At 39.6% G+C, this 112173-nt stretch carries 137 protein-coding genes, 1 tRNA gene, 1 pseudogene and 3 other annotated features (2 of these 142 running past the window's edge); of the genes and pseudogenes, 24 read left to right on the forward strand and 115 right to left on the reverse strand.

Translation table 11 applies throughout. The annotated features are described in order from the left end of the window. The 16 genes and pseudogenes from N4627_RS05660 to N4627_RS05730 all read right to left on the reverse strand — a co-directional run. Positions 1 to 103, reverse strand: partial view of a minor capsid protein gene (locus N4627_RS05660; RefSeq protein ID WP_003717403.1) — the start only. The gene continues 842 nt to the left of window position 1, outside the view; the window shows 103 of its 945 coding nt (coding positions 1-103); the start codon lies at positions 101 to 103; the stop codon falls past the left edge of the window. Continuing rightward, positions 90 to 1838: a phage portal protein gene (locus N4627_RS05665; RefSeq protein WP_260964168.1), complete on the reverse strand. Its 1749-nt coding sequence runs from the start codon at positions 1836 to 1838 to the stop codon at positions 90 to 92. The genes N4627_RS05660 and N4627_RS05665 overlap by 14 nt, the downstream gene beginning before the upstream one ends. Positions 1839 to 1847: 9 nt before the next feature. Further along, a pseudogene (locus tag N4627_RS09205) lies at positions 1848 to 2624 on the reverse strand (PBSX family phage terminase large subunit); the annotation flags it as partial. 12 nt (positions 2625 to 2636) lie between these two features. Next, complete coding sequence (locus N4627_RS09210) at positions 2637 to 3122, reverse strand: hypothetical protein (protein ID WP_313957824.1); 486 nt, start codon at positions 3120 to 3122, stop codon at positions 2637 to 2639. A gap of 66 nt (positions 3123 to 3188) precedes the next feature. Further along, entirely contained in the window at positions 3189 to 3821 is a 633-nt protein-coding gene (locus N4627_RS05675) for an NUMOD4 domain-containing protein (protein ID WP_260964170.1), read from the reverse strand. A gap of 109 nt (positions 3822 to 3930) precedes the next feature. After that, positions 3931 to 4449 carry a terminase small subunit gene (locus tag N4627_RS05680; protein WP_313957825.1) on the reverse strand — a complete coding sequence of 173 codons (519 nt, stop codon included), beginning with the start codon at positions 4447 to 4449 and terminating at the stop codon, positions 3931 to 3933. Positions 4450 to 5122: 673 nt separating this feature from the next. Next, on the reverse strand, positions 5123 to 5320 hold the full coding sequence (locus tag N4627_RS05685) for a hypothetical protein (RefSeq protein WP_260964171.1): 198 nt from the start codon (positions 5318 to 5320) through the stop codon (positions 5123 to 5125). Positions 5321 to 5364: 44 nt separating this feature from the next. Then, the gene (locus N4627_RS05690) at positions 5365 to 6381 is read right to left on the reverse strand and encodes a hypothetical protein (protein WP_260964173.1); all 1017 of its coding nucleotides are present in this window, start codon (positions 6379 to 6381) and stop codon (positions 5365 to 5367) included. Between the two features lie 1727 nt (positions 6382 to 8108). Next, positions 8109 to 8555 carry a hypothetical protein gene (locus N4627_RS05695; RefSeq protein WP_260964175.1) on the reverse strand — a complete coding sequence of 149 codons (447 nt, stop codon included), beginning with the start codon at positions 8553 to 8555 and terminating at the stop codon, positions 8109 to 8111. A gap of 84 nt (positions 8556 to 8639) precedes the next feature. Then, the gene (locus N4627_RS05700; RefSeq protein ID WP_260964177.1) at positions 8640 to 9038 is read right to left on the reverse strand and encodes a hypothetical protein; all 399 of its coding nucleotides are present in this window, start codon (positions 9036 to 9038) and stop codon (positions 8640 to 8642) included. Then, a complete protein-coding gene (locus N4627_RS05705; protein ID WP_260964178.1) occupies positions 8992 to 9126 on the reverse strand; it encodes a hypothetical protein in 135 nt (44 codons plus the stop codon). Before N4627_RS05705 ends, N4627_RS05700 begins: the two co-directional genes overlap by 47 nt. 8 nt (positions 9127 to 9134) lie before the next feature. Further along, positions 9135 to 9647, reverse strand: a complete 513-nt coding sequence (locus N4627_RS05710) for a DUF1064 domain-containing protein (protein WP_260964180.1) — start codon at positions 9645 to 9647, stop codon at positions 9135 to 9137. Positions 9648 to 9743: 96 nt separating this feature from the next. Further along, positions 9744 to 10004, reverse strand: coding sequence for a hypothetical protein (locus tag N4627_RS05715; protein ID WP_260964182.1), 261 nt, complete (start codon positions 10002 to 10004; stop codon positions 9744 to 9746). A gap of 28 nt (positions 10005 to 10032) precedes the next feature. Beyond that, positions 10033 to 10521, reverse strand: coding sequence for a hypothetical protein (locus N4627_RS05720; protein WP_260964184.1), 489 nt, complete (start codon positions 10519 to 10521; stop codon positions 10033 to 10035). 2 nt (positions 10522 to 10523) lie between these two features. Then, positions 10524 to 10673, reverse strand: coding sequence for a hypothetical protein (locus N4627_RS05725; RefSeq protein WP_260964186.1), 150 nt, complete (start codon positions 10671 to 10673; stop codon positions 10524 to 10526). Then, complete coding sequence (locus N4627_RS05730) at positions 10666 to 10893, reverse strand: helix-turn-helix domain-containing protein (RefSeq protein WP_390893928.1); 228 nt, start codon at positions 10891 to 10893, stop codon at positions 10666 to 10668. The genes N4627_RS05725 and N4627_RS05730 overlap by 8 nt, the downstream gene beginning before the upstream one ends. A 93-nt stretch (positions 10894 to 10986) precedes the next feature. Between N4627_RS05730 and N4627_RS05735 the strand changes: the two genes are divergently transcribed. Then, positions 10987 to 11907: a hypothetical protein gene (locus N4627_RS05735; protein WP_260964188.1), complete on the forward strand. Its 921-nt coding sequence runs from the start codon at positions 10987 to 10989 to the stop codon at positions 11905 to 11907. A gap of 31 nt (positions 11908 to 11938) precedes the next feature. On the opposite strand, the gene N4627_RS05740 is transcribed toward N4627_RS05735, so the two are convergent. The 8 genes from N4627_RS05740 to N4627_RS05775 are packed head-to-tail and all read right to left on the reverse strand — an operon-like array spanning position 11939 to position 15310. Continuing rightward, complete coding sequence (locus N4627_RS05740) at positions 11939 to 12250, reverse strand: hypothetical protein (protein WP_260964190.1); 312 nt, start codon at positions 12248 to 12250, stop codon at positions 11939 to 11941. Between the two features lie 10 nt (positions 12251 to 12260). After that, positions 12261 to 13109, reverse strand: a complete 849-nt coding sequence (locus N4627_RS05745; protein ID WP_260964192.1) for a conserved phage C-terminal domain-containing protein — start codon at positions 13107 to 13109, stop codon at positions 12261 to 12263. Then, positions 13090 to 13764 (reverse strand): putative HNHc nuclease, encoded by a 675-nt coding sequence (locus N4627_RS05750; RefSeq protein WP_260964194.1) that lies wholly within the window; start codon positions 13762 to 13764, stop codon positions 13090 to 13092. Before N4627_RS05750 ends, N4627_RS05745 begins: the two co-directional genes overlap by 20 nt. Positions 13765 to 13769: 5 nt before the next feature. After that, positions 13770 to 14486: a DUF1071 domain-containing protein gene (locus tag N4627_RS05755; protein WP_260964196.1), complete on the reverse strand. Its 717-nt coding sequence runs from the start codon at positions 14484 to 14486 to the stop codon at positions 13770 to 13772. Then, entirely contained in the window at positions 14479 to 14751 is a 273-nt protein-coding gene (locus N4627_RS05760) for a 6-phospho-beta-glucosidase (RefSeq protein ID WP_260964198.1), read from the reverse strand. The genes N4627_RS05755 and N4627_RS05760 overlap by 8 nt, the downstream gene beginning before the upstream one ends. A gap of 2 nt (positions 14752 to 14753) precedes the next feature. Further along, positions 14754 to 14891, reverse strand: a complete 138-nt coding sequence (locus N4627_RS05765; protein WP_260964200.1) for a hypothetical protein — start codon at positions 14889 to 14891, stop codon at positions 14754 to 14756. After that, complete coding sequence (locus tag N4627_RS05770) at positions 14891 to 15076, reverse strand: hypothetical protein (protein WP_260964202.1); 186 nt, start codon at positions 15074 to 15076, stop codon at positions 14891 to 14893. The genes N4627_RS05765 and N4627_RS05770 overlap by 1 nt, the downstream gene beginning before the upstream one ends. A gap of 45 nt (positions 15077 to 15121) precedes the next feature. Further along, complete coding sequence (locus tag N4627_RS05775; RefSeq protein ID WP_191910763.1) at positions 15122 to 15310, reverse strand: hypothetical protein; 189 nt, start codon at positions 15308 to 15310, stop codon at positions 15122 to 15124. Positions 15311 to 15374: 64 nt separating this feature from the next. On the opposite strand from N4627_RS05775, the gene N4627_RS05780 reads away from it, so the two are divergent. Then, positions 15375 to 15830 (forward strand): hypothetical protein, encoded by a 456-nt coding sequence (locus N4627_RS05780; RefSeq protein WP_260964207.1) that lies wholly within the window; start codon positions 15375 to 15377, stop codon positions 15828 to 15830. Between the two features lie 326 nt (positions 15831 to 16156). Here the strand turns inward: N4627_RS05780 and N4627_RS05785 are convergent, their stop codons facing one another. Then, positions 16157 to 16414, reverse strand: coding sequence for a hypothetical protein (locus tag N4627_RS05785; RefSeq protein WP_178695699.1), 258 nt, complete (start codon positions 16412 to 16414; stop codon positions 16157 to 16159). A 61-nt stretch (positions 16415 to 16475) separates the two neighbouring features. Here N4627_RS05785 and N4627_RS05790 point away from each other — a divergent pair, with 61 nt between their 5' ends. Then, complete coding sequence (locus N4627_RS05790; RefSeq protein ID WP_260964212.1) at positions 16476 to 16703, forward strand: hypothetical protein; 228 nt, start codon at positions 16476 to 16478, stop codon at positions 16701 to 16703. Here N4627_RS05790 and N4627_RS05795 read toward each other — a convergent pair. Genes N4627_RS05795 through N4627_RS05805 form a run of 3 tightly spaced genes read right to left on the reverse strand, consistent with a single transcriptional unit; the run spans position 16684 to position 17381 of the window. Further along, positions 16684 to 16980 carry a hypothetical protein gene (locus N4627_RS05795; protein WP_260964213.1) on the reverse strand — a complete coding sequence of 99 codons (297 nt, stop codon included), beginning with the start codon at positions 16978 to 16980 and terminating at the stop codon, positions 16684 to 16686. The two genes, N4627_RS05790 and N4627_RS05795, sit on opposite strands and share 20 nt — an antisense overlap. Positions 16981 to 16991: 11 nt before the next feature. Then, complete coding sequence (locus N4627_RS05800) at positions 16992 to 17126, reverse strand: hypothetical protein (protein WP_260964216.1); 135 nt, start codon at positions 17124 to 17126, stop codon at positions 16992 to 16994. Between the two features lie 21 nt (positions 17127 to 17147). After that, complete coding sequence (locus N4627_RS05805) at positions 17148 to 17381, reverse strand: helix-turn-helix transcriptional regulator (RefSeq protein WP_260964217.1); 234 nt, start codon at positions 17379 to 17381, stop codon at positions 17148 to 17150. A gap of 145 nt (positions 17382 to 17526) precedes the next feature. Between N4627_RS05805 and N4627_RS05810 the strand changes: the two genes are divergently transcribed. The 3 genes from N4627_RS05810 to N4627_RS05820 all read left to right on the forward strand — a co-directional run bounded on the left by N4627_RS05810 (position 17527) and on the right by N4627_RS05820 (position 18540). Then, positions 17527 to 17853, forward strand: a complete 327-nt coding sequence (locus tag N4627_RS05810; protein WP_260964219.1) for a helix-turn-helix domain-containing protein — start codon at positions 17527 to 17529, stop codon at positions 17851 to 17853. Between the two features lie 14 nt (positions 17854 to 17867). Beyond that, entirely contained in the window at positions 17868 to 18269 is a 402-nt protein-coding gene (locus tag N4627_RS05815; protein ID WP_260964221.1) for an ImmA/IrrE family metallo-endopeptidase, read from the forward strand. Positions 18270 to 18330: 61 nt separating this feature from the next. Next, positions 18331 to 18540: a hypothetical protein gene (locus N4627_RS05820; protein WP_260964223.1), complete on the forward strand. Its 210-nt coding sequence runs from the start codon at positions 18331 to 18333 to the stop codon at positions 18538 to 18540. A 16-nt stretch (positions 18541 to 18556) separates the two neighbouring features. On the opposite strand, the gene N4627_RS05825 is transcribed toward N4627_RS05820, so the two are convergent. Continuing rightward, positions 18557 to 18733 carry a hypothetical protein gene (locus N4627_RS05825; protein WP_260964225.1) on the reverse strand — a complete coding sequence of 59 codons (177 nt, stop codon included), beginning with the start codon at positions 18731 to 18733 and terminating at the stop codon, positions 18557 to 18559. A 90-nt stretch (positions 18734 to 18823) separates the two neighbouring features. On the opposite strand from N4627_RS05825, the gene N4627_RS05830 reads away from it, so the two are divergent. The 7 genes from N4627_RS05830 to N4627_RS05860 all read left to right on the forward strand — a co-directional run bounded on the left by N4627_RS05830 (position 18824) and on the right by N4627_RS05860 (position 23751). Beyond that, positions 18824 to 19606 (forward strand): hypothetical protein, encoded by a 783-nt coding sequence (locus N4627_RS05830; protein ID WP_260964227.1) that lies wholly within the window; start codon positions 18824 to 18826, stop codon positions 19604 to 19606. A 23-nt stretch (positions 19607 to 19629) separates the two neighbouring features. Beyond that, entirely contained in the window at positions 19630 to 20082 is a 453-nt protein-coding gene (locus N4627_RS05835) for a hypothetical protein (protein WP_260964229.1), read from the forward strand. A gap of 35 nt (positions 20083 to 20117) precedes the next feature. Beyond that, positions 20118 to 20759: a hypothetical protein gene (locus tag N4627_RS05840; RefSeq protein ID WP_260964231.1), complete on the forward strand. Its 642-nt coding sequence runs from the start codon at positions 20118 to 20120 to the stop codon at positions 20757 to 20759. A 32-nt stretch (positions 20760 to 20791) separates the two neighbouring features. Continuing rightward, positions 20792 to 21607, forward strand: coding sequence for a DUF3800 domain-containing protein (locus tag N4627_RS05845; protein ID WP_260964232.1), 816 nt, complete (start codon positions 20792 to 20794; stop codon positions 21605 to 21607). A gap of 31 nt (positions 21608 to 21638) precedes the next feature. After that, a complete protein-coding gene (locus N4627_RS05850; protein ID WP_260964234.1) occupies positions 21639 to 22121 on the forward strand; it encodes a type II toxin-antitoxin system PemK/MazF family toxin in 483 nt (160 codons plus the stop codon). Positions 22122 to 22300: 179 nt separating this feature from the next. Beyond that, a complete protein-coding gene (locus N4627_RS05855; RefSeq protein ID WP_260964236.1) occupies positions 22301 to 22618 on the forward strand; it encodes a hypothetical protein in 318 nt (105 codons plus the stop codon). Between the two features lie 2 nt (positions 22619 to 22620). Then, positions 22621 to 23751, forward strand: a complete 1131-nt coding sequence (locus N4627_RS05860; protein WP_260964239.1) for a tyrosine-type recombinase/integrase — start codon at positions 22621 to 22623, stop codon at positions 23749 to 23751. Between the two features lie 117 nt (positions 23752 to 23868). Here the strand turns inward: N4627_RS05860 and rplS are convergent, their stop codons facing one another. The 31 genes from rplS to gmk all read right to left on the reverse strand — a co-directional run bounded on the left by rplS (position 23869) and on the right by gmk (position 56489). After that, positions 23869 to 24228, reverse strand: coding sequence for a 50S ribosomal protein L19 (gene rplS, locus N4627_RS05865; protein ID WP_056974551.1), 360 nt, complete (start codon positions 24226 to 24228; stop codon positions 23869 to 23871). 114 nt (positions 24229 to 24342) lie between these two features. Then, positions 24343 to 25779, reverse strand: coding sequence for an APC family permease (locus tag N4627_RS05870; protein WP_260964242.1), 1437 nt, complete (start codon positions 25777 to 25779; stop codon positions 24343 to 24345). A 12-nt stretch (positions 25780 to 25791) separates the two neighbouring features. Then, complete coding sequence (trmD, locus tag N4627_RS05875; protein ID WP_003717363.1) at positions 25792 to 26550, reverse strand: tRNA (guanosine(37)-N1)-methyltransferase TrmD; 759 nt, start codon at positions 26548 to 26550, stop codon at positions 25792 to 25794. After that, complete coding sequence (rimM, locus tag N4627_RS05880; RefSeq protein ID WP_003717362.1) at positions 26550 to 27059, reverse strand: ribosome maturation factor RimM; 510 nt, start codon at positions 27057 to 27059, stop codon at positions 26550 to 26552. Before rimM ends, trmD begins: the two co-directional genes overlap by 1 nt. Before the next feature lie 56 nt (positions 27060 to 27115). Then, positions 27116 to 27376 (reverse strand): KH domain-containing protein, encoded by a 261-nt coding sequence (locus N4627_RS05885; protein ID WP_003717361.1) that lies wholly within the window; start codon positions 27374 to 27376, stop codon positions 27116 to 27118. Positions 27377 to 27388: 12 nt separating this feature from the next. Then, a complete protein-coding gene (rpsP, locus tag N4627_RS05890; protein ID WP_003717360.1) occupies positions 27389 to 27664 on the reverse strand; it encodes a 30S ribosomal protein S16 in 276 nt (91 codons plus the stop codon). An 83-nt stretch (positions 27665 to 27747) separates the two neighbouring features. Next, complete coding sequence (locus tag N4627_RS05895) at positions 27748 to 29607, reverse strand: mucin-binding protein (RefSeq protein WP_260964247.1); 1860 nt, start codon at positions 29605 to 29607, stop codon at positions 27748 to 27750. Between the two features lie 85 nt (positions 29608 to 29692). Then, positions 29693 to 30046 carry a hypothetical protein gene (locus tag N4627_RS05900; protein ID WP_124031905.1) on the reverse strand — a complete coding sequence of 118 codons (354 nt, stop codon included), beginning with the start codon at positions 30044 to 30046 and terminating at the stop codon, positions 29693 to 29695. A gap of 33 nt (positions 30047 to 30079) precedes the next feature. After that, positions 30080 to 30517, reverse strand: coding sequence for an MSCRAMM family adhesin SdrC (locus tag N4627_RS05905; RefSeq protein ID WP_260964252.1), 438 nt, complete (start codon positions 30515 to 30517; stop codon positions 30080 to 30082). 322 nt (positions 30518 to 30839) lie between these two features. Further along, positions 30840 to 32294, reverse strand: coding sequence for a signal recognition particle protein (ffh, locus tag N4627_RS05910; protein ID WP_191336786.1), 1455 nt, complete (start codon positions 32292 to 32294; stop codon positions 30840 to 30842). A gap of 3 nt (positions 32295 to 32297) precedes the next feature. After that, positions 32298 to 32639 carry a putative DNA-binding protein gene (locus N4627_RS05915; protein WP_098045010.1) on the reverse strand — a complete coding sequence of 114 codons (342 nt, stop codon included), beginning with the start codon at positions 32637 to 32639 and terminating at the stop codon, positions 32298 to 32300. 14 nt (positions 32640 to 32653) lie between these two features. Then, a complete protein-coding gene (ftsY, locus tag N4627_RS05920) occupies positions 32654 to 34024 on the reverse strand; it encodes a signal recognition particle-docking protein FtsY (RefSeq protein ID WP_191336787.1) in 1371 nt (456 codons plus the stop codon). Between the two features lie 16 nt (positions 34025 to 34040). After that, the gene (gene smc / locus N4627_RS05925) at positions 34041 to 37604 is read right to left on the reverse strand and encodes a chromosome segregation protein SMC (protein ID WP_260964257.1); all 3564 of its coding nucleotides are present in this window, start codon (positions 37602 to 37604) and stop codon (positions 34041 to 34043) included. A 5-nt stretch (positions 37605 to 37609) separates the two neighbouring features. Beyond that, positions 37610 to 38308, reverse strand: coding sequence for a ribonuclease III (gene rnc, locus N4627_RS05930; protein ID WP_098045057.1), 699 nt, complete (start codon positions 38306 to 38308; stop codon positions 37610 to 37612). A gap of 84 nt (positions 38309 to 38392) precedes the next feature. Next, positions 38393 to 38647 carry an acyl carrier protein gene (gene acpP, locus N4627_RS05935; protein ID WP_003717350.1) on the reverse strand — a complete coding sequence of 85 codons (255 nt, stop codon included), beginning with the start codon at positions 38645 to 38647 and terminating at the stop codon, positions 38393 to 38395. A gap of 58 nt (positions 38648 to 38705) precedes the next feature. Next, positions 38706 to 39713: a phosphate acyltransferase PlsX gene (gene plsX, locus N4627_RS05940; protein ID WP_098045013.1), complete on the reverse strand. Its 1008-nt coding sequence runs from the start codon at positions 39711 to 39713 to the stop codon at positions 38706 to 38708. 13 nt (positions 39714 to 39726) lie between these two features. Then, complete coding sequence (gene recG / locus N4627_RS05945; RefSeq protein ID WP_260965083.1) at positions 39727 to 41763, reverse strand: ATP-dependent DNA helicase RecG; 2037 nt, start codon at positions 41761 to 41763, stop codon at positions 39727 to 39729. A 78-nt stretch (positions 41764 to 41841) separates the two neighbouring features. Then, positions 41842 to 43548 carry a DAK2 domain-containing protein gene (locus tag N4627_RS05950; protein ID WP_124031902.1) on the reverse strand — a complete coding sequence of 569 codons (1707 nt, stop codon included), beginning with the start codon at positions 43546 to 43548 and terminating at the stop codon, positions 41842 to 41844. 25 nt (positions 43549 to 43573) lie between these two features. Further along, positions 43574 to 43936, reverse strand: coding sequence for an Asp23/Gls24 family envelope stress response protein (locus tag N4627_RS05955; protein ID WP_040531417.1), 363 nt, complete (start codon positions 43934 to 43936; stop codon positions 43574 to 43576). A 207-nt stretch (positions 43937 to 44143) separates the two neighbouring features. Further along, entirely contained in the window at positions 44144 to 44329 is a 186-nt protein-coding gene (gene rpmB, locus N4627_RS05960; protein WP_003713527.1) for a 50S ribosomal protein L28, read from the reverse strand. A 131-nt stretch (positions 44330 to 44460) separates the two neighbouring features. Further along, positions 44461 to 45117, reverse strand: coding sequence for a thiamine diphosphokinase (locus N4627_RS05965; RefSeq protein ID WP_040531409.1), 657 nt, complete (start codon positions 45115 to 45117; stop codon positions 44461 to 44463). A gap of 185 nt (positions 45118 to 45302) precedes the next feature. Then, positions 45303 to 45956 (reverse strand): ribulose-phosphate 3-epimerase, encoded by a 654-nt coding sequence (gene rpe / locus N4627_RS05970; RefSeq protein WP_003717344.1) that lies wholly within the window; start codon positions 45954 to 45956, stop codon positions 45303 to 45305. Between the two features lie 12 nt (positions 45957 to 45968). Next, positions 45969 to 46853: a ribosome small subunit-dependent GTPase A gene (gene rsgA, locus N4627_RS05975; protein ID WP_098045016.1), complete on the reverse strand. Its 885-nt coding sequence runs from the start codon at positions 46851 to 46853 to the stop codon at positions 45969 to 45971. An 11-nt stretch (positions 46854 to 46864) separates the two neighbouring features. After that, on the reverse strand, positions 46865 to 48766 hold the full coding sequence (gene pknB, locus N4627_RS05980) for a Stk1 family PASTA domain-containing Ser/Thr kinase (protein WP_260964261.1): 1902 nt from the start codon (positions 48764 to 48766) through the stop codon (positions 46865 to 46867). A 3-nt stretch (positions 48767 to 48769) separates the two neighbouring features. Beyond that, on the reverse strand, positions 48770 to 49510 hold the full coding sequence (locus tag N4627_RS05985) for a Stp1/IreP family PP2C-type Ser/Thr phosphatase (RefSeq protein ID WP_260964264.1): 741 nt from the start codon (positions 49508 to 49510) through the stop codon (positions 48770 to 48772). 18 nt (positions 49511 to 49528) lie between these two features. Next, the gene (rsmB, locus tag N4627_RS05990; RefSeq protein ID WP_260964265.1) at positions 49529 to 50878 is read right to left on the reverse strand and encodes a 16S rRNA (cytosine(967)-C(5))-methyltransferase RsmB; all 1350 of its coding nucleotides are present in this window, start codon (positions 50876 to 50878) and stop codon (positions 49529 to 49531) included. After that, positions 50871 to 51824 carry a methionyl-tRNA formyltransferase gene (gene fmt / locus N4627_RS05995; RefSeq protein ID WP_040531406.1) on the reverse strand — a complete coding sequence of 318 codons (954 nt, stop codon included), beginning with the start codon at positions 51822 to 51824 and terminating at the stop codon, positions 50871 to 50873. Before fmt ends, rsmB begins: the two co-directional genes overlap by 8 nt. A gap of 18 nt (positions 51825 to 51842) precedes the next feature. Further along, positions 51843 to 54272, reverse strand: a complete 2430-nt coding sequence (priA, locus tag N4627_RS06000) for a primosomal protein N' (protein ID WP_260964270.1) — start codon at positions 54270 to 54272, stop codon at positions 51843 to 51845. A 13-nt stretch (positions 54273 to 54285) separates the two neighbouring features. Continuing rightward, positions 54286 to 55488 carry a bifunctional phosphopantothenoylcysteine decarboxylase/phosphopantothenate--cysteine ligase CoaBC gene (coaBC, locus tag N4627_RS06005; protein WP_124031899.1) on the reverse strand — a complete coding sequence of 401 codons (1203 nt, stop codon included), beginning with the start codon at positions 55486 to 55488 and terminating at the stop codon, positions 54286 to 54288. Positions 55489 to 55653: 165 nt separating this feature from the next. After that, the gene (gene rpoZ, locus N4627_RS06010; RefSeq protein WP_003717336.1) at positions 55654 to 55872 is read right to left on the reverse strand and encodes a DNA-directed RNA polymerase subunit omega; all 219 of its coding nucleotides are present in this window, start codon (positions 55870 to 55872) and stop codon (positions 55654 to 55656) included. Next, entirely contained in the window at positions 55869 to 56489 is a 621-nt protein-coding gene (gmk, locus tag N4627_RS06015; RefSeq protein WP_040531401.1) for a guanylate kinase, read from the reverse strand. The genes rpoZ and gmk overlap by 4 nt, the downstream gene beginning before the upstream one ends. A gap of 160 nt (positions 56490 to 56649) precedes the next feature. On the opposite strand from gmk, the gene N4627_RS06020 reads away from it, so the two are divergent. Beyond that, positions 56650 to 56979: a hypothetical protein gene (locus N4627_RS06020; protein ID WP_260964275.1), complete on the forward strand. Its 330-nt coding sequence runs from the start codon at positions 56650 to 56652 to the stop codon at positions 56977 to 56979. Between the two features lie 235 nt (positions 56980 to 57214). Here N4627_RS06020 and recN read toward each other — a convergent pair whose 3' ends face one another. The 15 genes from recN to N4627_RS06095 all read right to left on the reverse strand — a co-directional run bounded on the left by recN (position 57215) and on the right by N4627_RS06095 (position 68338). Continuing rightward, positions 57215 to 58897: a DNA repair protein RecN gene (recN, locus tag N4627_RS06025; protein ID WP_003717333.1), complete on the reverse strand. Its 1683-nt coding sequence runs from the start codon at positions 58895 to 58897 to the stop codon at positions 57215 to 57217. After that, positions 58898 to 59359, reverse strand: a complete 462-nt coding sequence (locus tag N4627_RS06030) for an arginine repressor (protein ID WP_040531398.1) — start codon at positions 59357 to 59359, stop codon at positions 58898 to 58900. 6 nt (positions 59360 to 59365) lie between these two features. Next, positions 59366 to 60187: a TlyA family RNA methyltransferase gene (locus N4627_RS06035; RefSeq protein WP_003717331.1), complete on the reverse strand. Its 822-nt coding sequence runs from the start codon at positions 60185 to 60187 to the stop codon at positions 59366 to 59368. Between the two features lie 8 nt (positions 60188 to 60195). Further along, positions 60196 to 61071: a polyprenyl synthetase family protein gene (locus N4627_RS06040; RefSeq protein ID WP_373369811.1), complete on the reverse strand. Its 876-nt coding sequence runs from the start codon at positions 61069 to 61071 to the stop codon at positions 60196 to 60198. Position 61072: 1 nt separating this feature from the next. Then, positions 61073 to 61363, reverse strand: coding sequence for an exodeoxyribonuclease VII small subunit (locus N4627_RS06045; RefSeq protein WP_003717329.1), 291 nt, complete (start codon positions 61361 to 61363; stop codon positions 61073 to 61075). Position 61364: 1 nt separating this feature from the next. Next, positions 61365 to 62702, reverse strand: a complete 1338-nt coding sequence (gene xseA, locus N4627_RS06050; protein WP_003717328.1) for an exodeoxyribonuclease VII large subunit — start codon at positions 62700 to 62702, stop codon at positions 61365 to 61367. Then, entirely contained in the window at positions 62695 to 63552 is an 858-nt protein-coding gene (gene folD, locus N4627_RS06055; RefSeq protein WP_003717327.1) for a bifunctional methylenetetrahydrofolate dehydrogenase/methenyltetrahydrofolate cyclohydrolase FolD, read from the reverse strand. Before folD ends, xseA begins: the two co-directional genes overlap by 8 nt. Positions 63553 to 63667: 115 nt before the next feature. Continuing rightward, positions 63668 to 64078: a transcription antitermination factor NusB gene (nusB, locus tag N4627_RS06060; RefSeq protein WP_003717326.1), complete on the reverse strand. Its 411-nt coding sequence runs from the start codon at positions 64076 to 64078 to the stop codon at positions 63668 to 63670. Beyond that, entirely contained in the window at positions 64078 to 64518 is a 441-nt protein-coding gene (locus N4627_RS06065; protein WP_003717325.1) for an Asp23/Gls24 family envelope stress response protein, read from the reverse strand. Before N4627_RS06065 ends, nusB begins: the two co-directional genes overlap by 1 nt. Positions 64519 to 64646: 128 nt before the next feature. Beyond that, entirely contained in the window at positions 64647 to 65327 is a 681-nt protein-coding gene (locus N4627_RS06070) for a 2'-5' RNA ligase family protein (protein WP_003717324.1), read from the reverse strand. Between the two features lie 2 nt (positions 65328 to 65329). Then, positions 65330 to 66406 (reverse strand): M24 family metallopeptidase, encoded by a 1077-nt coding sequence (locus N4627_RS06075; RefSeq protein ID WP_003717323.1) that lies wholly within the window; start codon positions 66404 to 66406, stop codon positions 65330 to 65332. 118 nt (positions 66407 to 66524) lie between these two features. Then, positions 66525 to 66806, reverse strand: a complete 282-nt coding sequence (rpmA, locus tag N4627_RS06080; protein WP_003717322.1) for a 50S ribosomal protein L27 — start codon at positions 66804 to 66806, stop codon at positions 66525 to 66527. A gap of 25 nt (positions 66807 to 66831) precedes the next feature. Continuing rightward, positions 66832 to 67158 carry a ribosomal-processing cysteine protease Prp gene (locus N4627_RS06085; RefSeq protein ID WP_260964282.1) on the reverse strand — a complete coding sequence of 109 codons (327 nt, stop codon included), beginning with the start codon at positions 67156 to 67158 and terminating at the stop codon, positions 66832 to 66834. Positions 67159 to 67172: 14 nt separating this feature from the next. Beyond that, positions 67173 to 67481 carry a 50S ribosomal protein L21 gene (gene rplU, locus N4627_RS06090; RefSeq protein ID WP_003717320.1) on the reverse strand — a complete coding sequence of 103 codons (309 nt, stop codon included), beginning with the start codon at positions 67479 to 67481 and terminating at the stop codon, positions 67173 to 67175. A 16-nt stretch (positions 67482 to 67497) separates the two neighbouring features. Continuing rightward, positions 67498 to 67567 (reverse strand) — a sequence feature (ribosomal protein L21 leader region). Between the two features lie 123 nt (positions 67568 to 67690). After that, on the reverse strand, positions 67691 to 68338 hold the full coding sequence (locus N4627_RS06095) for a TetR/AcrR family transcriptional regulator (RefSeq protein WP_098045026.1): 648 nt from the start codon (positions 68336 to 68338) through the stop codon (positions 67691 to 67693). A gap of 182 nt (positions 68339 to 68520) precedes the next feature. Here N4627_RS06095 and N4627_RS06100 point away from each other — a divergent pair. Then, positions 68521 to 68594, forward strand: a tRNA-Arg gene (locus N4627_RS06100). 368 nt (positions 68595 to 68962) lie between these two features. Then, positions 68963 to 69106, forward strand: coding sequence for a hypothetical protein (locus tag N4627_RS06105; RefSeq protein ID WP_003717317.1), 144 nt, complete (start codon positions 68963 to 68965; stop codon positions 69104 to 69106). A gap of 66 nt (positions 69107 to 69172) precedes the next feature. Here N4627_RS06105 and N4627_RS06110 read toward each other — a convergent pair whose 3' ends face one another. From N4627_RS06110 to N4627_RS06120, 3 genes are read right to left on the reverse strand one after another with little or no spacing between them, the layout of a single operon-like run. Further along, the gene (locus tag N4627_RS06110; protein ID WP_098045027.1) at positions 69173 to 69700 is read right to left on the reverse strand and encodes a hypothetical protein; all 528 of its coding nucleotides are present in this window, start codon (positions 69698 to 69700) and stop codon (positions 69173 to 69175) included. After that, positions 69693 to 70691: a hypothetical protein gene (locus tag N4627_RS06115; RefSeq protein WP_269291067.1), complete on the reverse strand. Its 999-nt coding sequence runs from the start codon at positions 70689 to 70691 to the stop codon at positions 69693 to 69695. Before N4627_RS06115 ends, N4627_RS06110 begins: the two co-directional genes overlap by 8 nt. Continuing rightward, positions 70681 to 71568, reverse strand: a complete 888-nt coding sequence (locus tag N4627_RS06120) for an exonuclease SbcC (RefSeq protein ID WP_098045028.1) — start codon at positions 71566 to 71568, stop codon at positions 70681 to 70683. Before N4627_RS06120 ends, N4627_RS06115 begins: the two co-directional genes overlap by 11 nt. A 209-nt stretch (positions 71569 to 71777) precedes the next feature. On the opposite strand from N4627_RS06120, the gene N4627_RS06125 reads away from it, so the two are divergent. After that, positions 71778 to 71903 (forward strand): hypothetical protein, encoded by a 126-nt coding sequence (locus tag N4627_RS06125; RefSeq protein WP_003717313.1) that lies wholly within the window; start codon positions 71778 to 71780, stop codon positions 71901 to 71903. 142 nt (positions 71904 to 72045) lie between these two features. On the opposite strand, the gene N4627_RS06130 is transcribed toward N4627_RS06125, so the two are convergent. The 4 genes from N4627_RS06130 to miaA form a co-directional block, all read right to left on the reverse strand. Continuing rightward, positions 72046 to 73221, reverse strand: a complete 1176-nt coding sequence (locus N4627_RS06130; RefSeq protein WP_260964288.1) for a pyridoxal phosphate-dependent aminotransferase — start codon at positions 73219 to 73221, stop codon at positions 72046 to 72048. 166 nt (positions 73222 to 73387) lie between these two features. Further along, entirely contained in the window at positions 73388 to 74890 is a 1503-nt protein-coding gene (gene gltX, locus N4627_RS06135) for a glutamate--tRNA ligase (protein WP_098045030.1), read from the reverse strand. Between the two features lie 171 nt (positions 74891 to 75061). Next, positions 75062 to 76405, reverse strand: coding sequence for a type I glutamate--ammonia ligase (gene glnA / locus N4627_RS06140; protein WP_003717310.1), 1344 nt, complete (start codon positions 76403 to 76405; stop codon positions 75062 to 75064). A gap of 238 nt (positions 76406 to 76643) precedes the next feature. Beyond that, a complete protein-coding gene (miaA, locus tag N4627_RS06145) occupies positions 76644 to 77567 on the reverse strand; it encodes a tRNA (adenosine(37)-N6)-dimethylallyltransferase MiaA (RefSeq protein WP_003717309.1) in 924 nt (307 codons plus the stop codon). 99 nt (positions 77568 to 77666) lie between these two features. Here miaA and N4627_RS06150 point away from each other — a divergent pair, with 99 nt between their 5' ends. Then, the gene (locus N4627_RS06150) at positions 77667 to 77843 is read left to right on the forward strand and encodes a DUF3042 family protein (RefSeq protein ID WP_003717308.1); all 177 of its coding nucleotides are present in this window, start codon (positions 77667 to 77669) and stop codon (positions 77841 to 77843) included. 121 nt (positions 77844 to 77964) lie between these two features. Here the strand turns inward: N4627_RS06150 and N4627_RS06155 are convergent, their stop codons facing one another. The 7 genes from N4627_RS06155 to N4627_RS06185 all read right to left on the reverse strand — a co-directional run bounded on the left by N4627_RS06155 (position 77965) and on the right by N4627_RS06185 (position 83334). Further along, positions 77965 to 78393 carry a rhodanese-like domain-containing protein gene (locus tag N4627_RS06155; protein ID WP_003717307.1) on the reverse strand — a complete coding sequence of 143 codons (429 nt, stop codon included), beginning with the start codon at positions 78391 to 78393 and terminating at the stop codon, positions 77965 to 77967. A gap of 3 nt (positions 78394 to 78396) precedes the next feature. Continuing rightward, positions 78397 to 79359 carry an ROK family glucokinase gene (locus N4627_RS06160; protein ID WP_003717306.1) on the reverse strand — a complete coding sequence of 321 codons (963 nt, stop codon included), beginning with the start codon at positions 79357 to 79359 and terminating at the stop codon, positions 78397 to 78399. 26 nt (positions 79360 to 79385) lie between these two features. Continuing rightward, a complete protein-coding gene (locus N4627_RS06165; protein ID WP_003717305.1) occupies positions 79386 to 79622 on the reverse strand; it encodes a YqgQ family protein in 237 nt (78 codons plus the stop codon). 6 nt (positions 79623 to 79628) lie between these two features. Then, on the reverse strand, positions 79629 to 80291 hold the full coding sequence (locus N4627_RS06170; RefSeq protein ID WP_003717304.1) for a rhomboid family intramembrane serine protease: 663 nt from the start codon (positions 80289 to 80291) through the stop codon (positions 79629 to 79631). After that, positions 80291 to 80848, reverse strand: a complete 558-nt coding sequence (locus N4627_RS06175; RefSeq protein WP_124031894.1) for a 5-formyltetrahydrofolate cyclo-ligase — start codon at positions 80846 to 80848, stop codon at positions 80291 to 80293. The genes N4627_RS06170 and N4627_RS06175 overlap by 1 nt, the downstream gene beginning before the upstream one ends. A gap of 119 nt (positions 80849 to 80967) precedes the next feature. Further along, on the reverse strand, positions 80968 to 81117 hold the full coding sequence (gene rpmG, locus N4627_RS06180) for a 50S ribosomal protein L33 (protein WP_003717302.1): 150 nt from the start codon (positions 81115 to 81117) through the stop codon (positions 80968 to 80970). Between the two features lie 135 nt (positions 81118 to 81252). Continuing rightward, the gene (locus N4627_RS06185; RefSeq protein ID WP_260964298.1) at positions 81253 to 83334 is read right to left on the reverse strand and encodes a peptidoglycan D,D-transpeptidase FtsI family protein; all 2082 of its coding nucleotides are present in this window, start codon (positions 83332 to 83334) and stop codon (positions 81253 to 81255) included. A gap of 186 nt (positions 83335 to 83520) precedes the next feature. Between N4627_RS06185 and N4627_RS06190 the strand changes: the two genes are divergently transcribed. Then, complete coding sequence (locus N4627_RS06190; protein ID WP_003717300.1) at positions 83521 to 86148, forward strand: YfhO family protein; 2628 nt, start codon at positions 83521 to 83523, stop codon at positions 86146 to 86148. 78 nt (positions 86149 to 86226) lie between these two features. Here the strand turns inward: N4627_RS06190 and N4627_RS06195 are convergent, their stop codons facing one another. Then, positions 86227 to 86625 carry a HesB/YadR/YfhF family protein gene (locus N4627_RS06195; protein ID WP_260964301.1) on the reverse strand — a complete coding sequence of 133 codons (399 nt, stop codon included), beginning with the start codon at positions 86623 to 86625 and terminating at the stop codon, positions 86227 to 86229. 170 nt (positions 86626 to 86795) lie between these two features. Then, the gene (gene greA, locus N4627_RS06200) at positions 86796 to 87272 is read right to left on the reverse strand and encodes a transcription elongation factor GreA (protein WP_003717298.1); all 477 of its coding nucleotides are present in this window, start codon (positions 87270 to 87272) and stop codon (positions 86796 to 86798) included. A gap of 201 nt (positions 87273 to 87473) precedes the next feature. Between greA and N4627_RS06205 the strand changes: the two genes are divergently transcribed. Further along, the gene (locus N4627_RS06205) at positions 87474 to 88604 is read left to right on the forward strand and encodes an IS30 family transposase (RefSeq protein WP_260964303.1); all 1131 of its coding nucleotides are present in this window, start codon (positions 87474 to 87476) and stop codon (positions 88602 to 88604) included. A gap of 42 nt (positions 88605 to 88646) precedes the next feature. Here N4627_RS06205 and N4627_RS06210 read toward each other — a convergent pair whose 3' ends face one another. From N4627_RS06210 to N4627_RS06235, 6 genes are all read right to left on the reverse strand, one after another. Beyond that, positions 88647 to 88991: an MltG/YceG/YrrL family protein gene (locus N4627_RS06210; protein ID WP_003717297.1), complete on the reverse strand. Its 345-nt coding sequence runs from the start codon at positions 88989 to 88991 to the stop codon at positions 88647 to 88649. A gap of 2 nt (positions 88992 to 88993) precedes the next feature. Then, complete coding sequence (pheT, locus tag N4627_RS06215) at positions 88994 to 91411, reverse strand: phenylalanine--tRNA ligase subunit beta (RefSeq protein WP_260964305.1); 2418 nt, start codon at positions 91409 to 91411, stop codon at positions 88994 to 88996. Between the two features lie 5 nt (positions 91412 to 91416). Further along, positions 91417 to 92463, reverse strand: coding sequence for a phenylalanine--tRNA ligase subunit alpha (gene pheS, locus N4627_RS06220; protein ID WP_003717295.1), 1047 nt, complete (start codon positions 92461 to 92463; stop codon positions 91417 to 91419). Between the two features lie 38 nt (positions 92464 to 92501). Beyond that, positions 92502 to 92700 (reverse strand) — a binding site (T-box leader). A 48-nt stretch (positions 92701 to 92748) separates the two neighbouring features. After that, entirely contained in the window at positions 92749 to 93087 is a 339-nt protein-coding gene (locus N4627_RS06225) for a winged helix-turn-helix transcriptional regulator (RefSeq protein WP_003717294.1), read from the reverse strand. 22 nt (positions 93088 to 93109) lie between these two features. Continuing rightward, positions 93110 to 93616 (reverse strand): HD domain-containing protein, encoded by a 507-nt coding sequence (locus tag N4627_RS06230; RefSeq protein ID WP_003717293.1) that lies wholly within the window; start codon positions 93614 to 93616, stop codon positions 93110 to 93112. Positions 93617 to 93683: 67 nt separating this feature from the next. After that, positions 93684 to 94460: a TrmH family RNA methyltransferase gene (locus N4627_RS06235; RefSeq protein WP_098044743.1), complete on the reverse strand. Its 777-nt coding sequence runs from the start codon at positions 94458 to 94460 to the stop codon at positions 93684 to 93686. Between the two features lie 98 nt (positions 94461 to 94558). Here N4627_RS06235 and N4627_RS06240 point away from each other — a divergent pair, with 98 nt between their 5' ends. From N4627_RS06240 to N4627_RS06255, 4 genes are all read left to right on the forward strand, one after another. Next, positions 94559 to 94834 carry an acylphosphatase gene (locus N4627_RS06240; RefSeq protein ID WP_098044744.1) on the forward strand — a complete coding sequence of 92 codons (276 nt, stop codon included), beginning with the start codon at positions 94559 to 94561 and terminating at the stop codon, positions 94832 to 94834. Between the two features lie 98 nt (positions 94835 to 94932). Next, a complete protein-coding gene (gene yidC / locus N4627_RS06245) occupies positions 94933 to 95901 on the forward strand; it encodes a membrane protein insertase YidC (RefSeq protein ID WP_003717290.1) in 969 nt (322 codons plus the stop codon). Positions 95902 to 95954: 53 nt separating this feature from the next. After that, positions 95955 to 96365, forward strand: coding sequence for a peptide deformylase (locus N4627_RS06250; RefSeq protein ID WP_240411309.1), 411 nt, complete (start codon positions 95955 to 95957; stop codon positions 96363 to 96365). Between the two features lie 205 nt (positions 96366 to 96570). Further along, positions 96571 to 97827, forward strand: a complete 1257-nt coding sequence (locus N4627_RS06255) for an MATE family efflux transporter (protein ID WP_224758343.1) — start codon at positions 96571 to 96573, stop codon at positions 97825 to 97827. A 55-nt stretch (positions 97828 to 97882) separates the two neighbouring features. Here the strand turns inward: N4627_RS06255 and yjeM are convergent, their stop codons facing one another. The 18 genes from yjeM to N4627_RS06345 form a co-directional block, all read right to left on the reverse strand. Beyond that, a complete protein-coding gene (gene yjeM / locus N4627_RS06260) occupies positions 97883 to 99373 on the reverse strand; it encodes a glutamate/gamma-aminobutyrate family transporter YjeM (RefSeq protein WP_098044747.1) in 1491 nt (496 codons plus the stop codon). Between the two features lie 225 nt (positions 99374 to 99598). After that, the gene (locus tag N4627_RS06265) at positions 99599 to 101107 is read right to left on the reverse strand and encodes a HAMP domain-containing sensor histidine kinase (RefSeq protein WP_124032025.1); all 1509 of its coding nucleotides are present in this window, start codon (positions 101105 to 101107) and stop codon (positions 99599 to 99601) included. Between the two features lie 9 nt (positions 101108 to 101116). Continuing rightward, positions 101117 to 101803, reverse strand: coding sequence for a response regulator transcription factor (locus tag N4627_RS06270; protein WP_003717285.1), 687 nt, complete (start codon positions 101801 to 101803; stop codon positions 101117 to 101119). A 194-nt stretch (positions 101804 to 101997) separates the two neighbouring features. Next, positions 101998 to 102177 (reverse strand): 50S ribosomal protein L32, encoded by a 180-nt coding sequence (gene rpmF / locus N4627_RS06275; protein ID WP_003717284.1) that lies wholly within the window; start codon positions 102175 to 102177, stop codon positions 101998 to 102000. 52 nt (positions 102178 to 102229) lie between these two features. Beyond that, positions 102230 to 102796, reverse strand: coding sequence for a YceD family protein (locus tag N4627_RS06280; RefSeq protein WP_098044749.1), 567 nt, complete (start codon positions 102794 to 102796; stop codon positions 102230 to 102232). A gap of 77 nt (positions 102797 to 102873) precedes the next feature. Then, complete coding sequence (locus tag N4627_RS06285) at positions 102874 to 104016, reverse strand: nucleotidyltransferase (RefSeq protein ID WP_040531490.1); 1143 nt, start codon at positions 104014 to 104016, stop codon at positions 102874 to 102876. 8 nt (positions 104017 to 104024) lie between these two features. Beyond that, entirely contained in the window at positions 104025 to 104768 is a 744-nt protein-coding gene (locus tag N4627_RS06290; RefSeq protein ID WP_003717281.1) for a class I SAM-dependent DNA methyltransferase, read from the reverse strand. Further along, the gene (rsfS, locus tag N4627_RS06295) at positions 104768 to 105124 is read right to left on the reverse strand and encodes a ribosome silencing factor (protein WP_003717280.1); all 357 of its coding nucleotides are present in this window, start codon (positions 105122 to 105124) and stop codon (positions 104768 to 104770) included. The genes N4627_RS06290 and rsfS overlap by 1 nt, the downstream gene beginning before the upstream one ends. Beyond that, positions 105125 to 105742, reverse strand: a complete 618-nt coding sequence (gene yqeK / locus N4627_RS06300; RefSeq protein WP_003717279.1) for a bis(5'-nucleosyl)-tetraphosphatase (symmetrical) YqeK — start codon at positions 105740 to 105742, stop codon at positions 105125 to 105127. After that, entirely contained in the window at positions 105735 to 106385 is a 651-nt protein-coding gene (locus N4627_RS06305) for a nicotinate-nucleotide adenylyltransferase (RefSeq protein WP_003717278.1), read from the reverse strand. Before N4627_RS06305 ends, yqeK begins: the two co-directional genes overlap by 8 nt. Before the next feature lie 15 nt (positions 106386 to 106400). After that, positions 106401 to 106712 carry a ribosome assembly RNA-binding protein YhbY gene (gene yhbY, locus N4627_RS06310; protein ID WP_003717277.1) on the reverse strand — a complete coding sequence of 104 codons (312 nt, stop codon included), beginning with the start codon at positions 106710 to 106712 and terminating at the stop codon, positions 106401 to 106403. 13 nt (positions 106713 to 106725) lie between these two features. Continuing rightward, positions 106726 to 107853, reverse strand: a complete 1128-nt coding sequence (yqeH, locus tag N4627_RS06315; protein ID WP_098044751.1) for a ribosome biogenesis GTPase YqeH — start codon at positions 107851 to 107853, stop codon at positions 106726 to 106728. Next, the gene (locus N4627_RS06320; protein ID WP_040531383.1) at positions 107846 to 108376 is read right to left on the reverse strand and encodes a YqeG family HAD IIIA-type phosphatase; all 531 of its coding nucleotides are present in this window, start codon (positions 108374 to 108376) and stop codon (positions 107846 to 107848) included. Before N4627_RS06320 ends, yqeH begins: the two co-directional genes overlap by 8 nt. A 149-nt stretch (positions 108377 to 108525) precedes the next feature. Further along, positions 108526 to 108879, reverse strand: coding sequence for a 50S ribosomal protein L20 (gene rplT, locus N4627_RS06325; RefSeq protein WP_003717274.1), 354 nt, complete (start codon positions 108877 to 108879; stop codon positions 108526 to 108528). A gap of 41 nt (positions 108880 to 108920) precedes the next feature. After that, on the reverse strand, positions 108921 to 109118 hold the full coding sequence (gene rpmI, locus N4627_RS06330) for a 50S ribosomal protein L35 (protein WP_003715352.1): 198 nt from the start codon (positions 109116 to 109118) through the stop codon (positions 108921 to 108923). A gap of 25 nt (positions 109119 to 109143) precedes the next feature. Then, the gene (gene infC / locus N4627_RS06335) at positions 109144 to 109656 is read right to left on the reverse strand and encodes a translation initiation factor IF-3 (protein WP_260964316.1); all 513 of its coding nucleotides are present in this window, start codon (positions 109654 to 109656) and stop codon (positions 109144 to 109146) included. Positions 109657 to 109697: 41 nt separating this feature from the next. Continuing rightward, positions 109698 to 109828, reverse strand: a sequence feature (ribosomal protein L20 leader region). 60 nt (positions 109829 to 109888) lie between these two features. After that, positions 109889 to 110827, reverse strand: coding sequence for a primosomal protein DnaI (dnaI, locus tag N4627_RS06340; RefSeq protein WP_098044752.1), 939 nt, complete (start codon positions 110825 to 110827; stop codon positions 109889 to 109891). Next, on the reverse strand, positions 110824 to 112173 hold the 3' portion of the coding sequence (locus N4627_RS06345) for a replication initiation and membrane attachment family protein (RefSeq protein ID WP_003717271.1). The gene runs 30 nt beyond the window's last position; only the last 1350 of its 1380 coding nucleotides appear in the window; its start codon lies beyond the right edge, outside the window; it ends in the stop codon at positions 110824 to 110826. Before N4627_RS06345 ends, dnaI begins: the two co-directional genes overlap by 4 nt.

Consider the following 112173-nt stretch of genomic DNA (forward strand, 5'->3'; position numbering starts at 1 on the left):
GACGATTAGCACGTTTATATAATCTTTCTAATTGTTGGCCGTATTTGTTATTGGCACCATAGACCGATTTAATCAGTCGGCGCATCTGCTTACGACTTAGCATTGTTATCACTCTTATCGTCTGATTGACCTTGTCTCATTGCACTGAATAAGTCATTCATAGTCTTTGGCTGTGCATCGGGCACTTGTTGCTTTGCCTTAGCCTGTGCTTCAGCTAAATCAACTGGATTGACGCCTTTAAGTGGAGCATCATCGAATTGGCTTGGGCCTTCATTCTCCTGTTTTTCATCATCAATCCGTTCTTTTTCAGCATCAGCACTTACGCCAGTGACTTGACTAATCATTTCACGTAACGTGTCTTCACTGACTAAGTTTGAGTTGGCAATTTGGACGACCATGTTTACCAAGTCAGCATTATTACGAGGCAAGTTAGGTGTGTAGTGTGGCGTGTAACTGTTCATTAAATCAGGACTATCGATTTCTAGGTTTTTCTTCCAGAAATTACCCAACAACCGTAACCGGCGCATAATGCCACGTGTATATAAGCTTTCTTGCATTGACCGCTCTTGGTCTTCACCAAAAAGTTTATACATCAAAGCCACACCTGACGATTGACCGCTAAACGCTTCGTCGGTCGTATTTGGTGTGTTGGTATCCTTATGAATATCAGTGCTCAACTGATTGATGAAGGTTTGCCACCCTGCTTCGTTAATCTGCTTAGTCAAATACTCAGCAGATGAAGGGATGATGGTATTTGAACCATTAGCAGATGGGACAACCGATGGTTTCAACCACAAGAACGGGTCTTTGGTGTCAATCTTTGGTACCTTGACTGGCTGACCGTCATCGTTAGTCATGGTTGAACCGTCAGCATTCTTTACTTCGACTTCATTGTCACTGAAATCAAGGTCACCATTCAGAACCAACTTAGCATTAGCAAAATCTTCTTCACTGTTAGCCATTTCAGACATCGCTAAATCGTAAGCATCGATTTCATCTAGTTTAGACTCCCAATCACCTGTTCGATTTTCATTGTTGATAAATTCAGTTAATGGAACAGTACCAAACGAGGTCTGCTCTTGATTAATCAACTCATAGTCATTACCGCTTTGGCTGGTTAGCCCTTCACTATTTTTAAAGTGGTATGTTGTATTGGCTGTATAAACATCGATATAGCTATACTGCTTGCTGTTGTACTCAACGGTGTAATAGCGAACACCAAACAAGCTGTGACGGTCAATAGACGTGTCATATACTACGAACGCTGTAGCAGGGTCAATAGCACGCATCTTTATTTCAGGTGTTTGTACGTTGCCGTTGTCGTCCTCCGTTACTTCACCGGCATAAAGTAATTCATAAGCACGACCAGTTACAGATAGATTGGTTTTCATAACCTTTTCGTGATATTTTTCATCGTTAGCTTGATTAAAGTCAGTTAATAGTTGGTCAACTTTATCATCATCGGCCATGTTATCATCTGGCTTAAATTGAATCGGTTTACCAAGCATATAACCAACACGCATGTTAGTAATGAACTTAGCGAATCCAGACGCAATCCTGTTATCAGCTCTGTTGCGTAGTTTTTTATCGTTAGCCCAATAATGAATATCGTTATCGCCTAAATAATATCGTTGAAGTTTAGTGATTCGTGGTGAATCAATCATGTAATGGCGAGAAACAAAATAAGCGACAACCTGCTCCATTTCTTGCAAGTTACCACTATCAAATGCTGTGTGGAATTCGTCTTTAGGCATTACATATGCTTTATTAGCTTCAGGTGACCACCGCTTACCTTTAAGCAATGAACGAGCGTAAAGTTCTTTTGTATCAAGTACCATTTAAACACCTCACAGTCCAAATCTTTTAATTCCTTTAGCAATGTTCTTCTTATCATTCGTTGGATAGTAACTCTTTTGCTCTTGTTCATGAATCGGAGTAGCTAGGCAATAGCGCATTGAATCCATGACGTGATCCATTTCCTTAACAGGCTTATCTTCAGACTTATCATCCCATTGATAGTTATAGATTTCTTCCATAAAACTCTGAGTGTGTCCTTTTTGGACAAAGAACCTGCCACTTTTCATTAATTCTGCAACTATTTCAATACCTGGCACTACTGACTTCCAACCATATTTACAGTTAATTTCAGCATGAACAAAGTGATCAATGTATTCTGGTCGAGCTGTATCGGCATAAAATGGTATCTTATAACCATATTTCTTTTGCAGCTGTTTCGCTACATTAGTCCAATAATCAATTTCTTTGAATCGTTCTGTTTTTTCATCAACTAAGTAGTAATTGTTTTGACTATCAACACCGAATACAGTAATTGAGCACGGGTGATTATAGCCCCAGTCGATACCGGCTATATAGCGAACCATTTTAGGCACATCATTAACAACCATCTTACGCTCGTCAAAGTCACGATAGATAGCACCTTCACCAGTGACCCATAAGCCATAAATAGCTCTGTCTGTAAACATCCCCGAAGGAGTTTGCGCTTTTAAGGCACTAACATACTCAGCAGGCAAAAATGTATTGTCGTCAATTGTGAAGTTGAAAGATCTAATCCGTGACTTGGGATTGTCTGCCTTGTCAATGTAATTAACCTTTAACCAGTGATTAGGGTTATCTGGTCAAGGGTTGGTATCACAGATAATTCTTGAACCTTTAAAACTACACCGCTGAAGTATTTCTTGGAACACACTTTCGGTGGCTAATGAGCATTCGTTAATATAAGCGCCCATTGCCGTCATACCACGAATGTTATTAACACCACGATCGGTGCCTGTATAACTTTGTACAATTTCTACATTCATAAAGTGAAAATGACCATGGCGATCTGGCTTCAGGTCAATACCAAACTGGTTATTAAGAGCAGCAATAACATTTGTAAAAATAGAATTGCTTGAGAACCCAGCAAGAATATACAGAGGCTTTCTCACTCCATCTTGCTTGGCAAGTTTCGATACCCGTCTAAGTTCCATCAGAAAAAGCCAATTATCAATATATGTCTTCCCACTACGAACGGCACCGCTTAAAATCATCAAACGCCAATCATCGTGTAAATAACTTTGTAATACGGATTGTTGCTTTGCTGTAAGAATATCTGATAACGCCAACCTTGACCACCTCCTTTCAAGCAATAATAAAAGGCCAGCAAAGCTGACCTCTTAATTACCAATTATCTATTTAAATTTCCAGATATAATGTCCTGCCGTTTTTTGTTTGCCTTTGCAACATCTAGCAATACTACAATTATCAATTGCAAGTTCGCGTTTTACTTCACGCATACTAGCCCATTCTTTAATGAATTTACCATCGAGGCTATATTGTAAAATGGGCTTAGAATTTTTTGATCCATTTATTCGACCATATTTTTTGCCAATTTTTCTAGTGTGTTTTTTTACCTTTTCATACCACTTAGGATTTTTATTTCTGGTTTGAATCGCTCTTCCCATACATGTACCATAATTAATATTATACTTGTATGAACACCATTCTAAATTTTGTGCTGCATTGTTTTGCTTATTTTCATCAATATGATTGATACATGGTAAATTTTTAGGATTGGGTAAGAACGCCTGCGCAACCAAGCGGTGAATATGAAACGGTTTACGTTCATCACCTCTAGATAAATTGACTTCCAAATATCCACCCGCAACAACCATTGGCGTTAGTACTTGACCATTATAAAAATGTTTTCTGCCAATACTATCAACAATTGTTCTATCACAACTTCTTACTTTTCCAGTATTGCTAACTTGATAAAAGCCTTCATAGTATTGAATATCTTTCCAAATTTCTTTAGAATTATTCATGTAATCATATCCTTTCTATGGTTACCATCCCTAGGGTGTCTCCAGCACCGCTAGGGTTTTATTTTACATTAATATTATACCATCAAGCAGTCTATAAATCATTGATATATCAACGTTTGTAGCCTTCTTTATCACTCTCAGTAATCAATTTATCCATAATAGAATCAAGCGCTGCAGCAACATCTTGACCGTTATCTTCAAGCGCCTTAGCACGAGCTTCAGCAACTCTAGCATCAGCGTTAGCCTTACGCAATTGAGCTTTTGTTAATTCATCGGCCAATGGATAACGCTTTAATACTTCACGCCATGCTGCAAGCCTTGTCTTTAAGTTAGCTGGCACTTCAGTTTTCTCCCATTGGCCAGACAAAGGATTAATTTGTGCTTGTGTTTCAGTCGTTTCGCCACGAGCAATAGAAGTGATGGCCTGCATAGCTTCTCTAGCGTCTGCGATTTTGTGTGATTCAATCTCGCCCATTTTGGCGTTAATATAGGCTTTTACCGTAGGTTTTTGTAGGTTTTCTCTACCTGATACTTCATTGGCATATCCAGCCTTTATCGCAGATTGTGTGGCGTTACCACTCTTAATATATTCATCTGCAAACAATCGTTGTTTTGCTGTCAATTTCATGGCATATCACCACACCACCTTTCATTCTTGATCTCTGTTGCAGTGGAGGCGCTTAGCTCGCAAGAGGCAAGCGCCTCCTTGGGGTCGGCTTACTTCTTGACCTCAATTAGAATCAGTAATAAAATTAGTAGTGTTAAGTTTAAGTTATTCATGGAATTCACCTCCTCACGATTTATTCGGGAGGTGAATTCCTTTTTTATTGCCTAGACGACCCCAAATAGTTTATGGGGATGCTTGTACTAAAAAAGCGCCAACCGAAGTCAGCGCTAGAATTCTTACTTGAAGAACTTCTTAATTAGGTTTTTAATGTGCTTACTAGGCACAACAAGAATTAATACACACCAATGCATCGGAGTCACCTCCAGACTGCACAAATTCGGAGAGAGTTCCCTCACGGCGTGCTTGTATATTGTATCATAGTTAAAGTATGTTATAATATCCTTACAAGAATTAATACGCCGGCGTGCAAATTGGTTCCAGCTCGTTACTTGAACCGTACCGGTAAACTGGGTGCCTTAATCGGCATCCTTTTTTTATTTATTTTTATGTACTTTAAAAGCTGACAAGCGTTGACCTGTCAGCTTTTCTTTTTGTTTACGGTGTCGTTCAGCTCTACATAACATCTGGTACTCTTGCTTACTTGCTACCAAGCCAAATCGTTTAGTCTGATACATTAAGCACAGTACCTCGCAAAATCAATCTGTTTTGTTTTCAAGGCTTCTCGTGCCATTGCTTGTGCTTCCGGATTGCCAGCAATCATTTCTTTGAGTACATCCTTGTAAAGGTCATCCTCCATCTCGTGAGCCATTTCAAAATCATCTTTGCATTCAGTGATAGTTCTTACTGTATCTTTCACTTCAGAAAGTGTCATATGTATACCTCCAAATAAAAAAGCCAGCGATAAGCTGACTATTATTAATCATTAGGATGCCTTCTAAAATAAGGTATTTCGATTTTATTATTTAAGAGTCTTTGGATTACTTTGTTATCTAATAAAGCGGCAAAAGTTGGAACTGAGTCCTCAGTTACTTCCAATTTTTCACCATGCAATTTGGGAATATTTTTTAAATTAAACCCTGCATCTGCATTATTCTTCACATGATTTTGTAAAGTACTTAAAACATCATTAAGCTTATCGATACTAATTTGTTTAATTATTCTTTTACTACTATCATGATATCCAGCAAAAGTTTTGGTTAAATGATCGTCAGAAAAAATAATATTTTTTAACTTTGATAAATTGGCCTTTTCAAAAGTAATAGAAACTTTATCATCTTTTGTAATTTTCGTCGTTGTTTTAAACTTATTAATAGTTCGATCGACATACTCATGTTGTGTTTCTGATGTTTGAAATACGTTATCAAAAATATATGCTTGATAAACTTTTACTTTATATTGTTTTCCCTCTTTACTATCTTTACGCTTATATATGCTTGATAAACAATCAGTGGTCGGTAAGTTAAAACCATTGTCAATTTGTTCTACTTTTACAGTATTAGCATGTAGGGATCCGCTTTTCTTTTTAAATACAAAGAATCCACCGTCTTTTACTAAATTTGATTTTCTCAATCTATACAAAAATAGCTCCTGATTACCGTTATCTTCTTCATACAAATAGCCGATTAATGTGTAGTCCAAATTACCATTCTTATTGAAAGCATTATTTATACTGGGTAGCATAGGTAATTTATCAATATTTAAAAGTAGATTCTTCAAAATATCTAACTGGTAGTTTTTTGTACTATCATCTCCACTAATACAATATTTAGTAGAGTTATTCAAAGATTCGACCGTTTTATTGTCAAGATAATTTACCATGCCATATTCAGACGGCTTCTTTATCATTTCAGACAAGCTATTAAGTTGATCATTGTCAAAATTTAATTGATACTTTTTTTGTTCATTAATAACTAGTACTCTAACAAGATTCACAATCTATATCCCCTTAATTTTATTAATAACTACTCATTAATAACACCTATATTGTTGCAATATTCCGGTTCACCTATTGCTATCACCTTGAATTGTTGATCCTTATTAATAATGCTATCTATATTACTCGTTTTTCCAAAAATATATTTTAATTTGCTGTCTGTTTTATCAGACTTCTTTACTATAAATACTGAATATCCAAATAAGAAAAGAGATAAATTTGGAAAGAAATCTGAGGAATTAAGGAAGAAAATATAAATAAATAACTGAAAAAACAATACCATCAATAAAGTCGATAACGGGTAGTCATCAATAGAAAAAGTAGACATCATAGGCAATATTACACTCAGTATAAATTCCCTAAATCCAGGATTATATTGGTCTTTTAAAAGAACGTTGGTTGTTCCCAGAGCTCGTGAATGTTTTTTTGTTTCTTCTATAATTCTTTTAGTCTTAAAAAGACTGTACACAGATATAAGAAGTAAAACTATAAATGCATAGAAGGTCAACTTATAATTAGAATTTATTTTAAAATTTGTTATTTGTTCTCTGATGTTCTTAAATTTTATACTAATCATAAATATTACTATGAACAAATAAATTGGAAGTAAAGATGAGATATAGTAATAAACTCGAAAAAATTTTCTAGACGATCTAAACATTTTGACTCATTTCCTTCCTTAAATGTTAATTATAACAAAAGCCTAGTCATAAAGGCTAGGCTGAGGTAAAAATAAAATGTGTACTCGGTTTTCCACGCCGAGTACGACTTCAACAAGCGGTGTTGCTATTAACTAATATATAGATGTAAATATATTTTTTGGGTGCTTGTTGAAGTTTGTAAGCAATCTAGGTGCTTAAAAATAAAGGACAAGTAAAGGGCCTTATCACATCCCTTTGTTGAGCTTTTGATGATTGCTCACAAAGCTAGAGAGCGGAGTCGAACCGCTGCTGTGCGTGAATAGTCTAGCTATGCAGGCCAGGGAAACGGCTGCCCTATTCATGCCCTACCGAGGACCATAGCTGAAGCATTGTTAATATCAAAAGAGGAGGCTTAACATCTCCTTTAATTGATTGTGCTTCAATATGGAAGGCATAAGACTAGTGAGGTGCTAGTTTCACCTCCAGATATATATTGCCTTCCAAAGTGAACACTGGGAACTGCCCCCACAAGCGTTGTCGCTTGGTGTCTACTTTCACGCATTCACATAATCAGAACTAATTAACTCCCGCACCCGGTCGTAGTTTTCCGCCTACTCCTGTAACGGACGTTAGTGTTCTGAATAATTGTAATCTTCTAGCCGTTGAGTAAGATTACCGCACTCTTCTGCTGATAACAGCACGGCTACCGTGAGACTAGCAGAGACGGTATAACACAGGGAGTATTTATGAAATCGTATCAGTACATTACATGTAAAAATTGGATTAATTGGAAGCTAGTCTCAATGTGGATGATGGAGCTTGCATCCATCACCGGCTTGGTTACCGTTCCACACACCTACGCTTCTTAACAGAGAGATCCTGAGGTAAGCATAAGTAACAGACGTCTATCTAAGCAGTTTAATGACATGAACGCTGAAGTCGTTCGTGCTCAGGTCAAAAAGTATTTGGTAATTGTGAGTTCAATTAATTTTTTGAACAATACCATAATACGGCTGTTTTCCATGTCAAAACGGCAACTTACCGGCAAACTTCCGGCAGAAAACCGGCAATAAACCGGCAACGTTTCAGCGTTTTATTCTCACTGAATCATCAGGACACATCAAAGCTCCTTCCCATAGTGCTTGTTCCTGTTTCATTCTGAACGTTCTCTCGCTCATATAAGCGTTATAATGCTCGTTAATGTAATTCATCGTTCTAATTGCTGACCAGTTCTTAATGAAGCGATGAAGTAGAATATCACCTAAGATTTCCTCATCTTCACCAACGCTCATCAGTACCTCGCAGCATTTAATTCTGGTCTTGTACTGATAAACGGCTTCAGCGTGGTTAACGAACTTTTGGTCCGGGTCATGTGGTGTCCCATCGTTCGGCTGTCCGTCCATGCTAGGCGACTTCAAACCTGGGAACCGTTGCATTGCCTTAAGCTTGTATTTCTTCCATTCCCTTAGATACTCCTTGAATGCTTCTTTTGTGGCTTCTTTATCCAAATTACCAAATACGCTGTCAACCACGCTCTACACCCCTCGTCCCTTGTGATATAATTGATTTGCTTTAATTTATATCTCAAGGGCGCTCTCACGGTAGAGCGTCTTTTTTTATTCAGCTCTCATTAGCGCTAAGGCATCAGTCATTTTTAATATCTTTCGATTTTCACCATAGTGGTTATTTCGATATTCAAGAATAATTTTATCGGCGGTGCTTCTAGCAATATCTATAATTGCCGTTATCTTTCCAGCAGACAAACCGTGTTGATATAAGAACTCTGTTTGATATTGCTTATCCGTAAGCTTGCGTTTAGCTAATTCCTGTCGAATAGCTGTTATATCATGCTGTTCTCTTGATTTCTCCGCTAGTACTATCCGCTTTCTAAATTTAAGAATCTCTTGTAACCGCCAATCGCCAGGTGGCAAGATGTTTTCTACTTTTTCACGTAAATCGCCCCAGTCATCAATACTGTTGAGGGCTTCGCTTAGCATTGGTGTGATGCAATCCATCTTGACGCTCCCTCTTCAATTCATTTTCTTTCCGCCGTTCCCGCTTCTTTCGGAGACGGCTTTTTTGCTTCTTTTTCTTCGATTTCATGTTTCCTCCTAAAATCCGATTAGGTCGTGTACATCATAATCAATGCTCTTGTATACGTTGTAGTAGTCGTAGTAAGGTTCTCCATTCTTTCTTCGTCGAACATTACCGTGAATATCGTGTCGAGCATGAGCCTCTTGAATCCTCGGATTAGTAAACCCAAATAATTTCATCTTGAAATCATGCTGACGAGGGACAACCACCTCGACTGGTAATCCAGTTCTTAGCGAGAACAGCTTAAAACGTAGCTTAGCGCTCGTATCAACTGCTCGTTGATTAATTCCCGTTTTCACATCGTAAACGTGCTCAACGGTTCCGTCAGTGCTAAATACAACAAAGTCCGGTGCGTACGTAATCCCACGCTGGTTATATCCACCAACCGGGAACTTATCAATTATCTTGTAACTTGGATGTACCTTGAACTTCTTTCCGCTATTCTCGATGAACTGAATGAAGAAGTCACGTTCCTTAATCGAATCGAAGTCCCAATCCTTGTAATGAACCTTCTTTCCAAAATGTCTCACTTGTGCTTAATCCTTTCGTGCGTATCGTCAACCTTAATTGTGGTTACCACTCCCAGCACAAAGCCAATTGCACCAGTTGCTGTAATTGCTGAAAAGTCATATATGCTCATTTGCATCCCTCCATATTTTGCAAGGCATTGTTGTTTCACCGCCAAATCGCATTAATTCCAGTTTTTCAAGCGGATAACGATATACATTCCACCAATCAGGGCTGTACACCTGTACATGAAAATTTAGAATGGCGTTGTTTTCGTTCAGAATTTGTCTAAACTTTTTGACAGCTTCTTTCTTCGTGTTAGCAGCTACCATGTACTCTTCTACGCAATCATCACGGACATAATCCTTTGATTGAAACATGTACAGGTACATCATTACCATCCCTCTCTCATTCGTCCTCCACTGGTTCCTTCATGGCATCAATTGCTGGAGCTAATGATGGCTCACGTTCCACAAGCACTTTTAAATCGCTATCGTTATACTGCATTGCTTCACTTTTTAGATTAGTGAAATCAATAATAAATTCATCAAATCCTGTAATTATTTTTTTAACGTATTTAGGCATTTGGTCAATTTTGCGCTTAGCCACTAGACGATACCTCTTTTCCGGATACAATGTACTTTTCGGAGTTTCCAGAATGGTTGTTATTGTACCGTCAATCATGTACTTGACCATATTGCTTAATCGCACACTCCAAATATTAATAGTGCAATCAACTAAACAATTTGAAGCCAAAGGAACTTCGACAACCTCACTAAATCCACTTACATCAGTCCGCTTAATTGAGAAAGAAGTTTCATCAAATTCTGCACGTAAACATATTCTTTCGTTGTCGAACACTGCATTACACTTCGACACAATTTCGCCAATCTTCATTTCTACCATCCTTCCCGCATGCGCCCTGCAATGAACGCTAAGATAATCACTAACACCACCGGCAACAGTACCCAGCCACCAGCAAAATTCATCGTCACTACTGCAATCAGCGCAATCGCAAACCACAGCACCGCATACAACACACTATCCATTTTTCTTATCACTCCTAAATTCATCTAAGCTAACGCCTAAGGCATCAGCAATCTTGACAACATTGCTAAAGCTCGGCTCATGACCATGCTTGTAATTCTGCAAGGTATTCTGACTAAGCCCTGTTATTTTTGATAATCGGTAAGCTGTCATACCTTGCTTTTTTAATTCTTTTTGTATTAATTTCCACAACATATTGTGTCCTCTCTGCTTGTTAATCATAAATGTAGTAGTATAATTAAGCTCGCAATTAAAAATTTTAGAATCGAGCTGATACATATTAAAGAAAATAACGTCTTCGGTATTCAAAGCAACTTGAATAATTTTGCTAAGGAATTCTATGGTGCTTCAAACGCTGCCAGATTATATATATCTGCTTTTAAAACTATTCCTAAAGATTACGGTTTGGGCATGTCTAAAGCATTAAAGGCTCAAATGGACGCTTATAAATCAATTACACCGGTAAGCAAATACTTTGAAGAAAACGCACGAGCGCTCAATGCAACAAAATCCTTTTCAAACACCGTTAATGTTGCTCAGTTTGCTGCTATAAAATCATTAACTATTCCCACTAAAGATGGAGCTATTAGTTCTGCTCTTGCAGTTGCTCACGATACTTTAGGAGAATTCAATTATGGCAGTCAACTTTATAAGGCATTAAATGCTTTTTATCCAGCAAAATCATTAATTGAGCAGCCAGGATTGTTAGCAGCAACTAACAATATAAAAATAAAGCAATTGGATTTTCAAAATGTTGGCATTGCTTCTCAGTTAAAAGTAAACATTAAGCCTTTTTTAAATAGTCAAAACATTAAGCTAGCATCTATTTCAAATTCATTATTAAATTCTCTTCAAGCAAATCCTGATAACTCATTCAAACGGATTTCTAAAATGCTTGGACATATCTCTGAAGTACCTCGTGAAGAATCTAGCTATAAAACGGGGGACCCGATCAGCAGTAACAAACAAAGTACAAATTCCAGCAACAATAGCTCCAATTTTGATGATGCAAAGGTCTTTGTGCGTACTTCCTACGAGCAATATAAGAATTCCATTGGTCAAAAGATCGAAGAAAACCCAAGTGTCGAAGTATGTGCGCAATATATTCTCTATATTTTTCAAGTTATGCAAGTCCTCTACGTTGTAACAAGTGATGAAAATGCTCAGCAAAAGTTAATTGAAATTGCCATTGATGTAATGGGATTACTCTTACAAACAATTCGTAAGGGCAAATAGTTTTCATCATTCTGTAGTCGCTTTCAGTCGTTCAAACTTCATACGCATTTCTCCTTGCCATCTCGGCGCACTCATGCTTAATCCTGATTGCTTCATCAAGCTTCTTTTTCCCAACAGGCTCACTCAACAAGCTTTCAAACTTCTTTCGGTCAAACGGCACTTGGTAATCTTCGCCTCGTTCGTCAAGGCACCCAAGATAATACACAGCTACACGCAGGTTAGACTTAACAGACCCACTGGCCTTGTAGTAGACAATACCGTCATCACCAATGAATTTATCCTGTGGTAAAACTTCTAGCCGCTTAATCGTTGATGCCCATTTGCTTTTAACTGCTGTTATCATGTATCACACCTCACTTTGGTATTGATTCCATGCTGTCATCTGGCATTACATAGCCATGCTGAATACGTGGATCAGGATTTTTAGTCGGCTTAGGTTCTTCTTGGTCAATCCAAGATGGTGTAGGTTCTTTAGACTTATGCTTCGGCATTTCTTCGTTCAGGTATCCCTCGATTTTAGATACTCTAAACAGCGTTTCCGGTCGCAAGTAGTTGTCCCCAAGTTGACCGTTACTAAAGGTCTTCCCATGCCATTGAGCATACTTAACGTCAATGATGTGTTTAAGGTCATCAACCGTGTAACCATCTTTTAGGCGAGGATCAATTACTCGCTTATTACCATCAGCGTTAGGCTTGAATCGTTTACCCGTTTTCTTGTTCAGATAATCAATAACTTCTTTCCGCTGTGCGGATAGGTGGGGTGGCTGTGCCGACCCTTTATTACTCTTATCTGTATTATTATCTTGTATTACTCTATATGTATTATTACCTTCACAATTTTCTAAATACCCCCCTTTAGTTTTCTTAATAGGTGATTTAGTTTTCTTAATACCCCCATTTAATTTATTAACTACCCTAATTAATCTGCTAACTACCTGCTTACCATTCTTTTCATAAGAAATTTGAAGGTATCCTCTATCACTTAATGAGTTAATTATTTGTGATACTCGACTAGCAGTCATTCCAAAGAATTCTGCAAAGTGATTATTGCTTGCATAACATCCGTTATCTCCGTCAAGACTTTCTATCTCTGCCATAAAAGTAACTTCGACTATTGATAGGTTTTCATCTAGCCAGTATTTTTTAGGAATCCAAACGCCATTAAATGTTCTATTAACGTTTTTAACTTTGCGCTTCGGCATAATCTATCCTCCCTAGATGAAGTTCTTTGGCTAACTCAGGTGTTACCTTAATTGGCTTCAAATGGTATCGCTGCATAAAGCTCTTGATTCCCATTGCGTGCCTAATTGTGTGGTGTACCCGACATAGCGGTTCAATATACATTCCAGTGTGATTGATTGTATTTCGATTACGTCCCATTCCAACAGTGGTTACATGGTCAATATCTGCATGTTCCTTTAAGCAGATAGCACAGCGCTTGTGCTTAATACACATGGCAACTCGTGGGAAGTCGCTTGGCAGTGAATCCCAGATTTTAGTTCTAAACGGAATATCTTCGTGGAACATGAAATCTAAGATAGTCGTAATCATGTAACTAGCAGTAGTAACAGAGCAATCCGACAAGCTAAACGGTTCAATATTGAAGATTCCTTCAACCATACTCTTGAAGTACGCCTTGGCTTCCTCCGGAACATATCCGGTATAAGTACAGAAGTCATTAATCAGAGCATATATTTTCTTACGCTGGTCTGGTGTAATGTGGCGCCCATCTTCGACTGATAGCTCGACTGTGGGCTGTTTGCCGTTGGCTAGGGTAGTTAAACGATTAATACTTAATTCATCATCTAGCGCAATCTGAACGGTATTACCGGACGTACTAATTAACTTGCCGTACAATCACATCACCCCGCTTGTTGCTGTTTCTTTTGGTTCTCCATTTGAAGTTGCTTATACATAGCGGTTGCTCCGGCTAACAAGGCACCATCTGGATTTTCTTTGTATGCAGGTTCATTCTTGTACTGTTCAATCAATGCTGACTTAACTTCAGTTGCGGTTGTACCTTGCTCTTCAGCTAAGATATTCAATGCTTTATCAAGCCGTTCTTTTACCTGTTGTTTTTCAGCTTGCTTCTTAGCTTCAGCCTGTTTCTTGTCATTTTCTGAAATATCACCCATCGGCAAATCTTCGCCAGCGTAGAGGTTTAATCCCAGCCCAGCCATTGCCAGTGCTTTTACTAAGCACCGTTGCTGAGTTTTGTTAATTTGAGAAATATTAGGCTGCATAACTGGCTGATTACGCATATCCATCACGTATAGACGCTCTGAATACTCCTCGCCTTGAATAGTGACTGTAACCTTAACTTCACACCCGGCTGGTGTAATTCGGTAATCTAGCATTTGTCCGGTGGCGTACCATTTCCCTTCTTTTTGGTCGTACTGGTATTCCGGGTATTCTTCAATTTTTCGAGTAGCATCTGGGTACTTACTCTTAACCATGTTCCAAGCCCAAGCCCATGAAACGTACTTCAAAGCTGGACCTTTTCGCATCTTGATAACTTGAATGTGATTTGAGACGTCAATCTTCGATAACGTTTCAAATACTGATTGCTTTTCAGTCATTACTTTCACCTCTGTTAATTGGTAAACTTCGTTCTTCGTCATGAATCATCCGGATAGCTAATCCACATACGGCATCATTGAGCTTCATTCCAGCATGATCCTCTGGATCGGTAATATCACCGTAGGCTTGTTGATTAAGACGCTTAATATATCTAGTTGCTTCGCCATAGGTCTTAGATTCTTGCTTGGCTTCAATCAGCAACTCGTTAGCTATCTTCTTAGTGGTTTCCTTGAAATATTCAGTCCATTCTCCAGTATCTTTCATTGCTAATCCTCTTCTTCGTCAGCCTTCCAGTCGGCTTTTTCTTGCTCGGTCATTTCATCGTCTTCATCGCAGTAATGAGGATCGTTGCTCGGATCTAACCAACGCTGTTCTGCTATACGTAATTGTTCTTCGTTATTCATTACAGCCACCCCATTTCAACGCTTAAATGGTCATTCAGAATTTCTTTCATCGCAAAATATGCCATTAAATCGTTAACTTCATTCACGTGTAAACAGTGAGCATTAGTGGTATCAAGCGCCATTAAATCCAATCCTTCAATGCAGCCTTTGTAGTATGCAGCCATTGCAGGTGTTTCTTTTTCCATAATTTTCATTTATAATTGACCTCGAATCTATATTTGATATGTGATTTACTTTTGAGCATTCGTTTTTGCGGAACGGGTGCTCTTTTTTTGATCCATGTGGTTGAGTAGCAATAGCAATCCATAGATGAACGGGATAAATAATGCCCCGTCATATGCACCGATTGAACCGCAGTAAACCATCCACGCTCCAAGTGCGAATGCTATCAACCGTGAGTGCAGAACTTCGTTAATCATGACTTACACCTCCTTTCGATGTGATATGCTTAATTCATCTCCTAGTGAAAGGAGGTGAAAATAAATGAACTTTGGATGGACAATCACTACAGTCATTGCGGTTGTTTCATTGTTATCTCCTACAATCAGTGCAATAGTAGATAACATTTACAATCGACGACTTGAAACGTTAAAACTACGAATAGCTAATTTGAACACTCGTATTAAACATGAGCGTCAATTAATTCATCGACTTAATATTGTCAGAGGAAAACTTGAGTTCCATGGTCCAGTAAAAGATGGTTCAATCCAAGAGGAAGTTATTAGCGTTGCAGCTGATGCATCTACACTTTTTCGTGACCAAGCAAAGAAAATGGACTTTGAAAAATTGCAGAATTTTGTACTACAAGGCGCTACAAATTATCGTGAATATATACGAACTTGCCTTGACCATTTATCAAACCTAGTTCTTCAGGACCAGCAAAAAATTGATACGCTTTTACGTTGCTTTAATAAAGATGATGTTCATACTAATGAATAAGCTTTAAGAAGTAATAAAATAGTTATTATGTAGTATGGAATTGAAAAATATACATAAACAATTGGTCGTTTATTAATTGCCCAACAAAACAAAGCTGTTTGAGCCAGTAAGTAGACCCATATGTATATAATCATTTAGTCACCTTCTTGGTGGCTTTTTTCTTTACCTCTTGAAACGAATTCCCCAGCACAATCAGCATTGCAATTGCCACTGCAGTGAAAAATACTATCTGTGCCATGATTACCTCCTATTTATTAGACTTATAAACAAATCTATTGATACAAAAACCAAAGTTAATACTTGAAAGAGTAAAGTTAACTTCTCCATTACATCTCCTCCATAATCTTCAAGTGTGGGTCTTGATGGGCTTCGTACTGCTTCTCAGAGTAGAAAGTTTCAAATTTCTGATACTCTTTTAAGTCAATCCGTCCACCGTAAAGGAACACTTTTCTCCATTGTGGGTAATGTTCTTGTGCCCAAGACTTGCGTCGCCAAAGTGTAGCTGTACTCATTGGCTCACCGTTTTTAACGCTCCATTCTTTTCTAAACTCTTCGCTTGTTAACTGGTATCTGAATGGACTCATCTGATCAACTCCTTTCTTTTGCTATACTTGAAGCATCTCCTTATGAAAGGAGGCGATATTTATGACTAAATATTCAAGAGACGATCTTAAAATGTTTGAAAAGCAAGACCATTTGTTACTTGATATGGAATTAAAAAGGGCTAAACAAAGTGGTAAAAGTCAATTCAAAGTAAATGTTCAAGCCTTTGATGAAGTTCCTGATTTCAAGCAGCATATTTGGTCTTGGGCTTCTAAGAACGGCATTAGTTATTCAGAAGAATATGATGAATTTATATTTCATATTTCTTAACTAATGCCAGAGAACGAACTGTTGAAACGTCAAAGTATTTACTGTTAACAATTAGTTCAACCTTTAATGAATTAGGGTTTCCAAAATCGGTTCTATCTTGAGTAATTCGCTGATACAAAATGCCATTGTAGCGATTGCTTTCGATAGTTGTTACTCCGATTGCTCTTCTAAATGTAAAAGCAAAATTCAAATCGCTATCTTTGATTACAAGTGCTCTCAGTTTTTCTTGGGGGTACTTTTTTTGTAGTTCTTGAAGCTTGTCTTTTAAGCTCGTCATCTCACCGCCTCCTATCGTGTGAAGCTACTGAAATCTTCATCACGTTCTTGTTGTGCAGGTACATAAATATCGTGTTCATATGAACCGTCTAGTGAAATGGTTGCTACGCTGTTTTCTTTACTTTGCAATTTGTAAGTAAACATCATTAACACCTCCACCTTTACTAACTATTGTGTAACTTTATCACTATTTTTATCAACTTTAGTTGTAACTAAATTAAAAAAAATATCTTTCCCTGCTACTCCAAACATTTCAGCCATTTTCTTAATGTATTTGGGACTTGGAATAGCTTTACCACTTTCCCAACGCGAAACAGAAATATTTGTAACACCCAACTTAGCGGCTAAGTCTTGCTGAGTCATTCCTGCTCCTGCTCGCAAAGCTCGAAGCTCTCTTCTCATTGTCAAACCTCCTTTGCTTAACTTTCAATTATTATTATACATTAAAGTTATTAAATGTAAACACCTTTTACCCTTATTTTTACTAAAATAGTTAAAATTATGTATAACGGGGCTATAATTTAACTATACAAATTGCTAAGGAGGCATGACAATCATGATTGGTGACAAGATTCGTGATTTGAGAAATCAAAAAAGAATGTCCCAAACTGAGTTAAGCAAAATACTTCACGTGTCACAGCAAACTATTACGAAATGGGAAACAGGTAAAGCTGAGCCCTCTAGTAGTGCCGTTACTAATATTGCAAATTATTTTAATGTTTCCGCTGATTACCTTTTAGGTCGTAAGGCGAAGAAACAGCAGAAACAGGTAGACATTAAAAACGATCCTATTGTTCTTTCATACGGTGGTAAACCCGTTTCCAAGGAAGACATGGAAGTGATTAAGGCAATATTAGCTAGACACCAGAACTGAAAAGAAGTGGCTCTATGAAAGATGATTTAATGCAATTTTTGATTGATTTTGCCTGGAACCACAACATCGGTGTTGAAATTGGTGAATTTGGTCCTAACTTTCGTGCTCGTACTCTTCCTGAATACAATCTCGTAATCGTAAATACAAACTGGCACAACCATAACGAAGTGCCCTTTTCATTTGCTCATGAGCTTGGTCACATCATGAATCGTGATACTGGGATTAGATATTATGAATCTGAAACAGTGAAAGATAAAAGTGAGTATCAAGCTAATCTTTTTGGAATTGGGTTGCTTCTTCAATTTTGCAAAAGAAACGGTTTTGCATTTGATAACTCTGTCAAATTCTGCGAAGTGTTTGGCATTCCAATTGAACTTGAATATATCGTTAACCTTAAACTAAAAGAAATAATGTAATGCCAGAATATATGAAGCTTAATAAAATTGAGAAATTGCTTAAAGAAAAGGAGTAATAAAAATGGGACTATTTAGCTCACGTGAAGATAAAATCAAAAAGCTTGATGAAAAGATTTCTAGTTTCGATGATGAGTTAATTTATAAAAGAGCACTATCTGCTCTCAAATTTAATGCAGAAGACGCAACTGATGTTCGTTCAGCGGAAGCTTATATTCTCCATCACGACTTGCAAGGAATCAAAGAGGAATTGAAAAAGCTGAATCAAAAATAGCCGCCTGTTATGACGACTACTTAGCTAATTTTAGGATTTCAATATATTCATCATTTACAACAAGCATTAAGGGCTTACCATTTTTCAAATGTTCAATATCTTGTTCTGTAATGTTGAGGGTATAACCACTCCAAGAAAGAGCGTAGCGTGTTTCATCGTGATTATATATCTCATCTTCATCAAGCACTTTCAATTTAATAAAATCGGAAGGAGTATTCAAATTATCACCTCTCACAGAATATCGCCAAAGCGACAAGAGCCTAGAGCTAAATTAAGAAAAGATTTGCATCGACAATTTCGAACTGCAGTATATGACCTTATTAGTGATGCAAAAAGGTATGATTCTGGGGAATTCGATGCTATCCGTAGATCAAGTGTTACTATAAGAACTTTATTATACGACCATAAAAATACACATGGCCATAATTCACTAAGTATATTAAGCCAGTTAGGATTAAAAGATTCAATGAAGTTTGCCACCTATTTTAAAAAATCATATAGTGATTCGCATGCTGACTATTCATATTTTAAAACAGCTAGATTTGATGTTCCAGACTTTGTTACCCCTTCAAAAAGATATTACGATACTTACTTGTTTGCTCCTAACTATATTTATGAACCTGACTACTGGCTCCCCTTTAAGAAATGGTGGACTAGTAGATTAATAACACTTGATTTTATAGAAGAACAATTCTCCCTTACACGTCAAAATATAATTATGACTGAAGCTAATCAAGATGGCGGTGCACATTTTGATAGCGAACTCCAGCCCTATTATAGGTGGCTTAGAGATGGTGCAACTGGCCCTACTATTCAAAATATATATGATGAAAAATTATATAAAGGACTATGTGGTGGAAATATAAAAGCGCTTAAAGATGAAGACTATATTTTTAAACCACGTGACATAAATCTCGCAATGACAAGACAAATAGTACATGAAACATTGTTGTCATTAATGCAACTGCATCATCTCACGTTCAAAATTAATTATAATCCCGATTTTTTACATAATATAAACAGTCGCTTAAACTATGCATTTATACAAATTGGATTAAGAAAATAGATATTTTGGGGAGGACAAATAACATGAAAAAGATAGGTTTAATTTGTGCAGCAGTACTAGTATGTGGAAGCCTAACCGCTTGCGGCAGTCAGTCCACAAAAGCAAAGAACTCAAGCAGTGAAATTAGTAGCTTGAAGAAAGAAAATTCTCAACTCAAACATAAGCATCACAAAAAGCAAAATAAGAAAAATCAGAACTCTACTAGCAGTTCAACTTCTTCAAGCTCAGCCAATCAACAAGTTAGTTCGACACAACAGTCAAATACCAACAAGCAAATTCAAAACAATAATACTCAATCACCTAATAACGATGCCCAAGATCAACGCCCTAGTGATGTTCCAGCTAACTTCAAGGAATATACCTCTTACACCACAGATGGACACAAGATGACACAATGGAACGATGCCGGTTCCTACTGTGGCGACCCAGATGTTCAGTATCAGACTATAAAAATGCAAACAGACGAAGGATTTTAAATAAAGACATTTTATCAAAAAGGATGTGAAAAGAATTGGCTTATCTTAGCACCTTCATTGCTTTAATTCCTGTCTTTTCTGCTCTCTTTTATCATATCTACTTGTTAGACCATTTAACATATGCAGAGCAAGTCCTTCTACCACTCAAAACTCGAATTTATGGTTATATTTCAGTAATGAGTTTATCAATTATTGCCCTTGCTTTTCTTATTGTGCTTTCTGCTTTTTCATATGCGATCAGCTTTAATCAATTTCTTATTTGTGTCCTAATGACTATTAACATAATTTTGCTATTTATATTAATGGGATTTATGTCATTTTACCATCCAATTGATACTTTTCTAATAATTGGTAAATCAAAATTTAAATTATTGAACAGAATAGATAGTAATCATATTAGTGTTCGACCACAATGGTGTAGTGATAAAGAAACCATACTCATTAACATTTCCAGTCTTGAAAACTACACATTAAGGGAAGAATATCGCAAAGCCAAACCAAAGAGCGAAAATTGGATTATTTCTATTCTTTTTGGAATTATAACTTCTATTTCAGGGTTAATAATAATTATGGCTTTTAACCTCCCTAAAAATTCTTGTGCTAAATTTTGGATATGTTTTGGTGTCGGTGCAATTGCTGCCGGAATTATGTATTCAAAGAAAATAAATCAAAAATAAAAGCCCTCTCCGGGAAAAGGACGTGATTAAGTATGGATGATGAAAAATGGAAACTAGCTCCTACCTCTCTTGATAATAAAGTAATAGATGGAGTAGACAATATTATTGCAATTGACGAAACCGGAACTCCGACACTTATAAATATAAGTGACGCCACACCAATTTCCAAAATATGGTTTGGTATAACCGGAATTATTATAGATAAGACAACTATTAATAGTATTGCGAAGGATATGCTTAACCTGAAGAAAAAGTATTGGCAAAATGGAAATTATAATGGGCAAAGGGTTGTATTTCACTCAAGAAATATTAGGAAAAAAGAAGGTGCTTTCAATCCTAAACTTATTGACTATAGTGAATTTAGAAGTGATTTAAACAAAGTGATCTCTTCCTTACCTATACAAGTAGTCGGCTCTCTAATTAATAAAAAAGACCACGTTAAAAAATACTTATATCCTTACCCAGTCTATTCTCTTTCTTTAGAATTTTTAATAGAACGTGCAAGCTATAGATTAAATTGGCTTGGAGAAAGTACCGTTTTATTGTTAGAATCACGTGGATGGCGTGAAGACTGCGCCTTATTAAAACAAATTATTTCTATTTTGGAAAACGGTAGTCGCTATGTTTCATCAAACAACTTCGAATGTATCAAAGGAATTTATTTTGCTAAAAAGAGAACTTCAAATCGTCTTAAATCTTATTGGCCTTTAGAACTCTCTGATATGATATCATATAGAATATATCGAACAAAAACAGAAGGCAAAGGAATAGAAAATTTTAATTCTATCGAAAAATACTTCATTAATTATCCATATTATAGAAATAAAGGTTTAAAATTTTTCCCATAATAAATTATAAAAAATCAAAGGAGAATTATTCATGAGTTTGAGTAGCAAAATTGATGATAAAAAGCAAGCTTTAGATCTTTGGAATAATCATAAAAAGGAACTTGCTGAAAACTGTTTAAAAAAGATAGAAGATCACACTTTATGTGGAAATGATGATAATGCTTATCCCACTCAAGGAAAAATATATTTTACTGAACTAGGAGAAAATATCGGGTATGAAATTAATAGACCACATCCAGCTTTAGTTATTTCAAAAAATCAATATAATAAAACAGGAACAGTAATTATAGCGCCTCTCAGTTCAGGCAAAATAAGAAATCATAAACATATATTAGGTTGTCAATATATTCTTCGTGCTAGGAATTATAATTACTTAGCGAAGGATAGTGTTGTTAAATTGGACCAAATGAGATGCATAAGCGTAAATAGACTTATAAACTATCGAGGAAAAATATCTGACGAAGATATGAAAGCTATAAAGCGAAGAATCAAAAAAACTTTTGATATTGATTGACATTAAATTAAAGATAGTGGATAATATAGGTATGGAGTTTGCCTAGTTGCAAACATTAGAGTGATAGGTTCGAGGATATCTCAAACGTTAAACATCACAGTTGGTAAGCCATACACTTTATTGTGTATGGCTTTTTCTATTGTTCAAAAAGAACATATGTACGAAAGGAACATCACATTATGAATAAAGAAGAACTACTAGAATATATCGACAACAATTCAACTGCTATCGCTAACTTCAAAGATAAAGTTAGAGCAGATCAACAAGCCAAAAATAAAAAGCGTCAGCCAGCTAAACGATGGAATGACGCACGAATTGAAAGACAAGTAGATAAATTTACTAATGAATTTATCGCTAATATTCATGATAAGCTCTCCAAGGCCCTCAAGGCTAATAACCATACTCCAAAAGAAAAATGGATTAAATTTATCGAAGAAAATGAACTATTAGATGATTTAGAAGAATCAGTTAGCATGATTGATTTTGAGGAGGAATAACTATGTGGAAGCAACAACGAGATAAAAAGTACCGCTTCTTTGAGCAATACAAAGACCCACTAACAAATAAACAGAAAACCGTAAGTGTAACCATGAATGACGATAAGAAGAAGACCGCTAAACAGGCTCAAATAATACTTAACAATAAAATCAACAAAATAATAAGCCGAGTTAAGCGAACTACTTTGATTCATAATGTTACCTTCGAATCTTTACTCACCGAATATCTTGATGATGAGAAGAAGCGAGTCCGTCGTTCAACTTACTATAACCATATGACTATGAAACGAACTCTTCTAAGCATGCTCCCTCCAGATTCGTTAGTTGAAAATATAACATCCCTAGTTATCTCACAGAAATTAGAAGAGCTTATGTATGGTGACAGAAAATTATCTAGTGGTTATGTATCAAAATTCAAGTATTTCTTACACTCTATATTTGATTATGCTGTCGAACACTCTTATATCAAATCTAATCCCGTAAACGATGTCAAAATAAATTACAAGTCGCCTATCAGCGGTCAGCAAATACAAAATAAATTTCTGGAAGAAAGTGAAATGAAGGCCCTGCTCGATTACACATATAAGCGTAACAAAAATTATGCTCAACTATTCGAATGGCTTTACCTAACAGGTTCAAGGATTGGCGAAGCAACTGCTCTTAATTTCGATGATGTCTATAAAAAAGATGAACGTTGGTTCGTAAATATTGACGGTACCCTCGAATATAACCATATTAAAATATCTCAACAAAAGAAAAGTGAACATACAAAAACAGCCTCATCTACAAGAACCGTTATTCTTCCAGAAAAGGCAGTTAAGATATACTTTGATCGTAAACATAATCATAATAGCAGAGATTTTATCTTTTGCACGCAAAATGGAACACCAATTCAAACCTCAGCTGTAAATTCCTTTTTACGTATAGCAAAAAATAATCTCAAAATCGACAAGCCACTAAGTAGTCATATTTTCCGTCACACTCATATTTCAAAATTAGCAGAACTCGGTGTTCCCCTATATGTAATTCAGAAAAGAGTTGGGCATAGTAACGGAAATATTACTCGACAGATTTATCTTCACGTAACGCAAAATGTTATTAATGAGGAGGCAGCTAAACTTGATAATTTGTAGAAAAACCTACCAAAAACCTACCATTGGCTATTTAACTATTATTTTTTTGCTCTATTTCTTACCGCAAATTAAATTTAAAAACAAAAAGAACCCTTGCTACACAAGGGTTCTCTCTTACTACTTGTCGCGACGCTTTTCAGCGATCCGAGTAGCCTTACCAGTACGTTCACGTAAGTAGTACAACTTAGCACGACGTACACGACCATGACGAAGAACGTCAATCTTAGCAACACGTGGTGAGTGAACTGGGAAAGTCCGTTCAACACCAACACCGTTACTGATCTTACGAACAGTGTAGGTAGCACTGATACCAGCACCGTGACGCTTGATAACGATACCTTCAAACATCTGAACACGTTCACGTGAACCTTCAACGATGAGGGCGTGAACCCGAACAGTATCACCGGCACGGAAATCTGGAATATCATCCCGTAATTGACTTGCAGTAATCTTTTCGATTAACTTGTTTTGACGCATAAAAAATTCTTTCCTTTCGCCGACATTCATGTCCGATGTGGGCAGCGGAATACCGTTTCTTATGGCTAAACAGCCATCTATTACTATACTAGCTTTTCATTTCCCTTTCAAGGGTTATTTTGATTGATGTTCCTGATTAATAATCGAATGACGAATACCATAGGCAAAGTAAATAATTAAGCCAATAAGGAACCAAAGAACCATCATAATCTTAGCATCGGCATTCAATCCCCAGAAAATCACTGCAGAAAATAAAGCCGAGATTGTTGGCAATACCGGATAACCGGGCATTTTAAACTGAGCTTCAGGAAGATCTTTCCCTTCTCGAGGACGAAGAGCATAGATTCCTAGTGAAACAAAGATAAATGCCACAAGGGTTCCCGCAGATACTAGTGTTGCCAAGAACGTGAACGGAAAAACGGAGCCCAGGATCATTGCCAAAAACGTAATCATCCATAATGCCCGATTAGGCACATGCTTACGATCGATATGACCCAAGCTTCGGGGAAGAAGACCATCTCTACCAAAAGCATAGATCAGCCGTGATGAGGCTAATAGAATCGCAATTAATGCCGAAAAGATTCCAACAATAGCAACAATTGATAACAAATTAGCAGTAAGGTAATGATCCGACTGGCGGAGTGCCCAAGCGGCTGGTTCTGCGTTATTTGCATAACGACTGTATTTAAACATCCCCACAAGGACGAGAGACACTGCAATGAAAAAGCCAGTTCCTAAAACCAGCGTCCCAATTAATCCTCGCGGCATTGTCTTTTGGGGATTAATTGTTTCAGCCGTATTAGCCGCAATTGCATCAAAGCCAACGTAAGCAATAAAAATTTGTGCTGTTCCGGCAAGGATCCCCTGCCAGCCACCAAATGTTGTTCCAGCGACATGAGGCGGAATAAATGGCGAATAGTTTTGCGGATGAATAGCCGTCATACCGACAACAATAAACATTAAAATGACCAGGAGCTTAACGCTGACAATAATATTCTCAATCCGACTCACCTGGTGAACTCCACGAGAAATTAAAATTCCCACGGCTAAAATAGCAATTGCAGCTAAAATATCAACATATGAACCCCGCTGCGGATTGAAGCCCCCCGTTAATGCTGTGGGCAATTTAATACCAAAGCTAGCGAGAAACCCCTGCATATAGGCTGACCAGCCTGACGCAACGAAAGCAACTGAAATAAAATACTCAGCCAAAAGTGCCCAGCCAGCAATCCAACCAAAAAACTCGCCAAAAAGAACATTAATCCATGAAAAGGCTGAACCAGCAAACGGCAGTACAGATGAAGTCTCTGCATACGCTAGCGCTGATAATCCGGCCCCAATCGCGGCAACGATAAATGCCAATGGCACTGCTGGCCCCGTATGTTCAGCAGCGACAATTCCTGGCAGGGTAAAGATTGCTGTCCCAACAACCATTCCGGTCCCCAGGCCAACTAAATCAATTGTCCGCAAACTGGGGGTTAGTTTGGCATCCTTACTGCGATAAAGGGCAGGATCCTGCTTCCATAGTAATCGTTGAATAAACTTTTTCATTTGAACCCCTTTCTAGTCTGGAACATCCGGATCTTGATCGAGTTTCAAATCTTCAAGCATCAACCGTTGCTCACGAGTCAGTTTGGCCGTCTTTAACAAATCGGGGCGACGTTCAAGTGTCCGTCGTAATGCCTCACGTTGACGCCATTCTTTAATTTTCTGATGATTACCACTGGTTAAAACCTCAGGAACCTTCATCCCCCGAAAGTCTGCAGGTCGAGTATATTGCGGATACTCTAGCAGGCCATTACTAAAGGAGTCGCCCATTGGTGAAGACATATTCCCTAAGACGCCAGGAACAAAGCGCACGGTAGCGTCGATCATCACCATTGCAGCTAGTTCACCACCAGTAAGGACATAATCACCTAATGATGCTTCATCTGTCACTAAGCTCCGGATTCGCTCATCATACCCCTCGTAGTGACCACAGATAAATGTAAGGTGTTCCTCTTGTGATAATTCTTGGGCATAGTCCTGATCAAACCTTCGCCCAGCGGGATCCATCAAAATTACCCTTCCTTTGGGATAACGATCTTTTGTTTCCTCATCAATTGCTGCCATGGCATCGAAAATTGGTTGCGCTTGGAGGAGCATTCCAGCACCACCGCCAAATGGGGTATCATCAACCCGGTTATGTTTATTATCAGTGTAATCACGAAAATCTGTTACTTTAATGTCGAGGAAGCCATTATCTTGAGCCTTCCCAACGATTGATTCACCGAGAGTTGCCTGAAACATATCAGGAAATAGGCTTAAAATATCAATTCGCATTATTCAAGTCCCTCCAATAGTTCCACCTCAACTACGCCATTATCCAGATCAACCTTCTTTACCACATCATCAATCTTGGGTAGCAATAAGTCGGCTTGATGCGGTCGTTGGACAACCCAAACATCATTGGCACCAGGGGAAAGGATCTCCTTAATTTTTCCTAATTCACGACCATCAATTGTCTTAACAGTCAAGCCAATAATTTGATGATAATAATAACTACCTTCTTCGAGTGGCTGTTGATCCTCTTCACTAACCCTCAATTCACGATTGCGAAAGTTCTCGACATCATTAATATTGTCATATCCAACAAACTTAACAAGAATTGAACCCTTGTGTGGGCGTGATGATTCAATTGTTAACTCCAGTGGTTCTCCCTGTTGATTAGCCAAATATAACTTAGCGTCCTTGGCAAACCGTTCATCAACAAAGTCGGTAGTGGGAATCACCCGAACTTCACCACGGATCCCGTGAGTATTTACTATTTTTCCAACATTATAAAATTTCATTCAAATTCTCCTAAAATTGACAAAAACTCCCACAGATTAGTGTGGGAGTTTTTATTTTAGTGACGGTGGTCATTTATTAGTAACCGGACCTTTTTTGAATTAGAGCGTCGTGGACGTGCTCCTTCAACGACCGTACGCAGTGCTGAAGCAATATGTCCCTGCCGCCCAATTAAGCGACCAACATCTTGGGGATGAACATCAACGACATAGCGTTGAAAGCGATCATCTTCAGACTTGGTAATTGTTAGAGCATCCGGATGTTCTAACAATGGAGTTACTAAACTACGAACCAGCCCTTCAATATTTGTCTCAGTCATGACTAAACATCACTACTTCTTAGCATACTTTGATTCGTGGAACTTCTTCATAACTCCAGCCTTTTGAAGCATGTTACGAACAGTGTCAGAAGGTTGAGCACCCTTTTGTAACCAATCCATAATGGCATCTTCGTCAAACTTGATTTCCTTAGGAGTGGTTAATGGGTTGTAAGTACCTAAAGAAGTAATGAAACGACCATCACGTGGTGCACGTGAGTCAGCTACAACAATACGGTAGAATGGACGCTTCTTTGAACCCATACGCTTTAAACGAATTTTAACGGACATTCTTTGCACCTCCCTATAAATTTCTTAACAGGTAATAATATACCAGTCTTCCAAAAGAATGTAAAGTATTTTTTCTTGACAGCTTAAATATTTTTCTTTTTCCTCATTCCAAGGCCGAAACTAGTCAATAAGCTAGCAATACCAAGAGCCATTAATCCCTTAGCTTGTTCTGATCCGGTTTGCGGTAGTTGCCGACTTTCATTTTGTACTAGCTGTGACTCGGCTTGAGGCTCAACTAACCCTTCAGACTTAGAAGAAGGATTACTTGTTCCTGGTTGTGGCGCTGACTTTGGTGTCAGTTGAGGCTGAAGTTCTGGTGCCGGTACTGGTTGTGGTGCCGGTGTTGGCGTAGACGTTGGTTGCGGCTCTGGAGTCGGCGTTGGCTTTGGTTCTGGCTGTGGAGTCGGTGTCGGTTTAGTTCCTGACGTTGGTGTTGAATTCTTAGTATAGATAACTGTTTTTTCAATATTGTTATCTTCTGGAGCTATCTTGATTTCATTAACTGTCTTTATATTGGGAGTATAGTCCTTAATTTCAGGTGATACTACTTCATTAAATGTTCCTTCTGCAGGTATCCAATCATTCCAAGTAGTACTATTGGATGTCTTAGAACCAGTTCGTGTAAAGGTGATTTGTTGTGTTTCATCATTTGCCGCTTTGATTCCATCTTGATAAACATAATGAATTGTTTCAGTAACAGTTCTACTATCTTTTACTGTTTCCGGCTGTGGAGTTGGTTTTGGATCACTATTCTTAACATACACAACATATTCAATAAAATCAGAATGAGGATACGTAAATTTACCTTCATCACCAATCTTAGTAATCTTTTCTCCGCTGTATGTTATCTTCTTACCATCAGTCGACTTTTGGCCCCGATAAGTTGAATAATCCTTTACCGGAGGAATGTTGGTATCGCTAAAGTAGCTATCTGTCTTAAAGGAACCCTCTTCCCCAGTATCACTAGTAAAGGTCACCAGACGAGGTGTATCAGGAATCGGTTTACCATCATTACCCAGCATCTGATTACCATTTACATCAACATAATGGATCGTTTGGTTAACAAAACCATAATATGTTAAGTCGACATATGCTTTATTGGTTGGCTTTGCATTTGTACTTGCGCCAATCCAATAGCCATAATCTGAATCGTATTCAGGCTTAGAATTACCTTGACTTCTTACAGTAACATGCCAAGGATGACTATTCATATAGTCGAATACTGCCTTACTCTGAATCTGATAGCCGTTAAGCCACTTATTGTTATGATAAGAAACTTTTTGATAATCTTCATTAAAATTATTAATTCCTTTACCTGGCATTAGTGCAACTTGGTCAGTGGGTTTCCATGTGATTAAGGTTATTGCTGAAGTTTCATCTTTTGAAGTTGCTCTAAATCCCTCATAATCTCCCTCAATTGTTACATGATAAGTTAATTGGTTATCACCAGTGTTTGAAACAACAACATTTATTTGGGGCATTGTGTAGGCAAATTGATCCGAGAGGTAAAAGTCCTCGTTAGCGATTTGATCACTAAGGTATGATGAGTCATTATTACCAACCGGAACAATGTTCTTTTGTAATTGCTTTTTCAGGTCTTTTGCACTTACAAAACTAGTTTTAACATTCTCGTTACTAGCTGGTTTCGTTACGGTTATTGTAAAGTCCCTTCCTAAATTTTTTAGTGAGATTCCCACGCTCTGAGTTGGGTCGACAATTTGAAGATACTCTCTATCCCCAATTTTCATCCATGTGTGAGCCTGAATACTACCAGTTTGCGAATTTTGAACGATCTTATCTGCAACCGGGATTTCACTAGTCCCCTGCTTTTTAGGGACAACACTTAAACTAATACCACTAGAAAATGTCTGATTACCAATCTTCAAGTCATCCCTTGGCGTATACTTCGAGGATGATTGATTATTACCATAAAGAGAAATCATCTCACTGGGTTTATAGACACTTCTTTCACCATTACCACTCGGATTGTACCAAGTTAGGTTCGCACTAATCGTTAACTTCTTATTCTTACCGGGATTCCCTTTTTACATATTCGCTTAGGGCATTATTAAAAACGATTTGGTAATAACCATTGCTTCCAAGATTTGCAAGTTCTTCACTACTGTCATTATCAATAACATTCCAATTAGGATTAGCCGACCCTGAATATTGAGGAACTGATTGCTTATAACTTTCTGTATTTCCTGCAGGAACTAGATATCCAACAATCATTCCTTGATAATAAATTGGCGTCTGATTATCTTTATTTACCGCACCATAGCTAAAAACATAAGTATGATTATCAACTGTGGTATAAGGAAGGCCTAAACTAATATCAAGATAATCACCATTCTTAATCTTACTAATCTCGTCAGCAGCCACGGACAATTCTAAATCAAGGTCAGTTGTCCCCCGTTATCCTGTTGCCTTATTTCCAGTAGTTTCAGTAACGTCATGAGTAACAACATTAATTGTTCTGCCAACCTGATCATTAATGGAAGTGGTTGGGGTAACGGTTGCTTGAACGGTCTGCTGAGAATCATTATCCAAAGTAGTCGATTTTGCTGGTGTCTGATCCTGTTTTTGTGTTGTCGAAGTTTCAGTCGGTGCTTGATTATCTTTCAGGGTAACTGAATTAGTCGAGCCTTTTACTGAAGATTTAGTAGTTTGACCAATCTCCTGATTAGCTTCTCCGTCAACAGTATCAGCCTGAGCTTTTGTGGCCATCCCCATTAAAATTGACGTTGATAACAAAACAGAAGCAACCCCTACACTTAACTTCCGCAATCCATAATGCGGAATTAACCGTTCCTGTTTTGTAATTAAGTACTTTTTATTTCTCTTTGAAACCATGTTAATCACTCCACCTATCGGCTAGTTTTCTCTATGTAGTTTTGTAAAAGGCTTATCATAGCTTTACCAAATCACCGTAATTTTAGCCCTTTAAGTTTTTGATAGCAAGATGTCTAATTTTAAATCAATCAAGTGATAATTGGATAAATTGAAAAATTACGATTAAAGGTCTTAATTAATTTTTCATAATTATAATTAATGTCTATTTAAGTGTGTTCTAACTTGCAGTTCAAACAAATTATTCTCTTTATAATAATTTTAAAAATAATAACCAGTTAGCTAATCACTTATCGCCCTTAACTAACCGGTTATTGTTTATTATTTAGTGTTTTTTCCGTAGTTTACGTAACTTCTTAATCCGCTTTTGCTTATCCTTTTTCATCTTCCGTGCCATGTGACTCATCGCCATTTGTCCCATTCGACCACCTGGCATTCCCGGCATTTGACCACCAAACATATTCTGCATTCCATTAAAATTACCATTAGTAACTTGTTTCATCATCTTCCGCATCTGATTAAATTGCTTAATCATTCGGTTAACTTCCACAATTGGCCGGCCAGCCCCAGCAGCTAACCGCCGACGCCGACTTGGGTTCATCAAGTCAGGATTTTCCCGTTCCTCTGGAGTCATGGAGTAAATAATGGCTCGAATGTGATCTAATTGCTTTGGATCAAGGTTCAAATTCTTTAATGCAGGGTTATTGGCCATCCCCGGCATCATTTTAATGATGTTTTCTAATGGACCCATCTTCGTTACTTGGTCCATCTGTGATAAGAAGTCGTTGAAATCAAAAGTATTTTCACGCATCTTATCCATTGTGGCCTGAGCTTGCTCTTCATCGAAATCTTTCTGGGCCTTTTCGATTAGGGTCATCATGTCCCCCATCCCCAGAATTCGTGAAGCCATCCGGTCTGGGTGGAAGACATCAAGATCTTCCATCTTTTCCCCTTCACCGACAAACTTAATTGGCTTTCCGGTAACAGCACGGATTGACATGGCAGCACCACCACGGGTATCACCATCTAGCTTGGTTAATACCACACCAGTAATATCAAGCTTATCATCAAATCCCTGAGCCGTATTGACGGCATTTTGCCCCGTCATGGAGTCAATTACCAGCAAAATTTCATCAGGGTTCACAAGTTGTTTAATGTTTGCCAACTCATCCATCAATTGTTCATCAATTTGCAGACGACCAGCAGTATCAATAATTACATAGTCATTATGATTTTGCTTGGCAACTTCCATCCCTTGGCGAACAATTTCAACCGGATCAACATCAGTTCCCTTTTCAAAAACCGGAACATCAATCTGGTCAGCAACCTGCTTTAACTGAGTAATTGCGGCTGGCCGGTAGACATCGGCAGCGATGAACAGTGGTCGTGCCTTGTCTTCATTCTTCAAACGTAAGGCTAATTTACCAGCAGTGGTCGTTTTACCGGCCCCTTGAAGACCAACCATCATGATAACAGTCGGAATATGGGAAGACTTATTAAGCGGAACTGCTTCTTCACCCATTAATTCAGTTAATTCATCGTTAACAATTTTAACAATTTGTTGGGCTGGATTTAATCCCTTAAGGACTTCCGCACCAGCAGCCTTTTCCCGAACTTTTTTAACGAAATTCTTTACAACGGCAAAGTTAACATCGGCTTCCAATAATGCTAGCCGAATTTCCCGCATTGTTTCACGAAGGTCGGCTTCGGTAACTTTGGGCTTCCGTCGTAGCTTTTCCATCGCCTTTTGAAGACGATCTGTTAATCCTTCAAATGCCATCTTTTATTCTTCCTCCAAATTTTCCAAACGTCCCACAAGGTTGTTTAACTGCCGATCGTTTGGATAATGTTGTTTAACATATTGCTGAATTTCATCAGCTTGCTTATTCCGTGCTTGAAACTCAGCATCTAAATGCAGCTTGGCTTCATATGCTTCTAAGATCTTTTCGGTCCGCTTAATATTATCATACACTGCTTGGCGACTTACGTTGAAATTTTCAGCAATCTCACCAAGTGAAAAATCATCAGCATAGTAAAGCTCAAGATACTGGTTTTGTTTCTCTGTTAAGAGCGGTTGATAAAACTCAAATAGCGAATTAATCCGCTCGTTTTTTTCAATTTCCATCAGCAACTCCTCAACTAATTAACTTCAACCAAATCCTTAAACAGGCCATAAACGAATTCACTAGCATCGAACTTCTGCAGGTCATTAACTTTTTCACCCAAACCTACATACTTCACTGGAAGGTGGAGTTCACTTCGGATGGCTAAGACAATTCCCCCGCGGGCAGTCCCATCAAGCTTAGTTAGGACAATCCCCGTCACATCCGTGCTTTCCTTAAATAATTTAGCCTGGTTCAAAGCATTCTGACCAGTTGTCGCATCCAATACAAGGAGAACTTCATGCGGGGCATCAGGAATTTCACGAGTTAGGATCCGCTTCATCTTGGCTAATTCTTTCATCAAATTAACCTTATTCTGTAACCGTCCCGCAGTATCAACGAATAAGATGTCATAATCCTCTTTTTTTGCCTTTTGGACAGCATCGAATACAACTGCAGCCGGATCACCGTTCTCCGGGCCAGTAACAATATCAACGCCATCACGTTTAGCCCAGACATCAAGTTGCTCGGTAGCCCCTGCACGGAAAGTATCAGCTGCCGCCAAAAGGACTTTCTTCCCCTGGCTCTTAAACAATGCAGCCATCTTCCCAATGGTAGTTGTCTTCCCAGCACCATTAACACCAACAAACATGATCACGGTTGGTCCTTCCTTAGCGAAGTTCAGGTCAGACTTTTCATCTTTTCCTGCCTCGTCATACAGCTCAACCATTTTTTCAATAATAACGTTAGAAACGTCCTGCTTGCTCTTAGCATTCTGGAGTTTGACTTCTTCACGAAGCTCATCGCTAAGTTTCATTGCCATATCGTAACCAACATCGGACTCAATCAGTAAATCTTCAAGATCATCAAAGAAGTCCTCATCAACATGACGGAAATTAGCTAAGAAGCGATTAAGCCGAGCACCAAATCCTGTCCGTGACTTTTCTAGTCCCTGGTCATACTTTGCTGCTGTGCTTTCCTCATCAACCGTTTCGTCAGTATTTACATCTGTTGATTCTTCTGTTTCTTCCTTAACTTCACTTTCCGGTGCAGGAGTTGGCTCTTCAGCTACTTGAGAATTGCTTTCTGCCGTTGAAGTTTCTTCTGGTTCATCATTTTGGCTTGTGACCATTTCCTCCTCAACAGAACTCTCTGCTTCAACATTTTGCTCAGCGGGAGCCGAAGATACTGGAGTTGAACTTTCGGGAACAGCTTCACTTTGAGGTTGCGATTCTACAGTGGCAGAGGAATCCTGCTCAGCATCAGTAGCTGCTTCCTGCACTGCAGATTCACTACTAGCACTTTCTGAAGCTGCTGGTACCTCACTACCGTTCTCTAGCTCCTTAGTTTGCTTTTCTTGACTATCCTCGTGCTTCTTATGCCGACGAAAAATATCAAATAATCCCATAAATTACGCCTTCTTCCTAGTCGTTTGAACTTTCTAAGGTATCAATAACATCAACGGAAACCATCCTGGATACTCCTGACTCCTGCATCGTTACCCCATAAAGGACATTAGCATTCATCATTGTTCCCTTACGGTGAGTAATCACAATGAATTGTGGACCGTCATTTCCAAAATGACTCAGGTAGTTAGCAAAGCGCTGCACATTAACTTCATCAAGTGCTGCCTCAGGTTCATCAAGAATTGCAAATGGTACCGGCCGGACTTTTAGGATTGCAAATAATAGAGTAATTGCGGTCAATGCCTTCTCCCCACCTGAAAGAAGACTCATTCGCTGATTTTTCTTCCCAGGTGGCTGGGCCATAATATCAATTCCCGTTGTTAAAATATCGTGGGGATCCGTTAAGACTAACCGGGCATGACCACCAGCAAATATCTGCTGGAACGTCTGGTCAAATGCAGTTGAAACCTTATTAAACGTTTCGCTAAATCTTGCTTTAACCTGCTCGTCCATTTCAGCCATTGTTTCATTTAATTGATCACGCGAAGCCAATAAATCTGCTTGTTGTGTTGATAAGAAATCGTACCGTTCCTTAACTCGCTTATATTCAGCAATCGCTCCAGTATTGACTTCACCAAGATCAGCTAATCCCCGTTTTAACAACTTCAATTTAATCTTCAGTTGATCATCCGGAAGGTCGCTAACTTTATCTTTTGCCTCACCAATAGTCATTGAATACTGCGAACTCAAATGATTCAGGTAACTATCCAACTGTGATTCATGGCGAATCCGTTGAGCATCAAGCTGGTTTCGTTCATTTGTTGCTGCTGCTAATAAATCACGTAATCGGTTATGACTGTCTTCAGCATTAGCAACCTGCTTACTAAGCGAGTTCAGTTTCTCTTTAGTAGTAACTAACTGTTGTTTAACAGTCGTTAACTGCTGAGTAGCATCCTGCAAAGCTGTTTCATTTGACTCATCGTCTGCATGATCACTATTAATTTGTGAATTAAGCCGATGAATTTGTTGTTCAAGGTGGTCAGCATTAATTTGAAGTGAATTTTTCTCCTGTTGCAGAGCATGCCGGCTACTCTTAAGCTGTTGCAACCGTTCCTGGGCAACTGCAATCCACTGCTCCATCTGATGAAGATGCTGGCTTTGTGCTGACTCGTCACTTTGCAACTGCTTAATTTGTTCCTGGAGTTCACCAGTTCGGTGCTTATTAGCGTCAAACTGCTGTTGAGCATCTTTCAGCTGTTGAGTATTTTGCTGTACTTTTTGCTCATAATCAGCGTGCTGATCATCCTGTTGACCAGATTGAAACTTAAGAGCAGATACCTGACGTTCAATTGTTTGGCGCTGACTTTGCAACACTTGCTGCTGCCCCGTAGCTGAATGAAGTTGTTCGCTTGCTTGGTGCAACTGAGTCTGGAGATCAGTTAACTGCTCATCAATTTTCTTTTGAGTTCCCTGCAATTGGGCAACCCGTTTTTCTAATCGCTTTGCAGTAACCTGCTCTTTATTAAGCGCATTTTGCAACTGATTAGCTAATTGTTTTTGACTAAGCAGACCAATTCGTTGGTGACGATTGGCACCCCCGGTCATTGATCCGCTTGCATTAATTAACTGGCCGTCGAGCGTTACAATCCTGACATAGTGATGACCATACCGAGAAATTTCTGTTGCATGATCAAGATTATCAGCGATAACCGTATTCCCTAGAAGATGTTGCGCAACCACATCGTACTTAGAATCATAATTGATTAATTCGGTTGCCCGACCAACATACCCAGGTAGCGACTGTAACTGGTTAAAAATCGGTGAAGTCTGATGATGCTTTAACGTATCAAGGGGCAAGATGGTTACGCGTCCCGCACGATGACGAACCAAATAATTAATGATCTGCTTAGCAGTTGACTGGTGATCAACTACTAGTTGTTGCAATTGGCTGCCAAGGACTGTCTCAATCGCCGTTGTATATTTTTCTGGAACATCTAACAACTCGTTCACGGCGCCGTCAAGACCCGAAAACTGTTGCCGTTGCTTCAAAACATTTTGAACTCCCTGATAGTATCCAGAGTATTCTTCCTGCATTGAATGATAATTTTTCAGACGTGATTGAAGCGAATGAACATCCCCAAGTGATTGGTACCAAGAACGCTGGGCTTCTTGATGCTGTCGCTGTATGCGTTCCTGCTTCTCCTGCTGGCCTTTTAACTGACCTTGGAGATCGGTAACGTGAACTTGCTGGGCTGTTGCTTCTTGTTTAGCCGTTGCTTCTTGAACTTTAATTTTAGCTAACCGCTCCCGAGCAGCCTGCAGTTCAGCATTGCTTTGCTGCTGCGCGTTGATGGTTTGCTCGTGATTACTCTTCAGAAAAGCTTGCTGGTTTTGCAGAGTTGTAATTTGCTGCATTAAATCAACTTGATTTCCCCGCAATTTTTCTAATTCTTCATTAACATGCTGAATCCGTTGACTACTAGTCATTTGCTTGGCAGCAGTTAATTCTTCCTGGTGGTTAGCAATTTCCTTTTTTTGTGACTGAACCTGCTCATTAGCCTGCGTTAATTTTTTGTCAATCTCTGTTTGCTGCTGTTTCAACTTCTGCAGTTGATCAGCTAATTGTTCCCGTTCCTGCAGCTGCTGCTCACGCTTAATTGAGGACACCGATTGCTGATTTTGCAATTTACCAATCATTTCGGTAGTCGTAAGAATTTTTGCCTGTAGTTGGTCTTTGTTCGTCTGTAGGTTACCTTGTTGTTGCTTTAACTGATTTAATTCTGTAGTTGATTTGGCAAGCTGAGCCGAATAATCACTGACCAGCTTTTGATCATTTGCTAGCTTAGTTTTCAGCTCCGTTAATTCCTTACTAGTTTGCTCATAAAGCCGTACTGTCTGGGTACGATCAAGAAGATCATATTGCCCCTTCTGCTCTAAATAGTCCTCAGCAAGGGCACTTTCGTCAGCCAAAGGTTCAAGCTGGCTCGTTAACTCAGCAATGATATCGTTAACCCGGTTAAGGTTGTCCATAGTTGAGCTGAGCCGTTTTTCGGCAGTATCCTTATTCTTCTTGTATTTTGCAACCCCAGTCACCGCCTCAATAATTGAACGCCGATCAGCTGGTTTACCGTTAAAGATTGCCTCAATTTGTCCCTGAGAAATAATGGAGAAGGATTCCCGACCTAACCCAGAATCAATGAAGAGGTCGGTAATATCTTTTAAGCGAACCTCTTGACCATTAACCAAATACTCACTATCACCATTTCGGTATAATTTCCGGGTAATTGTTAATTCAGTAAAGTCACTAGCAAGGTAATGATCACTATTATCAAAAGTAATTGATACAAGCGCCCGATTAAGCGGCTTCCGGTTACTAGAACCGTTAAAAATAACATCAGCCATTTTATCACCACGAAGCTGATGAGCAGATTGTTCACCCATTACCCAGCGAATTGCTTCGATAATATTACTCTTTCCGCTTCCGTTTGGCCCAACAATTCCTGTCATTCCTGGTTCAAACTTGATTGTTGTCTTCTGAGCAAAGGACTTAAAGCCATCCAATGTTAGAGATAATAACTGCATAGTGCCTACTTACCTTCTTGACGTAGCTTATTAAGTGCTTGACTTGCAGCCTGCATTTCAGCGTGTTTCTTGGAGGAACCAGTCCCCTCACCGATTACCTTTCCATCAGCTGAAACGTTCACTTTGAATTCTGGATCGTTCTCCGTTCCCGATTCCTGAAGAAGGTGATATTCAATATCAACATCACCATCACGCTGTAAGAACTCCTGAAGGCTTGTCTTTGCATCAACTGCATGGTCAAACCAGCCCAGATCAAGCTTAGGAAAGATTACTCGCCGAACAAACTTTTCAACGGCAGGGCGTCCCTGATCCAAGTAAAGAGCTCCAATAAATGATTCAAAAATATCACAAAGCAATCCTGGACGCTGACGAGCACCCGCCATTTCTTCGCCGTGACCCAAACGGATATATTGATCAAAATGACATTCCTTAGCAAATTTAGAGAAACTGTCTTCGCAAACCATCGCAGCCCGCAAACGGGTCAATTTCCCCTGCGGCAGCTCTGGAAAACGCTTATAGATGTATTCAGAAACAATCAATTCCAACACAGCATCGCCAAGAAATTCAATCCGCTCATAAAATTTAAGTCCTTGATGAGGGTGCTCGTTTACGTATGAAGCCTGAGTAAATGCTTCTGCAAGCAAATCGGGATTAGTAAAATGAATATCAAATTCCTTGGCCAGGTAGTCTTGTAAATCCTTAATAGTAAAAACTTCCTTTCTTTTCGTTAAAGATGTGAAAAAAGCCGCGATAAAGTACAAGCCTTCATCGCGGACCTCAAAGAATTATTAATCAGCGGTATGTTCGGCAATGTAGTCAACTACTTCACCAATCGTACTTAACTTTTCAGCATCTTCATCATCAATTTCTTCACCAAACGTATCCTCAAGTTCAAGGACAAATTCAACAAAGTCAATCGAATCAGCGTCTAAATCTGTTTTTAAATTTAATTCATCGGTAATTTTTGCCCGATCAACATCAAAGTGATCAGCCACGATTTCTGAAACCTTATTAAAGATTTCTTGCTTTTTATCTTCAGCCATTGACTGTTACCTCTCTTTATTAGTTCGCTACTATTTTAGGCGTTTTTTGTCTTCTTGTCTACTCATTGTTTTGGTTAAAAAATTTAACGGTTTCATTAATGACACCAGTTCTTAGCATTGTCCGAATCTGACTAATGGTATTTTTAACGGCTATCGCATCTGATGAACCATGCGTCTTAACTACAGGTGCTTTTAAGCCAAGAAGGACAGCACCCCCATAAGTTGAAGCACTCATTTTTTGACCAATCCGGTGAAAGACCGGCTTCAGCATTAGGTAGCCTAACTTAGCACGGATACCACCATTTAGGATACCATCCTTAATCAACGTTAGCATCATTTTAGCGGTTCCTTCAGTGGCCTTCAATGCGGCATTAGCTGTCCAGCCATCGCTGACGATAACATCAGCCTTACCGAATAAGAGGTCACCAGATTCAACATTGCCGATAAAGTTAAGTTCATCTTCTGCATTAAGCAACTGCCAAACATCTTTATGGAGCTTATCGCCCTTATCCTCTTCAGCACCATTATTAAGCAGTGCAATCCGTGGATTAGCAACCCCGAGAACTTTTTCTGCGTAAAATTTACCAAGGTAAGCAAACTGAACAAGATTTTTTTCTTTGCTTTCAGCGTTAGCACCAGTATCAAGGTAAACAAATTTTTGGCGTTTGGATCCCGGCTTAGCAATTGGGAGAATACTGGTTAATCCGGGACGATCGATTCCATGAATTCGTCCAACAATAAAGATTCCCGCAGCCAAAACTGCTCCTGTATTACCAGCAGAAAAGAATGCATCTGCATCCCCTTCTTTAACTGCTTTAGCCGCCCGAACAATTGATGAATCCTTCTTCTTGCGGATTGCCCGAACTGGCTCTTCACCCATCGAAATTTCTTCAGTAGTTTCAATGATATTCAAACGATCCTGGTTAGTAATCACCGCTTTAATTTTAGCTGGATCACCATAGAGATCAAAGGTCAAATCGGGATACAAGTCCCGAGCTTCTTCGACCCCTTCAATAATTGCTTTAGGGGCATTATCACCGCCCATTGCATCTACAGCAATTTTCATTATATAAACCCTCCTAGTCAAAGTGCGTTTCAAGTTGGTTTCGTTTTAAGTAAAGAACTAGTGGCTGATTATCATCCACCTGATCCCAATGGGGTGTTGCTAATAGGTTTGCTGCATCTTCCTTAGCAATTTGTAAAATTTTCAAATCGCCAATCGGGTCGCCAACCTTAAAGTCAGGAAGCCCTGATTGCTTTGCCCCAAGGACATCACCTGCTCCCCGAAGTTCAAGATCCCGTTGTGCAACCTTAAAACCATCAGTTGTGGCAACCATTGTTTTCATTCGTGCCGTCCCTTCATCTGTTTTGGGATCAGCAATTAGCAAACAATAACTTTGCCGTTCACCACGCCCTACTCTACCGCGCAGTTGGTGCAACTGAGCAAGGCCAAAGCGATCAGCGTTATAAATAATCATCACGGTCGCATTAGGATTATCAACACCGACCTCAACAACCGTCGTCGAAACAAGAACCTGGATTTTACCGTCTTGAAAATCTTTCATTACGGTATCTTTTTTTTCCCCATTTAGGCGGCCATGTAAAAGGCCAACCTGATAATCTGGTTGGAAGTAATTAGCTAATCGTTCATAAAGGTCAGTCGCATTTTGAACATCCAATGCTTCTGACTCTTCAATCAGCGGACTGACAACGTAAGCCTGTGCTCCACTAGCTAATTGCTGACGAAGAAACTTTAATGCGTCATTGCTTTGCTTATCTTTTAGCCAGCGTGTTTCAATCGGTTTTCTTCCCGCTGGTAATTTGTCAATTACTGACACATCCATTTCACCATATGAAGTAATCGCTAATGTCCGTGGAATTGGCGTTGCTGTCATGGCAAGGACATCCGGGTGTTCACCCTTTTCCCGTAATTGTTGACGTTGGTTAACACCAAACCGGTGCTGTTCATCCGTGATTACTAAGCCAAGATTAGCATACTCTACGTCCGATTGAATCAATGCATGCGTTCCAATTATTAAGTTGATGTCGCCCTTTTTTATCGCGCCAACTAATTCACGATGTTGTTTAGCGGTCAGTGAACCAGTAAGTAAGCCAACATGAACATGAGTCCCTGCAAAGACTTTGGCTAATTTTTCTGCATGCTGGGTTGCCAAAATTTCAGTTGGCGCCATTAGAGCTGCCTGATAGCCTGCACTGATTGTTGCATAAATGGCAATTGCAGCAACAATCGTCTTTCCAGAACCGACATCTCCCTGAAGAAGGCGATTCATCTGAATTGGTTGTCGTAAATCACGACAGATTTCATTGACGACCTTCTTTTGCGCATTTGTAAGTTCAAACGGGAGCTGAGAAATAAATTCTTTTAATTCGTCATTATGGTACAAGATTCGTGTACCATCTTCTTGACGGTGTGCTCGTCTGATCGCTTGCAGACGCAATTGAAATAAGAAGAACTCCTCATATGTCGCAGTTCGTCGTGCTGCTTTAGCAATCATTTGACTTCCTGGGAAGTGAAGATCCTTAATCATTTCACGGCGATCTAACAAACGATATTTTTGGCGAAGAAAGGTGGGGAGTAATGTTGGGATAACCCGCTGATAATCTTCATACGCTTGACGGATTAACGATCTCAAGGTACTTTGCCGAAGATGTTTATTTGTGGGATAGATGGCGCCAAATTCATTCTCTGGAGTCCCCGTTGCCGTTACTAATTTAGTCCCGGTTACCTGTTGACGACTAGCATCCCACTTTCCCATTACGGTTACCTGTCGATCTAACTCTACTTGCTTTTTCAGATATGGTTGGTTAAAAAACGTGGCCATGACAACTTGTTGACCCACTTGCAACCGAAAACTTAGCCGATTTCGACGGTAACCAAACCGGCTAAATAAGGGCTCAGAAACAATCTTTCCCTTAATAGTTACCCGTTGCTTGTCCTTAACCGTACTTAAATCGTTTGGTGTAAAGTCATCATACCTTGTCGGGTAGTATGTCAATAAATCTTCAATCGTATCGATATTTAAAGTTGCTAAATCAGCCACCCGTTTAGGGCCAACTCCTTTTAATACCGAAACTGGATCCTGAAGACTTTTCATCATCCTCCCTCCTCACTGTAAAAAGAGTTGGATGGACATCAGTTGACTGGTGTTCTGCATCCAACTCCTTAACTTATATTATTCAACGGAAATCAAATATGGATATACTGGTTGGCCACCTTCATAAATTTCGGTTTCCAACTCATCGTCCATTTCTTCAACAGCTGCCTTAATTTCTTCAGCCGTCTTTTTATCGCCGTCTTGACCATACAGAATTGTCACAATTTCACTGTCTTCATCAAGCATTTGTTTAACCATCTTGATAGCAGCTTTCTTAAGGTCTGGATCGGTATCAACAATCTTCCCATCAACAATTCCCATAAAGTCATCTTTTTTTATTGTTTGCCCATCAATTTCGGTATCCCGAATAGCATTAGTAACCTCACCACTCTTAACTGTGGAAAGGTTGGCTTCCATGTTTGATTGGTTATCTTCTAATGATGCTTCTGGATTATATTCAAGAAGTGCGGTCATTGCTTGTGGAATTGTCTTACTGTGAACCACAACAGTTGGAATATCTGCAATGTCAGCAGCCTGTTCTGCTGCCATAAAGATATTGCCGTTATTTGGCAAAACAATTGCTTGCTTAGCACCACTATTATTGATTGCATCCGCAATATCTTGAATGCTTGGATTCATTGTTTGACCGCCCTTAATAACGTGGGTTACTCCAAGGCTCTTTAACAATTTAGCAATTCCATCACCAGACGTAACCGCAATCACAGCAGTTTCTGGCTTAGGCTTAGATGCTTCACGAGCTTTGTCAATTGGTGTTTCTGAGCGTTCCGCTTCTTCTTCATCGTGTTCCATAATCTCTTCTTGTTGCCAAACCATGTTATGAATTTCGATGGTTTGAAGATCACCAAACTGTTGACCCCATGATAAAACTTCACCAGGGTGTTCAGTATGAACATGGACCCGAACAACAGAATCATCGTTTAAGACAAGGAGACTGTCACCTATTTTGGCAAGGTAATTATAAAAAGTATCATAATCGAACTTTTGCTTAACCTGTTTTCCTTTACCAATCCGCACAAGCATTTGCGTACAATAAGTGTATTGAATGTCTTCTGGATTCAGTTTCCCCTGGACGCTCTTGTGGTCCATTGCCTTAACCATTTCGTCAACTTCGGCGTTATCGGGCTTATAGCTGTCATCCTTATCAACCTTACCACTTAAGGCTTCATCAAAAGCCTGAAGGACAAATACAAGCCCCTGACCACCGGAATCAACAACCCCGACCTGCTTAAGAACGGGCAGTAATTCAGGGGTCTTCTTAAGAGCAACCGTTGATGCTTCATAAATTGCATGCATAACCTCAATAATATCGTCGGTTTGCTTAGCTTTCTCTAATCCAGCCTGTGCTGATTCACGGACAACGGTTAAAATTGTCCCTTCAGTTGGCTTCATGACAGCTTTATACGCAACCTTAGCACCATTGCCGTAAGCCTCAGCAAAATCATGAGCATCAAGAACTGTTTTTCCTTCTGCCCCTTTAGCAAAGCCACGGAAAATTTGTGAAAGGATCACTCCGGAATTCCCACGGGCACCCATTAACAATCCCTTAGCTAAGGCAGCAGCTAAATCGCCAACCTTCGTGCTGTTTGCGTTGCGCTCGTACTTAGCACCACTAGCCATTGAAGATGTCATGTTTGTCCCCGTATCACCGTCAGGAACAGGGAAAACATTCAGTGAATTGATAAATTCGGCATTCTTGCTCAGCTTACTAGCAGCAGCTTGAACCATTTTGCCAAATTCAAGATTCGTAATTTCAGTTACAGCCAATTATCTTTCCTCCTAGTAACGCAAATTAATCATCAAGTGAGCGAACACCTTGAACACAAACATTAACTGAGTTTGCTGTAATGCCAAGCATTGATTCAAGGTTGTACTTTACCTTTGATTGAACACTCTTTGATACTTCTGAGATCTTAGTACCATAACCGACGATGATATTCACATCAATGGCAACACCGTTATCTTGTTGACGAACAACAACCCCGCGACTAAAGTTTTCGCGACGCAGGATTTGGTTAACACCATCGCGAAGTGGATTGCGCGATGCCATTCCCACTACACCATAGTTATCAGTAGCAGCGCCACCAACAACTGCTGAAATTACGTCATTATCGATATCGATCATTCCAGATTGTGTTTTAATTTTAACCGCCATCATATGGCCTCCTTATATTGGTCAATCAATGCCCTATTATATAAGACAAGCATTGATTAGCAATCATACTGTGTAAAAACTCATACTAATAATACCATAGCAGACGAAATGAAAAAAGTCGTCTGCCAAAAATGATTAATGGCATATACTATTTTTAAAATAAAAAATAAGTCGCTCATCACTGAACGACCATATTTTCTGATTTAATTAAACCCGAGTCACTTTACCGGACTTCAGTGTACGTGCTGAAACGTAAACCTTCTTAGGCTTGCCGTTAACCAAAATGGTTACCTTTTGCAAGTTAGGCTTCCAGCTACGACGACTTGAGTTAAGGGCGTGAGAACGCTTGTTACCAAAGCGTGTCCGTTTACCGTTGATAAAATCTTTAGCCATTGGTGGTACCCTCCTCTTCTCATCTATGTTTTTTCGTTTTTACGCATCTGCGCTATAACTCACTTAAACAATTTACCATAGGCTGAGTAACAATGCAATAGTTTTCTTTCAAGTAATTTTCCTTGACAGGCTTACTTAATTATTAAATCACGGGACTTAATAACAGCAACAACCCCTGATTGAAAGCTGAAATGGTTTACTTCCCCATTGAATTCATTGCTTGACCAACAAAAGGGAGTAGACGAATTCCAGTTAGTTAACGGGTATTTTTCATCAACCAATGTTAATCCAGTTACTGGCGTTAAATTAACAAAAGCAAGGTACTTAAAGCCCGCCTCAGCCTTAATCTCATATTCTCCCGGCAAATAATAATCAACAATATTCTGCTTATCTATAAGTTGGATTTTTTCTAAGTAACCCTTGAATTCTTTTTCTAATGGCAAAAAGAGATTGCTCAAATATTGATCTAGCCGCCCGCCAGTTGCACCAAAAATCGTAATCTGATCCGGCTTGTAAAGTTCGATTGCATTTTTCACGCCAAGCTGCGTATCAGTATAATCCTTTACAGGAGGAAAAAGGTGAATATCATCAATCGCTCCTTTTACCCGGTTAAATTGTTGAGCATTTGTTGAATCAAAATCTCCAACTGCGACCGCTGGCGTTATCCCTTCATTGAGCAAGCGAGTTGCACCAATGTCAACTCCTACCCATTTTTCGTTTTGACGTGCGTGGACTACTGATAATGGAATTAATGAATCAGGTCCACCCACCATAATATTTACCCGCATTAACTTCTCCTTATAAAGAAAAGGGACTGTGACATAAGTACTTTTACCAAGTTCAAATACGAACAGCGCGGTACGCAAATGGGTTCCAGTGTCCAGTATAACCGAACTCTGAAACCCTATTTGCGCTCGCGGGGGCGTGAAAACGAAGTCATAAATGACTTCTGTCACGCTCCCTTTTCTACTAATTATTTAGTTGCATCCCTTAACGCTTGGATCCGCTTAGCAGGATCATCGACGTTGTATACATATGAGCCGGCAACAGCAACGGTTGCACCAGCTTTATAACAGTCCACAACGGTTTGATTGTTAACACCGCCATCAACTTCGATGTCAAAGTCATAGCCTTTATTCTTCTTAATTTGGTTAAGCTGAGCAATCTTTTCGACGGTTTCAGGAAGAAACTTTTGACCACCAAAGCCAGGATTAACGGTCATTACTAATACTTGATCAACCATGTGAAGAACTGGTTCAATCATGGCAACTGGTGTACCAGGATTAATAACTACTTCTGCCTTTACTCCGCCATTTTTTATAATTTGGAGTGCCCGGTGAATATGTTGAGTAGCCTCAACTTGAACACCAATGATATCAGCACCAGCATCAATAAATGCAGGTAAAATGTGTTCAGGATTTTGAACCATTAAGTGACAATCAAGAACCATCTTCGTAATTGGACGAATTGCCTTTACGAATCCTGGGCCATAAGAAATACTTGGTACGAATGAACCATCCATCACATCAATGTGAAGATATTCGGCACCCGCCTTATCTACTTTTTCAATGTCCCGTTGCAAGTTAACATAATCAGCACTGAGAATCGAAGGTGCTACTTTAATCATTTTATCAATCCCTCATTTCTTATTCTTACCATAGTCTGGTTTTTGGTTAGCAATTAGGTTATGAAATTGAACATAATCATCATACCGACTTTTCATGATTATACCATTTTTTACCGCATCTTTAACTGCACATTGGGGTTCTTTTAGGTGAAGACATCCCCGAAATTTACAATTAGGTGCTAACTCTTTCATTTCCGGAAAGAAATTTGGTAATTCTTCAACGGTCATGTCAAAAGTTTCATACGATGAAAAACCAGGGGTATCTGCAATCCAGGCACCTGCAACGTTTAACAAACTAACCTTGCGTGTTGTGTGCCGTCCCCGCTTTAATGCAGTTGAAATTTCACCAGTTGCTAAGTCTAATCCTGGCGCAAAGTGGTTTAAAAGCGTTGATTTCCCAGCACCCGTTTGTCCCATCATTGTAACAATTTGGTCCTTTAAAAGTTCTTTTAATTGATGCAGCTGATCTTCGGCGAATGCTTCCCGACTAAAGAAAATCTGATAGCCAATTTTACGGTAACCATCAACAATTTCCGCAAGTTTTGCATATTCGTCATCATCAAGGAGATCCGTTTTTGAAAAGTAAATCACCGGAATAATTTTTTGTGCTTCAAGGGCGATCAACTGGCGATCTAACAAATTTGTCGAGAATGTTGGCTTCTTAGCTGCCGTTACAACAACAGCAATATCAACATTAGCCACTGGCGGACGAACTAATTCGTTTTTTCGTGGCAAAACGTGAAGAAGGTAACCATTCTCAAATTCAACCCGATCACCGACAATTGGTTTAATTTTTCGAGCACGAAAATTACCCCGTGCCCTTGTCCGATAGATTTCACCATCAGCCAAAATATCATAAAAACCACTTAAAGATTGTTGTATTATTCCCTGTTTCACCTTTACCCTCCTTAAGCGGTAATGTTAGTCGCACTCATAATCGTTCGCCCATTCCGAACAACCCGGTAAGCACCCATCTCACCTTGTCGAAGGGTAAACGGAACGTTAATTGTTGTTTCCTGGTTAATCGTAATGTCTTGGTATTGCATTGTTAAATTATGCTGAGCATCTTTAATGTAAACCTGAACACGATTTTCACGTTGACCACCATTACCATCAAATGGAATATTAATCTGGATATTAGTAGTCTTGGTTTCATTCCCTGAGTTTGCAACGGTCACCGTTAACGTATCGTCACGACTCAAGGTCGAACCAGCCTTTGGCGTCTGTGCAATTACGTGGTTTGTTGCGACCGTCTTGGATGTTTTTTCTTGGGTTGTTAACTGCAAGTGGTGTTCATTAGCAAATTTCTGAACAACACTAACATCCTGGTTCTTAAAGTCAGGAATCTTAATCTGCGTCTTGCCTGCACTGACCTTAAAACGAATAGTGTGGGATGCTGTAGCAACGGTCTTCCCCTTTGCGTAATTTTGTTTCATGATTTGTCCAGGATCAACAGTCTCTGAATGGACCTTGACCTGTTCAACACGAAATCCCTTAGCACGCAGATTGCTTGCAACGTCACTATAATCAGAGCCAACATAATCAGCCATTGTAATTTGTTTAACACCCTGGCTAACCTTAAGATTAACGTAACTGTTAACCCGTGTCTTATCGCTTCCGTTTGGTGAGCTGCTGACTACATGATTCTTAGGGATGCTTGAATTATATACCCGTGTAATGTTGCCAACTCGCAGGTTATGCTTATGTAACGTTTGTTCCGCTTTTACCGCACTTTGTCCATCAACATCAGGTGTCACTACACTCCGACCGAAAAACCACCAACCGCCAGAGCCAGCCAAAATTAAAGCCACTATTGCAATTCCTGACCAAATATATTTTTTATAGCGGTGCCAAACAGTTTCTTGCTTTTTTTGCGGCTGCTTCTTCTCATCTTGTTGTGGCTGCTTTTCGTGGTGACTTGGTAATTCAATTACCTTAGTTTCACCGTCATCGTCATCATTAAATTCCAGTCGCGGTTCATTTTTTCTTGCCGGATCCAGAGACGTTCTCAAGTCTGCGGCCATCGCTGCTGCTGATTTGTAACGATCACTCGGATCCTTAGCAGTCGCTTTGATAACAACATTTTCTAGTGCTTGAGGAATATCCCTATTAAAATCACGAACTGACGGAATATTTTCCTTGAAATGCTTTAGGGCGATTGAGACAGCTGTTTCACCCTCAAACGGAACCTTTCCGGTTAATAATTCATAAAGAATAATCCCTAAAGAATAGATATCAGACTGCTTGGTTGCGATACTTCCTCGTGCTTGTTCAGGAGATAGATAATGAACAGAACCCATCAACGTATTTGTTTGGGTTAGTGAGTCCTGATACGCGGCAACTGCTATCCCGAAATCAGTGATCTTAATATTTTTATTTTCATCAATTAGAATATTTTGTGGTTTTAAATCACGGTGAATAATCCCGTGGTCATGAGCAGCTTGAACGGCAGACAAAACCTGCTCCATAATGTCTACCACTTGCGGCAATGGTATCGGGAAATTTTTCTTAATATAGGCCTTTAAGTCCGTCCCTTCCACATACTGCATTACCATAAACTGCATTCCGTGATCCTCACCAATATCATAAACACCAACAATGTGAGGATCATTTAATTGTGTTGCTGCCATCGCTTCACGTTCAAAGCGACGTTGAGTATTTGGGTCATCACGTAAATCTAAGCGAAGAAGCTTAACCGAAACTTTGCGGTCAAGCACTTCATCATATGCTAAATAAACATTCGCCATTCCGCCTTCACCAAGCGTGCGAATAATCCTGTATCGTTTACCGATTTTATATCCAGGATTCATTTACTATCCCTCCTGGTCTTCTGCTAACCCAATCAGGACAGTGATATTATCAGGTCCACCAGCCTCGTTTGCCATTTTTATTAATTGCGAGCACTTCTCTGTTAATGAGAGATCTGATTCGAGTACTCCCATCATCTGTTCTCGAGTAATCATTTTTGATAAACCGTCAGAACACAGTAAAATTTGGTCACCAGCACCCAGATCAAAGCGATTAACCTCAATTCTGGCATCAGATGATACACCAATAGCACGAGTAATAATATTATTTTGTGGATAATTACGAGCTTCTTCTTCTGTAATGTCACCATGTTTGACCAGCTCATTAACTAATGAATGGTCGATTGTTACCTGTGTTAACAGGTTATCATGGAGAACATATCCCCGACTATCACCGATATTAGCAACTACCATTGCCTGATCAAAAATAATTGCGGCAACTAAAGTAGTGCCCATCCCCTGATATTTTGGGTTTTCCGTTGATTTTTGTAAGATTTCGTCATTGATTAATTGGACCTCACGTGCGAACCACCGGATTGCTTCCAATGATGAGTTTGGTGAGGCCGCTTGGAATTGACGACCAAGATGATCAACAGTAATTTGGGCAGCAACATCGCCACTTCGACTACCGCCGATTCCATCGGCAACGACCACCAAAAGGGTTCCATCAGGGGCAGTAAACTTGGCTACCCGATCCTGATTTTCCTTTCTTTGATGACCAATATCTGTTTGATAAGCAACTTTCATAAATAATGCTTTTCCCTTCTACAGATTTCGCTTAAGGCAACTAATAAAGAAGCCATCGGAACCGTAATCACTCGGCAGAATTGTTAAAGTTGCCGAATCTCGATCGTCCTTAAGAGCACGTTTTGTAACTGTTCGCTCCAGCATAAAGTCTGGATGTGCCTGGAGGAATTCTTGAACGGTGTGTTCATTTTCTTCAGTTAAAATTGTGCACGTGCTAAAAATTATTATACCGCCTTTTTTCAGTTTTGGGGCAACCGCATTTAAAATTGCTAATTGAATTTGATGTAACTGCTGACTATCATGAGCAGTTTTCGTATAACGAATTTCCGGTTTGCGTCGTAATAATCCCATTCCGCTACATGGCGCATCAACTAAAATTCGATCGAATTCTTCATCAGCAAATTTGTCGTTAACCTTCCGGGCATCAAGCGCTATCGGTTTCACAACGCCTTCTACCCCCATTCGTTGAGCATTCTTCTCAATTAGGCGAACTTTGTGTTGGTGAATATCTAGAGCAACAACTTTACCACCCTGATCAGATGAAAGCTGCTCAGCTATTTGAACTGTTTTGCCGCCTGGCGCTGCACATGCATCAAGCACCTTAAATTGTGGATGAAGATCCATACTTTCAACTGCTAGCATGGCACTTTCATCCTGAATCGTAATAACTCCATCCTTCAACAATGGGGAATTAACGACATTGCCTGATGTCACGACCAAAGCATTGACCGCAACTTGGCTTTCAGCCGTTTCAATCCCTTCATCTAGTAACTGCTGCTTTACTGTTTCTAAACTACTCTTTTTAGTATTAACTCGAATGGAAACATGAGCAGGTTCATTAATCGCTTGTAGAATTTTCTTTGTCGTCTGCACGCCATTTTCTTCAATAAACTTTTCAACTAACCATTGAGGAACGCTCGCTTCAATTGATAATCGTTTTGCAATTGGCTTAATTGTCGAAAAATCAGGAACACCCTTTCGTAATGCAGAATGAAGGACTCCCGTAACAAACTTCCTAATTCCCGGATTCCCACGACGCTTAGCAATTTTAATTGTTTCATCGGTCACTGCCCAATTAGGAACTCGATCTAAATAGTTATATTGGTAAAACGCTGTTAGTAAGAGCGTTTCAACCCACGGATCCAGCTGTTTGCCTGGTGTCAACGATTTTAGCCAATATTCTAGGGTAAGCTGGTGTTGAAGCGTTCCGTAGACAATTGTCGTTACCAAACGTTGATCTGCGGGTTTTAGTTCATGCCGACGAAGCGTTTCGTCTACTTGAAGATTTGAATATGCCTTTGTTTTACGAACTCGCTCTAAAGAAGCAAAAGCTAATTCCCGCGCATTTTGTGGGGTGAATTTAGTCATCGGTTACCACTTGCATCCCTTCCTTAATGTTTTGGTGACCATTTAAGTAAGCCGTAATGTTCATTTTTTGCTTACCGGCAGGCTTTAACTCATTAATTTGATATGTAGTTCCCTTACCAGCAGCGATAACCAGGTGGTGTTTATCAATCCGAACGACTTTACCTGGTTCCAATTCAGTTTTTTCAGTCAATGGTGTCACATCATAAATCTTAGTTCGAAGCCCATCAATCTTCATGTTACCAATTGGGGCAGGACGCAACCCGCGAACCTTATCATCAATTTGCTGTGCTGACATTGTATAGTCAATTTTCTCTTGTTCACTTGAAATATTTGGTGAGAAAGTTACCTTTTCCGGATCTTGTTTTTGTGGTTTAACATTTCCACTAATCAAGTCAGGTAGCGTATCTAACAAGAGATCCCGACCAAGGATACTCAACTTCTTAAACATTGTACCGTTATCATCATCAGGTTCAATTGGAATGGCTCGCTGAGAAATCATATCACCAGCATCCATTTTCTTAACCATGTACATAATCGTAACCCCGGTTTCCCGATCACCATTGATAATGGAATATTGAACTGGTGCACCACCACGATACTTAGGCAATAGTGAACCATGGACATTAATTGCAGCGATCTGTGCAGCATCTAATAGCTTTGTTGGCAAGAACTGACCATAAGCAGCAGTAATCAGCAAATCAGGATGCAGTTCGATAATCTCTGTCATCTCTTGACTACCACTAAGCTTAGCTGGTTGTAAAACCTTAATTTGGTTTTCTACGGCAAGTTTTTTCACTGGGGATGGGGTTAAAACATGTTTACGGCCAACACGGTGGTCAGGCTGGGTTAAAACAGCTTTAACGTCATATTCAGGCGCGTCAATAAGACTTTGAAGAATTGGAACTGCAAATTCAGGAGTTCCCATAAATACGATTGATGTTGACATAAGTAAGTCATCCTTTCATTACATAAAATATTGCGGATCGGGATCAATTGAAATTTGAACATCATTTTTTCCCTTACTCTGCGTTTCTTGAAGAATCTTTTGTAAGATCGAATGCAAATGTTGATCCTGCTTGTATTTGATTACAATTTGGTAGTAATATCGTCGTTTCATTCGCGCAATTGCCCGTGGCGTCGGTCCAAGAATAATTGTTGAGGGCATCAGACTTTTAGTTAACTGTTCTTTAATTTGCGCCATTGCGCGTGCAGCGACTGCTTCATCTTCATGACTCGCCATTAATCGAACAGTAAAATAATATGGAGGATAGCTAGCTTGGTGGCGCAATACCATCTCCCGCTTAAAGAACCCTTCATAATCATTTCTTTGGGCAAATTGGATGGCATAGTGGTCGGGATTATAGGTTTGAATTATTACCTCACCTTTTTTATCAGCTCGCCCAGCACGTCCGCTAACCTGGCTCAGTAAGTCAAACGTTCGCTCGCTTGACCGAAAGTCAGGAAGCCCCAATCCGGTATCCGCGTTCAACACTCCCACTAGGGTAACATTAGGAAAATCGAGTCCCTTAGCAATCATTTGGGTTCCCAAGAGAATGTCAGCCTGATGGTGGCCAAATTGCCGTAAAAGTTTTTCGTGCATTCCTTTTCGTCTGGTGGTATCAACGTCCATCCGAATGATGCGCGCTTGGGGAATCAAACTGTTCAGTTCTCGCTCAACCTTTTCCGTTCCCGTCCCATAGTAGCGGATCTCGCGACTGCCACAATGAGGGCAAAAACGGGGAATCGGCTCCTCATGACCACAATAATGACATTTCATCGTGTGACTATCCATATGCAGTGTCAAAGAAATATCACAGTTGGGGCATTTAAGGACTTCACCACAATCACGACACATCATAAACGATGAAAAGCCCCTTCGATTAAGCATTAAAATACTCTGTTCATTTTTTGCCAAACGATCGGTTAGCTTAGTCAACAGCTCCCGAGAGAAGTTACTTTCTCCCCGTTCCTTAATCTCTGGACGCATATCCAACACTTTAATGGGTGGCAAGGGACGTTTATTTACCCGGTGCTTTAATTGAAGAAGTTGATAAACCCCTTTCATTGCTCGTGCCCGACTTTCTAAACTTGGAGTAGCAGAGCCAAGAACAACCGGGGCATCATTATACTCTCCTCGCCACTTTGCGACTTCGCGGGCATGATAGCGCGGAGCCTCATCTTGTTTATAGCTTGATTCATGTTCTTCATCTAAAATAATCACACCAATATTAGTTAGCGGAGCAAATATCGCAGATCGCGCACCAACAACAACCTGAGCTTCACCACGATTAATCCGCCGCCACTCATCAAAACGTTCCCCATCGGAAAGACCACTATGGAGGACCGCAACCTTTGAACCAAAGCGACGACGAACCCGGTTCACAATTTGCGGGGTTAAGGAGATTTCTGGAACAAGCATTAATGCTGTTTTATGATTTTGGAGTGCTTTAGCGATCGATTGGAGATAAACCTCGGTTTTCCCGCTACCCGTCACTCCTTCAAGAAGAAAAACGCGACTCTGAGAATCATCAATTGCCTGCTCGATCTTATCAGCAGCCGCTCGTTGTTCATCGTTCAAAGTTAACGGCTTGGCAAGGTGGTGATCATCCGGCAACGATTCTTGTCCAAGTGGTGTTCGATAAACTTCAATCGGTACCTTCGTTAACCAGCCCTTTTGAACACCAATATTAAAAGTTGCTGCTTTTATTCCGCTAACCTTTTCAGCATCCACCTGCTTGACCGTTTTACCAACAATACTTTGTAAATAAGAGAGAAGACGATTTTGTGCATGAGCATTAGCATGAAGGGAAGTTCGTGCTTCTTCAAGTTCTTCAAAATTTAACTGAGGACGGATTCCTACCGTTGTTTTGGTCTTTGCCTTATCTGCCACCACGTACTCAAAGCGAACCTTTCCCTGCCTTTGTAATTTGAGTAGCAAACTAACTATCTGAGGATTTGATTGGACTGTCGCAAAATCCAATTCATCTTTTCCGTGAAAAACATCGAAGGCAACCTGTTCATCAACCTCATCAATAATTTTAACGACTCGTGTTGACTTAGCTTTGAGCATATTAGGCAACATTGTATAAATACTGGAAATCCAAAAAGCGTATGTTTGATCCGCAAGCCATTTACTAAGACTTAATAATTCGTCCCCAATTACCGGTTGTAAATCCATTAAAGCGTCAATTGCTTTTAATTGACCGCTATACTTTGTTGGCTGATCAAGGCCAACAACAAATCCTTGTACCTGCCGCTTACCATTGCCAAACGGGACGACTACCCGCATTCCTAATTGAACCTGATTTTCGAGTCGAGTTGGCACTTGGTATGTATAGGGCCGATTTGTTTGCATTGTAGGAACATCAACAATTACCTGTGCTAACTGTGCCACGCTCTCACTCACCTTACTTTATCTTGGTAGCAAGTAACTGAATTAGTTTTATTGCCACTTCTGTCTTGGTCATTCTTGACCATTGAACCGGCTCAGTCCCTAATTGAAGAATTGTTACTTGGTTTAGGTCACTGCCAAATGCACCATTGTTGCCAGCAACACTGTTAGCAATGATCATATCAGCATTCTTACTTTTTAACTTCTTATTAGCATTTTGTACTAAATCAGCGGTTTCCGCAGCAAAACCAACTACGAACTGATCTGCACGTTTCTTTTCCGCAACCGTTTTTAAAATATCCGTTGTTTTCACTAATTGAAGTTCTAACTGTTCTTGATCATCCTGCTTCTTTATCTTTTGATTGGCAACCCGTGCAGGACGAAAATCAGCAACTGCAGCTGCCATGATTAAAATATCAGCTGCCGGAAAGAGTTCCGTGACTTTCTTCTGCATTTCCTCCGTACTTCCAACCTGGTAAATGCTAATTTGCGGGTTTACTGGCTGAGCAATCGAAATCTGACCAAGAACCAGTTCAACAGTAGCACCTGCATCTGCGGCCGCTTTTGCAATTGCAATCCCCATCTTGCCTGAAGAGCGATTACCAATAAAACGAACGGGGTCGATTGCCTCGCGGGTTCCACCAGCAGTAATTAATACTTTTTTCCCACGAAGAATTCCGGTAATTGAATCCTTAATTATCGACCGCAGCTGACTGATAATTTCAGCAGGTTCCGGTAAACGTCCTTTCCCCCGGTAACCTTCAGCAAGCATTCCAACTGCTGGTTCAATAATTGTTACTCCATCTTGCCTTAGTTGAGCCACGTTCCGTTGAACTGCTGGATTATTCCACATGTTGGTATTCATTGCTGGAACAACAATTTTAGGAGCTGCCGTGGCCAAAAGGGTTGTGGATACCGCATCGTCAGCAATTCCGTTCGCCATTTTACCGATAATATTAGCAGTTGCTGGTAACACGATTGCATAATCGGACCAATCTGCAAGTTCAATGTGAGGAACCGGGGAATTATTATAATTCCATAGGGTCGTCATTACAGGATGGTGCGTTAGTGCATGTAACGTTGAAGGGGTTACTAGTTTCGTTGCGGACTCAGTCATTGCCACGCGAACCTGGTGTCCATCCCTTTCTAAAGAACGAATTACCTCAATTCCCTTATAAAGAGCAATTCCTCCCGTCATATATATCGCTATTTTTGCCATCTAGCACCCTCCAATCGTTTAACTCCAAATTTGATTATATCATTCTCACTCGGTTTTTCCGTGACTTCCACAATAATTATTTAATAGAAAAAGGCATTCGCAACCCCGGTGAATTAATCATTCAGAAATTACGAATGCCTCAATATAATAATGCCCACTTAGAAGTTAGTCTTGTAAGTCTTCAAAGTGATCTGGATCAATTGTTACCTTGTCGGCTTCAATTTCTTCTAGAGCCTTTCCAACTGGCTTACTTGAGTAGTAGTGATCAAGAAGTGGTGCGGATCCACGTTCCAATTCATGTGCCCGCTTACTTGCAAGCATAACTAAAGAGTAACGCGAATCAATTCGTTTTAACAATTCATCAACTGATGGAAAAAGAATCATTGTGCTGAATCTCCTAACATTTCAAGATAGCGTGGCATTACCCGATTAACCCGGAGCCGTTCCGTACGAATAATGTCCTTAATTTTAGCAACAGCATTTGGTACCTTGTCATTAACAACCGCGTAATCATAATTTTGCATCATTCGAATCTCATCAAAAGCCTTTCGAATTCGCTTGTTAATAACATCCATACTATCAGTACCACGGTGAATTAATCGTTGCTTCAGTTCATCTAAATCGGGTGGCGTTAAGAAAATAAAAACACCATCTGGACACTTTGAACGAACTTGCATTGCACCGTTAACTTCGATCTCAAGAAAAACATCTTTCCCTGAATCTAAGGTCTCATTAACATATTTTAATGGGGTCCCATAATAATTGTCAACATACTTTGCATATTCAAGCATTCCACCCGTTTGAATTTCGTGTTCGAATTCTTCCTTTGAAACAAAGTAGTAGTCAACCCCGTTCTTTTCACCAGGACGTGGTTGCCGTGTTGTCATCGAGATAGAATATTGAAAGTCATTGTCATTGGAATCAAAAATTGCTTTACGTACAGTACCCTTACCTACACCAGAAGGGCCAGAAAGTACAATTAACATTCCCCTTTTTGCCATGCTAATTCTCCTATTCAAATATAACGTATTATTACTATAATGCACTAAATAAGCGATAAAATCAACTATTGGAATTGGTATTTTTTCTAAATTGGGGCTTGCATTTTTGAACGTCTGTTCGTATACTATAACTACAAACAAATGTTCGGAGATGTGTGAAATGCAAATGGAACAGTCTTTATTTAAATCAGCATCAACTATCATTAATGGCAAATTACAGCAGTTACTGAATAACGATTTTTCGTTTCACGAAGAGCCAATTCAATTATTAACTCCTCAACCAGCAAAGCAGCGACTTTCCTTCCTCAACAAAACTATCAACAACGGTTTGCGGGTGTTGATTCAACTAATGCCCATTAATAATGATGGTTACCCTGTTAATGTCCGTGGCACTGTTAAGAAATTAGATAACAAACGATACCTTATCCAAAATCAAAATGTTAGTTACGTAGTTAATTTTAACCAAATTCGCTATATCGCAAATTTTTGATTTCTGCTAAATTAATAGCAAGCAAAAGAACGAGCGGGGCTGTGACATAAGGTATATTACCTAGGAAAAATACAAACGACGCAGTACACAAATGGGTTTCAGTGCTCGGAAAATCCGAACGCTGAAACCCTATTTGTGCTTGCGGGGGTTCGAAAACGAACTAGCGAGCTAGTTCTGTCTCACTCCCTCGTTCTTTTTATTCTCAATTAAACTCATTCCATATTGTCTGTGTTGCTTACTCTTGTGCCATCTTTAATAATTCTTCCGCATGTTCTTTGGTTAATTTCGTTACCTTTTCACCCGACAACATTCGTGCCAATTCGTTAACCCGTTCTTTATCACTAAGGATTGTCACCATTGTGGTTGTCCGCTCGTCTTTAACATGTTTCTGAATTAAAAAGTGGTGTTGCGCTACAGCAGCAACTTGTGGCAAGTGAGTAATACAAAGGACCTGTGACTTATTTGCAATTACCTTAATTTTATCTGCAATTGCTTGAGCAACACGTCCACTAACCCCAGTATCTACCTCATCAAAGATAATACTCGTAACGCCTTCATTTTGCGCAAAGATTGTTTTAAGGGCAAGCATTACCCGTGAAAGTTCACCACCAGAAGCAATCCGTGCTAATGGTCCCATCGTTTCCCCGGGATTAGTCTGGATATAAAATTCAACATCGTCAATTCCATCAGGAGTAAAGTGAACTCGTGACTGCTTTGCAAAGTGAACTTCAAAAACTGCTTTATCCATATAAAGTTCTTTTAACTGCTGATGAACTAATTTGGTTAACCGGTGCGCTGCCTGTTGACGAATCTGACTTAACTGCTGTCCAGTCTTAACTAACTTTTCTTCAGCAGTTGACAGACGCTCTTCTAAATCACTGTTTGAATCTGCAGCTTCTTCCATCGAATCCAGTTCTTGCTTAATTTGATCATAGTATTTAAGAACATCCTTAACACTATCGCCATACTTATGCTCCAAGTCGCCAATCATAGTTAATCGTTGGTCAATCTCACTAAGCCGGTTATCATCAAACTCCAGCAGGTCTAGCTGCTGACTAGCTTCTGTGGCAACATCTTGAAGTGCGTAGTAGGCATCATTTAACGATTTACTTAGCGAATCATATGCGCCATCAAATTCTGCAATTTCATTAATTGAATTCATAACAGTCGCAATTTGGTCAAGAACCGCTCCCTGATCGCCACCGTTGAATACCGTCACTGCCTGTTGAAGCGCATTGTTAATCTGCTGAAAATGTTCTAAGCGGTCCCGCTCACTCGTTAACTGCTCTTCTTCATCAGCTTTTAAATTAGCCTCCGCAATCTCATTAACTTGGTAGCGAAGCATATCTAAGCGTTGGGCCCATTGTTGTTCATTATTTTGTTTTTTGCTAACCGCTGCCTTTAATTTTACATAATTCTGATATTCATCTTGGTAACGAGTCAATAATTTATGAACCTCGTTATGAGCAAATTGGTCCAACATTCCCAGATGCATCTCCGGTTGTAATAATAATTGGTGCTCATTTTGCCCCTGAATATCTACCAATCGCGAACCAATTTGACGTAATGTTGCAGTATTAATTAATTGACCATTAACCCGGATAACATTTCGACCACGACGATAAATTTCCCGTGAAATAATCAGGATCCCGTCTTCATGATCAATCCCTAATGAATCCAATAGATGATTAAATTCTGGGTCTTGCGGAAGAGCAAACTGTCCTTGAAGAGATAGCTTATCAGCGCCACGACGAATGTATTCTTGAGAGCCACGGCCACCCGCTAGCAATCCCACGGCATCAATAATGATGGACTTTCCGGCACCAGTTTCCCCCGTTAGAACTGTCATTTGATCAGAGAAATCTAACGAAAGATGCTTGATGATTGCCAGATTATCAATTGTTAATTCCTGTAACATTTAGTCACCCTGATTCATCAAATTTTGAAACATCTCTTCAACATTAACTGCCGCATCTGCTGATCGACAAACAACCAAGACTCCAGCATCATCACCAATTACTGAAAAGACGTCATCAATTTCTAATTGTCGGATTAAGCTTGCCATCACTGGCCCATTTCCCGGACGCATGACAATTGACAAGAATTCTGTTTGACGTTCTAAAGAAAGCATGTTGTTAGATAATTCGGTACTTAATCTGGTTTGGTTATCAATATTCCCTTGTGCAGGCAGGGCGTAGCGGTACCCACCATCATTAGAGGGAACCTTAACCAGTTGTAATTCTTTAATATCGCGTGAAATTGTCGCCTGAGTTGCGCGAACACCACGATCCTTCAATGCAGCAACTAAATCATCTTGCCGTTCAATTTGACTTTTAGTAATAATTTCCCGAATTAACTGTTGGCGCTCAACCTTCCTCATCATTTTTCACTCCTTATGGTTAAGTTCTTCATCAGCATGAGCCAATACTTGATCAATATTAACCTGTTCCGCAACTTTGCCAGGCTGTCCTGTTAATTTTAAATGAACAAGAAATTCAATATTTCCTTGGCCACCCTTAATTGGTGAAAAATCCAAATTAAGAATATCAAAGCCATCTTCCCGCGCAAAGGAAAGGACCTCTTCAAGGACCTCCCTATGAACAGCATGATCCTTAATAATTCCATGTTTGCCTACTTTTTCTTTTCCTGCCTCAAATTGTGGCTTAATTAATGCTACCACTTCACCACCAGGAATAAGGATTTTTGCTAATGGCGGTAGGATTAAGCGCAAAGAAATAAATGAGACATCAATCGAAGCAAACTCAGGCTGTCCATGGTCGAAATCGGCTAACTTGCTATAGCGAAAATTAGTTTGTTCCATAACAACCACTCGTGGATCCTCACGAAGCTGCCATACTAGTTGATTGGTTCCAACATCAAGCGCATAACTTAGCTTTGCCCCATTTTGCAACATTACATCGGTAAAACCACCCGTTGAAGAACCAATATCTAAAACCGTCTTATCCTTAACACTAATATCAAAGACCTTTAGTGCTTTGGCCAGTTTTAACCCGCCACGACTAACATATGGCATCTTATGGCCCTTCATATGCAGCGTTGTGGTTACCGGGATCTTTTCTCCTGGTTTATCTAAACGTTCATTATTCTTTCCTAGAATTTCACCAGCCATCACAGCTCGCTTTGCCTGTTCACGAGAGTCAAAAAGTCCCTGTTTTACAAGCAAAATATCAACACGTTGTTTTTCCATCGTTACCCTCACAATTTAAAATATGCTAAAAACTGATCATAAGCACTGAAATCATGACCGGTTTTATCAACCAGTTTTTTTTGAGTCTTCTTAGCCTGTTTCAATGCTAAATGGAGTTGTTCCTCTGCTCCTTGAATACCTAGCAGTCCCGGATAGGTATTCTTATGTTCGCTAGCATCCTTATGAACAGCTTTTCCCATCTGTTTTGCCGTACCAACAACGTCCATTAAGTCATCATAGATTTGGAAAGCGAGACCAAATTGAGCACCAAAATCAGCAAGAAGATTTTTGGTAGTCGAATCCTGTTTTGTAATGATTCCACCAGCCAAAACAGCATAACTTAAAAGGTCCCCTGTCTTTTGACGATGAAGGTAGCGCAATTGTTCAAGGGTTAAGTTTTGGTGTTCTCCCTCAATATCTCGAGCTTGGCCGGCAACCATTCCCGCAGGACCGGCTGCCTTAGCAAGTGCTAGCGTTAATTCTGCTTGTGTCTCCGTTGGCAATTGGTTATCTGTTAACCATTGAAATGCCATGGTCAGCAAGCCATCACCTGCGAGCGTTGCCATTCCTGCCCCAAACTTTTTATGGTTAGTCGGCTTACCGCGACGCAGGTCATCATTATCCATTGCCGGCAAATCGTCATGAATTAATGAATATGTATGAAGCAATTCAATAGCAGTTGATGCCTTCATTACATTCTGGTTAAGCTGCCCGCCAAATATCTGGACAGTCGTCAATGTTAATGCTGGACGCAATCTTTTTCCACCAGCATTAACAGAATATTCCATTGATGATGCCAAAGTTGGCTGATCAATATCAGACGGCATCTGCTGCTCCAAGAATTGATCAATTTGTTCTTTTAATTCTTTCAGTTCAAGCATCAGATTACTCCTCTAGCGGTTTCTCATCACTACCGTAGCCACGATTGCCACCGCCATTATTACTTGGATCATCTGTTGCTTTTTCGTACTGTTTCTCATTACCTTCGTCATCAATTAGACTACCTAATGTCTTTTCAGCACTGGTTAGCTTCTTTTGAAGTGCCCGCGCTAATTCAATCCCGTCTTTATACTGAGTAAGTGCCTCTTCCAACGGGACATTCCCCTGTTCCAAGTGACTAACAATTTGTTGAAGTTGGCTTAGCTGTTCTTCAAATGTTGCTTTTTTCTCTGCCATTTTAGTTCTCCTTTGTGCCAATAATCTTGGCAGTTGCTTTCCCATCATTAAAATGAAGGCTTACCTGCTGACCGCTTTTCAATTCTTTAACCGTATTAACAACTGAATTACGGTAAGTAACGTACGAATATCCACGTCCCATAATCTTCAATGGACTTAAAGAATCTAATTGCTGGATCAAGCTCGTTACTTGCTGATGACGTTGTTGTTGACTATTTTTAGCACTGCTTAGCAACCGGTTCTGAAGCTGAGTAACCGTTTCTTGTGCCCGTTCAATTGTATGTTGGGGAGAGTTAATTTGTAACCTTCCTTGCAGCTGCTGAACACGGTTTAAACGGTCTTTAACAAGATTACTAACGTTGTTTTCTAAAGTTTGAGTTAATTGATCGAGCTTCTGAGCATAATTTTCATATAGCCTGCTTGGCTGCTGAAAAATATAACTTTGCAATTGCTTTTGTAATTGTTTTCGGTCAAAATCAATCAACTTTTTCATCGTGTTATTTAAACGGACTTGATCATCCTGGATAGTCATTAAAACATCTGCAAGGCGGTTTGGTGTTGCCAATTCTGCCGCTGCAGTTGGCGTAGCTGCCCGTTGATCGGCCACCAAATCAGCAATAGTGGTATCAGTCTCATGACCAACTGACGAAATTACCGGAATATGGCTGTCAGCGATTGCCCGTGCAACGATTTCCTCATTAAAAGGCCATAAATCTTCCAACGATCCACCACCACGACCAATAATCATCGTGTCAAAATTTCCGATCTGGTTCGCCCGGTTAATTTGACGAGCAATATCAGTGGCAGCCTTGTCTCCCTGAACAACAGTCGGAAATAAAACGACCTGCGCAATTGGGTAGCGTCGACGAACCGTCGTGTTAATATCACGAATTACCGCACCATCTAAACTGGTTACAACAGCAATTCTTTTAGGAAATTGCGGAATTGGTCGTGGGATTTGATCAAAGAGTCCCTCAGCGCCTAACTTCTTTTTTAACTGTTCAAATTGGAGATAAAGGGCACCAAGTCCATCCGGCTCCATTCGGTCAACGTAAATCTGGTAGCGACCGCTTTTTTCATAGAGACCAATATGACCAACAACTAAAATCTTCATCCCAGTTTCAGGACGAAAATTCACCTGACGAAATTGGCGTTCAAACATTACAGCATCAATAACCGCATTTTCATCTTTAATACTAAAATATTGGTGACGTTGCCGAAGACGAAAATTTGAAAGCTCACCAGTTAAATAAACGGTTTTTAAATAAGGATCACGATCAAATTTTTGTTTTAAATAACTTGTTAATTCACTAACTGTTAAGTATTGACTTCTATCCATTATGACTCCACTCCGTAAGATCAACGGTTTGTTCCATTAGTGTTGCAATCGTCATTGGGCCAACACCGCCCGGAACAGGAGTAATCATTTTAGCAATAGGAGCAACACTTTCAAAATCGACATCCCCCGTTAGTGTTTTATCTTCCAAACGATGGATACCAACGTCAATTACAGTTGCACCCTTTTTAACCATTTCACCAGTAATCAGGTGCTTAACTCCTGCCGCAACAACAAGAACATCAGCTTGTCTAGTTATTTCACTAAGGTTTCTAGTATGACGATTAGCAATCGTAACTGTCGCATTAGCATTTTCAAGTAATGCTGCCATCGGTTTGCCAACAAGAATACTCCTCCCGACAACAACCGCACGCGCTCCCTCCAGCTTAACCTGATAATGCTTCAAGAGACTCATGATTCCTTTAGGCGTACAACTAACTGGATAGTTTTCATTAGCATTACTGTATAAAAGACCAACATTATACGGGTGGAAGCCATCAACGTCTTTATGCGGATCAATAGCATTGAGAAGCTCATTCCCATCTAAATGGTCAGGTAACGGCTCCTGAATAAGGATCCCATTAATCATCTTATCTTCATTAAATTGACGAATATCGTGCAAGAGTTCCTCCTGACGAACATCATCTGGATAAACCGAAAGGACAGAATGGATTCCTAATTTTTTGGCCTTCTTATCCTTCATTCGGGTATAAATTTTACTAGCCGGATCCTCACCAACTAATATTACTGCCAAGCCGGGAATAATCCCTTCATTGGCTAAGCGGGTTACTCGTTCTGCGGTATTTTCATTAATTTCTTTTGCCACTGCACGGCCGTCAATTAGTATCGCCATTCTGCCATTCCCCTTTTCCAGTTTAACTAAAAATATTTTACCATATCAATACCAAAAGAAGTTTAAAGCAAAAGAGAGTTTGCACTTTTACTGCATCCTCTCCTTAACCCAATATTTAGTTACTTTCTAATTGGCGTTCGAACTTGCCTAATGCACCATTGATAAACTTACGGGACTTATCGTTACTGTAGGTTTTAGCCAATTCCAGTGCCTCATTAATTGCAACAACAGTTGGTACTTCATCTACGAATTGGATTTCGTACAAAGCTAACCGCAAAATTACCAGATCCGTTTGGGCAAGACGATTAATTTCCCAACCACTAGCCAGTAATTGTGTAATTTGCTCATCAAGTTTTTCTTGATGTTCACTAACTCCCTCAACCAACGTTTGTAAGTATGCAGGAATCTTATCAGCATGACTTGGCAATGATTCATAAATATCAGTTAATGTTGCGTCTGGATTTGACTGCTTAGCAAATAAAATTTGAAAGGCTTCTTCACGAATTGCGTGTCGATTCGGCATCATTACTTTTCACCAGCCTTATCATCTTCGTGTTCTCCAAAAATATCATCTGGATCCACTGTTTGCTCTTCCTTCTTTTGAACAATTCCCTTAACGTGGATATTGACCTCACTGACATTCAGATCAGTCATCAAGGTTACTTGTTGTTTTACCCGATCTTGAATCTTTGCAGCAAGCTTAGGAACTGAAACACCATAATCAATATAAACATCAATATCGATAGTTAAATTCTCATTTTGGTTAGTTAGCTTAACCCCGCGACGCTGATCAGACCGTCCTAATAATTCGCCAAAACTATTGGCAAGTGAACCGTACATTTTTGAAACACCGTCAATTTCACTTGCAGCAACGCCAGCAATAATCTCAACAACACGAGGTGCTACTTCAATCGTGCCGAGGGACTGATCTTCACTGCTTAAGATGATCTTTGAATCTTCTGCCATTGTAAGTCCTCCATTTATAGTATTTCAGTATATTAACTACTAATTATTTTTAGTAGCTTTACAATAATCTTCATCGAAGTATCTCAGTATTATTTTGCACTATCTATTAGAAAAAAGCAACAATCCAATCAAGTGGTTTTGAGAGAGAATCGTTCTATCAGGTGTGGCTGACGATTGTACCAATCATGAATCACTAAATCAACCTCGCTAGCTTGAAAGTCACCGAGTTCAACATTATGAAAATTATTAATTTCATTTAAAAATTCTTGCGGGTGAATAAGCTTCTTTTTAAATCTCGCCACTGTTGCATGGCCAGAAAAGGTTGCGTAACGTTCATCCAATAACAATCCATTCTTAAGCAGGCTCGCCCTTAACCCATTACGAAGTTGTTGCAATTCTGAAGAATAAAAGCCCTTAACAAGAATTGCTCCCGGACTACAAATCAGCCCAGCCAAATGCCAATTAATTGCATTAACATTCTCAATCTTTTCCTGGATGACTTGCCGATAGTTAATTAATTTTTCTTTAGACATATGAAAGTCAGGAACAGCACGACGAATATCCATCACAGTAATATGGATGGTATTAGCTGTGTAATAATATTGAAACGGTTCTAGTTTTTTAAGGTCATTTAGTACAAAACTAATATTCCTGGTAACGTGAGCCGGTAGCTTAACCAGCAGTGTCAGTCCTTGGCGGGAATCAGCTTTTAAATTTTGTAAATTAGGATCAACCTGTTCTTGGTGATTACTAATTGCCTGGATCCCCTGTTGCGCAATCCGAGTATAAAGTTGCTTCAGTTTTTCCATTGCTAGTCCTCAACAACGATCAATTCTGTTGGTGCAGTTGTAATTACTTCTGCACCACCGTGAGTCACAATAATATCATCTTCAATTCGCACCCCACCAATTTCAGGAATGTAGATCCCTGGTTCAACCGTAATCACTTCATTATTTTTCAGTTTGACCCTTTTTGTTCCTGGCGCATACGTTGCAGGCAGCTCATGAACCGCTAAACCAATACCATGCCCCATTCCGTGATTAAATTCATCACCGTAGCCAGCTTCTTCGATTAATGCCCGGCCATATGCATCCAGTTCATTGCCACGAATACCAACCTTAGCATGATCGATCACCAACTGACGAGCTTCATTCACAATTTTATAAATATCACGGAGTTCAGGATCAATTGAGCCGACCGCAAATGTTCTAGTCATATCTGCAGTGTAGCCATCAAGATAGTAGCCAAAATCTAATGTCACAACATCCCCATCAGCAATCGGCTTACTTGAAGCGGTTGCGTGCGGCTTTGCAGAATTAGCTCCACTAGCAACAATTGTTGGGAAAGATGGTCCTGAAGCGCCCTGCATCTTCATCCAATAATCAAGTTTTATTGCTAATTCACGTTCTGTTATCCCGGGATGAACAATCGAAAGGAAATAATCGTACCCTGCTGATTGTAATTCAGCTGCAGCACGAAGCTTGTTGATCTCAGTGCTATCCTTAACTAACCGCATCTTTTCAATCAAATGGTGGAACGGGACAATATCAGACGTCATTAGTTCATCAAAAGCATCAAAAAGATGATATGAAATAGTGTCTTCATAGCCAAGAACCGTTAAGTTGAGTCCTTCACAAATCTTATTAACAGAACCATAATAGTCTCGACTAATTGTTGCAACAACCTCATCAGATTCAAATTCTTCTAAGGCTAACTGATAGCGCTCATCAGTAATAATAATTGCGTTCTGCGGCGTTACTAATAAGCATCCATCTCCCTGAAGGAGGTTAAATCCTGTTAAATAATAAATATTTTTTTGATCAGTCACCAAAAAAGCATCAATGTATAATTGTTCAAACTTCTGTTGTAACCTACTGATTCTTGACATTAGCTAATCCCCCATTTTTGGTTTAATTCTATTATAGGTAATTTTTACAATTAATGCTGAGGGGTAATATTTAAAAATAAAAAGGACCGAACCATTAAAGGTGCAGTCCATTATATTATTATTCGGCAACTGGGTAAACAGAAACCTTCCGCTTGTCACGGCCAAGACGTTCAAACTTAACCCGACCAGCAACCTTAGCGTAAAGGGTATCGTCACCACCACGGCCAACGTTTTCACCAGGGTTAATGTGAGTACCACGTTGACGGTAAATAATTGAACCAGCTGTAACGATAGAACCATCAGCAGCCTTGGTACCAAGACGACGACCAGCTGAGTTCCGACCGTTGGCAGTGGAACCGCCCCCTTTGTGGTGAGAGAAGAATTGCAAATTCATAATCATAATTGTTCACCTCCAGCAAATATTTTTAATTTTCAAACATTTTGATTTCAATGTTTTGAGGATAGCTTTCCGCAATATCATTCATTCCATTGAAGAATGTCTGTATAATAACTTGCGCATCATGAGCTAAGCTAATATCAGTAACATTGAGAAAGCCACCATTATCATCGTCACTATCAACATTGGGCTTGGTCTTAGCGACCTGTGTCAAACCATTAATAGTTGAGATTGATAAAGCAGATGCAGCAGCACAAACAATATCCTGACCATAAGGACCAGCATCGGCATGCCCTGCCATCTGAAAAGCGGTAATTAGGTAATCCGAATTTAATTTAAAAGTTACCCGAATCATTATTTACCTCCGCATTAAGCATTGATCTTGTTAACAGTAACCTTAGTGTATGGTTGACGGTGACCTTGCTTAGTGTGGGTGTGCTTCTTAGGCTTGTACTTGAAGGTAACAACCTTCTTTTCCTTACCTTGCTTGTCAACAGTAGCTTCAACTGATGCACCATCAACTAATGGAGTACCAATCTTAGTGCTGTCGCCACCAACAAAGACTACTTGATCAAAAGTAACCTTGTCGCCTTCCTTAGCATCAAGCTTTTCAACGTAGATGGATGAACCTTCTTCTACCTTGTATTGCTTACCGCCAGTTACGATAATTGCGTACATAAATTTGTGCACCTCCTTAATTTCTAAGACTCGCCGAACCAAGCAGCAAATGCTTTAAACTTGGCAGCGTGCGGTTGTAGTTGTTGGGTCACAAATACAACAGTTGCATAATATCAAAAATCAACTAATTAGTCAACCATAACTTTTATAGAGTTCAAAAAAGAGTGTCAGCTGACTACTTGTCAATCTGACGCTCCCTAAATTGGGATTCATTGAATATCCTGTAATGCCGGCTCAGTTTCGTGACTAAAGAAGTCAAGCAAGAGGATATTGTTAGAATCCAACTGATCAAGCATCTTCCCCACGCTTTGGGTCATGTACCGTGATGTATAAATCATACCATCTTTTAGCCAATGACTTATTAAGCCAAGAAGTGCTGAATCAATGAAGGAAATCTGCAAATTCAAGGGAACTTTTGGTTGCTCATCTGATTCAGCCATTACAGTGTAGAACCTTGATAGCTGTTCAGATAACCGATCATAAAGTTGTTCATAAAAGAAGTCATTTCGTTCGTTGTTCAGTAATACATCAAAAATATCAGCTTCACTTTCAATGTACTGAAACGCCTTCTGGAGTGAGAACACCTGCACCGTTTGCCCTTTAGAAAAACTAAGGTCCTCACTCTCTACCATCACTTGATCAAAGAATTCATCAAGGATCTCATTAATTGCGGATCTGATGAAGTCCTTTTTATCTTTATAGTGAAGATAGAAAGTTCCCCGGGTGATGTTGGCGGTTTCAGTAATTTTTTGAACACTGATGTCTTCTAATTTTTCTCTTCGCATCAGATAGACTAATGCTTTACGAAGACTATTACGTGTCTTCACTACACGTGGATCCGTCTTATTACCTGCCATAAATCATCATCCCTTCGATTTCAGCTTAAGTTCCCCTCGCTTTCGTACTTCTACTAATTTAAAGTATAGGCTTTGAAAGCGTTTCAGTCAAACGATCAAAGTAATCATTATATAAAAAATGCAATATATAATCAAACTACATTGACAATTATAGATGTAAAATTATATACTATAATCTGTCTGAAACGGTAGCTCAACTGGATAGAGCATCGGTCTTCTAAACCGAGGGTTGAGGGTTCAAGTCCCTCTCGTTTCATTAAATAGTACGTTAGAAGTCTGTTATATCAGGCTTCTTTTTTATTCTGTGTGCAGGTAGTGTGCAGAGTAAAAAATATTTTCAATATATGATTAATTTATCAATCTATTAGCTATCATTTCAATTAATTAAGCGTTAAATAAATAATCTTCTCACAAATATGCATCTTTCAATAATTTAATAATAATCTCTCGATAACCCAAAAAATACAAAATCAGTCATAATTAGACCTTTTATATTAAATCTTTTAAAATTGATAATATTTTAAACATTTAATAAAGATTAGGTCAGTTTATTAATTATTAATTGCAAAATAATGAAAAAGTCTAATAATAAAAAACAGAGAATGCTTTTTGAGGTGATTTATCATGTTACCATTCTTTGTTATTATAATAATTTTAATTGGTTCAGTTGTTGGTCAAATTATGTTTGGTAACAAAGCCGATAATGATGATCAAGCAGCTGGCAAACATGTTGCTTCTCGTAACAGTTATAATAGTCGAAAAGCATGATCGTTTTCGATTCAACAAATAAGGGACTGGCGTTTTGGCCAGTCCCTTTTTTTGCTATTAACGGGTTTAATCTTTTACCCAATGAGCTCGTTGTTGCTCAATTAATTCTTTATACTTAGTAGTAATTTCTTCGCTACTAAATCCTAAATCAACCATTCCCCATTTTATTAGGAGATGCCAAGCATGTCGAAAACTTTCTTGACGATGATTGTAGTAAGCATCATTAAGGAAGTGTTTAATTGCTAAGTACTGCTTATTAAGATCGGCAAGTTTTGTTGTTGGTTTAGTTCGTTTAATTAAATCCCATTGTTTTTGGTCCATAACAATCAAATGTGTCCACTGCTGCTTAGCACTGAATAGCAACAATAATTCAAGTGATTTCAAGTAGTGCTCAAAGGCTTTTGGGGCATCTTCCGTCGGCTGGTCAAGAACATTAAACCAACCATTGCTATTGGCAAGCTTTGCTAATTCTACATCCAACGCAACAAAGATCGTTTGCTTCCGTGCTTCTGGACCGATCGTCAGCTCCTTTGCCTCGTCCACATCGAGTTCCAAATCGATTACTTGATGAAGTAATGTTGTCCAATTAATCATTTTGCTCATCATCCTCAAGAACTGGCTCATCAGTTATTGTCTCACCCTGTTCAACTTGCTCATCATCGGCAAACATTAACGGATCCGACTTAACTGCTAATTCATCACGATTACTTAAGTACCAATCACGAATCAACTGGTAATGAAGCAATAAATCGAAAAACGAAACCTGGGCGTCAGGATCTTGAACAGAGAAGAACCATTGTTGACTATAGTCATCAGGATCAAACGAAAGATCAAGGTTAACCTGACGTTCAAGCCGCAATTCAGCACCATTATTCTTTGGCAAATTAAATAGCATGTAATCAGTTTCAGCCGTAGCAACAAACAACCGATCGATTACAGTTAATGATAGTTCAGGCTGCGCTAAATCATAGTGCTGTTGGTTACTTGTACCGAGGATCCCCCGATCAATTACAAAGTTCAAATCGTCGTGAAGTGCCTGAGCGAAAAGTAACAACGGTTTAATTGCCGAACGCAAGTCAAGATCAGAATACTTTTTCAACCCATTAATAATAAAGTAGTTTACAAGTGCCTTATTATTAAACCGCAGCATTTGATGCTTGAGGTTTAAAGAAAAAATTGGTTCATTATCATTGACATCCGTAAAAGCAGCATTTCCTTCCGCATCCTTAATAAAATGAAAGAGAACCTTTTCACCTAATGCAGAAATTGTTGCGTAAAAACGGTGACTCGTTGGATCTTCAGTAATTTTGAATTCCGCATTAGAGTGCATTTCTAGCAATCGTCCCATTAACAGCAAATAATAATCAGCAACCTGATAGTGCTGAGGAAACTTAACAAACGCATCCTCTAAATCTAGATTTACTAAATCATTTGTTGCGGTGAGGAGATCATGAGCGTCATCTGTTTGAGCTAGTTTAGTTAAAAGTTTAACGTAATGTTGACCAATTTCTAGACCGTGATCAAAAGAATGGGCCAAGGCATTTAACTGTTCAGATGGTTGATTCAACATTTGTTTATTGTTCATCATCTGTCACCTGCTTTTCTTGGTCATCAGATAAGCTCTTAATGTAGTTAGCATATAAATTGCGATTGGCTAACTCAAAGTCTTCAAAGGAACCAAACGTGTCTAAAATACTCTTTTGCTCATAGCTCAAAATCGTATTTTCTTTTGAAAGCGACAAAACTACCTGCTCATTATCCTTGATTGTTTGAGCAGCTGTTCGTGATTCTTCCTCTTCATCTTCTAATTTTTGAAGAGCATCAATCAGACTTTGTCGACTTTCCTTATTCTTAGTACTTTCCCAAATTCCTGAACGTGAGCTAACATCCTTTAGTTGTTCTTGTAACTCTGTCCGCTGCTCTTCACGTTCACGCTGATGATCGATTAAGTCTTGTAGCCGATCGTTCTCAGCAGAAATCTTATCAATTTTATCACTATTGTACCGCTTATTATCACGGGACAATTCAAATGTCTTCTTCAACTTATCATATTCATCATCATTAAATAGGAAGCGAACATTGAGAACGTCCAATTCACCAAATTCACGGCGATCCCACCAATTACCAAAATAGATCCGGTAATGGCCAGTCTCGTATTCCTCATAATAAAAGAATGGGTATTTCTTTCCTAAATAATCAATTAATTTAATGCTTAAGAAGTTGCTTAAGTAATTAGTAATATCATCAACTAAGCTCATTACGCTTTGGTTATTGGGTTGTTGTTCCCGATGTTCAATCTCCTTAGCATAACGTTGATTATCCAATAACTGATAAATTTTTTTATCATGGTGATCTTTTACTGCTTCATCAACCTGGCGTAGGAAGGAAACCTTTTCAGCGATTCGCTGATTAATAATTCCGCTTACGTCATGAGCAGCCTGTTCGTGTCCTGAAATTGCCATTATGCACCGCTCCTCACTTTAATAACTAGTTTTTATCTTAATCGACTTGCTGTAAGATTTAAAGAACTTCATAAATTATTGAAGAGTTTCTTTACATTTACCCACCGATCGTTGAATTTAAAATAAAATAGGTTATAATTATTGTATAGATATAACACATTTGTGTACTATCTATGTTGTTGAAGCGTTTCGGAAAGAGGCGAAGTTAGATGGCACTTAGTAAGCAAGAACGTAAGGAAATGGCACGTAAAGCCATGGAAAAGCGTAGCAACAAGAAGCCAGATGGTTCTGGTTTTGCAAAGATTGATGCTGACGCCAAGAAGCTGAGCGATTAACTTTTTTTGAAGCAATTCACTCTTTATTCAAGAGGCTTACTCCAGAGCCTCTTGAATTCTTTTAAACTATAGAAAAGATCCTAAAACGGCCCATGGTACTTGAGTAACATCAAATACTATGAGTCGTTTTTTGAATTAAATATTACTGACGTGCCTGATTAACGTATTGCTCTAAGCGATCCATTCCCTCTTTAATTTGGTCCATACTAGTTGCATAGCTAAACCGTAAGTAGCCATTGCCACCCTTGCCAAAGTAAGAACCTGCTGTAACCGCAACCCGCGCATTCTTAACAAGATCATAAACAAGCTTAGTATCATCTTGCTCTAAGAAGTCAGGAATTTTAGCAAAAATATAGAATGCTCCCATCGGTCGGCTGCAATCAAACCCCATTGCTGCCAACCGTTTCTTCATATAATCACGCCGTTGAATATATTTTTCGTCCATTTTCTTAGTTGCCGCCGTACCACCCTTTAAGGCCGCTTCAGCAGCATCCTGAGTAAAGGTTGCAACGTCCGTCATTACAAACGAGTGAACCTTAAAAATTTCATTAGTAATTGCTTCTGGTGCACAAAGGTAACCAATCCGCCAACCAGTCATTGCGTATGATTTGGAAAGACCATTTGTTAAAATTGTCTGCTCAGGTAACGCCCGCGCCATCGAAGCATACCCGCCATCATAAATTAGTTCACTATAAATCTCATCACTAATTGCAAAAATTGGTTTACCCTTAATTAATTTAGCAAGAGCATCCATTTCTTCTTGAGTATAAGCTATTCCGGTTGGGTTTGATGGATTAACGAAAACAACCCCTTTAACTCGGTCACCATACTTATCCAAATAGGACTTCAATAATTCGGGAGTTAATTTAAAATCCGTCTTTGAGGTATCAACCTCAACAGCGGTCCCGCCAGCAATCACCGCATCAGGACTATAGATCGAAAAAGTTGGTGTTGGAACTAAAATTACATCACCGGGATTAGTGATTGCAGTAATTGCTGAATAGACTCCCTCAGTTACCCCGTTAGTAATTAAAATCTCGGTTTGGGGATTATAATGCAAATCATAGTTTTGAGCTAAGAAATTTGCAACCGCTTTTAGAAGGCCTGCAGTCCCTCGTTGCGGTGCATAGTGAGTTCGATTATTCTTAATGCTCTTAATTGCTGCATCTTTAATATATTCTGGCGTTTTAAAATCTGGTTCGCCAATTGTAAATTTAATCACATTGTCAAATTGTGAGGCATAATTACTAAATTCAAAAATTTTTAGCTTAGGAACATCATTTAATGATTTCCGCATGTATTGCTTCATCTCAACCATCTTTAACAACCTCGTTTTTAAATTTTATCGTCATTTACTAGGTTACGTCTTTTGTTCAGTAATGGTCAAGTTTCTTAGTTAAGTTTTAAAAATAAAATAGAAGAAGCTATAGTATAGTCTCTCTTAGACCCTACTCATAGTTTCTTCTATCATTTATATTTTAAGATTAAGCTTGAAGTGCCTTGATCATCCGGTCAAGCAATTCAATATCTGTATCACGAGAATAGATATCCATAATCTCATAAATTTGTGGAGCAGAAGTTGAACCAGTAAATGCTAAATTAAGTGGGAAGTACAAACCACGTCCCTTAACACCAGTAGCTTTACCGACTTCCTTAATTGCTTGACTGTAGTCATCCGCACCGTTTTCAAGTTTTTCTTTCAATCCAGTTAAGACAGCTAAAACATCATCATTATTGAAGTCTTCATTGTCCTTAATTAGATCGTAATTGAAATTTTCATCAAGAACGTTGTAGTAGGACCAAACATATTCAATCACTTCGAGCAACTTATTAACATCACGTTGATGAACATGGATTGTCTTCATAATCAAGTTCTTTAACTGTTCTTCTGGGATTGATTGAAGGCGCTTAGCTTCTTCAGTCTCGCCTTCCTTAACCAATTCCATAGTCCGGTCAGTCAATTCCTCAACAGACATACTCTTAATGTATTGGGCATTCATCCAATCAAGTTTCTTTTGGTCAAAGTAAGCTGGTGCCTTAGACATCCGCTTAGGATCATAAACCTTGATCAATTCGTCCTTGGAGTAGATTTCGCGTTCGCCAACTGGTGACCAACCCAAGAATGCAATGAAGTTAAAGATTGCTTCATGAAGGTAACCGTGCTTCTTGTATTCGCTAATGAATTGCAAAGTATCCTTGTCACGCTTACTCAACTTCTTCCGTGTCTTTGGGTTAAAGATCAATGGAATATGGCAGAAAGTTGGGTGTTCCCAGCCTAATGCTTCATAAATTGCAATTTGCTTTGGTGTGTTTGAAATATGATCAGCACCACGTAATACGTGAGTAATGTCCATCGTGTGATCATCAACAACAACCGCGAAATTGTAAGTAGGCATTCCGTCACTCTTTTCAATGATGAAATCTCCACCAAGATTATCAGAATTGAATGAAACGTGTCCCCGAGCAATATCATTCCATTCGTATTCGTGGTCCTTAGGTAAGTGGAAACGAATAGTTGGCTTTAAGCCCTTTGCTTCGGCAGCCTTTTGTTCTTCTTTACTCTTGCCATACCAACGGCCATCATAATGAGGTGCTTCATTGTTAGCGCGTTGCCGTTCACGCATTTCAGCAAGCTCTTCTTCAGTTGAGTAGTCTTTGTAGGCTAAACCCTTATCAAGAAGTTCTTGAATGTATTTATGGTAAATTCCCTTCTTGTTCCGTTCACTTTGACGGTATGGGGCATACTTTGGATTAGGCTTGTTAGGACCTTCATCCCAATCAATTCCTAACCAATGCAAGTTTTCCCGTTGACTTTCTTCTCCGTCTTTAACGTTTCGCTTGGTATCAGTATCTTCAATCCGTAATACCATTGTGCCGTTAAAGTGACGAGCAAATAAATAATTAAAAAGGGCTGACTGCGCATTACCAATGTGTAAGAAACCTGTTGGACTAGGTGCGTAGCGAACTCTGACCTTCTTGTCATCCATGTTTGCGATTCTCCTTTATATCTGTTTCACGAACGAATTCGTGACTGCAACATGTTTAATTGTATCGGAATGTTGCCATTTGTCAATTTCATTCAAGCACAGATAATGAGGGACCGCAAGCACTATCACTCAGTCCCTCATTATTTGCTATTTTATTATGGCGCGAAACTATTAATACTGTTCCATGTAGCGTTGCCGTTCCCAATCAGAAACATGAGCACGGTAAGCGTCATATTCACGGGTCTTAGCCTCTTCAAAGCTTTGGTATAGGTGTTCACCCATTGAGCCCTTAATCACTTCATCATCAGCTAAGTCCTTTAATGCACTGTGTAAGGTATCAGGTAAGTTAACAATTCCCTTGCTCTTCCGTTCCTTAACAGTCATGTCATAGATATTTTCATCAACATTGTGAACCGGTGGCAAGTTGTTCCGCAGGCCATCAAGTCCCGCTTCAAGAACTGCAGCAATTGCTAAGTATGGGTTAGCTGCAGGATCAGCTGACCGCAATTCAAGCCGTGTTCCCATTCCCCGGTCATTTGGAATCCGGACTAATGGTGAACGATTAGAGGTTGACCAAGCAACATAAACCGGTGCTTCATAACCTGGAACTAACCGCTTATAAGAGTTAACAATTGGGTTGACAATTGCGGTATAACTCCGTGCGTGCTTCATCAAGCCGCCTAAGAAATGGTAAGCAGTTTCTGATAATTGGTCCTTATCGTTTTCGTCATAGAATGCATTCTTGCCATCTTGAGTAAAGAGTGACATGTTAAGGTGCATTCCTGAGCCATTAATTCCAGACAATGGTTTTGGCATAAACGTTGCGTGTAAGCCGTACTTCTTGGCAATTGTCTTAACAACCAGCTTGAATGTTTGAATATTATCAGCCGCTTCAAGTGCATTAGAGTACTTGAAATCAACTTCATGCTGACCAGGAGCAACTTCATGGTGCGCTGCTTCAACATCAAAGCCCATCTTTTCTAATGCCAGGACAATATCACGCCGGCAATCTTCACCAATATCTGCTGGTTCCATATCAAAGTAATTTTCAGAATCGTTAACCTTAGTAGTTGGGTTACCGTTATCATCCGTCTTAAAAAGGAAGAATTCTGGTTCAGGGCCAATATTGAATGACTTGAAGCCCATCTTTTGCATTTCTTTTACAACTCGTTTGAGGTTGTTCCGTGGATCACCTGAGAATGGCGTACCATCTGTCATGTGAACACTGCAAATCACCCGAGCAACCTTTCCGTGATCAGCTCCCCAAGGGAAGACTAACCAAGTTGACATATCAGGGTAAAGGTACATGTCACTTTCCTCAATCCGCACAAAACCATCGATTGAAGAACCATCAAACATGATTTTATTATCCATTAACTTATCAAGTTGGCTAACCGGTAAGTCAACACTCTTAATTGTTCCTAACAAATCAGTGAACATCACCCGTAAGAAGCGAATATCCTCATCTTTAACCATTTGACGTATTTCATCTTTGGTATATAAATGTCTAGCCATAAATTCATTCCCTTTCTTGAAGACACCTTGACCAAGTCACTTAATAAAAGAAAGTAAATAATAATTTTGCTGGCCAGTTTCAATTTAAAATTTAGACTAGACCAATCTAAATTAAATAACTTGTTTTCATTAAGCAACCCTGTTTCCTTAGTACTGCTTAAGGATACCAATTGAAAATCATTAAGTCAATTTACTGAAAACGTTTTAACCTGATTATAACCAAATCAGCACAAAAACTTTAATTTTTTAACCATGAAGAAATAAATTGTTTAATTTCGTTAGTATTATTTTGACCGCTTACCAGATCAAACCAGTGAACATCCATCTTATTTCTAAACCAAGTCAGTTGCCGTTTAGCATAATGACGTGAATCTTGTTTAATTTTATTAACAGCATCATCAAGAGAACACTTACCAGCAAAGTAAGGAAATAACTCATGATAGCCAATTCCCTTCCCAGCTGGTAATTCAATTCCGCCCTTATCATATAACCATTTAGCTTCATCAATTAATCCAGATTTCATCATCAGGTCAACCCGGTGATTAATACGGTCATACAATACTGGCCGAGCTGTGGTAAGACCAATCAGTAGGAAATCATCCATTGATTGTGCCTGATGCTGTTGAGAGAATAGCCGACCACTGGTTTCGATTACTTCCAGTGCGCGAATCACCCTCCGTGAATTATTTTCAGGGATTGCCATTGCTGCCTGGCGGTCCTTCTTTTCCAGTTGTTGCCAGAGGTAATGAGCACCATTTGCTTCTAAAATTTTTTGCCAATGTTGGCGGATTATTGCCGAACGATCATTATCCTGGTGACCACCTAATGAAAGGTTATTCGTTAATGACTGCAAATAAAATCCGGTTCCGCCAACGATTAGTGGTAACCGTTTAGCGTTACTGATCTTTTCAATCCAGGAATTGGCTTCCTGTTTAAACTTAGCAACTGAATATTGCTGTTCAACATCACAAATATCAATCAGGTGATGAGGAATTCCTGCCATTTCTTCAGTCGTTACCTTAGCTGTACCAATATCCAAGTGCTTATACACTTGCATTGAATCACCTGATATTACTTCACCATTAAGGGCGGTTGCTATTTCGATTGATAGGGCAGTTTTACCTACCGCTGTAGGGCCAACAATTGCCACAACTTTAGACATTTTTTATCTCCTTAATATAAATTTTGATCCTTCTGACTGGTAAAAAGGCGCTAAGTCTTGCATAATAGAGGTAACATAGTAACAAGAGGAGGCTATATTATGAAAAACTTTGCTAAGGGTGTCTTAATTGGAACTTTCGGTACTCTCGCCGCAATTGCTAGCGGAGTATTCACCTTCCACAAGACCGTTGTTAAACCAATTGAAGATCAAGAAGAAAAATTTGATGAAAACCGGAAAGCTGCCACTCGAAAAAGTCGTTCAGCTCACCAAGCTTAATCAATTCTATTATAAAAAAGAGGCCGGAAAAAACGAAACGTTTTTTCCGGCCTTTCTCTGTAACTAATAGTTTCCGAACTTAGCGAGCCTAACTCCGAAAACATTAATCTTGAGTTTCTTCTTAGTACTTAGACTTCTTGGTCTTCCCTTTCCAACCATTATAGCCACCCTTAAGGATGTATAGTTGGTGGTAACCATGTTTAGCAAGAAATGCAGCAGCTTGGGTGCTAATTGCAATTCCTTGATCATACATATATACAGGAAGATCAGGACGCAATTCACCATATTGTTGTTTCAGGTAAATATATGGCAAATTCCGTGCCCCTAAGATATGGCCCTTTTTAAAGTCATTGGGCTGCCGAAGGTCGATTACTTGCGCTTTACGCATCCCCTCATGAAAGGCATCTTGATCCAAGACCGTTGCATACTTCTTTCGACGGTAGTATTGGAAAAGCCAAGTAAGACCCCAAGCAATCAAAAGGACAATAATAACAATATTAAAGGTTAACAAACCATTACTAACTCCAAGAATCACGTTAACGCTCCTCATCTTTTACATGAATTGCCGAGCCAAAGAAGCAGCACCGATAACCCCGGCATCATTACCAAGTTCAGCCAACTTTAATTGAGTTGATGTCCGAACAGTTGGGAAAGCAAACTTCTTGAAGTTCTCATTAACCCGCTTCAAAAGGAAGTCACCAGCAGCTGAAACCCCACCACCAATAACAAGGTATTCAGGGTTAAGTGCATTACTTAAGTTAGCAGCAGCTAATCCCAAGTAAAATGCAACTTCATCAACAACTGTGTTTGCTAAATAATCGTTTTGCTTAGCTAAATCAAAGACAATCTTAGCAGTAATTTCGTCACCATTATCAATCATTGCCTTCAGACGACTGTCACCTTCGTATTCTTCAGCCTTATCTTGAGCAATGTGAACAATCCCCGTAGCGGAAGCGTATTGTTCAAGGCAACCACGATTACCACAAGTACAAAGGTAACCATTAGGCTTTACGATCATATGACCAACTTCACCACCGGCACCAACCATACCATGAACTAACTTACCGTTGGAGATTAATCCACCACCAACACCAGTACCAAGAGTAATAAAGGCAACATCATCACCTTCATTACCAGCACCCTTCCAGCGTTCACCAAGGGCAGCAACGTTGGCGTCGTTATCAAGGGAGAACTTCATGCCGGTTCCCTCTTCAATTTGTTCCTTAACCTTTTGAGTAGTCTTCCAGTTAAGGTTATAGGCACCGACAACAGTTCCCTTATCACGGTCAATTGTCCCTGGGGTTCCCATTCCGATACCAACAAATTGATCACGATCCATCTTGTACAAGTCAAGGTGGTGGTTGATTGAATCAATAATATCAGGAACAATATGCGAACCTTCATCTAAAATATTAGTCCGCAAAGACCACTTTTGTTGAATTTCACCATTTTCAGTTAAGATCGCAAACTTAATAGTAGTTCCACCAAGATCAACACCAATTAATTTTTTAGCCATTTTTTCATTTCCTTTCTTATAACAGCTTAAATAGCTGTTCCATTTTTTTCACGTAGTTCTTCTTCACGATGTTCTTTCCGAAGAACGATTTTTGCCTTCATGTAGGTCGCGTTATCAACAACCCCAGCTTGATATAAGTGATCTAGCTCGATCGCAATTAACTCAATATCATATAACCGTTTACCAACATAAACATAAACATTAAATTCTTTTAGTAACTGTTGAACATCATATAGGGTTCGATATTCTCGCGGTCGTGTCACCTTAAATCACCTGCCAATTGCAATTATCATAGCAATAATACCAAAGAACAATACGAGACTGCCAATCATCCGTTTATAAAGACGAACATGCCCAACAAACGGTGCACCAACAACATACGATATTAGGAATCCACCGAGAAGACCACCAATATGGCCAGCAAGATCCACTCCAGGAAGGAAGAAATCCATCACGATATTAATTCCTACTAAAATCAAAAATTGTCGGCTTAAATCCTGAATCAATTCGTTATCGTGAAATGATTCCCCCAACATTAAGAATGCACCAAACAAGCCGAAAAGTGCCGTACTCGCACCAGCTGAAATTGTGTTAGGCAAGAAATAGGCACTTGCCAGGTTACCGGTAAAGGCACTCACTAAATAAATCACTAGCATTCGCCAATGACTAAATAATTCTTCGATATACATTCCCAAGAAATAAAGGGTAATACTATTAATAATTAGGTGGGCAATTCCGATATGGAGAAATACCGGTGTTATCAACCGCCACCACTGACCTTCATGGATCAATGACGTAACCCGTGCACCACACTCTATTAGAACACTAAAATTCGTTGAACCACCTAATAGTGTCATTATGATAAACGCAACTATTTGAATAATCAAGAGGACAACGGTTACTGGTGCTCTTCGCCAAATTTGATCCCTCATTAATCAGTCTCCGGTAAAGAAAGCACTTTATTAACGTGTCTATCGTATTGGTCGCTTTGCCACTCATTTTCATTTGCCAGCTGGGTAGTAAAGGATAGTGAGACCGTATCACCATTATATTTGTCTAAGTAACGATCATAGTAACCCCCGCCAAAACCAATCCGACGACCAGATAGAGTAAATACAACCCCAGGGACAATCATCAGATCAATCTCATCGGGTTGGTACACTCGACCATCTTTCGGCTCTAAGATACCAAAAGTTGTTTCCACAAATTCGGTATCTTCATTTAACGCCACAAACTCCATTTGACGATCTGGCAAGGTTCGCGGGACAACAATTTGACGGTTTTCATGACGAGCATGAAGTATGATTGGAGAAGTATCCAATTCTAAGGACTGACTTAATGTTGTTGCGATAACCTTAGCATTCATCCACTCAGGTTGGTCAAATAGCAATGAAGTTAATCTTTTTTCTTCATGTAAACGCGTATTAAGATCAAGTTGTTGCAGTCGTGCGATATATGCTTGACGCAACTCCTTCTTTGAATACGTCATTATCCTACAATCTCTCCTTTTAAACGTTTTCAATCTATAATTATCACAGCTCATGACTATTTATGCAAGCGTTTTTTCACTAAGTAATAAAAAAGGCACCTAAAAAGGTGCTTTTTTTATTACTTAGTTTCACGGTGTAAAGTAACCTTACGTTCCCGAGGGCAGTACTTGTTTAATTCAAGACGGTCGGGATTGTGACGACGGTTCTTACTAGTTAAGTAAGTCCGTTCGTGGCATGATGTGCATTCAAGGATAATGTTGACACGCATTGTCATGACCTCCTATTTTTTATTATTTAACGTGGTTATTAACCCTAACTCGTACAACTATATCATTAATTAACTAGTTTGACCAGTCTTTTGTGATAATTGTTAAGGAAAAATACTTGACAGATAATCTAGTAGCTAGTCATTGCTGGTACTCTTAGAATCCTGAACCATCTTCCAGTAAGCACTGAATATTTGCTTAGCCATGTTCAAGTTAGCACCACCATTTTCATTAGTTACCCCTGGAATTGCAAGAGCAACAACAACTTGCGGGTTCTTTGATGGCGAGTAACCAGCAAAACTAATTGTTGAAGTCTGATGACCATTAGTAACAGTTTCAGCAGTCCCCGTTTTCCCTGAGATTGATGGTTTAGCAGTTCCCAAGGACTTGGCAGTTACATAAGAACTTGTTCCGTGAGTAACCAGATATAGCCCCTGACGTACTAGATCAAAGTCTTCCTTTGAAGCAGGAATTGTAAACTGAACTTGTGGTTGGGTTGTGTATTCAACTCTTCCCAACTTACCATTAGACTTACTGCCACGGATCTCTTTAACTACATACGGCCGCATCCGGTTTCCACCGTTAGCAATCGTTGACATATATTGAGCCAACTGAATAACAGTATAACCATCATAGTTACCATAAGATAAGTCAAGTGCTGATCCAATATGCATCTGAGTAGATGGCCCATTATAACCAGCCGTTTCTCCGGGAAGATCAATCCCAGTCTTTTGCCCCAAACCAAACATGTTAAAGTACTGACGTTCCTTAGCAAAGATGCTTGGCTTCAATGTTAACTGAGCACCTGATTTATAATTCATTCCACCCTCCTTCATGATTAACTGCATCATGTAAGAGTTTGATGAAACTTCCAGTGCCATTGGAGCACTTAAAGCCATGTTGGCAGAACCGGTTTTGTTAAACCATGAACTCTTCGATGAAGTTCCTGCAACCTTAATCGGCTGATCGGTTAAGGTATTATTGGTTGGTGTAATAACACCACTCATTAAACCACCCATGATAGTGGCACCCTTAACAACGGACCCCATTGTAATTGGGTGGTTAATCGCACCAATTTCATCGACAGTTTGCTTACCGGTCTTAATATTCCGGTCGATTCCAGCCATAGCATAAATTGCCCCGGTATGTGGATTCATAACTACCGCATAAACACCCGATGAATATGAGATTCCTGCAGAAGAATAATTCTGTTTCAAAATTTCCTGAACACGCTTTTGGAACTTAGAATTAATCGTTAAGACAAGGTTATCCCCCTTCTTACCAGGATACTTAACTACCTCATCAGTTACCTTATTTCCACTAGTAGTTACCTGTGTTTGTGACTTAGAACCAGCTAAAGTTCCCTGGAACATCTTTTCCAAGTAACTTTGACCAACACTATCACTTCTGGAATAACCCTGAGAAAGCAAACTATTAATCTGGTCACTCGGCAACCCAGTTGTTGAAACAGTCCCAGTTAGTGATTGAAAATCCTTCCCTTGTGGATAGTTTCTTGTCCAAGCCGTTCCAATTTTGACACCAGGCATTTGGTTTAGGTGCTCACCAACTTCGGCAAGCTCTTTACTAGTAACTCCGGATTTTTTGATGTAAGTTGTTGATAGTGAATATGCCCCGGTCATCGCAGCATATATCCGGGCATTGCTCTTTTCGTGATCTGACAACCGCAATTCATTCGGATAACTCTTTAAATACTTTAGTGCAGCATTATATTGGTCGTCATCACTAGCATCTTTAGAGAGGTTTAGCTTTTTAGTAATCCGCTTAAGATTATCCTTATTTGCTAAGTAGTAATCTTCTTCATTCCGGACTGTTAACCGCGTATCACTGTTACTTACGGTAATGTATTTTCCTAAGCGATTGGCAATCTGATAAAGCTGAGCCGTCGTTACGTCAGAACTCTTAGTATAGGTAATTGCTTGGTGAGTCTGGTTACCAACTATTACCTTACCGCGACTATCGTAAATCATTCCCCGTTGAACATTATTTGTTTGAATCGTAGTATCCGATCGTTTAACCTCTGCCTTATAGGATGACCCGTTAAGGACTTGCAAGTAAAACAAACGACCAGCAAGCATTAATAGCAAAATTCCGACAATCCAAAGCAACAAGTTCAACCGTGAGGGGATTATAGATTGAGCATTCTTATGTTTTCCTTTGTTTGAACTAAAATAGTTCGTAATTCGATCAAAAAACTTCACAGTATTAAACTTCTCCTTTTACCGTGATGAATTCTATTGTAGCAAATTTTACTTCATTTGACAGTTAAAGCTGACTTACCAAAATGAAATCATACACTTTATTGATACAAAAATGAATACGTAAATCGGCAAATCACGGAAACTTAACAGAACCTTCATATTCATTGGGGATTAATTCGGTATATAATGACAAGGATATTTTATTTAGGAGGACATTTTGTGCAATTTCGTTCTCAATTTAAAAAACAGCATATTTTATTAATCAGTTTTCTCCTTCCCGTAATTATAATGGGGAGCTATTTTGCCTATCGCTCAATGGCGCCTTTTGGGCAAAACAGTTTGCTAACCGTCGACCTTGGGCAGCAATATATTGATTTTTTCTCGTACTTTCGACGAACCTTGCTGCATCACCCAAGTGAGTTTATCTATTCATTTAGCAAGGGGCTCGGTGGAGAGATGTGGGGGACAAACGCTTACTATCTTTGGAGCCCTTTAAACCTAATTCTCATTTTCTTCCCGGCCGCCCATCTTTCTAGTGGCGTCTTGGTGTTAACCCTATTAAAGTATGGTCTCTCCGGTCTTGCATTTGCTTGGCTGCTAACAAAGACTAAACTGCAAACCGGAATTCGTATTCTTGCATTTAGTACCGCCTATGCTCTCAATGGTTGGATCGTTGCTAATCAGCTAAACTTACTCTGGCTTGATGCAATGATCATTTTACCGCTAGTTGTCTGGGGACTTCACCAGGTTATTTTTGCCCGTAAATTTGCTTGTTATATTTGCTGGCTTACCGTGATGATGCTCGATAACTACTATATGGCTTGGATGATCTGCATCTTTACAATTCTTCTTTTTATCTGGCAGCTTCCATTAATTAATAATTGGCGGGAGCGGTTGTGGGCTTTTAGTCGTTACATAATTGCTTCATTAATCGCTACAGGCATCAGTTGCATTGTCTTATTGCCAACCATCTATACCCTCCTTCAAAGCAAGGGAACTTATACTAACAACCATATTCGAAACCGCTTCGAATATAATCCGCTAAAACTGCTTGCTAAGCTTGTTCCCGGATCATTTAATTTCAATCAAATGCCTAGTGGTCAAGCAAATATTTATGTGGGAATGCTAATGATGTTTGGCTTGGGATTATACGTTTTAAACCACCATATCAACTTGCGTCAGCGAATTCTCGCTCTGCTCATTACGATCTTTTTCATTCTTTCATTCTGTTATGAACCGCTTGATCTTCTTTGGCATATCGGCCAATTTCCTGTATGGTACCCTTCACGATTTTCATTTATCTTTTGTTTTTGGACGATTCTTCTTGCTGCTACTTGTCTGCAAAAAGATTTTCAACCAGAAAAATGGCAACTTGCAACCTTACTGATAATCACGTTAGCAATTTTTGCATATGTTGAAACCCTAACTGTTTCTTATATTAATAACAGTCAGAAATTGATCGGACTGGGTATCGCGATTATCAGTATTATCTTTTTGGCGATCCCTCACGCGGCTTCCCCCAACCTAAACAACCTTTTACTAGTGCTGATCACGGTTTGTGATGTTTCAACCAGCACCTATACTGCCCTCAACCAAATATCATACGTTAGTCAAACCGAATTTGGGCAATATACCACGGCACTTAATAACGCTACTACAAAAATCAAAAATAGTGATCATGGCTTTTATCGGATTGCTAAAACCTTCATGCGAACTAAAGATGACCCAATGCAAAGCGGCTTTAACGGTGGTGACCACTTCGGCTCAACGATTGTTCCTAGTCTTCCAACGTTTATGGGAGCAATTGGACAACCGGCCGGCGATGGTTTCGTATCATACGATAATGGCACTCAAGTAACGGATTCGTTATTAGGTTTCCGCTATACAATGGCGGTTATTGATCCAAATCGTTCAACGCCATTTCTCCCCTTATCAGGGTATCGTCCTGATTGGAATACTCAGGTTCCTGTAGCGGTAACTAATAATATTGGAATACGAAAGAACAAGGATACCTTACCAATTGCGTTTGGTGCTAATTCACGAATTCTCAGCTTAAGTCATGATACTTATGACCCTGTGGCTTATCAGTCTGAAATTTTCCAAGACTTAGCTAACTCTCCACAACCACTATTTGAAATTCAGAACTTTAACCAAGTCGATTTTCAAAACGTTCAAAGCGCAAAACAAATTACCGGAACCGTTTTTCAAAAAGAGCAAAAATCTGCCGGAGCGACCGTCAAATTAGAATTCACCCCTAACAGTAATGATTCATACTATTTAACCGTTGGGCCGAATGTTAAGGATGATGCGTCAATCACGGTAAATAACCGGCACTTTAGCCAATATCAAACTTATCGGGATACAATCGTTATGAACGTTGCCCATCACCAAAAAGGGCAAAAAGTTGTAATTACCTTCCATTTGAAACACGCGGAATTATGGATGCAAAATGTGAGTCTATATCGCCTTAACCAGCAAGCATTTAATCACGATCTCAAAACGTTGCAACGATCGCCATTAAAGCTCAGTCATGCTAGTGCAACAACCCTTAAAGGAAAAGTTAATATTAAAAAGGATCAAGGAGTACTGATGACAACGATTCCTTATGATCGCGGCTGGCATGCTAAAATTGATGGTCATCCGGTAAAATGTCAAAAAGCTATTAGTACATTCCTAGCACTGAAGATTAAACCAGGAACCCATCAGGTAACCCTTCATTACCGACCACCATACTTAATTACCGGAATGATTATTAGTGCGCTAAGCTTATTAGCAGCATTTTTCTTGATTAAATTTAACGTTCGCCATCAATAAAAGAAAAAAGCAGAGACGTAAATCAGAGGCTAAATTAACCTCTGTAATCGTTTCTGCTTTTTCTTCACCTTAAATTATTTATTTCCATTGTGCAGAAGCACCAGTCGAAGCATCAGCCTTACTATCCGCATGATCATCAGAATCTTTATCTAACCCAGCAACATCAGGCGTTGAGTCACCGTCTTCATGCTTGAAATGAAAAACTGGGCCATCAGACTTTTTATCATAATCAACAGTCATTATTAATCCCTTGAAAAACCATTCATCAAGGTTATCAATATGATAATTAACGTTTCCCTTTTTTACTTCCAGGATTGGTGAAACCGGAACATCCTCACGCGTAAAACCCTGTGAAAATCCGTGGTGAACTTCTGTTGAGCCATAAATCTTTCCGTAGAATTTTACTCCACCACCATTTTCCAAGCCTAGGTTAGTTCTAAACCAATTATCTGCAGCATCGGTTATAATCATCTTCATTAACTTCACATCCCTTCGATTACTATACTTTATGATAGCACTTTCATTAGGGAGAAAGATATGATTTTCGGTTAATAAAGCTAAAACTTAATAGATTAGACAATTGATCATAAAAGGTCCAAACTCCACTTGCGGAATTTGGACCTTTAATCATACTGAGATTAGTTTGATTATTCTACACTCAAAATTTTAACCTTCATCGTACCATTAGGGATTTCAATCTCGACTTCTTCGCCGACCTTGTGTCCAAGGAGACCCTTTGCCATTGGTGACTCATTAGAAATCTTACCGTTAAATGGATCAGATTCTGATTCCCCAACGATTTGGTAACTTTCAGGTTCTTCATCGGGAAGTTCCTTGATCGTTACTTTTCGTCCCATTGATACTTCATCTTTGTCAACATCATCATTATCAATGATTTCAGCATATTGAAGCATATTTTCAATTTGTGAAATTCGTCCTTCAACAAAGGCTTGTTCATCCTTTGCTGACTCATATTCAGAGTTTTCAGAAAGGTCACCATAGCTTCGCGCAATTTTAATTCGCTTGATAACTTCTGGACGACGCTTCATTTTAAGGTCTTCAAGTTCTTGTTCAAGTTTTTGTTTTCCTTCCAGCGTCATTGGAAAAGTTTTTTCTTCAGCCATTTAATTACACACTCCTATCTTATATCCATTGGTAAATTACCATTTGTTTAGATAAATGTAAATAATTATTCTAAAAATATTTTTAGGTGGATTATAAAATGAAGTTAGCCACCCAGTTGGTGGTAAATAAAAAACGCCATTCGGCGTGACATCAGGTATCATATTAAGTGAACCAAACCTATATGAAAGGATGTCCGTCAAATGACGCACTTAAATGATACCATGTCTACTAGTTTATTGACTACTCATAAAAAGAATGCTCATCTTACTAAAGAAGAACGTGTGATGATTGCGACTTTAAAGTCGCAAGGACTTTCCAATCGCGCAATTGGTCGCCAATTAGGAGTTAATCATCAAACAATTAATAACGAGCTCAACCGTGGTACGGTCCGCCAACTTCGTCGTCAAAAATCTAATGGTAAGATTTACGAATATTCTTACTACATCTATAGTTATGAAGCTGGTCAGGACACATATCTTGAACATCACCGCCATTCTGGTCGTCGTCGCTTATATTATTCTTCAAAGCAATTTTTACGATTAGCTGATCAGCTAATGCTTGGTGAGTTTGACGACCACCATTACTCCCCACAAGCGGTTATTTATAAGGCTCGAGATTTAATGAATGATGGCACCCTGATCCCAAAGTCGGTTGTAACTTTATATCAATGGATTAATGAGGGTGTGCTTCGTACGTCCAATTTAGACCTCTTTGAAAAACCTAAACGTAAGCATCATCGAACTCATCCGCGAGTTAAAAGGTGCTTAGGGCCTAATATTGCTCAACGACCTCAAACTGCGGACCAACGGTCCGAAATTGGCCATTGGGAACTGGATACAGTTCAGGGACAGAAAAACGGTAATGACAGTGTTGTACTAGTAATGACTGATCGCCTTTCACGAGTTAATATCACGAGTAAAATTGCTGGTAAAACTGCGCATGCAGTAAATCAGTTCTTTATAAATTTGCGCCAGAAAATGGGCACAGATGCTTACTATCGCATCTTTAAGACAATCACCTCTGACAACGGTTCAGAATTTAGTGAGTTAACACAAGTTCACGATCATGTTTTCTATGCTGATCCGTATTCCCCTTGGGAACGTGGATCCAATGAGATCAATAACCTGTTTCTCCGCAAGGAGATTACCAAAGGTGAAGCTATAAATAACTATAGTAGTGCTCAGATCATAGCGACTAATGATTGGATGAATCACTATCCACGAGCTATGTTTAATGGACATTCGTCAATGGATATCTATCGTAAGGCCTTCTACCAAGAGATATCACAGCTCCATCAACCAATAATCAATTGGTCAGTATTATTTATTTGAGTCCAGTGGCTAACTTATTCTTGAAATTTAGGAAAAATATTTTTAATGACTTTCACGGGATTCTTGCAAAAGACTAACAATCTGCGGTGTCGAGTACGAAGCTTTTAGTTTAAATGTTCCGGCCTTTACTCCCGATTCCTTATGAGTTTGCAAATAGTAATCACAGACGAAACTACTCCGCACTAATCGTTTTCTTTTTAAAATCACACCCACTTGATGATCAGTCGCACTCTGCGGTATTTTAACGCTTATTACTTGATTTGCTGAAGAATCAACTGGTCTTAAAGCATAGTTAAAATATTGGTGAATCCCTAAGCCACAACAAATTAAAAGAATTAGGATAATCAGAACAACCCGATTTTGCCGACGTAATTTTTCGTTAGTCATTATTAACGAATCTCAGCATTTAATTGTTCTTGAAGGTGTTTTGTTACCTTATCAAATGCCTGGTTAACCTGATCCTCAGTCAAGGTTGCATTGGTATCCTGGTAAGTTAATGTGTATGCCAATGACTTCTTTCCAGAAGAAAGGTGGGCACCGCTATAAACATCAAACAAGTGGACATCTTTCAAGAAGGCACCCCCGCGCTTCTTAATTAAATCAACAATCTCTTCATTTGTAACGTTGGTATCAACTAATAGAGCAATATCACGCGTGATTGTTGGGAACTTGCTAATTGGCGTGTATTCATTTTCGATCTTCTTAGCCTTCATTAGCTGTTCAAGGTTTAATTCAAAGACGTAGGTTTCGGGAACCTTATATTCTTTTGCTGTTTGTGGATGAACCTGACCAACAAAACCGACTAACTCGCCATCAATTAGGATATTAGCTGTCCGTCCAGGATGCATCTCTTCTCGAGAATGATCAGCAACGTATTCAATCTTCCCTGCAATTCCCATGTTGTGAAGATAGCGTTCCACCATTCCTTTTACTTGGAAGAAATCAACAGGCTGATCAGTAATGTGCCAGCTATTATTCAATAATTGACCAGTGATTGATCCTGCGACGTGTTCCTGCTCTTCTGGCCGTTCTCCACCACGCGGAATAAATACTCGGCCCTCTTCATAAAGGGCAACATTATTAACGTTACGAGCAACATTATAAGCAATATCAATCAATAAGCCACTAATAATGCTCATCCGCGTTGCTACATGATCAGAACTCATTGGGAAGTCTAGTTTCATTGGTTCAGCTACTGGATCAATTTGGAATTGCTTAGCCTTGTCAACAGTGGTCAATGAATAACTGATGGCTTGGTTCAACCCCATCCCCTCAAAATCATGTCGAGTGGCCCGAATAAATCGTTGCCGAGGAGATAAACCACCATGATTACGAGTCATTACCGGTAAACTTTCGGGTAAATTGTCATAGCCATAGATCCGGGCAACTTCTTCATAAAGGTCGGCTGGTAAGCTGATGTCCCAACGCCGAGCAGGAACCGTAACTAGAACCGTATCATTGCTAGTTAACTTGTTAGGAAAGGCTAACTGATCAAAAACACTAGTAACATCTTCCATCTTCAGATTAGTTCCTAAAACGTGGTTGATCTTCGTTAATGAGAGCTCGATATCCTTAGATTCTGCTGGTTTTTCACTGCCAGTAACGATTCCCTTGGTAACTGTTCCACCTGCTAATTGAGAAATTAATTGGGCAGCTTCATTAAGAGCAGTTTCAACAGTTGCCGGATTAATTCCCCGTTCAAAGCGCATTGAGGATTCGCTATGAAGATCGAGGCGACGAGCTTGTTTCCGTACCATTACCGAATCAAAAATTGCTGCTTCAAGTGCCACGGTAGTAGTATTCTCTGATACAGCAGTAGCTTGACCACCCATTGTTCCGGCAAGGGCAACTGGTTGATCACCACTTACAACGACAATATCATTTGCGTTTAGTGTTTGTTCTTCATCATCAAGAGTAACGAATTTTTCGTCTGCTTGAGCGTGGCGGACGCTAATATCATGACTTGGCAGCTTATCGTAGTCATAGCTGTGTAGTGGTTGACCATACTTGAGCAGAACATAGTTAGTAACATCCACAACATTATTAATTGGACGAATACCAGAATTCCATAGGCGGATTTGGAGCCACAATGGACTATCTTCAATCTTAACGCCCTTAATTACCCGCAACTTATATGTTGGTGCAATCTTTTTATCACTAATTTCAGCGTTAATGAGATCAGCAGTTGCCTGATCATCATTTTCTTCTACTGCAACTTCTTTAAAGTGCGGCTTCAGGTTATAGAATGCGGCAATGTCATTAACATTGCCATAGATACTCAACATATCACCACGGTTAGGAGTAACATCGGTATCAATAATCGTGTCATCCATTCCCAGGTAGCTGAATACTGATTCACCCGGTTTAGCATCATCAGGCAGAATGTAAATGCCGTCTTCATAAGCCTTTGGAGCAATGCGGTCACTGAAACCAATCTCCTGTAAGGCACAAAGCATCCCGTTGGATTCAACTCCGCGAATCTTGCCACGCTTGATTTTTTGATTATTTGCAATCCGGGCGCCATTTAAAGCAACGATTACTTTTTGCCCGGCCGCAACATTGGGTGCTCCACAAACAATTTGAAGTGGTTCTTCTTCGCCAACATTTACGGAACATACATGCAAATGATCCGAATCAGGATGTGGTTCACAAGTTTCTACTTCCCCCACCACTAACTTTTTCAAGCCATCACTTAATGAATAAACATCATTAATATCAACAGACGTCCGCGCAATCTTTTCGGCAAGATCGCGTGGTTCAACGTCAAGGTCTAAATATTCATTTAACCAATCGTATGAAACTTTCATTGCCGTTATCCTTTCCGATCAAATTGAGTTAAGAAACGAACATCATTTTGGTAGAAGTTCCGAATATCGGTAACCCCGTACTTCAACATTGCAAATCGGTCGGGTCCTAATCCAAAGGCAAAGCCACCAAACTTCTCTGGATCAACACCAGACATCCGCAAGACGTTTGGATGAACCATTCCGGCACCAAGGACTTCAATCCAGCCGGTATGCTTACAGATGGAACAGCCCTTTCCCATACAATTAAAACATGTAATATCAGCTTCTACTGATGGTTCAGTAAATGGGAAGTAACTTGGCCGTAAACGAACATCTAACTTATCACCAAAAAGTGATTGAGCAACGACCTTCAATGTTCCCTTTAGATCAGCCATTGTGATGTGTTTACCGACAACCATTCCTTCAATTTGATTAAATTGATGACTATGGGTAGCATCATCCGTATCACGCCGATAAACTTTCCCTGGCGAAATCATCTTCAATGGTCCCTGGCTAAAGTCATGCTTCTCCAACATCCGTGCCTGCATTGGGGAAGTTTGGGTCCGCATTAGGACAGACGGCGTAACGTAGAAAGTATCCTGCATATCCCGTGCTGGGTGATCCTTTGGCAGGTTTAATTTTTCAAAGTTATAAACTTCTTGTTCTACTTCGTCACCAACAGCAACCTCGTACCCCATTGAAACAAATAGGTCAACCACTTGGTCAATAATTTGTTGGATAACGTGTGGTTCACCCTGAGCCACTGGTGTTCCGGGTAAAGTAACATCAACTGTTTCTGCCTCTAGTTCTGCATTCATTGCAGCTTGTTCTAGTTCTGCTCGCTTGCTTTCAATTGCAGCAGTAAGTTCATCACGAACCTTGTTTGCAAATTGACCAACTTTTGGCCGTTCTTCAGCGCTTAAGTCACGCATCCCACGAAGGACATTGGTAATTGGGCCCTTCTTTCCGAGCATTTTTACCCGAACTTGATTAATCTTTTTCAGGTCTTCAGACTCCCTGATTTCTTGCAATCCTTCTTCACGAAGTTCAGCAAGTCGTTCTTTTAATCCCATAATTTCACTCCTTTTAGTAAACAAAAAAGCCCCGTCCGATTAGGGACGAGGCTTCGCGGTACCACCCTAGTTTGCAAAAAATGCACACTCAAAATCAATAACGGCGATCAACCGGAATATCATTACATATCGGCTCCGGAAATGAAATTCCCCGAATATTACTGACCGTTAATTACAGAATTATAACAGCTCTCTGACAATAAGAATCCAGGTACTAGTTTCCATCAACACTTTTAATATCACAGACTATTGTAGCTAAGCACCGTTAGCAGGTCAAGGAAAAAATTAATTCCACTTGTCACTCCACCGGTGAACGGTACTCATAACTTCCCGAAGTTCTTGTCCTCGTTCCGTTAATGAGTAATCAATCCGATTCTCACCTTCGTAGGTATTCCGGACAACAATGTGCTCGTCTTCCAGTTCCTTAAGACGTTCACATAAAACCCGATCACTACATCCATTAATACTTGCTGAAAGATCCTTAAAACGCATCGTATCCTTAACTAAAAGGGCTTCGATGATTAAGCCATTCCATTTTTTGCCAAGGATCGAAAAGGTATGAGTGAATTTCGGACAAAGTTTACAGCCACCAGCATTAGCCGACTTCTCAGCTAATTGTTGCATAGTAACAACTCCCTTCCACAAACTACCATACAGACTTCATACGACGCTTACGGATCTTCCGTGCCAACTTAGCCCGAAGCGGGGTAAAGAATTCATGTTCAGCTTCAAAGTCATCCACAAGGGAAACAATCCAGCTCTCACGATACTTCGGCAACGCTAATGTTGCACCAAACATATGCTTAAGGATAATATCTTTTTCCTTTGCATTCAATTTTGTTAATTTTTCAGCATTACGCAAAGCTACCCGTGGATGAATAAACGCATGTGTCCCCAAGTCAAATTTGGTAGTTCGCCAATCATAATAAAAGAGATCATGTAATAAGCCAGCGCGGGCAACACTCCGATAATCAAGATGCATCCGTTTGGCAATCCTGTAACTATCGAATGAAACCGCAATCGAATGTTGGAGACGGTTCGAGTGATGGTGTTGTGTATACTGAGCTAACTTCTGAACAGCTGGCTGAGCTAATAAATCACTAACAATAGAAACATACTCCGAATCGGTTCGCCATTCATTAATTGACTTCATATAATCCCCCTTTTCAATTCTTAAGGATATTTTACAAGATCTATCCCAACAAATAAATCATTAAGCATTATAAATTTTTATTTAACTGAAACATAAGAATTCCCGCAGAAACAGCAACGTTCAGTGACTCTGCCTGCCCCCGCATTGGAATGTAAAGGTTGGCTGTTGTTTGACTGAGAAGCTGGTCGCTCATCCCTTGGCCTTCATTCCCCATAATTAAAGCAAAGGTTTTTCCTGGTTCAGCATCACGAAAACTTTTTGCCTGCGGATTAAGCTGAGTCCCGTAAATCGGTGCATTAACCGTCTTAAAATCTTCAATCCACTTTGCTAGATCGCCTTCGTACAGCTTCAAATGAAATTGAGACCCTTGCATTGACCGAATCACTTTCGGGCTGAAAATATCTGCTGAGCGGTGACTAACCACTACACCAGCAAATCCAGCAGCATCAGCAGTTCGTACCATTGTACCAACATTGCCTGGATCCTGAACACGATCAAGAAATAACCAGCCACCATGAAGGCTTTCCATATCTGGAACCTTGTGTGCATCTGGCAACGGAACCACCGCTGCAATTCCCTGTGGAGTAACCGTATCAGTAATATGCTGCATTACCTCTTCAGTAACTTCATATACCTCATCAGTAAGCGAATTTAAATCTGAGTGAGCAGCAAGCTGTTCACTTGTTCCAATTAATTGCAAAATTTGAACACCTGATTGAACCGCTTCATTCACCAAGTGCCAGCCGTCAAGTAAGTACGTCCCCGTTTGTCGACGGTATTTCTTTGTTTGAAGTTTTTTCCAATTTTTTACGTGTTGATTATGAATCGACGTAAGTTTTTCCATTTAATTATCGACTCCTCTTTTGATTAATTATACCATGGTTATAGCGTACAATGATGTTAATAATTTCTATGATTTTATTAAGAGAAGGAGTGACCTAAATGGGACTTCAATGTTTAAAGATAATTGTCCATGGTCAGGTTCAAGGGGTCGGCTTTCGTTACGGGACACTGCAAATTGCTAATCGTCTCACCATTACGGGAACTGTCCAGAATTTATCAGACGGAACAGTCAAAATCATCGCTGAAGGTAACCACTCAAGTTTGGAAAAATTTATTCACCTAATTAAAACTGGGCCAACCCCATTTGCCCGGGTTGCCGACCTGCAAATTGAGGAGCTACCACCCTATCATTATCAGCTTTTTATGATTAAATAGCGTTAAATCGGTAGAATTGCTAATGGATTTAATGTTAATATATGTACTGTTTTATACTATTTAACAACTATACTTAACTACACTAAGGGAGAATATTGATGAAACGAAAACGACTTTCGGTTGCGGGACTATTAACCGTTGCCCTACTACTCCTGACTGGTTGTGTACGAACGACAAAGTCAGGAAAGCCATACGGACTAACATATACGTACCTTGCAAAACCAATGCAGCATTTAATGGAATGGCTTGCTAGTCATTTAGGCAATAATTACGGTTGGGCAATTATCGTAATTGTTGTTGTTGTCCGGACAATCTTGCTACCAGTGATGTTTTCACAAATGAAGAAATCGACCATCATGCAAGAAAAAATGGCTAAAATCCAGCCATTGCTTAAAGACCTCCAAAAAAAGCAACGAGAAGCGAAAACTCCAGAAGAGCAAGCTGCCGTTGGTGCACAAATGATGGCTGTTTACCGGGAAAATAATGTTAGCCTGACTGGGGGAATCGGCTGTTTACCACTACTAATTCAGTTCCCAGTTTTTGCTGCCCTCTATGCAGCAATCCGTTATTCCCCAGACCTTTATCATGCAACTTTCATGGGAATTGCACTAGGAAAGCCAAGCATTCTTTTCGCAATTCTTTCCTTCGTTGCATATGCTGTACAAAGCTATCTTGGATTAGTGGGAGTGCCGGAAGAACAAAAGAAGCAAATGAAAATGGCAATTTGGATGAGTCCATTTATGACCTTCTTTATCTCATTAACCTCATCAGCCGGACTAGGACTTTACTTCTTTATTGGTGGGCTATTCGCCATTCTTCAAACCTTAATGATTAATGCATATCGGCCACGGATTCGCCGACAAATTGCAGAAGAAAACAAGAAAAATCCAGTTAAGGTTCCTGATGCTTTGACAACAAATAATTCAGCATCTAAAGCAACCGATAATGTTTCTGCAACGATTGATCAATTAAAGGAATCTGCTGCACCGGTTTCTTCAGCTACACCAAAGCCAAGTAATCGTCAGCGAAATGCTGGTAAGCAGCACCATCATAAAAACAATAATTAAAAAACTAGGACTATGGGAATCACTATAGCCCTTTTATTTTAGGAGACAGGATAATGATTAAACCAATTAACCACGATCAAATACTTTTACAACAACGTGCCATCCCCGCAACAAGACAAGATCTTAATGTTGGTATTGATCTCAAAGACACCTTAAATGCACACCATGCAGAATGCATTGGGATGGCAGCAAATATGATTGGCATCAACAAGGCAATTATTATTGCAAGTCTTGGACCAATTAACATGGTAATGTACAATCCCCAAATAACCCAAAAGCAAGAGCCATATCAAACCGCTGAAGGCTGTCTTTCACTTCCCGGAAAAAGAACGGTTACGCGTTATCGTCAAATTAAGGTTACCTTCCGTGACCAAAATTGGCATTTACAAACCTTACAACTTTCGGATATAGCTGCAGAGATCGTCCAACACGAGATCGACCACCTTAATGGAATTCTGATTTAAGGTTCGCCTCTTTTACCGCTGCATTTGATTTGCTAAGATAAGGTTAATGAAATAAGAGCCACAAAATCGCCGGGTTTTGTTTATAAATTATCTTTACTTTCCAAACAGGCGTCCAAATTTCTGGAGGATGGGAAGCTAATCTGGAGGTTTTATCTTGCCAATCACTAAAGAAGTTTTTCATTATGTTAGTCGAAACATTGTTGCCATGCTTGGAACATCAATTTATGTTTTGATTGATACCCTCTTCATTTCGATTGCCGCTGGCGCATTAGGGCTAACTGCCCTCAACCTTGCTCTTCCCATCTTTAATCTCTTTAACGCCCTTGGGTTATTACTCGGTGTTGGTGGGGCAACAATCTTTTCACTAAATAAAATTCTCCACCCTGAGCGAATTGAATCCCTGTATAGCTCGTTAATGATCTCCGCAGCAATTTTGGGAATCACACTTGCGATTCTGATTGATATTTTTTCAGTCGGAATTGTGGACTTTCTTGGCGGCAATAATGCTACGCGGGCTCTCGCAATTACCTATGTACGAATAGTGGCATGGTGCGGTCCATTTGTAATGTGTAATTATGTCAGCATCAACTTTATTCGTAATGATGGCAACCCAACCCTAACCATGTTGGCAACCGTTATCGAAACATCATCAGTAATTATCATTGACTGGTTCTTCATTTTTGGTCTCGGTTTAAAAATGGAAGGAGCAGCGTTGGCAGTAATCTTTTCACCAGCAATCAGTCTGGTAATTTTATCATTTCACCGTCAGTTTAAGAATCGGCGGCTTCATTTTCACCTTGTCCGTCCCTCCTTTAAGCCGCTTATTGAGTCAGCACGATTAGGCTCTGCGGCAGCACTAAATGAACTAAGCAGCGGCGTTAGCGTATTCTTCTTTAACCATGTTCTTTTAATACTAGCAAATAACTATGCCGTTGCTGCTTATGGTGTAATTTCAAACATTGCAATCGTGGTTTTAGCAATTGCTAACGGGGTTGCCCTCGGGGTTCAGCCAGTTGCTAGTCGTGAATATGGTGAGCATCATTTTAATAACGTATCTCACGCATTAAGAGTTGGGATCATCATTACGCTTGCGTTAGCACTTACTGAATTTATCATCTTAACTACATTTAAGTACCCAATCATCAGTCTTTTTAATACTCAGAACTCACTTCAGCTCGTTCATTACGCTGCTGTGGGATTGCCGATTTACTTCACGAGTGCTTTCTTTAGTGCCTTAAATTACCTCTTCATTTTGTTCTTGACGGCAACTAATTCAGCCCGTGCATCGTTCGCCCTATCACTTCTCCGCGGTTACCTAGTTCTCCTGCCATTAATATTTATCCTGCCATTTTTCTTTGGTCTTGAGGGAGTCTGGGCAGCGGTTCCGTTAACTGAATTTATTGTTACGGGAATTGGATTCATCTTAATTCATCAACGGATTAATCAATATAATAATATTTAAAATTAAAACAACCTAAGATTAGTTCAGAACGAAAATAATCTTAGGTTGTTTTTAGTTATGCTCGGGCTTGCTTAGAAGCATAATCATAAAGCACCCACGCAACGATTCCGAAGAAGATTGGTCCAATGGCTGTCCAAAAGGCTGTTTGATAATCATGATCCAAAATTGGTTGGATACAAGTAAAGATGATTCCTAAACAAACAATAATTTCAACAAACCATACCAGAACCATAGTCCAAAACCGGTTCTTAAATGCTATAAATTCACGTGGAATATCTTTTCGCTGGAATGCCGGAAATGCTCCAACTAAGAAAATATATGGCGCACAAGTAGAAACATTCCCCATGTCAGTTAAGATTTGGTAAAAGCTGGCAGCTGCAGAACCACCAAAGGCTACTAAGAAGATAATTACCGAAACGATAACTGCTTGAACCCACATTGCAAAGGCAGGCATTCCATGTCGATTCAACTTAGTAACTCGTGCTGGCCATAAGTCAGGGTTTGATCCCATAATAAAGGACTTAATTGGGGTATAAACAAGGATAAACATTGCACCAAGCATCCCCATTAAACCGGCAAGAGCAATCAAGCGGGTAAATAAATCACCTAAGAAAAGATTTACTCCGTGACTTAACCCCAGGGAAACTCCCATCATGTAACCTAAACGGTGGAAAACAACATACGTTACATTCCCCAGGTTAACACTTAATTTAGCAATTACTTGGTTATAATTTACGCTAAATCCAGTCATAACAATCATTAATACGTAACTACCAATGGTTAAGACAGCACCGATAGTCAACCCTTTAGGAAAAGTCTTTGAAGGGTTCTTCATACTGTCAGTAACCCCACCAAGGTTTTCCATTCCTGCATATGCAAAGATCGCATAAACAACAAATGAAATAATTGCAATCGGCGTTTGAAATGATGGATTAGGTGATACAAAGAATGTCTTAATTCCGTCAATTGGCTGTGCTGGAACACCATGATTTGCAACAATCGTAATTAGGCTGGCAAAAATAAAGATAAAGTTCATTATGATCATGAACGCACCACCAAATGAGCTAATCTTGGTAATCCCATTAATTCCCCGCGAGCTTAACCAGGTAACAACGATCACAAAAATAATTGCCAAAATACCAATTAATTGCGTCGAACCCAAAGAACCAATGTGCCAACTTTGAGTAGTGTCGCGCCCAAAGAGTAACGCTGATAATGTAATCCAAAGACGTGAAGCACTTGAAACAATCCAGAGAACCCAACTAGCAAGCCAGATAAACGTCCCAATGAATGCTAGCTTTTCACCAATTGAACCTGCTAACCAGGAATAAATTCCCCCCTTTGCTTCGTTAAATGCTGAACCATATTCGGCCATCATTAAACAACACGGGAAGAAGAAACAAATTCCTCCGATAATATACCAAAACATTCCTGCATACGACATCTGAGCATAGGCAATAGAAACATTTCCAAACCCATAGATGGTTGAAATGATCATCAAGACCAGCGTTGGTGTCGTGATTAATTTTTTCTTTTCCGTCGCCACGGATCTTCAACTCCTTATTCCAATTCCTTAAAAATATTAAGTTATCCGCTTACATTATAAGCCTAATTTAGTCACTTTTGTACAGGTGACATTAATTTTGTAAATTGTTGAACAATAATTCGAAAGATAACGGCAAATAGTCTTTTAATAATCATTCCTAGTTAACGATTACTATGACAAAAGCACCAAATACTGAATGAAATTCAGATATTTGGTGCCTATCATCTAATTATTATCTTGTTGATCAGTTTTTGCTTGGTCGTCTTCTATATCGTCATCTTCAACTATTGGTAAGATTATCCGAAAGATCGAGCCAGCCCCCAACGAACTTTCAAGGGTAATTGAACCGTGATAGCCTTCAATCAATCGCTTGGCAATAGAAAGTCCTAAACCATTACCACCCTTTTTGCGACTGCGAGCCTTATCAACCCGGTAGAAGCGGTCAAAGACCTTCTTAATATCTTCTGGAGCAATCCCCTCACCAAAGTCCTGAACACCAATTTCAACAGTGTTCATTCCGCGAGAAAGCGAAATATGGATCTCTTTCCGATCCTGCGAATACTTAATCGCGTTATCGCAGAGAATTACTAGCACTTGTTCAAGATGATCACGGTAAACGTCGCTAATAACTGGCGAATGAAGATCGTCATCCAAAGTAAAAGTAAACTCTGGATACAGCATTTTAAAGTTATTAAATACTTGATGAACCACATCATTAACAACGGTTCGTTGGTTACGGAAATTAATTTCAACCTGTTCCGCACGACTCAGATCGAGCATCTCTTGAACCAGGTTCTTCATCCTCTTTGTTTCAGCAAGAGAAGCATTTAATGACTCTGCCAACACTTGAGGATCATCCTTTCCCCAACGTTGAAGCATTTCTAGGTGCCCCTGGATAATTGCTACCGGTGTTCGTAACTCATGGCTCACATCGCCAACAAATTGCGATTGCTGATCGATATACCGTTGCATTCGGTCTAGCATTTCATTAAACATTGCAGTCAATTCTGCTAACTCATCATTTCTTCCCGTTACGGGTACCCGAATATTCTTTGTTGGGTCCTTACTAATTTCTTTTACCGTATCGTGAATGTCACCTAATGGTTGAAGAAGGAAGTAGGATAAGAAATAACCTAGTAACCCACTTGTTAAGATCACCAGTAACATTGCAAAGAAGCAAACTAATTTGAACTGATTATAGCTCTTATAGTAAGCATTTAGACTATTTTCTACTTTCAAGTAACCAATTAACTTGTGACCCCTATTAGAGTATATTGCCTGTGTTCCAGCAAGAACATTATGTTCAGGACCAGAAACCTCTCTAATCCGTTTACTCTGTGAGAATTGAGCGTGACTTAGCGGTTTTCCGGTACTAAAGATATTCTGCTTATTAGGAGTATAGATATTAACAATCAGATGCGAGTCACTTAATTCTTGAATGATTGGCCGTCGATAACGCTGACCATTGACAAAATCATCTCGTTCATGTTCAGGGATAATAATGTTATTAATCCCCGTCTTGTTTAAAGTTGTATTACTGCGTCCTAACTGCTGACTGATCACGTTCATTCCTGAATTCAGCAACTCACGCTCAGAATTTAAGAGGTTTTGGGTAAAAGCGCTAAACAGCGACATCGCTACCATACAAAAAATCAAGAAAGAACCAATAGAAGTTCCTAGCGCCCATTTTAATTTTAGCGAGAAAAATTTCTTTTGTTTTTGTGATTTTTCCATCAGTCAATCCTAGGAACGAATAACGTATCCTGTACCCCGAACCGTTTGAATGTAGCTCTTTTCACCAGGTCGGTCAATTTTATTCCGTAAATAACGAATATAAACATCAACCACGTTAGTTTCAACCTTAGAATCGTAGCCCCAAACTTTACTCAGTAGTTCTTTCCGTGACATTACAACATTAATGTTTTCCATTAGGATCAGAAGAAGTTCATATTCTCGCTTAGTAAGGTTGATTACCTCATCGCCACGACGAACAACCCGATTCTCCTTTTCAATTGTTAAATCCTTATATTGGACAGTCGTCTGGTGTTCCTTGTTGCTGCTATCTTCAATATTGATTCGCCGTAACAAAGCACGAACACGGGCCAAAAGTTCTTCGATTGCAAATGGCTTTACAATGTAATCATCTGCACCATGGTCAAAGCCAGATACCCGATCGATCACGGAGTCCCGAGCAGTCATGATAATAATTGGTGTATTCTTTAATTCACGAACCCGTCGAGCAACTTCTATCCCGTTTAACTCTGGCAACATTAAATCAAGTAAAATTAGATCAAAGTCCTGGTTGAGAGCTGCTTGTAGTCCTGCACGACCGTCTAATTCAACATCAGTCTCATAACCTTCGTGCTTAAGCTCCATTTCAACAAACTTTGCTAAGTTTTCTTCATCCTCAATAATTAAAATTCGACTCATTGCTTTCACCTACACAATTAATTCTTATTTCGTACATTAATAAAACACAATAATTTTATCACAATTCTCTAATAAACCCCAGCCTTAATATGATGATGTTTGAAGTAATTCTCACGTAATAAATTAAATTTTAAAAATAAAAAAAGACCCTTTCAGGTCCGGCGCCTAGAAAAGGATCTTTCTTAATATTGATGTTAGTTGTTAGTATCAACAACTTGCTTGCCATCGTAGTAGCCACAATTTGGACATACCATGTGTGACTTGCGAAGTTCACCGCAGTTTGGGCAAGGTGCAAGACCAGGTACACTCAACTTAATGTGACCCCGACGCATACGCTTCTTAGTCTTTGAAGTCTTCCGTGCTGGAACAGCCATGTTTGACACCTCCTAAGAAATTAATTATCCACAAATGGTTGTTAACCGTCCGCTACTTTTTTTCATCCTGATCAGGAAATAGTTTTTTCAACTTAGCGAGACGTGGATCAACTTTTTTAGCATTCTGCTGATTAGCTTTATAGTCATCTTCAGTGATAACTTCCCAGCCTTTCCCGTTTGGTAATGACTTACCATCACGTTCATCATCAGAAAGAACTCGTAGCGGGATCTGCTCAACAATGTTTTCGGCCACGGCTTCATCAAAATCAATCTTTTCACCGTGCTTTAAGACAAAGACAATCGCATCATTATCCTCATCATCTTCATAACGAGAAAGGTGTGCAGGATCATCTACATATGTCTCAGTAAACGAAAAATCAAGCGGCAATGCTACGGGTGTTAATGATCGACTAGAAGGCACAGTTACCGTTGTCTGTACATGAGTACTAATGGTAACATCCCCCTGATCATAACTAACATATCCATCAACCTTAACTGGTTGAACAGCCAAGATGGTGTCCGGAAATGATGTTGTTAAGATCTGGTTTAAATCGAGGGTTGTCTGAATGTGTAGCGGTTCATCTGAATAACGATGTAACTCTGCTATTGACCATTTCATCGTATTAACCTCCTAATGCAACAAGCACAATTATACTAGTCACAAATTTGCTTGTCAATGTTTTATCCTTGACACTTTTAATTCCCTTTGCGAACAATAATTGGTGCATGTTTAACGTCTTGTTCCACGTCCGTAAACATTTGATATAGTTTTCCTGCCCGGTAGTCTAAATTAACTAAACCATCATGTTCGTCCTGTCCAATCTTAGTTAACAAAGGATACTCCACCTGCTTTTTAACCTGGTGTAAGTATTCTTGTCCTCGTTCTGTAAATCCCAAAACATGAAGATATGGATGAACATTGGCCTGAGCTATTTGAGAATTTGTAATTTCCATCACAGCATATAAGCATACACGGAGTAACCGTGAATAAGTATATCGTTTTGTTTTTACGTGATGAATAAAACCTGAGAATGTCAATTCCCGTTCTGCAGCCTCACGATAACGATATTCTAATCCTTCAGCCATTTGATAAATCTGGTGAAGACTTTCTACTGGAGTTTGGATTAGAAAATTTCTTAATAACGGGTATAGTTGCTCCCAGTTTGGCAGTTTCCTTAATTTGGCTAGTGCAGTCACAGTTGCTGCAGGCGCAACCTGATCAATTGCCTCATGAAGTTCAACTGCTCTGCGAATTGCACTCGCACTAGCAATTGTGCCAGTGATTCTTTGATCATGATACTGACTCCCTAAACGATTAATTGGGTGAAGGGCAATCGGGTAACTATTTTCAAGTGCCGCTTTGTAATAAGCAAATGCCAGAATATCATTTGGATCTGTCAACTGATGCCCTGTTAATTCATTTAATTGTTGGTTAAATTGCGTTGCATAGGTTGCGTTAAATTGCTCAAAGGACTCCTCATTAAAGTGTTGTTCTGCCATGACCAGTTTTGAAAAATCCCACGATGGGTGTTCTGCACCAAAAACCACATCGGGTACCTGTAAATCATTTAGTAATTGTAGTGCTCCCGCTGCAAAACGGTGAGAAGGCTGAACAGCCATAAAAATAGGCAATTCTACTACTAGATCAACCCCATTTTTCAACGCTGCTCGTGTTCGCTGCCATTTATCAAGAATTGCCGGCTCTCCACGTTGAGTAAAATTACCACTCATCACCGCAATTACTACATCAGCATTCGTAATTTTTTTTGCCTGCTCAATATGGTAAATGTGCCCATTGTGAAACGGGTTATACTCGGTAACCAACCCCACTGCATGCATCTTAGTTCTTATTTCTGACATCTAAAGAACCACCGCTCATCCTTATCAGTTACTTTATTTTGCCCAAAGTTACTGTAAACTTCAACCTGTTTAAAACCAGCCTGATCTAACGCTGCTTTCAATTCTGCCAACTGGTAAGCTCGTTCAAAGTGAGTTTCTCCAACTCGTTGATACTCACCATTACTTAATTGATTGAAGAAAGCTAACTCATGAATTACCCCATGATTAACCTCATCATCCATAAAACTTCGCCACATAAATGCATGGCGGTGATCCTCGTCTTCATAGTTATACATATAGCCAGGATAGACAACATCAGTTTTATAGGGGCTTATCATATCAAATAAAAACATACCATCAGTGGTTAAATGCTCATAAACTTGTCGAAAAGTCATCTGTACATCAGTTAAGTCATCTAGGTAATTCAGCGAATCAGCATAGCATGTTACCAAATTATACTGCGGTAAATTAGTGAGGTCCCGCATGTCAGCCTCAATAATTTTCAAATTAACTCCTGCCTCATCAGCATGTTGACTTGCAAGACTTAACATTTCAGAAGAAAAATCGGCAACCGTAACATCATAGTGACGTTGAGCTAACATTACAGCAAGGCGACCAGCGCCACCAGCAAGCTCTAAGCACTTACTTCCCGTAGCAGCTCGTCCGTAATTCAAGGTAAAATCAAGCCAGCGCTTATACAGCTCCTGGTCAAATAATTGATCGTAAAGTTGGGCAAAGCTCTGGTAAATCATTAATCATTAACCCATTTGCTAATATTAACCATTGGTGCATCTGACCATAACTTCTCAAGGTTATAAAAAGCCCGCGTTTCTTCACGGAAAACGTGAACAACCACGTCACCAAGATCAATTAGTACCCATTGAGCATGATTTTTTCCTTCGACGCTTCCAATATTAACTTTTTCTTCATGAGCTTTTTCGATAATCGCGTTGGCAATTGCTTGTACTTGACGGTCAGAGCCACCAGTCATAATCACAAAGTAATCTGCCATTGGACTAATTTGGTTGACTTTCAAAGCAACAATATCCTCAGCCCGACGACCGTCACCGGCTTTAACTGCCATTTCTAATAGTTGTTTACTATCCATCTAGTTTATCTTCCTTTCATATTTTGGTACCCAAGCATTATAGGTTTCAATTGTCTTTGGGTAAACGGGTTTATTATTTGCAATCAAATATTGAAGAGTATGTTTAGTCTGATATGCAACCCCAGCACCAAGATCATCAGCAGTAATTTTTCGTGCTGTTTGAACTCCATCAAAATCACGTGCTGGTTCAATATAGTCTGCCATATAAATTACTTGTTCTAGCTTACTCATTATTGCAGCCCCAGTAGTATGATGCCGAACCGCATTTAGAATATCCTCATCCCAAATACCGAGCTCGTCTTTTAACAACTCAGCCCCAACAACACCGTGCCAAATTGCATTCCCGTAGTTTAATAATTCTGGTGACATTTTTTTATCCTTAATTACTTGGATAAAAACATCATCCGGGCGTTGCTTTGCATAATCATGACAGAGTCCAGCAATACTTGCCTTTTCTGGATCAACACCATTAGTCTTTGCCAATTTAATTGCTGTTTTCTCAACTCGCAGCACATGATTAAATCGTTTAGGACGCAATGCCAAATGCAGGCGTTCTACTAATTCATCCCGAGTTAATGGAATATAGTGTTTTTGATATTTAATTTGCTCTTCACTCATGATAAAGTTGGTGCTCCTTTATATATTGTGCAACCTTTTCTGGAACCATGTACCTAATTGACTGCCCCGTCGAAATTCGATGACGAATATCAGTTGAACTAAAAGCAACTAGCGGGACATCAACCCAAATTACCGGATAGTTGGTTTCATTTTTGGCCCCCTGGCGACGAACCCCCACAAAATGAAAGCGGGGTAGCTTTACCAGGTCATTAATTCGGTGCCATTTTGGCAAGTAATCCACCATATCGCCACCAATGATAAAGTAATATTCCGTTAGCGGGTTCTGTTCTAACAATTGTTTCATTGTGTCATAAGTATAACTGACTCCGCCACGTTTTAGCTCTGCCATTTCAATCCCAAAACGACTATTATCACTAGTTGCTAACTTTAGCATAGCAACCCGATCTTGAGCATCAATAGCACCTTTATGATCAATATGCGGAGGAATAAAATCCGGCATAAAATCAACCCGGTTTAAACACAATAAAGTTTGAACCTGATCCGCCACTAGTAAATGAGCATTATGAACTGGATTAAACGTTCCGCCATATAGCCCGATCCGTTGACGCTTCTGATTAGGGGCAAGTTGGGGTTGCGGTTTAGTAATTGTTTTCGTACTTGTTAAAACTCCACACTGTTGCAAAAAGCTTCACCTCAACTAGATCTTCTTTACCCGTGATGATAATTCCCGAGCATCCTTGTTTGCAGATACCTTAAAAAGAACTAGTACCCGACCAATTATTTGGACAACTTGAATTTCCGTTTGACTTTCAATGAAATGCTGAACCTCTTTAGGCGTCACATCAGAGTTTTGAAGAATATTAACCTTGATTAATTCTCGACGATCTAATGCCCCATCCAATTGATCAACCCAATTTTGAGTCAATCCTTCCTTACCAACCGCAAAAATTGGTTGAAGATGATTAGCTTGTGCTCTTAAAAAACGTTTTTGCTTTCCTCTTAATTTCATTCTGTACCTCTTCTTAAATCATTGCTCGCCGTACTAAACTTGAAACACCTTTTGGAACCCAGGCAGCAACAGTGGTCCCTGCTGGAACGGTAATCCAACCCAAGCCTTCAAAAACAACATCACTCTTCTCAGATAAGTGAAACTCTTGACGCTCTAACGGTGGAAATTCCTTTAATTCGTCCTTCGTTGGTGGTGTTAATAATTCACCAAGATGCTTTTCATAAAAACGATCAGCATTGCCTAGCTTAGTTCGATGAAGGGGAAGGTTATTGTCAAAGTAAGCAATGATTCCTGCGTGATGCCCTGTTAAGTAATCAAAACGCGCTACGCCACCAATAAAGATTGTCTGCTCCGGATCCAATTGGTAAGTCCGTGGCTTAATTTCTTTTTGTGGTGAAACGTACTTTAGATCCTTAGCTGATAAAACATGAGCCATTTGATGCTGGTGAATAATTCCTGGGGTATCGATTAACTGATGACCATCATCAAGCGGAATTTCAATTTTATCTAAGGTTGTTCCCGGAAATTTAGACGTTGTGATAAGTTCTTTAATCCCTGTTTGCCGTTTAATTATTTGGTTAACCAGCGTTGATTTACCAACGTTAGTTACCCCAACAAAATAGACATCTCGTCCCTGACGATACTTATCAATTACTTCTAACAAGTAATCAATTTGATGGTTCTTTTTTGCAGATACAAGAACCGTATCAATTGGCCGTAACCCAGCTAAATTAGCCTGTTGGCGTAACCAATCACGGAGTTTTGAACGTCTTAACGAACGGGGTAACAAGTCTTCTTTATTACCGACTAGCAAAACTGGATTTGAACCAACAAAACGATGCAATCCCGGAATTATGCTACCGTTAAAGTCAAAAATATCAACAACATAAACGATTAGCGCATCATCATTCCGAATTTGACTAAGAAGACGAAGAAAATCATCATCACTTAAGGAAACTGGAGCAATTTCATTATAATGGCGGAGTCTAAAACACCGTTGACAATATAGTTCATTGTTCTTCAATCCCTTTTCAAGCGCTGATTGAGGAGTATAGCCAGGTTCTTTGGGATCAGTCGTTTGAATCTTTGCTCCACAACCAATACATCTTAAATCATCACGATTTTGTTGTTCTTCAGTCATTCAAATCCTCCTGCCATTTTAAATTCGGGTAATGCCGACGCAGTTCACGCCAGACATACTTTTCTATCAACCGATTCATTCTGGTGGTCCACTTATCAGTTTGAAGGATTGGCTTAACCAGGATGCTGCGAACCCCAGCTTGGTGGGCAGCTAGCATATCCGTCATTAGCTGATCCCCAACCATTACCACCTCATTTTTAGCTAAGCCTAGCTTTTTACGTGCCCGGGTAATCCCAAAACTTAGCGGTTTTAAGGAACGTGACATGAATGGTAGTTTTAAATTAGCAACAGCTTTGGCAACCCGTTTCTTGTTATTATTGGAAATAACGATTAACGGAATCCCTGCTTCCTTTAGTTCTGCCATCCATTGATGTAATTCCGGTGTTCCCTCCGGATTATTCCAAGCGATCAAAGTATTGTCTAAATCACTAAAAACAGCACGAATGCCATGAGCCTTTAATTGTTCAGGAGAAACTGAATAAATACTCTTTACCATCCATGTTGGTTTAAACTCTTCTAACAAAGTTATACCTCTCAAATAATTACTATTATTCTAATTATAACGATTGTTGCTTCCAACCGCTACTCTTAACGGTCTAATTAATCTGGGAAAATAAAAAAGCAACGATCCACTGGCTGCTCACCAATGACCGTTGCTTCATTTAAGGACTCTTAGTTAAGAGCCTTCTTTGCTTCGTCAACGATAGCCTTGAATGCTTCAGCATCGTTAACAGCCAAGTCAGCTAACATCTTCCGGTTAATGTCAATGTTAGCTAACTTCAAGCCATGCATTAACTTGCTGTAGCTAATATCGTTCATGCGTGCAGCAGCGTTAATCCGGGCAATCCAAAGTTCACGGAACTTACGCTTATTAACCTTCCGGTCACGGAAAGCATAAGTGTAGCTCTTCATTACTTGATCCTTAGCAGTCTTAAAAAGACGGTGCTTTGAACCACGGTAACCCTTTGCTAATTTCATAATGCGCTTACGACGTGCGCGCGTAACAGTTCCACCTTTAACTCGCATGTTGAATTCCTCCTACGTGTTTTTCTTATTTCGAACGAAGTTTACTTAAATGGGAGTAACTTCTTGTAACGTTTTACGTTGGACTTGTCCATCATGCTCAAGCCACGTAATTGTCGACGTTGCTTCTTGGTCTTACCGTGGAAACGGTGACTGGTGAATGAATTACCACTCTTGAATCCACCATTAGCAGTACGCTTAAAACGCTTTGCAGCGGCACGGTTAGTCTTCATCTTTGGCATAAGAAAAATTCCCTACTTTCTTAAATTAGTTTTTTGCTTTATCAGCAGCTGGGGCAAGAGTTAAGAAAATACTCCGCCCTTCCATCTTTGGTCGTTGTACAACTGTTGCAATGTCCTCAGTTTCTTTGGCCATTCTTTCAATCATGTCACGACCGATATCCTTATGGGTGATAGCACGACCACGGAATCGTAAGGAAACGCGAACTTTATCGCCCTTTTCAATAAATTTACGAACACGCTTTAGTTTGACATTAAAGTCATTCGTATCGATTGAAGGACTCAACCGAATTTCCTTAACCGTTACAGTCTTTTGCTTCTTTCGAGCTTCACGCTCTTTCTTTTGCATTTCGTAACGGTACTTTCCGTAATCCATGATCCGGGCAACAGCTGGTCGAGTCTTTGGGGCAACCAGAACCAAATCAAGGTTAGCATCTTCAGCTAATTGTAACGCCTCGCGCTTTGACTTAATTCCTAACTGTTCGCCATCTTGACCAATTAGCCGTACTTCACGAGCACGAATACCGTTATTGACAATCATATCTTGAGCTATGGCAACGCACCTCCAATTTTATTAGCGAAAGATCAAGCAAAAAGCGGGGTGTATTCCACACCCCGCTAATAATAAACAATACTATTATTGTTCTTATTTAACTCGTCAGCCCGGCAATCCTTATCACCTAGGCGAGAAGCGGGTGCTCCTGCTTTTTCTTTCAACGTTATCTAGGATACTAAAGCGATCATTCAATGTCAAGGGAAAGCATTAAATATTTCTATCCTTTATCACGAAGATTGGCACCGGCCATTTCATATTGACGAGAAAGAAACTTGATCCGTTCCATAATTCGACTTGCCTTAACCGGCTCCTCTTCTCCCTTTACATTTACCGTCAAGTGACCTTGAAGCTCGTCCATTGAGAAGTTGGAACTAAAGAATGTTGGAAGCTCTTCTTGCATTCGGTATTCCAAGATAACACCTAGAATATCATCTCTGGCCCAAGTGGTCATCGCATCAGCACCAATATCATCAAGTACTAATACTGGGGTCTTCTTTACCGCATCAAGTTTTGAGCCTATATTATTCGTCTTAATCGAATTACGCATCTCAACAACAAAGCTTGGGAAGTGCATCATCGTTGTTGCAACACCCTTTTGTTGGGCTAATTCATTGGCAATTGCTCCCAAAAGATAAGTCTTTCCAACACCAAATCGACCGTAAAGATATAATCCGGGATGAAATTCATTTGGAGAGTATTGATCAACAAAATCAAGCGCTGCATTTAAAGCAATATTTCGTGTTTCTGTTTGGTACGGTTCTTCAGTATAAAAATGGTCAAAGGAGGCGCCATGAATAAACTTAGGCATATTAATTGAAGAAACCAGTTGCTTAATATGTGCTTGCCGTTGTTGCTCAATCAGTTTTTTGGTTGGCACATAAGTTACGTCAATTTGTCCCGCATTAACAATTAATTGCGGAGAATAGCCTGGTGCTACCGTAGCCGTTCCCTTACTGATTAATTGCTTTTCATGAAAGTATTCATAAAGCTTAGCTTCGCCTCGCTCAATTGCTTGTGGTGAAAGTTTTTGAGCATTATTCTTCAGGAAGGCGGCAACTTCCGGATCATTCAGGACCTGATTAATCATTTGCTCATAAGCAGAACCAAAATTTTGGCTTTTCATAATCTCTTTCATTGTTTTACTCAATGATTTCATTTACTTTCATCCCCTTCAGAACCGACCGATTTCTTTCGCCTTGCTAACCGCTGACGAAGCCGATCTAATTGTTCTGGTGTTGACTTCTTGATTTGCTGTTCATCCTCATTAGCCCATGCTGGCATCTTTTCACGAACAGTGGTGGTTCGCTGGCGGTAATAGTTTGCGTGGCGACTAGTACGTTTCTGGGCTTTTTTATCGTTAAACTCATGGATATGGGCAAGCGCTTCTTCAGCGGTCGCCACTCCTGCACGCATCCAGTTATTAGCAATAGCATTCACATAATTCGCTTGCAGTGTTGGCCGTTTAAGCGAAGCAATCACATACCATGAAAGAATATTAACAACTCCAGCATCTAGTTGCTGTTCCTGAATTAGGCTCCGAATAATTGCCCGTTCTCCTGAAGTCACGAAGCCACCCATCTGTTGTTTTAACTGTTGAAGAAATGTAACCGGTGCATAGTACTTACATGTTTCAATTAACTGCTGTTCTTCCTGCGAAAGTGTAGTTTTACTTTTTTCTTCACTAACTTTTTCTTTGACAGGTTGTTTAGCATCTACCCGGTATTTCCCAGCTATAATTTGTTTAAGTCGCTGTGGACGAATTTTACTTGTTGTCAAATCAGTTGATTGAGTAATCAGTCGGGCCATTGTTGGCTCATCAATCCCATAAAGCTGGTGCTCAACTTCTATTAAGTCACGGTTACTACTCAGATCTTTTTCGGTGATGGGCTGATTTTTCAAGAATTGCACTAGCGTCGGCCAGTCAAAATCAACATTAACTAACTCTCCTTTTGCCTTCTTCTCACTAACTATTTTTTCACGAGTAGTGGTAATTTCTGTCGGCAAACGTGTAATCCGCTGATCATCAACATGAAAAGCATCAAAGAAGTTATGGGTAATTTCTTTGAGTGCTGCTGGGTGACCTACTAAGGTAAAACGATTAGCAAACTCACCAAGCTCCTTAAAGCGCGCCTCACCAACAGCCTCTAACAACAGAATACTAAGGAGATTATCATCAATAAACTCAGCTGGTGTAAGCGTTGGCTGAAGTTCATAAACGAATAAATCACCAAGCTGATCAGTTTGGGTAAAAGTCCGCAGCATTCCCGTGGCTTCCAATCGTTGAATACCTTCTTCAGCTGTCTGCTGTCCCGCATTAAGCTGAACTAGCAATTGAGACTGGAGGCGCCGGTCACTAATTGCTGGTTTTTCGTTTAATTGCGTTCTCAAGGCATGAAACATCGCAAATGCAGCGGTTCCTAATATTGGTTGATAAAAAAGTTCAAAAACATCTTCATTGAAATTCGACCATTGGTGGCTAGCAGTAACAATATATCCAGCCCC

Source organism: Limosilactobacillus vaginalis (assembly GCF_025311515.1).
GTDB classification, from domain to species: Bacteria; Bacillota; Bacilli; order Lactobacillales; family Lactobacillaceae; genus Limosilactobacillus; species Limosilactobacillus vaginalis.

What these genes read in the sequence shown, in the direction of transcription:
- rpmA (WP_003717322.1), bottom strand. Translation starts at nt 66,806, where the DNA reads ATGATTATGAATTTGCAATTCTTCTCTCACCACAAAGGGGGCGGTTCC.
- pknB (WP_260964261.1), bottom strand. Translation starts at nt 48,766, where the DNA reads ATGAATCCTGGATATAAAATCGGTAAACGATACAGGATTATTCGCACG.
- N4627_RS06110 (WP_098045027.1), bottom strand. Translation starts at nt 69,700, where the DNA reads ATGATTAATTGGACAACATTACTTCATCAAGTAATCGATTTGGAACTC.
- yqeK (WP_003717279.1), bottom strand. Translation starts at nt 105,742, where the DNA reads ATGAGTGAAGAGCAAATTAAATATCAAAAACACTATATTCCATTAACT.
- N4627_RS06065 (WP_003717325.1), bottom strand. Translation starts at nt 64,518, where the DNA reads ATGGCAGAAGATTCAAAGATCATCTTAAGCAGTGAAGATCAGTCCCTC.
- N4627_RS05855 (WP_260964236.1), top strand. Translation starts at nt 22,301, where the DNA reads ATGAATAAAGAAGAACTACTAGAATATATCGACAACAATTCAACTGCT.
- N4627_RS05850 (WP_260964234.1), top strand. Translation starts at nt 21,639, where the DNA reads ATGAGTTTGAGTAGCAAAATTGATGATAAAAAGCAAGCTTTAGATCTT.
- N4627_RS05775 (WP_191910763.1), bottom strand. Translation starts at nt 15,310, where the DNA reads ATGATTAACGAAGTTCTGCACTCACGGTTGATAGCATTCGCACTTGGA.
- N4627_RS05885 (WP_003717361.1), bottom strand. Translation starts at nt 27,376, where the DNA reads ATGACTGAGACAAATATTGAAGGGCTGGTTCGTAGTTTAGTAACTCCA.
- N4627_RS06105 (WP_003717317.1), top strand. Translation starts at nt 68,963, where the DNA reads ATGTTACCATTCTTTGTTATTATAATAATTTTAATTGGTTCAGTTGTT.
- N4627_RS05860 (WP_260964239.1), top strand. Translation starts at nt 22,621, where the DNA reads ATGTGGAAGCAACAACGAGATAAAAAGTACCGCTTCTTTGAGCAATAC.
- glnA (WP_003717310.1), bottom strand. Translation starts at nt 76,405, where the DNA reads ATGGCTAGACATTTATATACCAAAGATGAAATACGTCAAATGGTTAAA.
- N4627_RS06240 (WP_098044744.1), top strand. Translation starts at nt 94,559, where the DNA reads ATGGGACTTCAATGTTTAAAGATAATTGTCCATGGTCAGGTTCAAGGG.
- N4627_RS06225 (WP_003717294.1), bottom strand. Translation starts at nt 93,087, where the DNA reads ATGCAACAATTAGCTGAGAAGTCGGCTAATGCTGGTGGCTGTAAACTT.
- yidC (WP_003717290.1), top strand. Translation starts at nt 94,933, where the DNA reads ATGAAACGAAAACGACTTTCGGTTGCGGGACTATTAACCGTTGCCCTA.
- N4627_RS06195 (WP_260964301.1), bottom strand. Translation starts at nt 86,625, where the DNA reads ATGAAGATGATTATAACCGATGCTGCAGATAATTGGTTTAGAACTAAC.
- N4627_RS05810 (WP_260964219.1), top strand. Translation starts at nt 17,527, where the DNA reads ATGACAATCATGATTGGTGACAAGATTCGTGATTTGAGAAATCAAAAA.
- N4627_RS05965 (WP_040531409.1), bottom strand. Translation starts at nt 45,117, where the DNA reads ATGCGGGTAAATATTATGGTGGGTGGACCTGATTCATTAATTCCATTA.
- N4627_RS05685 (WP_260964171.1), bottom strand. Translation starts at nt 5,320, where the DNA reads ATGACACTTTCTGAAGTGAAAGATACAGTAAGAACTATCACTGAATGC.
- N4627_RS06175 (WP_124031894.1), bottom strand. Translation starts at nt 80,848, where the DNA reads ATGACGTATTCAAAGAAGGAGTTGCGTCAAGCATATATCGCACGACTG.
- yqeH (WP_098044751.1), bottom strand. Translation starts at nt 107,853, where the DNA reads ATGACTGAAGAACAACAAAATCGTGATGATTTAAGATGTATTGGTTGT.
- N4627_RS06085 (WP_260964282.1), bottom strand. Translation starts at nt 67,158, where the DNA reads ATGATTCGGGTAACTTTTAAATTAAATTCGGATTACCTAATTACCGCT.
- rplT (WP_003717274.1), bottom strand. Translation starts at nt 108,879, where the DNA reads ATGCGAGTTAAAGGTGGAACTGTTACGCGCGCACGTCGTAAGCGCATT.
- plsX (WP_098045013.1), bottom strand. Translation starts at nt 39,713, where the DNA reads ATGAAAATTGCTGTAGATGCAATGGGCGGTGATAATGCCCCTAAAGCA.
- pheT (WP_260964305.1), bottom strand. Translation starts at nt 91,411, where the DNA reads ATGAAAGTTTCATACGATTGGTTAAATGAATATTTAGACCTTGACGTT.
- N4627_RS05800 (WP_260964216.1), bottom strand. Translation starts at nt 17,126, where the DNA reads ATGATGTTTACTTACAAATTGCAAAGTAAAGAAAACAGCGTAGCAACC.
- rpe (WP_003717344.1), bottom strand. Translation starts at nt 45,956, where the DNA reads ATGATTAAAGTAGCACCTTCGATTCTCAGTGCTGATTATGTTAACTTG.
- N4627_RS06035 (WP_003717331.1), bottom strand. Translation starts at nt 60,187, where the DNA reads ATGGAAAAACAACGTGTTGATATTTTGCTTGTAAAACAGGGACTTTTT.
- recN (WP_003717333.1), bottom strand. Translation starts at nt 58,897, where the DNA reads ATGTTACAGGAATTAACAATTGATAATCTGGCAATCATCAAGCATCTT.
- N4627_RS05765 (WP_260964200.1), bottom strand. Translation starts at nt 14,891, where the DNA reads ATGAATAACGAAGAACAATTACGTATAGCAGAACAGCGTTGGTTAGAT.
- N4627_RS05905 (WP_260964252.1), bottom strand. Translation starts at nt 30,517, where the DNA reads ATGGTTTCAAAGAGAAATAAAAAGTACTTAATTACAAAACAGGAACGG.
- N4627_RS06235 (WP_098044743.1), bottom strand. Translation starts at nt 94,460, where the DNA reads ATGGAAAAACTTACGTCGATTCATAATCAACACGTAAAAAATTGGAAA.
- N4627_RS05835 (WP_260964229.1), top strand. Translation starts at nt 19,630, where the DNA reads ATGAAAAAGATAGGTTTAATTTGTGCAGCAGTACTAGTATGTGGAAGC.
- N4627_RS05770 (WP_260964202.1), bottom strand. Translation starts at nt 15,076, where the DNA reads ATGGAAAAAGAAACACCTGCAATGGCTGCATACTACAAAGGCTGCATT.
- N4627_RS06045 (WP_003717329.1), bottom strand. Translation starts at nt 61,363, where the DNA reads ATGGCAGAGAAAAAAGCAACATTTGAAGAACAGCTAAGCCAACTTCAA.
- gmk (WP_040531401.1), bottom strand. Translation starts at nt 56,489, where the DNA reads ATGGCAAAAAGGGGAATGTTAATTGTACTTTCTGGCCCTTCTGGTGTA.
- N4627_RS05805 (WP_260964217.1), bottom strand. Translation starts at nt 17,381, where the DNA reads ATGAGAAGAGAGCTTCGAGCTTTGCGAGCAGGAGCAGGAATGACTCAG.
- N4627_RS06255 (WP_224758343.1), top strand. Translation starts at nt 96,571, where the DNA reads ATGCTTGGAACATCAATTTATGTTTTGATTGATACCCTCTTCATTTCG.
- greA (WP_003717298.1), bottom strand. Translation starts at nt 87,272, where the DNA reads ATGGCTGAAGAAAAAACTTTTCCAATGACGCTGGAAGGAAAACAAAAA.
- smc (WP_260964257.1), bottom strand. Translation starts at nt 37,604, where the DNA reads ATGCAGTTATTATCTCTAACATTGGATGGCTTTAAGTCCTTTGCTCAG.
- N4627_RS06270 (WP_003717285.1), bottom strand. Translation starts at nt 101,803, where the DNA reads ATGAGTCGAATTTTAATTATTGAGGATGAAGAAAACTTAGCAAAGTTT.
- rplS (WP_056974551.1), bottom strand. Translation starts at nt 24,228, where the DNA reads ATGCGTCAAAACAAGTTAATCGAAAAGATTACTGCAAGTCAATTACGG.
- N4627_RS06095 (WP_098045026.1), bottom strand. Translation starts at nt 68,338, where the DNA reads ATGGCAGGTAATAAGACGGATCCACGTGTAGTGAAGACACGTAATAGT.
- N4627_RS06120 (WP_098045028.1), bottom strand. Translation starts at nt 71,568, where the DNA reads ATGGCAATTTCAGGACACGAACAGGCTGCTCATGACGTAAGCGGAATT.
- xseA (WP_003717328.1), bottom strand. Translation starts at nt 62,702, where the DNA reads ATGGATAGAAGTCAATACTTAACAGTTAGTGAATTAACAAGTTATTTA.
- N4627_RS05745 (WP_260964192.1), bottom strand. Translation starts at nt 13,109, where the DNA reads ATGCCGAAGCGCAAAGTTAAAAACGTTAATAGAACATTTAATGGCGTT.
- rpsP (WP_003717360.1), bottom strand. Translation starts at nt 27,664, where the DNA reads ATGTCCGTTAAAATTCGTTTAAAGCGTATGGGTTCAAAGAAGCGTCCA.
- ffh (WP_191336786.1), bottom strand. Translation starts at nt 32,294, where the DNA reads ATGGCATTTGAAGGATTAACAGATCGTCTTCAAAAGGCGATGGAAAAG.
- N4627_RS05760 (WP_260964198.1), bottom strand. Translation starts at nt 14,751, where the DNA reads ATGAAAGATACTGGAGAATGGACTGAATATTTCAAGGAAACCACTAAG.
- trmD (WP_003717363.1), bottom strand. Translation starts at nt 26,550, where the DNA reads ATGCGAATTGATATTTTAAGCCTATTTCCTGATATGTTTCAGGCAACT.
- N4627_RS05665 (WP_260964168.1), bottom strand. Translation starts at nt 1,838, where the DNA reads ATGGTACTTGATACAAAAGAACTTTACGCTCGTTCATTGCTTAAAGGT.
- N4627_RS05740 (WP_260964190.1), bottom strand. Translation starts at nt 12,250, where the DNA reads ATGATAACAGCAGTTAAAAGCAAATGGGCATCAACGATTAAGCGGCTA.
- rpmB (WP_003713527.1), bottom strand. Translation starts at nt 44,329, where the DNA reads ATGGCTAAAGATTTTATCAACGGTAAACGGACACGCTTTGGTAACAAG.
- rsmB (WP_260964265.1), bottom strand. Translation starts at nt 50,878, where the DNA reads ATGACTAAATTCACCCCACAAAATGCGCGGGAATTAGCTTTTGCTTCT.
- N4627_RS06160 (WP_003717306.1), bottom strand. Translation starts at nt 79,359, where the DNA reads ATGGCTAAAAAATTAATTGGTGTTGATCTTGGTGGAACTACTATTAAG.
- N4627_RS06250 (WP_240411309.1), top strand. Translation starts at nt 95,955, where the DNA reads ATGATTAAACCAATTAACCACGATCAAATACTTTTACAACAACGTGCC.
- N4627_RS05680 (WP_313957825.1), bottom strand. Translation starts at nt 4,449, where the DNA reads ATGAAATTGACAGCAAAACAACGATTGTTTGCAGATGAATATATTAAG.
- N4627_RS05730 (WP_390893928.1), bottom strand. Translation starts at nt 10,893, where the DNA reads ATGATTAACAAGCAGAGAGGACACAATATGTTGTGGAAATTAATACAA.
- N4627_RS05705 (WP_260964178.1), bottom strand. Translation starts at nt 9,126, where the DNA reads ATGAAATCGAAGAAAAAGAAGCAAAAAAGCCGTCTCCGAAAGAAGCGG.
- N4627_RS06290 (WP_003717281.1), bottom strand. Translation starts at nt 104,768, where the DNA reads ATGATTTACCAGAGCTTTGCCCAACTTTACGATCAATTATTTGACCAG.
- yhbY (WP_003717277.1), bottom strand. Translation starts at nt 106,712, where the DNA reads ATGAAATTAAGAGGAAAGCAAAAACGTTTTTTAAGAGCACAAGCTAAT.
- ftsY (WP_191336787.1), bottom strand. Translation starts at nt 34,024, where the DNA reads ATGGGATTATTTGATATTTTTCGTCGGCATAAGAAGCACGAGGATAGT.
- N4627_RS06115 (WP_269291067.1), bottom strand. Translation starts at nt 70,691, where the DNA reads ATGAACAATAAACAAATGTTGAATCAACCATCTGAACAGTTAAATGCC.
- N4627_RS05985 (WP_260964264.1), bottom strand. Translation starts at nt 49,510, where the DNA reads ATGAAAGTTGCTTATCAAACAGATATTGGTCATCAAAGAAAGGAAAAT.
- N4627_RS06155 (WP_003717307.1), bottom strand. Translation starts at nt 78,393, where the DNA reads ATGAGGAGCGTTAACGTGATTCTTGGAGTTAGTAATGGTTTGTTAACC.
- N4627_RS06190 (WP_003717300.1), top strand. Translation starts at nt 83,521, where the DNA reads ATGACAAGGATATTTTATTTAGGAGGACATTTTGTGCAATTTCGTTCT.
- nusB (WP_003717326.1), bottom strand. Translation starts at nt 64,078, where the DNA reads ATGATGCCGAATCGACACGCAATTCGTGAAGAAGCCTTTCAAATTTTA.
- N4627_RS06125 (WP_003717313.1), top strand. Translation starts at nt 71,778, where the DNA reads ATGGCACTTAGTAAGCAAGAACGTAAGGAAATGGCACGTAAAGCCATG.
- N4627_RS05785 (WP_178695699.1), bottom strand. Translation starts at nt 16,414, where the DNA reads ATGAGTCCATTCAGATACCAGTTAACAAGCGAAGAGTTTAGAAAAGAA.
- N4627_RS05755 (WP_260964196.1), bottom strand. Translation starts at nt 14,486, where the DNA reads ATGACTGAAAAGCAATCAGTATTTGAAACGTTATCGAAGATTGACGTC.
- N4627_RS05815 (WP_260964221.1), top strand. Translation starts at nt 17,868, where the DNA reads ATGAAAGATGATTTAATGCAATTTTTGATTGATTTTGCCTGGAACCAC.
- N4627_RS05780 (WP_260964207.1), top strand. Translation starts at nt 15,375, where the DNA reads ATGAACTTTGGATGGACAATCACTACAGTCATTGCGGTTGTTTCATTG.
- folD (WP_003717327.1), bottom strand. Translation starts at nt 63,552, where the DNA reads ATGGCGATACTAATTGACGGCCGTGCAGTGGCAAAAGAAATTAATGAA.
- N4627_RS05820 (WP_260964223.1), top strand. Translation starts at nt 18,331, where the DNA reads ATGGGACTATTTAGCTCACGTGAAGATAAAATCAAAAAGCTTGATGAA.
- N4627_RS05795 (WP_260964213.1), bottom strand. Translation starts at nt 16,980, where the DNA reads ATGACGAGCTTAAAAGACAAGCTTCAAGAACTACAAAAAAAGTACCCC.
- N4627_RS05915 (WP_098045010.1), bottom strand. Translation starts at nt 32,639, where the DNA reads ATGGAAATTGAAAAAAACGAGCGGATTAATTCGCTATTTGAGTTTTAT.
- N4627_RS05845 (WP_260964232.1), top strand. Translation starts at nt 20,792, where the DNA reads ATGGATGATGAAAAATGGAAACTAGCTCCTACCTCTCTTGATAATAAA.
- N4627_RS06020 (WP_260964275.1), top strand. Translation starts at nt 56,650, where the DNA reads ATGCAAATGGAACAGTCTTTATTTAAATCAGCATCAACTATCATTAAT.
- miaA (WP_003717309.1), bottom strand. Translation starts at nt 77,567, where the DNA reads ATGTCTAAAGTTGTGGCAATTGTTGGCCCTACAGCGGTAGGTAAAACT.
- N4627_RS06280 (WP_098044749.1), bottom strand. Translation starts at nt 102,796, where the DNA reads ATGAAATGGTCAATAGCAGAGTTACATCGTTATTCAGATGAACCGCTA.
- gltX (WP_098045030.1), bottom strand. Translation starts at nt 74,890, where the DNA reads ATGGATGACAAGAAGGTCAGAGTTCGCTACGCACCTAGTCCAACAGGT.
- N4627_RS05870 (WP_260964242.1), bottom strand. Translation starts at nt 25,779, where the DNA reads ATGAAAAAGTTTATTCAACGATTACTATGGAAGCAGGATCCTGCCCTT.
- N4627_RS06205 (WP_260964303.1), top strand. Translation starts at nt 87,474, where the DNA reads ATGACGCACTTAAATGATACCATGTCTACTAGTTTATTGACTACTCAT.
- dnaI (WP_098044752.1), bottom strand. Translation starts at nt 110,827, where the DNA reads ATGAAATCATTGAGTAAAACAATGAAAGAGATTATGAAAAGCCAAAAT.
- N4627_RS05895 (WP_260964247.1), bottom strand. Translation starts at nt 29,607, where the DNA reads ATGATTTCTCTTTATGGTAATAATCAATCATCCTCGAAGTATACGCCA.
- N4627_RS06285 (WP_040531490.1), bottom strand. Translation starts at nt 104,016, where the DNA reads ATGCATGCAGTGGGGTTGGTTACCGAGTATAACCCGTTTCACAATGGG.
- rsfS (WP_003717280.1), bottom strand. Translation starts at nt 105,124, where the DNA reads ATGGATAGTAAACAACTATTAGAAATGGCAGTTAAAGCCGGTGACGGT.
- rpmG (WP_003717302.1), bottom strand. Translation starts at nt 81,117, where the DNA reads ATGCGTGTCAACATTATCCTTGAATGCACATCATGCCACGAACGGACT.
- infC (WP_260964316.1), bottom strand. Translation starts at nt 109,656, where the DNA reads ATGATTGTCAATAACGGTATTCGTGCTCGTGAAGTACGGCTAATTGGT.
- N4627_RS05720 (WP_260964184.1), bottom strand. Translation starts at nt 10,521, where the DNA reads ATGAAGATTGGCGAAATTGTGTCGAAGTGTAATGCAGTGTTCGACAAC.
- N4627_RS06170 (WP_003717304.1), bottom strand. Translation starts at nt 80,291, where the DNA reads ATGAGGGATCAAATTTGGCGAAGAGCACCAGTAACCGTTGTCCTCTTG.
- pheS (WP_003717295.1), bottom strand. Translation starts at nt 92,463, where the DNA reads ATGGGATTAAAAGAACGACTTGCTGAACTTCGTGAAGAAGGATTGCAA.
- fmt (WP_040531406.1), bottom strand. Translation starts at nt 51,824, where the DNA reads ATGTCAACATCAATCGTATTTATGGGAACTCCTGAATTTGCAGTTCCA.
- N4627_RS06070 (WP_003717324.1), bottom strand. Translation starts at nt 65,327, where the DNA reads ATGGAAAAACTGAAGCAACTTTATACTCGGATTGCGCAACAGGGGATC.
- N4627_RS05725 (WP_260964186.1), bottom strand. Translation starts at nt 10,673, where the DNA reads ATGGATAGTGTGTTGTATGCGGTGCTGTGGTTTGCGATTGCGCTGATT.
- rpmI (WP_003715352.1), bottom strand. Translation starts at nt 109,118, where the DNA reads ATGCCAAAGATGAAGACTAACCGTGCCGCTGCAAAGCGTTTTAAGCGT.
- N4627_RS06210 (WP_003717297.1), bottom strand. Translation starts at nt 88,991, where the DNA reads ATGACTAACGAAAAATTACGTCGGCAAAATCGGGTTGTTCTGATTATC.
- N4627_RS06230 (WP_003717293.1), bottom strand. Translation starts at nt 93,616, where the DNA reads ATGAAGTCAATTAATGAATGGCGAACCGATTCGGAGTATGTTTCTATT.
- N4627_RS06030 (WP_040531398.1), bottom strand. Translation starts at nt 59,359, where the DNA reads ATGAGGAAGGTTGAGCGCCAACAGTTAATTCGGGAAATTATTACTAAA.
- N4627_RS06130 (WP_260964288.1), bottom strand. Translation starts at nt 73,221, where the DNA reads ATGGTTGAGATGAAGCAATACATGCGGAAATCATTAAATGATGTTCCT.
- N4627_RS05715 (WP_260964182.1), bottom strand. Translation starts at nt 10,004, where the DNA reads ATGTTTCAATCAAAGGATTATGTCCGTGATGATTGCGTAGAAGAGTAC.
- N4627_RS05675 (WP_260964170.1), bottom strand. Translation starts at nt 3,821, where the DNA reads ATGAATAATTCTAAAGAAATTTGGAAAGATATTCAATACTATGAAGGC.
- rplU (WP_003717320.1), bottom strand. Translation starts at nt 67,481, where the DNA reads ATGTACGCAATTATCGTAACTGGCGGTAAGCAATACAAGGTAGAAGAA.
- coaBC (WP_124031899.1), bottom strand. Translation starts at nt 55,488, where the DNA reads ATGGCAAAAATAGCGATATATATGACGGGAGGAATTGCTCTTTATAAG.
- recG (WP_260965083.1), bottom strand. Translation starts at nt 41,763, where the DNA reads ATGAAAAGTCTTCAGGATCCAGTTTCGGTATTAAAAGGAGTTGGCCCT.
- rimM (WP_003717362.1), bottom strand. Translation starts at nt 27,059, where the DNA reads ATGAAATTTTATAATGTTGGAAAAATAGTAAATACTCACGGGATCCGT.
- N4627_RS06150 (WP_003717308.1), top strand. Translation starts at nt 77,667, where the DNA reads ATGAAAAACTTTGCTAAGGGTGTCTTAATTGGAACTTTCGGTACTCTC.
- rpoZ (WP_003717336.1), bottom strand. Translation starts at nt 55,872, where the DNA reads ATGATTCTTTTTCCATCAGTTGATGAATTGTTAAAACGAATTGATTCG.
- rpmF (WP_003717284.1), bottom strand. Translation starts at nt 102,177, where the DNA reads ATGGCTGTTCCAGCACGGAAGACTTCAAAGACTAAGAAGCGTATGCGT.
- acpP (WP_003717350.1), bottom strand. Translation starts at nt 38,647, where the DNA reads ATGGCTGAAGATAAAAAGCAAGAAATCTTTAATAAGGTTTCAGAAATC.
- N4627_RS06075 (WP_003717323.1), bottom strand. Translation starts at nt 66,406, where the DNA reads ATGTCAAGAATCAGTAGGTTACAACAGAAGTTTGAACAATTATACATT.
- N4627_RS06265 (WP_124032025.1), bottom strand. Translation starts at nt 101,107, where the DNA reads ATGGAAAAATCACAAAAACAAAAGAAATTTTTCTCGCTAAAATTAAAA.
- N4627_RS05700 (WP_260964177.1), bottom strand. Translation starts at nt 9,038, where the DNA reads ATGGATTGCATCACACCAATGCTAAGCGAAGCCCTCAACAGTATTGAT.
- N4627_RS05955 (WP_040531417.1), bottom strand. Translation starts at nt 43,936, where the DNA reads ATGGCGGTTAAAATTAAAACACAATCTGGAATGATCGATATCGATAAT.
- N4627_RS05790 (WP_260964212.1), top strand. Translation starts at nt 16,476, where the DNA reads ATGACTAAATATTCAAGAGACGATCTTAAAATGTTTGAAAAGCAAGAC.